Source organism: Microbacterium sp. Leaf288, from assembly GCF_001422925.1.
Classification (GTDB): domain Bacteria; phylum Actinomycetota; class Actinomycetes; order Actinomycetales; family Microbacteriaceae; genus Microbacterium.
In genome coordinates, this window is record NZ_LMNI01000001.1 from 457,521 (window position 1) to 572,863 (window position 115,343).

Consider the following 115,343-nt stretch of genomic DNA (forward strand, 5'->3'; position numbering starts at 1 on the left):
CGGTGAGGTGTGGCTCTTCACGTCGCTGGGCGTCCGCGTCTTCGCGGCGATCGCGGGGCTCTACGGCAACACCGCGACCGTGACCGCCTACGACGAGGCGAATGCCCCGGCCTCGGCACGCGACGCGGCCTACCATTTCGGCGCGATCACGCTTCCCGAGATCGTGAAGTACGTGAACGGACAGGATGGTGCGACCGCACCGGGCATCGAGCTTCCGGTCGGCGGCCCCGTGACGTGGACGTACGAGGTGCGGAACCTCGGCAACATCGCGCTCGCGGTCGCGGTGACAGACGACAACGGCACGCCCGCGACCCCCGTGGACGACTTCGCCCCCGCGTACGTGTCGGGCGACACGAACGGCAACGGGCTGGTCGACCCCGGCGAGGTCTGGCTCTACCGCGCGACCGGGTCCGTGACGGAGGGCGCGTACGTCAACACCGCGACGGTCGTGGGCACCGTGCCGGGCACGGCGATCACGGGCCGCGACACCGATGACGCGCACCACGTCGGGGTGGTCGTCCCGCCGACAGGCATCGTGGTCGTCAAGCGCGCCGACGGACAGGATGCCGACACCGCCGCCGCGGCCGTGCGCGTGATCCCCGGCTCGACGATCGAGTGGACGTTCGCGGTGCGCCTCATCGACGGCTCGCTGCCGCTGGGGGGCATCGTGCTGGTCGACGATCGCGGCACGGCCGATACCGCCGACGACGTGACGCTGACGCTCGTGAGCGGCGATGTGAACGGCAACGGGATCCTCGAGACGGGCGAGGTCTGGCTCTACCGCTGGACGACGATCGCGACCGTCGGCGCCTTCCGCAACGTCGCGACCGTCTCCGGCACCGACCGGTTCGGCCGCGTCTTCACCGACGACGACCCGGCGCACGTCTACGGCGCCGTCGTCGGGATCGACGTCGAGAAGGCGATCAACGCGGTCGACCCGTGGCACCCGAACGGTCTCGAAGACGCCGACACGAGCGGCCCGCAGCTGCTCGCGGGCAATGCCATCGTGTGGACGTACCTGGTGCGCAACACCGGGAACACGCCGATCTCGGTGAGCCTCGTCGACGATAACGGCACGCCGGGCAACACCACCGACGACTTCACCCCCGCGTACGTGTCGGGCGACACCAACGGCAACGGGCTGCTCGACCCCGACGAGATCTGGCTGTACAGCTACAGCAGCACAGTCCGCACCGTCGACTACACGAACACCGCGACCGCGACCGGCACCGACGCCGTCACCGGCCAGACCGCGACCGACAGCGACGCCGCCGCATACCGCGCCGTGGCCGCGGGCGGCGCCGAGGGCCACACGCCCGGCTTCTGGAAGACGAACGCGACCAACTGGGGCGCGATCGCGTGGCCCCGCCTGCCCGACGGCTCGCTGCTGTACCGCCCCGACCAGACCGTCGGCAGCGTGTTCACAGCGGCCACCGGCGCGTACGCGTCGCAGACGCTGCTGCAGGCGCTGGGCGCGGGCGGTGGTGGCGTCACCGCCCTGCTGCGCCACGCGGTGTCGGCCCTGCTGTCGTCGGCGCACCCCGAGATCCCCTATCCGTACACGACGGCCCAGGTCATCGCCCGCGTGAACGCCGTGCTCGCCGGCGGCAGCAGCGCCCAGATCAACGCCCTCGCCACCGAGCTCGACCGCTACAACAACTACGGCTCCGATCTCGACCAGCACGGCGTCGGCACCGGGGCGCGGCTGGCCGACCCGGTGGAGCCCGCGGCGCCGGCGACCCTTCCCGCCCTGACCATCTCCGACACGTCGGTCACCGAGGGCAGCAAGGGATCCGGCACCACCGCGAGCCTCAGGATCACGCTGTCCGCAGCATCCACCGTCGACATCACCGTGACCGTCTCGGTGATCGGGGGCACCGCGACCAGCGGCACCGACTACAAGGGGGCGACCACGGTCACCCTCACGATCAAGGCCGGGCAGACGTCGGGCACGTTCTCGCTCACGATCGTGGCAGACAAGGCCGATGAGGCCGACGAGACGATCGTCGTCGGGCTGAGCACAGTGAGCGCCGGTGCGACCATCGCCGACGGCACCGGGGTGATCACGATCGTGGACGACGACTGACCCGCCCGTCTCGGTGGGTCCCGTCCGCGCGGATAGGCTCGATGTCATGCTCAACATGGCCGAGGGCATCGCGCGCCTCGGCGCGCTCGCCGAGTCCCCCGTCGTCTCCACGCTCGCCCGCGCGTTCTCCGACGCCGGGTTCGACCTCGCGATCGTGGGCGGCCCGGTGCGCGACGCGCTGCTCGGCCGCCCGACGAACGACCTCGACTTCACGACGAACGCGCGCCCCGACGACATCCTCAGGATCGTCAAGCCGATCTCGTCCGCGCGGTGGGACATCGGCCGCGCGTTCGGCACGATCGGCGCCCGCGTGCACGGCGAGCAGGTCGAGATCACGACGTACCGCGCCGACAGCTACGACGGCGTGACCCGCAAGCCCACCGTCGAGTTCGGCGACACCATCGAGGGCGACCTCGTGCGCCGGGACTTCACGGTGAACGCGATGGCGCTGCGCATACCCGGGCAGACGCTGGTCGATCCCACCGGCGGTGTCGAAGACCTCGTCCGCGGCGTGCTCCGCACCCCGGCCGACCCGGCGGTGAGCTTCGGCGACGATCCGCTCCGGATGCTGCGCGCCGCCCGCTTCGCGTCTCAGCTCGGTTTCGCCGTGGACCCCGCCACCGAGGCCGCGATGCAAGAGCTCCGCGCGACGCTCGAGATCGTGAGCCCCGAGCGCATCCAGGGCGAGCTCGTGAAGCTGCTCGCGACCGACGACCCCGTGCGAGGCATCCGCCTGCTCGTCGATACGGGACTCATGGCCGAGTTCCTGCCCGAGATCCCCGCGCTGCAGCTCGAGGTCGATGAGCACCACCACCACAAGGATGTCTACGAGCACTCCCTCACGGTGCTGCGGCAGGCGATCCAGCTCGAGAAGAGCCGGAATCCGGATGCTGCACCCGACGTCGCGCTCCGTCTCGCGTCGCTGCTGCACGACATCGGCAAGCCGGCGACCCGCCGCCTCGAGCCGGGCGGCGGCGTCACGTTCTACCACCACGACCTCAAGGGCGCGCGGCTGGCCCGCAAACGCCTGCAGGAGCTGCGCTTCGACTCGGCGACCATCGCGACCGTGAGCCGGCTCATCGAGCTGCACCTGCGCTTCTTCGGGTACTCCGAGGGTGCCTGGACCGACTCGGCGGTGCGCCGGTACGTCCGCGACGCCGATGCCGAGCTCGATCGCCTGCACATCCTCACGCGCGCCGACGTCACGACCCGCAACGTCAAGAAGGCCACGCGCCTCGCGCGCGCCTACGACGACATCGAGCGCCGCATCGCCGAGCTCGCGGCCCAGGAGCAGCTCGATGCGATGCGCCCCGAGCTCGACGGCAACCGCATCCAGGAGGTGCTGGGCCTGAAGCCCGGCCGCGAGGTGGGCGAGGCGTACAAGTTCCTCCTCGACCTCCGCCTCGACGAGGGCGTGGTCGGCGAGGACGAGGCAGAGCGGCGCCTGCGGGAGTGGTGGGCCGCGCGCGCCTGATCCCCTTCAGAGCGCGTGCAGATGCACCCCGACCCGCTCGGCGAAGGCGGGGCATCCGGCGGTGGTGAGCGCCTCCGTGATCGGCTCCGGGCGGCCCTCTCGCGTTCGGCGGGCGCGTGCGTGCTGCTCGGAGGTCACGTGCCTCACGTCCGCACCCGCGGTGTCGTCGAGGAGGCAGAGGAACTCGTCGGGGCTGTAGACGTCGAAGGGCGGCGGATCCTCTGCAGCGATCCCGTGAGGGTGGCTCGAGACCAGCACGTGGGCGCCGCCGGTCGCGGCGTCGGCCGCGGCGCGGTGGGGCTCGACGGCATCGTCGAGATCGATGTCGGCGCCGACCGACCCGATCATCTCGTCGAGGCTGGTGGCGAGCAGCTCGAGACGTCGCCATGAGGCCGCGCGCCGCGTCGGCTGCCGCCTCGACCACAGGCGGACGGAGTCCGTCACGACACCCGCGGACGAATGGAGCTGGAACGACCCGGTCTGGTGGCGCAGCAGCGCGAGCCATTCGTACGGGGTGCGCGCGGCGAGGACGTCGCTGTCGACGAAGACACGGTGCAGCACCCGGTCAGACTACCCAGCGAGGGTTGTCAATCGGCTCCGAATCCGGCTCCGAGCTCGTCGTCGAGCTCGCGCAGGGCGTCGAGGGCGTCTCGCCGCGCGCGGGCGCGTGTCCGCCGCAGCGCGAGGACGTCGGCGGTGCGCAGCCGCGTGTGCGTTCCCACCTGGTGGGAGGCGAGCTCGCCCGACCGCACGAGCTTCATCAAGGTGGGCCGGGACACGCCCACGAGCTCCGCCGCGACGGTGGTGGTCAGCTCGTCGGGGAGCGTGGCCACCGACACGCGGCCGCGTGCCAATCCCTTGAGGACGTGGGCCAGGAACGACCCCAGATCAGCGGGAACCGCGGTGTGGGCGCCGTCCTCCGCGGCGACGGTGAACCCGACGGTGCCGAGGTCGGGGACGCGGCGCAGGAGCTCGGCTGCCTGTTCGCGCAGGCCATCTTCGATGAAGACTGTCCCGTTCGACAACAACACGCTCATCCGGCCCCCCGACCTGTATCGCGCACCACCCCTGAGCGCTGTACAGGGCAATGCTATCCGGTTGCAGTTGCACGTGGTTGCTTTGCAGTTACATCCGCAACGCGCTAGCGTCGCCCGAGACCGAATCGCCGACGAGGGGACAGGACACACGTGGATGCGGTAGCGCTCAAGCGGACCTGGAGCCAGGTCGCCGCTCACGGGGACGCGGTCCCCGGGTACTTCTACGCGCACCTCTTCCTCGCCCACCCCGAGACGCGCGACCTGTTCCCCGTCGCGATGGCGGCGCAGCGCGATCGCCTCGTCAAGGCGCTGGGCCACATGGTGAGCAACGTCGACCGGGTCGGCGACGTCGTGCCCTACATCGAGGATCTCGGCCGCGATCACCGCAAGTTCGGCACGATCGCCGGGCACTATCCCGCCGTCGGCGCGTCGCTGCTCGCGACGCTGAAGCATTTCCTCGGCGACGCGTGGACGGCCGAACTCGCGGCCGACTGGGCCGAGGCCTACGGGCTGATCGCCACCACCATGATCACCGCCGCAGAAGCCGTCGAGTCGCAGCCCGCGACGTGGGCCGCGGAGGTCGTGGCGACGCAGCGACGGGGAATGGACGTCGGCACCGTGACGATCCGCCCCGACGACCGGTACCGCTACCAGGCCGGCCAGTCGCTGGCCGTCGAGATCCCGCAGCGGCCCCGGCAGTGGCGCTACCTGTCGCCGACCCATGCCCCCCGCGCCGACGGCACGATCACCTTCCACGTCCAGCTCGTCGCCGGCGGACAGGTCAGCGGTGCGCTGCTGCGCGACGTGAAGGCGGGCGATCGCGTGCGCCTCGGCCCGCCGATCGGCGAGCTGCTCACCCTCCCCTTCGACAGCGAGTGGCCGGACCTCCTCCTCGTCGCCGGCGGCACCGGTCTTGCGCCGCTGCTCGCCGTGATCGACCAGGTCGCCGCGCGCCACGCGGCCCGCGGGAACGGCCCGCGCGTCGCGCTCTACCAGGGCGTGCGGCACCCGTGGGGTTTCTACGCGAAGCCCGAACTCGAGCGGTACGCCGACGCGGGATGGCTCGATGTCGAGTACGGCGTGTCGGACGACCCGTCGTTCCCCGGGCGCCGCGGCCTGATCGGCGACCTCGCGGCCGCAGACGGCCCGTGGGATGAGCGTCTGGCGATGGTGTGCGGATCGCCGCGCATGGTCGACCACACCATCGCGGCCCTGCGCCGCGCAGGCCTCGACGAGCACCGCATCCGCAGCGAGAAGTACGAAGACCCGTTCACCCAGCAACCCAGCGCCGCCGCCGGACGAGCAGACTCCCCGGAGCTCGTCCGCCCCGCCGTCTCGCTGGGAGTCCAGTAGAGCGAAGGCGAAATGACCGCGATCCAATCCGTATCCACCACACCGGAGACGCTGCGCGCCGCGTCGTTCTCGGACGAGCGCCACGGCTACTCCCGCGGCGAGGTCGACGCACTGCTGACCGCCGCGGCCGACGCCCTCGAGGTCGCCTGGCGCGAGAACGCCGCGCTGACCGCCAGCGGCGTGAGCGCGGACGAGGGCGAGATCTCGAGCCGCGCCGTGCTGCTGCTCAGCAGCGCGCAGCGCATCGCCGACGACGCCGTCGCCGAGGCCGAGTCCTACGCCCGCGACCTCATCGAGACCGCGCGCAAGCAGTACCGCGAGATCGTCGAGCGGGCGCAGCAGGTCGCCCACTCGATCGAGAAGGAAGCGGCGGCGCACCCGGCTCAGGTCGCGGTGGCCCCGGCCGGCGCCCCCGCGGCGGGCGCCCCCGCCCCCGCATCCGCCTCGCAGCCGGGACCCGCGGACCGGTCGCCCGCGCTCGCGTTCGCGACCGACGACCTCGAGGTCGCGGGGCCCGCTTCGCCGGAGGACGTGGTGCGCGCCCGCCAGTTCGCCCGCATGGCCAGCGCGCAGGTGCACTCGCTGCTGGAGTCGATCGAACGGGAACTCGGACGCCTCGGCGCCACCCCTGCGCGAACGACGCCGACGACGCCGACGACGCCGACGACGGCTGCGCCCCTCCCCGCTCCTGCGAACCCCTCGGACGAGGGCCGCCGGCGGCGCAGCGACGTCGAATACTGAACGACCCGCACGACGACATCCCCCTCACGATCGGAGCATCCGCATGACTGACACGAGCGAAGCGACCCTGTACCAGCGCCTCGGCGAAGGCGCGGGCATCGCCGCGGTGGTCGACGGCCTCTACAGCCGCATCATGGCCGACGAGACGCTGGCCCCCTTCTTCGAGCACACCCGCATGATCGAGCAGAAGCGCCACATGGCGCTCTTCCTCGCCGCCGCGGCCGGAGGTCCGGACGGGTACAAGGGCAAGGACCTCGGCGTCGCCCACGCGGGTCGCGGCATCTCCGACGCCGACTTCGACCGCGTCATCGGCCACGCGGCGGCGGCGCTCGCCGAAGCGGGCGTGGACGCCGACGCGATCGACCAGGTGGCCGGCGCGCTCATGCCGCTGCGCGCGCAGGTCACCAGCGCGGCGGCGTAGCACCGCCCGCACCTACACTGGAGGCACGCTCCACCGACGTCGATCGGAGCCGCCGTGTCATCATCCTGGTCGCAGCGCCGCGAGGTGTCGCCCGAGACCTCCCGTCTGCTGATCGAGCGCGCCCACGAGGAGCTCGTGGCGGGCAACGCCGCAGATGAGCGATTGCGCGACGTCCGGCTGTTGGTGCGCGACTCGTGGCGCCGCTCGCTCGACAGCCTCGTCGGTGCCGAAGCGCTGCCGCCCCTCGACCTGACGGCCGAGGAGCTCGAGGCGTACCGGCGCGCCCACCCGCTCGCCGCGGTGATCGACATGGTGCGCGGTCTGCTGCTCCCGGGCGAGGCATCCGAATCCGGGGTCGTCGTCGCGGTGGGCGACGCCGCCGGGCGCCTGCTGTGGGTGGAGGGCGACCGCAACGTGCGGCGTCTCACCGGTGACATGGGTTTCGTCGAGGGCGCGAACTGGTCGGAGGACGCGGTCGGCACCGCCGCCCCCGGCACCGCGATCACGCTCGACCGGTCCGTGCAGATCACCGGTGCCGAGCACTTCAACCGGCTCGTGCAGCCGTGGTCGTGCAGCGCTGCGCCCGTGCACGATCCTGAGACGCGGCGCATCCTCGGGGTGATCGACGTGACCGGCGGCCTCGAGGCCGTCACCCCGCAGGCGCAGCTGCTGGTGGATGCCACGGCCCGGGCGATCGAGGGAGAACTCCTCGTCGCGCGCCTCCGAGCCCGCGCCGAGCCGCCGCGACCCGCGCGTCGTGCGCCCGCCCGGCGGGTGGAGCCGACGCGCGCGACACTGCGGGTGCTGGGTCGCGACCGTGCCCAGCTCGAGGTGACGGGCGAGGGCTTCGAGACCGTGTCGGAGCTCGGTCCGCGCCACGCCGAGCTGCTGCTCATGCTCGCGGTGCATCGCCAGGGCCTGTCTGCCGAGCGGCTCGGCGACCTCGTGTACGGCGAATCGGCGGGGGACGCAGCTGGGCCCCCGCACCGAGAGGCTCCGCGCGGCGCGCCAGCGCCGCGTGGAGGAGGAGCCGGGACCGTCACCCTCCGCGCCGAGATGGTGCGCCTCAGAAAGGCGCTGACGACAGCCGCCCCCGCGCTCGTGCCCGAGTCCCGGCCGTACCGGCTCGGCGTCGAGGTCGAGACCGATGCGCACCAGGTGCTGTCGCTCCTCGACCGGGGCGCGCACCGCGTCGCACTGGCCGCCTACCGCGGTGATGTGCTGCCCGACTCGGTCGCGCCCGGGGTGGAGGAGTTCCGCGACACCGTCCGGGTCGCGCTGCGCGAAGCGCTCATGGCCGAGGCATCCGTCGACGTCCTCCTCGCCTTCGCCGAGACGGATGCCGCCGCCGACGACGTCGAGCTGCTCCGGCTGTGCCTGTCGATGCTGCCCGCCCGCTCGCCGCGCCGCGCCGGCCTCGTCGCGAGGATCGAGAGGCTCGAAGCGGACGACTGACCCTCCTCCCGCTGGTCGAGCGAGCGGGGAACGCGGTCGTTGAGCGAGCTCGGGAGTCGAAACGCAGAGACGGAACGCCCCGGACGAGGTCGCAACATCATGCAACGTTGCGCGGCCTACCTTCGACGCATCGCGACGACGACCGTCGCGGACAGCGTCGAAGGAGACCAGCAATGACCATCGTCGAAGAGGGCGTCTCGAGCGTCTACGCCGCACCCGGGCAGCGAGGATCGATCGCCGACTACCGTCCCCGCTACGGGCACTACATCGGCGGCGAGTTCGTCGAGCCGATCAAGGGCCAGTACTTCGAGAACATCACCCCGGTCACGGGGAAGCCTTTCACCGAGGTCGGCCGCGGCACCGTCGAAGACGTCGACCGCGCCGTCGACGTCGCGTGGAAGGCGTTCGAGTCGTGGAAGCGCACGACTCCCGCCGAGCGTGCGGTGATCCTCAACAAGATCGCCGACCGCATCGAGCAGAACCTCGAGCGCATCGCCGTCGCCGAGACGTGGGAGAACGGCAAGCCGGTCCGCGAGACGCTGGCCGCCGACATCCCGCTCGCCGTGGACCACTTCCGCTACTTCGCGGGCGTGCTGCGCGGCCAGGAGGGCTCGCTCAGCCAGCTCGACGAAGACACGGTGGCGTACCACTTCCACGAGCCGCTGGGCGTGGTCGGCCAGATCATCCCGTGGAACTTCCCGATCCTCATGGCCACGTGGAAGCTCGCTCCGGCGCTCGCCGCCGGCAACTGCGTCGTCCTGAAGCCCGCCGAGCAGACCCCGGCGTCGATCCTGTTCCTCTTCGAGATCATCGGCGATCTGCTGCCCGCGGGTGTCGTCAACATCGTCAACGGCTTCGGCATCGAGGCAGGCGCGCCGCTCGCGCAGCACAAGCGCATCCGCAAGGTCGCGTTCACGGGCGAGACCACCACCGGCCGCCTCATCATGCAGTACGCGTCGCAGAACCTCATCCCGGTGACGCTCGAGCTCGGGGGCAAGAGCGCCAACGTCTTCTTCGAGGACGTCGCGCGCTCGACCGACGACTCCTACTACGACAAGGCGCTCGAGGGCTTCACGCTGTTCGCCCTCAACCAGGGCGAGGTCTGCACGTGCCCGTCGCGCGCGCTCATCCAGCGCTCGATCTACGACGGGTTCCTCGGTGACGCCCTCGGCCGTGTCGGCAAGATCGTGCAGGGCAACCCGCTGGATCCTGCGACGATGATCGGCGCGCAGGCGTCGAACGACCAGCTCGAGAAGATCCTGAGCTACATCGAGATCGGCAAGGCGGGCGGCGCGAAGCTGCTCGCCGGCGGTGAGCGCGTCGATCTCGGCGGCGAGCTGTCGGGCGGCTACTACGTCGCGCCGACGGTGTTCGAGGGCACGAACGACATGCGGATCTTCCAGGAGGAGATCTTCGGACCCGTCGTCTCGGTCACCTCGTTCGACGACTTCGACGACGCCATCTCGATCGCCAACGACACGCTCTACGGCCTCGGCGCCGGCGTCTGGAGCCGTTCCGGCGACACCGCCTACCGGGCAGGTCGCGCGATCGAGGCGGGCCGCGTCTGGACGAACACCTACCACCAGTACCCTGCGCACGCTGCGTTCGGCGGGTACAAGCAGTCCGGCATCGGCCGCGAGAACCACCTCAAGATGCTCGACCACTACCAGCAGACCAAGAACCTGCTGGTGTCGTACGCCGACGGAGCCATGGGCTTCTTCTGAGCCGACGCATGTCAGACACGACGTACTTCAGCAGGGTGGCCGTGACGGATGCTGCGGCCGCCCTGCTGCGGCAGCTGACGGTGCAGCACGGTCCGCTGATGTTCCACCAGTCCGGCGGCTGCTGCGACGGCAGCGCCCCGATGTGCTTCCCGATCGGCATGTTCATCGTCGGTCCCTCCGACGTGCGGCTGGGCGACCTCGACGTCGGCCTGGACGACCCGATCGAGGTGTTCATCTCGCAGGCCCAGTTCGAGTACTGGAAGTACACGCACCTCACCATCGACGTCGTCCCCGGCAGGGGCGCGGGCTTCAGCGTGGAGGGTCCGACGGGCAGCCGGTTCATCATCCGCAGCCGCATGCTCGAGGACGCAGAGCTCGTGCATTTCGGCCTCGGACCAGGGATGTCAGGGGGCAGTTCGCCCCGCTGAACGGGCATCCGGCTCGATCGCGAGCGGGCAGGCGACTTGCGACGAGTGACCCGGTGGGCCGGGCGGGTGTTCGCGCCCCGCCGGCGGTCACATCATGTGTTCTCGCCGAGATCACACGTTCGGCGCGTGAACGACGTGTGATCTCGGCGACATCATGTGTTCTGAACCGGACGCGGCGTCACGCGCCGTCGCGGATGTCGCGCGCGAACCCCTCGGCGTGCGCGCGGAGCGCCTCGATGCGCCGCCGGCGCGCGGCCATCACATCGAAGCCGAGGTACGCCGGCGGCATCGGGCGCCGCGCGTTGACCGAGCACTCGAACTTCTCGCACAGCAGGGTGCCGACGGTGTCGCCGTTGCGACCGGCCTTGCCGGCCCGCTTCGCGCCGAAGAGCACGACGTCGTTCGGCAGCGTGACGTCCTCGCACCAGGAGCACTGCGCGCGGGTGCGCGTGCGCTGTTCGGTCTGGCGCAGCAGGATGCCGACGGCCTCGCCGTCGACCGGCACCACGATGAAGCCGGCGAGCGGCTGCTTCGGGTCGCGCCAACCGAAGTAGTCGAGTCCGTCCCAGTCCACCTGGGCGAGGTCGGGAACGATGAGGGAGTTGCGCTCGCGCAGCGAGGCGTTGACGAAGGACGCGCGGATGTCCTTCTCGGTGAATGCGTGCATGATTCCTTGATTCACGGAAGAGATCGCCGAAGCGGCGACGAAAGGATGCTGCGGGCCGGCGGCGCGCAGATGATGCGGGCTGCACCACCCGAGGTCAGGGACCCCGGCGGCGCGCGCGGCTACCTCCGCTCGGCGCGTGGAGCGCCGAGTACCCCCTCACGCCCGCCGGGCGTCGTGAACGTCGAATGCACGCCCGACAGCATACGCTCGCCGGCCTGCGCGTCGGCCTCGCGTTCAGCGGAGGAAGGCGGGCCCGATCTGGGTCAGGATCCAGAACAGCACCATCACGCCGCCGACGACGATCGGCACCCACGGCACGCCGCGCTGGAGGCGACGGCCCGCCGGGGCGACGCCCGGCGGCGGGCGCAGCGCGTCGAGGGGCGGAGTGAACGGGACGGATGCTGCGCCTCGCTGCCCTGCGCCCGCCCCGGCCGCCGCGGAGCCGAGGGGGGCAGCATCCGTCATCGCCGCAGCCGCAGCCGCGGCCAGTCGTTCGTCGCGCCACCGCGCCCACTGCGCGAACTTGTCGAGCAGGGCTCCGACGACGGAGAAGAGCCACGCCCAGGTCTGCGGGTCGAGCGTGGAGAAGTCGCGCTTGGCGTAGAGGAACAGCCAGTCGTCGACGATCTCGACGTCGAGCGCAGCGGCGTTGTCGATGAAACGCGCCATGATGTCGGGCGTGAAGAGGTAGAGCGCGTCGCGCTCGTAGTCGGCGGGGCAGTACAGCGAGAAGTACTTGTCGAAGTCGCCCTCGAGGCTGAGGCGCTGATCCTTGTCGAACGTGAGCGGCAGGTTCGAGCCGAACAGGCCGTTGTTGCTCGTCGCGTCGAGCACGATGTGCGGGAGGGGCGTGTCGAGCTTCACCGCGACGTAGCCCCAGTGATGCGTCTGCCGGTTCTTGCCCGAGCCGGTCGTGTAGCGGTAGTTCGCGAACTCCACGAAGCGCGGACGATCGCCGCGCACGAGATCGCTCGACAGGCGGCCGCTGCCGAGCGAGAAGATCATGCCCGGCAGTCCCGGACCGTCCACCCGCGGCTCGTAGTGCATCCCGTTCGCGCGCGCGAAGCGGTCGAGGCGGTACATGCGGTCGCTGCTGCTGCGCGCACCTCGCACGAAGAGGGTGATCCCCACCGCGACGATGATGCCGATGACGACGAGCGGCAGGAAGCCGAACAGGACGGCGAGTCCCCCACCGTCGGCGCCGGAGGTCGTGACGCTCACGATGCTCGTGACGAGGGTGATCGCGACGGAGCCGAACAGCACGACGACCACGAAGACGATGACGACGATCACGAGCACGCCGAAGACGGGGGAGCCAGTGACGCGGCCCGTCCGGCGCAGCTCCTGCACGAACGCGCGCGCGGCGCCTGGTGCCACGGGCTCGACCAGCGGGCGCGCGTCGAACGGGTAGGAGCTCTGCCCGGCGGGAGGAACACTCACCCGACCACGCTACCCGCGCCGGTTCTGCCCGCGCCGGTTCTGCGCGTGGCGGGCGATTGCGGGCATGATCGAGTGGTGTCGGCGCGAGCGCGCGTCCGATGGATTCTGCGCGAGGAGGCGCCGTGACCGATGCCCGCCGTGACCCCGACGATCTCGCCGCGCTGCGCGAGGCATCCGATGTCCTCGGCCTCGAAGCGCAGCTGAGCCCCGACGAGCGGGCGATCCGCGACCGCGTGCGCGCGTTCGTCGACGCAGAGCTGCGCCCGCACATCGCGGACTGGTTCGACCGGGCGCACTTCCCCGTCGAGCTGGCACCTGCGCTCGGACGCCTCGGAGTGCTCGGGATGGAGCTGGACGGGTACGGATGCCCCGGCCGCAGCGCCGTCGAGTACGGTCTGGCCGCGCTCGAGCTCGAGGCCGGCGACTCCGGCATCCGCACGTTCGTCTCGGTGCAGGGCTCGCTCGCGATGGGCTCGATCCACCGCTGGGGCAGCGAGGAGCAGAAGCAGCAGTGGCTGCCGCGCATGGCCGCGGGCGAGGTGATCGGCGCGTTCGGGCTCACGGAGCCGGGCGCCGGGTCCGACCCGTCGAGCATGACGACATTCGCCCGCCGCGATGGTGATGACTGGGTGATCACGGGCGCGAAGCGCTGGATCGGCCTCGCGTCGCTCGCGCAGCTCGCGGTGGTGTGGGCGCAGACCGACGACGGCGTCCGCGGTTTCATCGTGCCCACCGATGCGCCCGGTTTCGGAATCACCGTCCTCGAGCCCAAGGGCTCGATGCGGGCGTCGGTGCAGACGGCGCTGCACTTCGACGGGGTGAGAGTGCCGGCATCCGCTCTCCTTCCCGGAGCCCGAGGACTGCGCGGACCGTTGTCGGCCCTGAACGACGCGCGGTACGGGATCGTCTGGGGCGCGCTCGGCGCCGGGCGCGACAGCTACGAGGCGGCGCTGCGCCACGCGCTGCGGCGCGAGCAGTTCGGCAGGCCGATCGCGGGATTCCAGCTCACGCAGCGCAAGCTCGTCGACATGGTCGTCGAGCTGCAGAAGGGCGCCCTCCTGGCGCTGCAGATCGGGCGCGCGAAGGATGCCGGAACCCTGACGCCCACCCAGATCTCGCTGGGCAAGCTCAACAACGTGCGCGAGGCGATCGAGATCGCGCGCGAAGCCCGCACGATCCTGGGCGGCGATGGCGTGCTGCTCGAGAACTCGCCGATCCGGCACGCGGCGAACCTCGAGTCGGTGCGCACGTATGAGGGCACGGACGAGGTGCACACCCTGATCCTCGGCCAGCACCTGACCGGGCTCGGCGCGTTCCGATGACCGCGCCTCGACAGGCTCGGCAACCGGAGCAGGCCACCGGCCCGCTCGCCGGCCTCCTCGTCGCGGACTTCTCCCGCGTGCTCGCGGGGCCGTACTGCACCATGCTGCTGGCCGACCTGGGCGCCACGGTCGTCAAGGTCGAGGGCCCGGCGGGCGACGAGACGCGGCACTGGATGCCGCCGTCGCGCGACGGCGAGGCCACCTACTATCTGTCGATCAACCGCGGCAAGCGCGCCATCACGCTCGACCTCGACGACGCCGAAGACCTCGCCGTCGCCCGCGCACTCGCCCACCGCGCCGATGTGGTGATCGCGAACTTCAAGCCCGGCGGACTCACGCGCTTCGGCCTCGACTACAACGCCGTGCACAGCGCGAACCCTCGCGCCGTGTACGTCTCGATCACCGGCTTCGGCGCCGACTCGGCCCTTCCCGGCTACGACGTGCTCGGCCAGGCGCTCTCGGGACTCATGAGCGTCACCGGGGCGCCCGACGGCGAGCCGACGAAGACCGGGGTCGCGATCGTCGACGTCGTGACCGGCCTCCACGCGGGTCTCGGCGCGCTCGCCGCGCTCCGGCACCGCGATGCCACCGGCGAGGGGCAGCACGTCGAGGTCAATCTCCTGTCGTCGGCACTGTCGGCGCTCGTCAACCAGTCGGGTGCGTACGCCGTCGCCGGCGTGGTGCCCGAGCGGCTCGGCAACGACCATCCGAGCGTGTACCCGTACGGCCCGTTCCCGACGGCCGACGGCGAGCTCGTCCTCGCGGTCGGCAACGACGGCCAGTTCCAGCGGCTCTGCCTGGTGCTCGAGATCCCGGATGCCGCGACCGACCCCCGCTTCCTCCGCAACGCCGATCGCAGCACGGGTCGCGAGGCGCTGCGCCCGTTGCTCGAGCGGGCGCTCGCCGCGCATCCGGCGACGGAATGGGAGGCCCGGCTCACGGCGGCAGGGGTCCCCTGTGCCCCGATCCTCGCGATGGACGCCGCCTTCGCACGCGCCCGGGCGCTCGGCCTCGACCCCGTCGCCCACGCCGGCGCGCAGCGCGTGCCGGGGGTGCGGCATCCGATCTCCTTCTCCGCCACGCCGCCCGCGTACCCGCTCGCGCCGCCCGCGGCCGACGCCGACCGGGCCTGGGTTCGGCGTCTGCTCGACGATCCGGTACCATAGGAGGGTTGTCCGCACGCGCAACCATGCGCGGCGAGTCGGACGACGTGCTACACACCCTCCTGCTGCCGGGAAATGCCCGACAGCCGTTCTAGTCCGAAGGAGGTGGGTTAGTGACGCACCAGTACGAGCTCATGGTCATCTTGAACCCCGAGATCGACGAGCGCCAGGTCGGCGCCAACCTCGACAAGTTCCTGAAGGTCATCACGACCGACGGCGGCACCATCGAGAACATCGACATCTGGGGCAAGCGCCGTCTTGCCTACGAGATCCAGAAGAAGAACGAGGGCATCTACGCCGTCGTCAACTTCACCGCCACGGCTGCGACCACGCAGGAGCTCGACCGCCAGCTCAACCTGAGCGAGCAGATCATGCGCACCAAGGTCCTGCGCGCCGAGGAAGCGATCGCCATGATCGCCTCGGAGAAGCAGCGTGCCGACGAGCGCGCCGCCCGCAAGACCGCCAAGGCTGCGAAGGCGTAAGGACGATGGCCGGCGAGACGATCATCACCGTCGTGGGCAACCTCACGGCTGATCCCGAACTGCGGTACACGCAGAACGGTCTCCCCGTCGCGAACTTCACGATCGCGTCGACGCCTCGCAACTTCGACCGTCAGGCGAACGAGTGGAAGGACGGCGAAGCGCTGTTCCTCCGCGCGAGCGTGTGGCGCGAGTTCGCCGAGCACGTGGCCGGCTCGCTGACGAAGGGCATGCGGGTCATCGCGACCGGCCGCCTCAAGCAGCGCAGCTACCAGGACCGCGAGGGCAACAACCGCACCGCGATCGAGCTCGAGGTCGATGAGATCGGCCCGTCGCTGCGCTACGCGACCGCACAGGTCACCCGCGCCGCGGGCGGCTCCGGCGGTGGCGGCGGCAACTTCGGCGGCGGCGGTCAGTCGCGTCCGCAGGTCGCCGACGAGCCGTGGTCGACGCCCGGTTCGCAGAACGCCGGCGGCGCCGGTGGCGGCGACGCGTGGGCTGCCCCGGGCGCCTACGGCGACGACACCCCGTTCTGATCGGTCAGATCTCACAACAGGTTCCGGATGCCTCGTGACGAGGCATCCGATCAGCAAAACGTAAAGGAAACACCATGGCTGGAAAGGCAACCGGCGACCGCCGGAAGCCGCGGAAGGGCGCGAAGAACGCGGCCCCCGCGAAGGCGATCCGTGTCGGTCTCATCGACTACAAGGACGTCGCGACGCTTCGCAAGTTCATCTCGGAGCGCGGGAAGATCCGCGCCCGTCGTATCACCGGTGTCTCGGTGCAGGAGCAGCGTCTGATCGCCAAGGCGATCAAGAACGCGCGCGAAATGGCGCTCCTGCCTTACGCCGGCGCTGGCCGCTAAGGAGTACCCACATGGCAAAGCTCATTCTCACGAACGAGGTCGCCGGGCTCGGTAGCGCCGGTGACGTGGTCGAGGTCAAGAACGGGTTCGCCCGCAACTACCTCATCCCCCAGGGCTTCGCGGTCGCGTGGACCCGCGGTGGCGAGAAGCAGGTGGCGTCGATCCGCGCCGCCCGCGAGGCGCGCGCGATCCACGACCACGAAGAGGCCGTGGCCCTGAAGAACAACCTCGAGACCAACAAGGTCCGCCTGGCCGTCAAGGCCGGCGCCGAGGGTCGCCTGTTCGGTGCGGTCAAGACCGTCGACGTCGCGGAGGCCGTCAAGGCCGCCGGTCTCGGCGAGCTCGACAAGCGCAAGATCCACATCACCTCCCCGATCAAGTCGGTGGGCGAGCACGAGGCGACCGTTCGCCTGCGCGACGACCTCACCGCCGTGATCACCCTGCAGGTGGTCGCCGCCAAGTAATTCCTGGCGCACGAACGGATGCCGCAGACCTTCGGGTCTGCGGCATCCGTCGTCTCCGGGGTCAGAGCCAGCCGTTCTCCTGGGCGAGACGGGCCGCGTCGGCGCGGTTTCGGCCGCCGGTCTTGCCGATGGCGCTGGACAGGTGATTGCGCACGGTGCCCTCCGACAGGTGGAGCATGCGGGCGATGTCGGCGATGGAGCCGCCGGTCTGCGCCGCCGACAGTACGTCGGTCTCTCGCTCGGTCAGCGGTGAGTCGCCCTGGGCGAGCGAGTCCGCGGCCAGGACGGGATCGACGACCCGCAGCCCCTGGGCGACGCGGCGCACGGCGTCGGCGAGCTGGGCGGCGGGGGTGTCCTTCACCACGAAGCCGGCGGCTCCCGCCTGCATGGCGCGCTTCAGGTAGCCGGGCCGGCCGAACGTCGTCACGATGAGCACGTGGCACCCCGGCAGCGCGGCGCGCAGGGCGGCGGCCGCTCCGATGCCGTCCAGCCCGGGCATCTCGATATCGAGCATCGCGACGTCGGGGTGCGACGCGAGCGCGGCCGCGACGACCTCGTCACCGCGGCCGACCTCGGCGACGACCTCGATGTCGGGCTCGAGGCCGAGGAGCGCCGACAGTGCGCCGCGCACGAGCGCCTGGTCGTCGGCGATGAGCAGGCGGATCACAGCGTCACCCGCAGGCTGAAGCCGCCCAGGTCGCTGCGCCCGATCACGAGGCGCCCGCCGGAGGCCTCGACGCGCTCGCGCAGGCCGGCCAGTCCGGTCGACGTCGTCGTCGAGTCCGTCGGGCCCCTTCCGTCGTCGGCCACCTCCACCTCATGTCCGGCGAGCGTCACGCGGCAGACCGTCGCACCGGAGTGCCGGACGACGTTGGTGACCCCCTCGCGCACGACCCACCCCGCCAGCTCGCGGCGATGCGGGGGCACAGCATCCGTCGACGACGGCAGCTCCGCGGCGATGCCCGCAGTGGCCAGCGCGGCCTTGGCCGCTGCGAGCTCGCCGCTCACGTTCACCGACCGTACCCCGGCGACCGTCGCGCGCACGTCGGCGAGCGCGCCCCGGGCGAGCGACTCCACCTCGGCGATCTCGGCCTTGGCGCGCTGCGGGTCGACGTCCACGAGTCGCCCGGCGAGCTCGGCCTTCACGGTGACGACGGTGAGCGAGTGGCCGAGGATGTCATGGATGTCGCGGGCCACCCGACCGCGCTCGCGCTCGACCGCCAGCGCCTCGAGCTGCTTCTGCGCGTGCCGCAGCTGGCTCACCGCCGCAGTCGTGCGGGCGAAGGACGCCAGCATGATCGAGATCGAGACGATGATCGCCGGAACCCAGAGCACGTTCTCGTCCCAACCCTCGGTCATGCCGGCCGTCCCGAGGGCGAGCCCTCCGAGTCCGAGGATCGCCGGCCACGTCCACCGCCAGGGGAAGACGCACATGCCGAAGGTGACGCCGACGTAGGTCCAGGCGGGCGCGATGCCCCAGCCGAGCCACGGGAACAGGCTGAACGACAGGGCGAAGAGCCCGGCGCACACGGTGAGCCGGCCACGGGTGCGCAGCGTCCACGCGAGAGGAGCGGAAAGAAGGTACGCGGTTGCGAACAAGATGAGCAGGAGCACGCCCGTCGTCGCCGCCGCGGCGGATGCCGACTGTGCGATCACCTCTTGAGCGAGGCCGATCAGCCAGAGCAGGGATACTCCGGCGCCGATGTACCAGCCCGCGGCCTGCCGCGACCAGAGGGCTCGCGGCAAGGGGCCGGTCGCCCGGATCGTCGCGTCGGCCCGTCGCACGGGGGTTCCCGGAGGGGGATCGGCATCGAGTCCGTCGCCGCGAGACGTCGCGTGCATGGCTCTCACCCTAGGGGTCGAGGTCGGCGAGCGGCACCGGCCGCGCGAGTGGCGAAGAGTCGCGCGGCCGGCGCCGCGATCGCCGGTCAGACGCGCTTCGTGTCGCGGCGGAAGGCCCAGGCGGCGCCGGCGACGAAGATCGCCAGCCACACGACCGTGTTCACGAACCACAGCGGGTCGACTCCCGCTCCGGTGAGCGGTGCCCGCGCGATCTGACTGATGCCGTAGACCGGTGTGAACCGCGCGATCACCTGAACGAAGTCGGGCATCGAGCTGAGCGGTGTGAAGAGCCCGCCGAGGAACGACAGCAGCACGATCGCAAGGCTCGTGATCTGCGCGGCCCCCTCGCCCGGCACGAGATAGCCCATCATGAGGCCCAGTGTCGTGAACACGGCGCTCGCGAGCAGCCAGCCGGCCAGCCCGGTCGCAATCCACTGTGCCGGCGTGAGCTGGACGCCGCTGATCGCGCCGGTGATGTAGGTGCCGACCACGGCGACGAACCCCAGCAGCATGCCGGCGATCGTCTTCACGACGACGTTGACCAGTGGGTTCAGCGGGGTGAGCCGCAGCTGGCGGCTCCATCCCTGCGCCCGCTCGATCCCGATGGCGGCACCGGTCTGCGTGGCCGACATCATGGCGCCGTACATCGCCATCGACACCATGATGTAGGCGGCCACCGAGGGCCCGCCCTGCGAGACCGGTGTGGCCGTGAGCGGCTGGTCGCGCAGCGGGAGTCCGATGATGACGAACATCACGATGGGGAACGCCACGATGAAGAGCAGGATGCGGCGACCCCGCAGCTTGCGCTTGAGCTCGATGCCCAGGTAGGTGAGGCTGAAGCCGCCGAGCGGCGGCACGCGCCGCTCGAGCGACACCCGGTCGGCGGTGGGTGCGGTGGTGGTCATGATGCCGTTCCTTCGGAGATGAGGGCGAGGAAGACGCTCTCGAGGCTCTGCGCCGCGATCTCGATGTCGCGCGCATCGGTGCGGGTCAGGAGGTGCCGGGCGACGGCGTCCGCATCCCTGGTGTAGATGCTGAGCCGGTCGCCCAGCGCCTCGACGCTGTCGACGCCGGGCAGCGCCGCCAGCGAGGCCGGATCCGCATCCGTGACCGTCGCGGTCAGGGTCCGTCCCGACACCATGTTCTTGATGTCGGCGGTCGTGCCGTCGGCGACGATCCGCCCCCGGTTCATCAGAACGATCCGGTCGGCGTACTCGTCGGCCTCGTCGAGGTGGTGCGTCGCGAACAGCACGGTGCGACCGCGCGCGGCGTCGGCCCGGATGGCCCTCCAGAACGAGCGCCGGCCCTCGACGTCCATGCCGGTCGTGGGCTCGTCGAGGATGAGCACGCCGGGGTCGGAGAGCAGCGCCATGGCGAAGCGCAGGCGCTGCTGCTGCCCGCCCGAGCACAGGCCCACGCGGCGGCCGGCGATCTCGGCGATGCCGGCCCGCTGCAGCACTTCGTCGACGGGTCGCGTGTCGGCGAACAGGCTCGCGGTCAGCTCGACGGTCTCGCGGACCGAGAGGTCCTTGAGCAGTCCGCCCGTCTGCAGCACGGCCGACACGAGGCCGTGGGCGATCGCCGCGCGCGGCGGGTCGCCGAACACGCGCACCGCGCCGGAGTCGGGCTCCGACAAGCCGAGCAGCAGGTCGATCGTGGTGGTCTTGCCCGCGCCGTTCGGCCCGAGGAAGGCGATGATCTCGCCGGGGTGCACCCGGAGGCTCACCCCGTCGACCGCGTGGACCTTGCCGAACGCCTTGCGCAGGTCGCTCGCGTCGATGGCGAGCGGCATCACGGATGCTGCCGCCGCCGTTCGCTCGAGGGTCTGTGTCATCTTCATGCCCTCAGCGTCGCGCCGCGGGCGCCCGCGACCCTCACACGGCTGTCACGATGTGGCTGTGACATCCGTCACGGGTCACGACTCCGGCGGAACCGGGCTCCAGGCGCTCGTGCCGGCGACCGTGGGGCGATTCTTCTGCCTGAGTTCTGAGCCGAGAAGGTCAGAAGATCCAGTTCGCGCCGGCCGCGACGGGCCAGGACCACGCCGCCGAGGCCGCGCGCAGCGCCTCGGGTGTGCGCACCTCGATGAGGCCCGCCTGCGCGAGCGAGCTGAGCGAGATCGAGCCGAGGTGCGCCGCTCCGAGTTCGCGGACGTCGAGCACGAGGTCGGGCTCGGAATCGGATGCTGCCACCTCGGCGTGCTCCCACGCGGCGGCGCGCACGCGCCACCGGCCCGCGTTCGCGGGCAGCATCGCGTCGGTCACCTCGAGCACCACGTCGACGTCGCCCGCGTAGCGCCGCCGGCCGAGCGCCGCCGGCAGGTCGAGGATGCGGATCCACGAGTTGTCCTGGTAGTCGGGAACTGCGGGGCGGATGTCGACGAGCAGCGACACGATGGGGTCGTCGACGGGCAGGTTCGAGATCTTGACGCGGCTCGTGAGGTCGAGGTCGAGCAGCACCGACCACATGCGGTGGGCCGCGGCCGCGGTCAGCGCGACGGCCTCGCGCACGTGGACGGTGCCCTCGGCGCCGGCGCGCTCCCACGACGTCGCACGCCGGAAGGTCGCGTACGCGAGCGTGTTGTCGGCGGCGTCGCGCACCAGCAGGAGCCGCAGCGACTCCTTGCCGCCGCGGTACGCGGGCGGGTCGGCGTCGCGGGCGGTGCGCTGCTGCGGGGTCTCGCGCGTCGCCCACCCCGGACGACCGAGGCCGGCCGGCAGCCGCGCATAGTCGCGATGGATCGAGGCGACGAGATCGCCGTGGACCTCGGCATCCCATTCCTCCAGCTCGACCTCGAGCTCGGCGGCCCCGGCCACCGGACGCAGCGCAGCTCCGCGCGGGATCGTGAGGTCGAGCTGGGTCGAGGCCATGCCGTAGCCGAAGCGGCCGTAGATGGGGGTCTCGGCGGCCATGAGGCCCGAGATCGCTTCGCCGTTGCGGAGGCAGTCGGCGAAGTGGTGCTCGATCATGCCGCGGAGGATCCCGCGCCGCCGGTGCCCCGGGTGCACGCCGACCCAGGTGAGCCAGCCGCACGCGACCTCGGCGCCGGGGACCGGGTAGGCGCGCAGCGGATAGGCGCCGTGGAAGCCGGCGAGCACCTCGTCGTCGTCGACGCGGGCGACCCCGTAGGTGCGATCCCAGCTGAGCGGGCTCGGGAGCTCCCGCAGCGCCTCGACGGAGCGCTCGGTGGGGAAGGCCCAGGTGTCGAGGCGGAGGACGTCCTCCAGCCGGTCGGCGTCGACGGGGGCCAGGCGATAGGGCTCGGGCAGCGGCATCCCTCCACTCTGGCGAGGAGTGGGGAGGCGCGCAACGCGTCGGATGCGCGCGGGACGAGCGGGCATGACGAGGCGGATGCCGCGAGCCCCCCGGGTCGCGGCATCCGCTCGTGACATCTCCGAGTACGTCGCCACGGTCCAGGCATTGTGCCGGGACGCCGGACTGCGGAGATGGTGTGTACCCCCGATCGCGGGGCGCGGTCCAGGCAGAGCCGGCTCTCGCGATCGGGGGCGTTGAGGGCGGGAGGGCCGCTGGGGGACGGCCCTCCCGCGCGCTCACGCGGGTGGGGGCGAGGGACGCCTGGGGTACGTCGACCCGCCCCGTCGACTCACGCGGAGCGCCGCCGCGACGCGCGTGCGATGGCGCCCGCTGCGAGCAGCGAGAGCGCGAGCAGCAGGAACGGCATCACACCCGTCCCTCCCGTCGTGGCGAGCTGAGTGGCGGTGCCGGACGTAGCCGCCGAGCCCGTGACCGCGGCCGCCGAGCCGGTCGTGCCGTCGGTGCCTCCCGTGCCGCCGTCACCGGGGCCGGTGGGGCTGGTCGGGTCCGTCGGATCGGTGGGATCGGTCGGGTCCGTCGGATCGGTGGGATCGGTCGGGTCCGTCGGATCGGTCGGGTCCGTCGGATCGGTGGGGTCCGTCGGATCGACCGGCCCGGTCACGTCCGTGTCGCCGAGCAGGTCGGTGAGCAGATCGTCGACCAGTCCGGTGTCGTCCACCGCGTCCGCCACGTTGTCTCCGGCGTTCTGCACCGTGCCGGAGACGGCGCCGAGCACGTCGCCGCCGCTCACCAGTTCGTCGAGGATCGTGCCGACGTCGCCCAGCGCGTCGTTCACCAGAGAATCGAGCACCTGGTCGGCGGTGTTCTCCGTGGCGTTGGTCACCGTTGTGCCGAGGTCGGCACCCAGGTCGGCCACCGTGTTGCCGAGGTCGTCGACGGCGCCGTCGAGGTCGCCGTCGAGCAGATCGTCGACGAGGTTGTCCCCGTTGTCGACGAGGTTGCCGACGAGTCCGCCCTCGACCAGGATGCCGTCGCCGACGACATCGTTCAGACCGGACTCGTCACCGAGCAGGCCATCCAGGATGCCGGTGCCCGCGGTCGTATCGGTGACGCCATCGAGGAGGTCGCCGACCGGATCCGTGAGCGGCGCGAGCGCGCCGTCGTCGCCGAGGACCGGATCGAGCACGCTGTCGCCGAGGAGACCGTCGACGATGCCGTCGTTCTCGGTCAGACCGGTCAAGAGGCCGTCCGCGTCCGCGACAGGAGTGGCCGGGGTCGACGCGGGGCCGCCTTCGAGCGTCTGCTCGAGGGCGTCTTCGAGCAGGCCCGTCGTGTCGATGGCGTCGCCGGTGTTCTCCCCTGCGTGCTGGACCAGGCCATCGGCGCCGGTGATCGCCGTGTCGCCCGACAGCACACCCACCGCGTCCGTGAGCGCGTCGTGCACGAGGCCGTCGACGACCTGATCGTCGGTGTTGGCCGCTGCATCGGTGATGGTCTGTCCGACATCGGAGCCGAGATCCTGGACCGTCGTTCCGAGATCCGTGACGGCGGCCTGGATGTCACCCGCGACGACGTCGTCGATGACGGCATCACCGTTTGCGGCGAGGGTGCCGACGGTTCCGCCCTCGACGAGGGCGCCGTCGCCGACGACATCATCGAGTGCGCCGCCGTCGCCGACGAGGGTGTTGACGACCGCCGTGCCGGCGGTGGTGTCGGTGACGTCGTTCACGACCGCGGCTGCGGCGTCGGCGACGGGGTCGAGACCGCCGTCATCGCCCAGCAGCGGCTCGACGATGCCGTCGCCGACGATCGAGTCGACGAGCCCGTTGTCGGCGACCACCGACGACAGAAGGTCCGGATCCGATGGTGGTTCGGCCGCGTTGGCGACCGTCGCGCCGAGCAGCGTGATGCCGCCGGCCAGGAGCGTGCCCAAGAGGGCGCGCTTGCAGAAAGTGCGCATGATGTTCCCCTTTGTGAATTGATCGGTTCGCAGCGCGGAAGGGTCGCACTGCTCAGCGCGGAGGGCGCGCTGATGCTCTGCCGCTCACGCTCGGGTGAGCAGAAGCGGCGGCGAGCCGATCAGTCGGGGGAGACGTCGGTGGAGCCGGCGGGCGCCGGCGGCGCGTGCTCGTCCTGCGGTCCTGCTCGGCGCACCCAGGCACGGTGTGCGACGAGCGGAAGGAGGGCAGCGAGCGCCCAGGCGCCGGGACCCGCACCACCGGGTCCCGCGGAAGCGATCGACAGGCAGAGTCCGCCTGCGGAGCCGAAGAGTCCGCCTGCGACCAGCGCGGCGGAAGACATGACGAGAGCGGCGCGCGTGGCCGCTTCGGTGACGGATGCCGCGGCCCAGTGCCCGAGCGCACCCGCTGTCGTCGTGAAAAGGGCCGCGGCAGCATCCGTCCGCGCGGCGGGAAGTGCGATCGCGGTCGGCGCCGAAGAGTCGGCCGGGCTGTCGAGAAGGCCCGGAAGATGCGGGATCGCGGGAAGTGCGGGGAGAACCGGGCTGGTCGCCGGCGGCTGGCCGATCGTCGAGCCAGTCCCGTCGATGGCGCCGACCAGACCGCCCAGTGTCGCGTCGACCGTGCCGCCGAGGTCGCTCACGGCATCGTCGAGGCCGACGCCCGAGACGATCCCGCCGACGATCGGCACCTCGGTGACGAGGTCGACGACCGGCTTGGCGATCTCGCTCACGACACCGCCGGAGACGGCCTCCGAGACCGGCTGGGTCACCGTCGTGACGACCGAGCCGACGGTCTGCACGACCTGGCTCACGGGCTGCTGCACAGGAGCGGGAGCGGCGGCGACCACGTTGTTCACCGCGTTGCTCACGCCGGTCGTGACGGTCGAGACGGTGCCGGTGACCGTCGACGCGGTCGTGTCGACCAGCGAGGTCACGGCGCCGAGGGCACCCCCGAGCGCTCCTGCGTCGTCGGGCTCGTCGGCATGCGCCTGTCCGAGGCCGAGGCCGAGGACCAGCGAGACGACGAGCCAGGCGAACGCGGTCGCGGCCCCGATGAGGGCCAGCCGCACGATCCTCGGCAGCTGCGAGGTTGCGATCTCCACGTTCACCTCCCACGACGAAAGAGCCGCACGTTCCGGATGGATCGTGCGTGAGGGTGCCTGGACCCCCGAGAGTACTCCTCGCCGATTCGGTCTGTCCAGACCCGTTTGGACGGTGAGTCCCTTTGTCTCGGGGCAGCATCCGGAGACAGCGGGGGCTGCGGGCGATTGTGCACAGGACAGTGTTCGCGAGTAAACCTTCAACCCGGACTTCAACCACATCTCTCTCCACAGGCTGTGGATTGGGCAGGCCCTGGTCAGCGGCGATTTCGGCGACATAACCCCCAGAAGGACGGTGGGTTCTCCACAGGGGTTGTTCACAGGAGCTACGGCGTTTCTCCCCCACTCTCCACAAAGTTATCCACAGGGTGTGTTGCGACTGTCGGGGGCCATCCTTAGCGTGGGGTGCGGCCCATTCGGGCGTCGCGCCTCCGTGCTGGGTCAGGTGACGCGACGGTGGCCGCGATCGCACGGCGGAATCAAGCGGGGGGCGAGATGCCGTGGCATCTCGCTGGTCGCTCGTGCTCAGGCGCGCCGACTCGGCGAGCCGTCCCGGTACCGCCGAGAGAGCTCGGATGATGTGAACAACGGTAGGGAGGACTCGCAGCCTATGTCGATCGCCGACATCTCCGAAGAGCGCATGGGGGGCCCTCGCGACTTCGAGCGCACTCCCCCGCACGATCTGCTCGCCGAGCAGAGCGCACTGGGCGGAATGCTGCTGTCGAAGGACGCCGTCGCCGACGTCATCGAGACGCTGCGCGGCACCGACTTCTACGTGCCCAAGCACGAGCTGATCTTCGAGGCGATCCTCACCCTGTATTCGCACGGTGAGCCGACGGACGTCGTCGCCGTCACCGACGAGCTCATCAAGACGGGCGAGCTGCAGCGCGCCGGCGGCGCCGACTACCTGCACACGCTCACCTCGATCGTGCCGACCGCCGCGAACGCCGGCTACTACGCCTCGATCGTGTCGGAGCGTGCGCTGCTGCGCCGCCTCGTCGACGCCGGCACCCGCATCGTGCAGATGGGGTACTCGGGTCAGGGTGAGGCGCTCGACCTCGTCAACAACGCGCAGGCCGAGATCTACTCGGTGACCGGCGCGGAGCAGGCAGAGGACTACGTCCCGCTCACGATCGCGGTGGATGCCGCGGTGGAAGAGATCGAGGCCGCGCGCGGTCGCGACGGCCAGATGACCGGCATCCCGACCGGCTTCTCGGGTCTCGACGCGCTGACCAACGGTCTGCACCCGGGTCAGATGATCATCATCGCGGCGCGACCCGCGATGGGTAAGTCGACGCTCGCGCTCGACTTCGCACGTTCGGCGGCGATCAAGGCCAACATGCCGACGATCTTCTTCTCGCTCGAGATGGGGCGCAGCGAGATCGCGATGCGCCTGCTCAGTGCCGAGGGTGCGATCCCCCTGCAGTCGATGCGCAAGGGCACGCTCGACTCGCGCGACTGGACCACCGTCGCCGCGACCCGCGGCCGCATCAACGACGCGCCGCTGTACATCGACGACAGCCCCAACATGACGCTCGTCGAGATCCGCGCGAAGTGCCGCCGGCTCAAGCAGCGTGCGGGCCTCAAGCTCGTCGTCATCGACTACCTGCAGCTGATGACCTCGGGCAAGCGCGTCGAGTCGCGTCAGCAGGAGGTCTCCGAGTTCTCGCGGGCCCTCAAGCTGCTCGCGAAGGAGCTGGGCGTGCCGGTCATCGCGCTGTCGCAGCTGAACCGTGGTGCCGAGCAGCGCGCCGACAAGAAGCCGGCGCTGAGCGACCTCCGCGAGTCGGGCTCGATCGAGCAGGACGCCGACATGGTGGTGCTCCTGCACCGCGAGGCCGCCTACGAGAAGGACTCGCCGCGCGCCGGCGAGGCCGACCTCATCGTCGCGAAGCACCGCAACGGCCCCACCGACACGATCACCGTCGCCTTCCAGGGCCACTTCTCGCGCTTCACCGACATGGCCCCGGGCGACTTCGGGTAGACGCGTGGAAGCGGCCGGCCGGGAAGTCCCGACCGGCCGCCTCGGTGTCTCACCGGGTCAGTGGACGGCGATCAGATCGTTCGTCCAGCCGATCATGCGCTGTGCGAACACCGCATTCACGCCCTTGCCGCGCTGACCCTCCAGCTGCTGCACGACTGCGCCGAGCTGGTTCACCTCGGTCGGGTGCTTGCCCGTCGCGTGGCTCTTGAGCGCCGCGTCGAGCTTGTCGCGCAGACCCTTCTCGACCTTGGGGTCTGTCACGAGCTTCTCGGCGACGGCCCGGGTGAGGTTGTTGCTGAGCGACTCGGTCGTGGCCAGCAGCGTGAACGTCCGGGTGGCCGTGCCGGTGTTGCCGACGAAGTCGGTCGCCGTCGCCACCGCCGTGTGCGCACCGGTGTCGAGCGTGAACATGTCGAGCACGTGGCCCGTCGGCACCTCGGTGCCATCGAACGTCACGGACTGCGACTCGACCCCGCTCAGCGAATCCGTGATCGTGTACTGCACGCTCGCGAAGTCGTCAGTGTCGTAGCCGGTGGCCGCCGGCTGACTCAGGTCGACGACCGGCGCCGTGCGGTCGACGCGGACCGTCTGGCTTCCGGTGACCGTCTCGCACTCGCTCGACGCCGTCCACTCGATGACCCACTCCAGGTTCTCGTCGGCGTCCGCCGGAAGGGCGAACTCGGCGACCGCACCGTTGACCGTCGTCCACGTCGGCTCGGAGCCGGCGGGGTGGACGGCGTACGTCGTCGTCAGCGACTCCGGTGTGAAGGAGTCGTCGTCGGCGGTGACGGTGAACGTGTGGTCCACGCCCACCCACTGCACGCCTGAGACGACGGCTTCGTCACCGGTGATCTGGAAGTCCGCGCCGAGCGACCCGGCGATCCACGCCGGCGCGCTCGGGGCGTCGCCGTGGTCGGGGAAGTTCTTCCCCGGCAGGTACCAGGCGCCGTTCTCCCAGTCGCGGAACACGTCGCGGAAGGTCGAGCGTGCGACGCACGACTCCCACAGCGGCATCTGGCCGGTGCCGGCGTACTGGGGCTCGTCCTCCGAGCTGTGGCCCGGGTCGGGCGAGTCGAAGACCGGCAGCCGGTCGGCGCGCCAGGAGTGGTCGGAGTCGATGCTCCGCAGCCACGGCTGCCCGTCGAGCCCGTCGATCATGACGTTCGCGGGGCGACCCGCGGGATCCGTGTAGATCGCCGTCGACACGCTCGGCAGAAGGCCGGGGCTGCGGTGGTCGGCGATGACCTGGTTGAGGCCGTTCGCGTCCAGGAGGAGCAGCTTCGACATCTGCACGGCGTCGTACGCGGGCTCGAAGTCCTCGAGCGTCCACTCGGCGTTGTCCTTCAGGCGGGACGACGGCACCACCGTGCCGTCCGGCAGCTCGACCTGGTCGCCGACCAGCGGGTCGACGAGACCCATGACGGCGTCCAGGTACTCGCGGTCGCCGTCGTCGAACAGGTCCACGTGCACGTCGTCGTCGGAGAAGGGCACGTCGATGTCGGCCGAGCCGACCTCCATCCAGTGCGTCGGACTCTTGAGGAAGTCCGACAGCAGCTCGACGTCGAAGCCGAGCGCCTCGGAGGCGAGCTCGAGGACGAGCTCCTTGGCGTCGGCGACGAGCGGATCGAGGAAGTCGATGTCGGGCATGATCGACTGCAGCAGATCCTGCAGCCACAGGAAGACCGCGCCACCCTCCTCGACGACCTCGCCGACGAAGTCGGGAGCCCCGAGCATCGACAGCAGGTACTCGTTGATGAAGCCGGGCTTGTCGCTGTCGTTCAGACCGCCGAGCGTGTAGCCGGCCACCTGGAAGATGCCGATGCCGTCCTCGCACTTCGCGCGGTCGGTGTCGAGCACCTCGTCGGTCTCGCCTTCTTCGGCGTCGCCGTCGCAGAGGAAGTTCTGCGCGTCGCGGAACGTGCCGGCGTCGAAGAGCGTCTTCGAGAGCGCCTCACCGAGTTCGGGCCAGTGCCGCAGGCCCCGCTCGATGTCGGCGATCCAGGCGTCGAGGTAGGCGATGATCGCGGGGTTGACGATGGCGTCGTCGGCCTCGTCGATCGGGCTCGTGACGCAGAAGTACTCCGCCCGGCATTCCTGCACGGTGACCGGTGTGACGGTCACGCCGCGCACCGTGTCGACCGTGACGTTCTCGACCACTTCGTAGCAGTCCCAGTCGACGATGTTGCAGTCCTCGTAGTCGAGGTCCTTCTGCATCGCCGCGCGCTCGACCTGCAGCTTGGCCTTGAGGTCGATGAAGTAGTCGATGAGCGGGCCACGGTTCGGCTCGGGCTCGTCGCCCACGGTGTACGCCAGGCCGGGGCATCCATCATCCGCCGTCCCGTCGCCGTCGTCGTCGACACCGTCGCCGCACGTGCCGACCGGCAGCGGGTTGTTCGGGTCGACGAGGGTGTCGTAGATCCACGCGGTCGGCGCCGAGTACTCGAACGCCGGTGTGGAGTCGTTGCTGTACTCGGGTCCGGTCTCGTCGGTCTCGCCCGCGACCTGCGAACGCAGCGAGTTGCCGTCGAAGCCCGCCGTCGCGTCGCCGACGTAGCCCTCGGCGATGACGTGGCGCAGGGCGATCTCGAGCGCGGTCGGGTCCTCGAGGTCGAGGATCTCGCCGACACCGGGGAAGACGCCCTCCGCGACCTGGTTGATGAGCGTGTGCGCCCACATGTCGCCGGCGGCATGCGTCATGAAGCCGTACGCGAACGCGAGGATCTGCTGCTTCTCGGCGGCGCTGCGGCCGGCGTCGTCCTGCGCGTCCCACGCCTCGGTCATGACGTGCTGCAGCCACTTGCCGGTCTCGTCGGGGTGGATCGCCGACTGGCCGTAGGCCAGGTCGGGGAACCCGTCGGGACCGATCACGCCCGCGTTGTACGCGGCCGGCTGGTTGCGCAGGGCCGTGACGATGTCGCCGCGGACGGTGTACTCGGTGCCCTCGATGGTCACCTTCCCGTCGTCGGTGACGTCGTCGTAGGCGTTCTCGGCGGTGGCGTTGTGGGTGTATGGCTTGAACGCGGCGGCGGGCAGCGCACCGACGACGAGTGTCGTCACGGTGAGCGCCGCGGTCGCGGTCAGGCCGGCTGCGAGCTTCGTGAAGCTGCGGCGTCGGCCGGCGGTTCGAGACATGGGCTTTCCTCCCCAAGGAAACGGACGTGCGAAACGGATGTTCCGAGGTACCGAGAGTCGCGACGGTGCTCGCCAGATACACGATCGGGAGAACGGATGCTGCGGCCGAAGGTCCGCGCACGCGCACCTGCCCTGCCCGTGCTCAGTCGTTCCCGTTCCCGTTGCCGTTGCCGTTGCCGTTGCCGTCGGGGGGCTGGTCCGGACCGGGAGCGGGTGCGGGACCCGGGCGCGGCGGCGGCGCGGCGCGACGCACCAGGTCGGCGGGTGGCGCGGCGAAGCCACCGCCTCCGTAGAGCTGGTTGGCGGCCGCCTGGATGTCGCGGGTCATCGGCAGGCGGATCGTCGACAGTGCGCGGCCGTTGTGGAAGGACCGGAACACGTCGCCGTAGCCGGTCGTGTTCCCGACCCACACGGCGGTCGTCACCCGCGTGCTCGACTCGACCAGCCACGTCTGGATGTTCTCGTGCGTTCCGGTCTTGCCCAGCACCGGCGTGCCGTCGTTGGGGTTGCCGCCCGACCCGGTGCCGCCCGGACGCATGACGCCCTGCAGTGCGAACGCGGTGGCCGCCGCCACCTCGGGACTGATGGCCTGGGTGCACCGGTTGCCCGGGACCGGAAGCTCGGTGCCGTCGGCGTTGACCACGCGCTCGATCACGCGCGGCATGCAGTAGACGCCGTTGTTCGCGACGGTCGCGAACGCCCCCGCCATCGCGACGGGTGCGATGTTGTTGGTCCCGATGATCGAAGAAGAGCCGTCGAGGTCCACGGGGTCGCCGTCGCCGCGGGCGACGCCCATGCGGGCTGCGACGTTCTCGATGTCGCACATGTCGAGCTGCTCCGCCATGCCGAGGAAGCCGCTGTTGAGGGACTGCGCCGTGAACTGCATCGGCGTTCCCACGTAGCCGGGGGCGCCGCCGAAGTTGCGCACGACGTGGTTCTCGCGATTGACCCAGGTGCCCGCGCAGCGGTCCCGGAGACGAGGGATGGCCCGCAACGTGCCGTTGACGGTGTCGGACAACGTGTGCCCGGTCTCGAGCCAGTCGACGAGGGTGAACAGCTTGAAGGTCGATCCGGTCGGGAATCCCGTCGAGACCCCGTGCATCACGTCGCCGGCGTAGACGAGCGAGCTGTACACCGGGTCGGTGAGGGCGAGGTCGCGGTCCTCCGTGAACCGGTTGTTCTGACTGATCGCGAGGATGCGCCCCGTGTTGACCTCGACGCTCACCGAGGCCGACCCGAAGGACATTCCTGCCACGGTCTCGGGCGCGTAGCGGTGCATGGCGTCCTGCGACGCGTTCTGCAGGTTCCAGTCCAGCGTCGTGTAGATGTTCAGGCCCTCGCGTGTCAGCGACTTCTGCCGGTCCTCCGGCGTCGCGCCGAACGCGCTCGCGTAGTCCGGGTCCGATTGCACGGTGTTCACCACGTACTGGCAGAAGAACGGGGCCGCGCTGGATCCGCACCGGGTGGGTGGCAGCTGCAGCGCGGGGGTGATCGGCTCGATCGCCGCGGCGACGTACTGATCGGCGGTGATGCGGCCGTCCTCGCGCATCCGGTCGAGCACGTAGAGCTGCCGTCCCTTGGTGGCACTGTAGGCGTCTCCGGCCGCGAGGTACTGCTCCGGAGTGATCGCGCCGTCCGCGAGGAGGGTGTCCAGGCCCGCCAGGGTGCCGGGGGTCACGTCGTCCACCGAGCCGTCGGCGGCCTTGTTGTACCTGGTGCCGTCGCCCCCGAAGATCGAGCCCAGTGCCCGGTCGATCCGGAACGTGTTGGGGTTCTGCACGATGCCGGCGAGGGTCGCCGCCTGCGTCAGCGTGAGCTGGGCGGCCGTTGTGCTGAAGTAGTAGCGCGCGGCAGCCTCGATGCCGTAGGTCGTGCCGCCGAAGTTGGCGATGTTGAGATAGCCCAGCAGGATGTCGTTCTTCGAGTACTTCTGCTCGAGCTGCACGGCGTAGCGGATCTCCTGCAGCTTGCGTTCGTAGCCCGCTGTGCCGTCCGCCTGCGTGGCGTCGAGCCAGCACTGCTGCAGCACCTGGTCGCGAGTCATCTTCACGACGGTGGCGCCGTTCTCGTCGACGACCGTCTCACCCGCCTCATTCGTCTCGAACACCGTCTCGGCGTCGCGTTCGCAGCGCTGGACCAGCACGTTCTTCACGTACTGCTGACTGATCGAGGAACCACCCTGCGTCTGACCGCCCTGCGCGTTCTTGATCAGGGCGCGGGTGGTGCCCATGATGTCGACCCCGCCGTGCTCGTAGTACCGGGGGTCCTCGGAGGCGAGGATCGCGTCGTACATGACGAGCGACACCTGGTCGAACGCGACGGGCTCGCGGTTCTGGTCGTAGAACGACGTCAGTTCGACGTCCTGCCCGGTCGACGGGTCACGGGCGTAGATCGTCGTCGGCAGCATGAGGCGGTCGATCTCGAGGTAGCTCGGCATGTTGTCGAACAGCGACACCGCGCTGCTGGCCGCGTGCCCGCCGATCGCGATGGCCGGCGCGAGCGGCGCGACCACCAGCACCCCCGCGATGACGCTGAGCGAGAGCAGACCGACGAGGCCCCCGACAACCCCCGCGAACGTGCGCCGGTAGCGGGGTATCGGCGCGACCGGTGAAGAACCCTCTGATGGCTGCTTCACGAAAGCTTCCAATCTGCGGTGGGAGAAATCATGTCAGACCGCCCCCGATTCCGCGATGGGTTCGGTGCGCGACGCGGGGGTGTCGTCGCGTGGAGGCGGCGCATAGGCTCGGGTCGAGGCATCCGCTCGAGAAAAGAACTCCCGCAGAACGCGGCGAGAACCGGACACGAAGGAGAGTCCCGTGCAGACCGTGACGGTCGACTTCATCATCTCGCTCGACGGCTACGGCGCCGCGGAGGGGTGGCCAGGTTTCTGGGGGATGGAAGGTCCCGAGTACCTGGGCTGGCTCGCCGAGTCGCCTGACAAGGACGATCCGCTTCTCATGGGGGCGACGACGTACCGCCTCATGTCGGAGCTCACCGCCGGCGGCGAGGAGGGCACCGACATGCTCGGCGGCATACAGAAGTACGTCTTCTCGTCCACGCTCGAGGAGCCTCTCGCGTGGGAGAACACGACGCTCGTCCGTGAGGATGCGGTCGCGTTCGTCCGGCGGCTGAAGGAGGACTCCGACCGCCCCCTGCGCACGCTCGGCAGTGTCGCCCTCTGCCGGTCGCTGCTGCTCGCGGGGCTCGTCGACCGCTACCGGGTGGGTGTGTTCCCGGTGATCACGGGCGCAACCGGACAGGACCGGATCTTCGACGGCTACCCCGACGTGCGGCTGGATCTGGTGGAGGCGCGCACGTTCGACGGGCGCATCCAGCTGCTCGAGTACGTCCCGACGGTGCTCGACGGCCCGCCCGGGGCATGATGAGGACGTGGTGGATGGGGGTGACCTCGCCGGAGCGGCGGTCGTGAGCGATCCGGTGGAGGGTGGGCGCGGGCCGGCACCCCGGTCGTCGTTCGCCCGCTTCTGGACCGCGGCGGCCATCAGCTCGTTCGGCACGGCGGTCACCGCCGTCGCGATGCCGGTGCTCGTGGTGCAGCTGCTGCACGCGACGCCGTTCGAGGTCGGCATCGTCGGCGCGGCGCAGTTCGTGCCGTACGCCGTGCTCGGGCTCTTCGCCGGTGCGTACACCGACCGCTGGCGTCGCCGGCCCATCCTCGTATGGGCGAGCGTGGGGCGGGCCGTGTCGCTCGGTGCGATCCCCGTGCTGTGGCTCGTCGGCGCGCTCGAGATCTGGATGCTCGTCGTGCTGCTGCTGCTGTTCGGCGCGTTCTCCGTCTTCGGCTTCGCAGCGACGCAGTCCTTCCTCCCCCGGCTCGTGCCCCGCTCCCGGCTCGTCGTCGCGAACGCGCGACTGGATCAGACGGATGCCGCGGCCCAGACGCTCGGTCCGGCCCTCGGCGGTGGGCTCGTGGCGCTGCTCGGTGCGCCGATCGCGCTGCTCGTCGACGCGATCAGCTACATCGTGGACGCCGCGCTGAACGCGAGCATCCGCGTCGAGGAGACCCGTGAGCGGCGGCGCGATCGGCATCTCGGCCGCGAGATCCGCGAGGGCCTCCGGTGGGCGTACGCGCACCGCACCCTCGGCCCGCTCGCCGTGTCGACGCACGTGTGGTTCTTCGCCAACGGCCTGGCTCTCACGGTGCTGTCGCTGCTGGCGCTCCGCTCGCTCGGGTTCACGGCGTTCACGTTCGGCCTGCTGCTCGCGGTCGCGGGATCGTGTGCGCTGGTCGGGGCGACGTTCGCGGCTCGGATCGGCGAGTGGCTGGGCATCGGCCGGACGATCGTCGTGGCGCGGGCGATGTACCCGATCGCGTGGGCGCTCGCCGCGGTGGCGGCCTGGGTCCCCGCCGGACCCGCGCTCCTCTTCGTCGCGCTCGCGCTCCACGGGCTCGCGGGCGGTGTCGAGAACGCCAACGAGATGGCCCTGCGACAGACGGTCACCCCCGACCTCCTGCTCGGCCGCGTGAATGCGAACATCCGCTCGGCCAATCGCACCGCGGCGGCGATCGGCGCGTTCGCCGGCGGCGCTGCGATCGCGCTCGTCGGCGACCGCTGGACGCTCATCGCCGTCGCCGTGATCTTCGCGATCGCGGCGCTGCTGGCGTGGCTCTCGCCCCTGCGCTCCGAGCGCGTGGCCGCGACCTGAGCACCCCGCGGTCACAGGGAGCGCGCGTGCTCCACGAACGCGTCGAGCGTGGCGCGCAGGGCGGGGGAATCCTCCTGGGTGCGGCGATGCACTGCGAGGACGTCGCGCGTCGACGCCGGTTCGACGGTCGGGATCGCGACCAGGTCGGGCCCGAGGTCGCCGCGGCCGAGCCGGGGCACCAGTGCCACCGCGCGGCCCGCGCGCGCCAGTTCGAGGTGGTTCTGGAACTCCATCGACTCGTGCACGATGCGCGGGGCGTTGGGGACGCCGTCGAAGAGCCGACGCAGCCACTGGCGGCAGATCGTCGCCTCGAACGTCGCGACCCACGTCTCCCCCGCCAGCTCGTCGGGGTGCAGCACCGTGCGGCCGGCGAGCGGATGGTCACGATGCAGGATGACGTCGGCGACGTCCGTGAACAGCGGTGTCGAGACGAGGTGATCGGGCATCGCCAGGGCGACTCCGCCCCAGCGGTGCACGATGCCGAGGTCGCGCTGGCCTGAGGCCACGAGCGCGATCGTCTCCCACGGCTCGCTCTCGCGCAGGGGCACCGAGAGATCGGGATGCTGCGCCGCGAGGTCGCCGAGGACCGGGATGACCAGTCCGCGCACGACGGTCGAGAACGCGGCGAGCCTGATCTCGCCCATCACCTGATCGTCCGGCCCCGCGGCGAGCTGGAGATCGGCGCGGAGCCGTTCGAGGTCGGCGAGGATCGGCGTCGATGCGACGACGAGACGCGTCCCCGCTTCCGTGAGGATCACTCCGCGTCCCGCACGTTCGAGGAGGGCGATACCGGTCTCGCGCTCGAGTCGCTTGACCTGCTGAGACACCGCCGACGGGGTGTAGCCCAGGCTCGTCGCCGCGGCGACCACGCTGCCCTGCGTGGCGACCGCACGAAGCGAGACGACGGCTTCAAGATCGATCATGAAGCAACGCTACATCGAATCATGAGAAAAGCATCGCTGGTGCTTCATCCACTGCTGGGGTGAAGTAGAAGTCGTGAAGAGACGCGACATGGTGCTGGCGGCGATCGTCGCATCGTTCTGGGGATTCAACTTCGTCGTGATCGACTGGGGGATGACGGGCGTGCCGCCCCTGCTGTTCGTCGCGATCCGTTTCCTGGTGGTCGCGCTCGCGGTCTTCGTCGTCCCGCGGCCCCGCACCTCGTGGCGCACGGTCATCGGCGTGGGGCTGTTCATGAGCCTCGGGCAGTTCGGGCTCCTATACACGTCGATGGCACTGGGGCTGCAGCCGGGGCTCGCCGCCCTGGTGCTGCAGGCGCAGGCGGTGTTCACCATCCTCATCGCCGCCGCCGTGCTGCGCGAGCGCCCGACCGTCCCGCAGATCGCCGGAATCGGACTCGGCATCGTCGGGCTCGCGATCGTGGCGGCCGGTCGCGGTGGCGATGCGCCCGCGCTCGCGGTGGCGCTGGCCCTTGCCGCGGCATTCTCGTGGGGAATCGGGAACGTGATCTCCCGCCGGGCCGGGGTGGTCAGCGGGCCCGGGCGGCTCGGGTCGCTGTCGCTCACCGTGTGGTCGGCGCTCGTGGTGCCCGTCCCCGCCCTGATGCTGTCGTTCGTCGTCGAGGGGCCGGAGGCGATCTCGTCGGGTATCGCCGCATTCGGCTGGCAGTCCTTGCTGTCGACGCTCTACACCGCGGTGCTGTGCACGATCATCGGCTACTCGATCTGGAACAGCCTGCTGGCTCGCAATCCCTCCGCGGCCGTCGTGCCGTGGGTGCTGCTCGCGCCCGTGGTCGCGATGGCATCGGCCGCGCTGCTGCTCGGCCAGATCCCCACGCCCGCCGAGATCATCGGCGGCACGCTTCTGGTCGGAGGTGTGCTGGTCACTGGACTGCGCCGTCGAGTGTCGTTTCGCCGGCGCAGGATCACGGAGGTCGGCCGGCAGCCCATGCGAAGCGCGTCCGCAGGGGATGACGCGCGCCCGATCCCACAGGAAGCGGGTGAGTCGCGTCGGCTCAGGTCGGTGAGGTGAACAGACGCGCCGAGACCTGGGGCATCCGCGTCAGAAGGGTGGCGCCGCGGGGGATCCGGGTGGGTCGTCAGCAGGGAAGAGCCAGGGTTCGCGCATCATCGTGCGGAGGTGTGTGGTGGCCTCGTCGGAGCTGAATCTCACGGTCGGCTCGGGGCGGTCGGTGTGCCTTCGCCCTGACGGGCTGGTCCAGATCAGAACGCCGGGCGAGACCTGCTCGACCGACCACGCCGTGACGCCCTTCAGGGTGTGATGGCGTCGGCACAGGTGCGCGAGGTTCGCGTGGTGCGTGGGTCCGCCTTCGGCGGCGGGAATCGTGTGGTCGACGTCGCACCGCCACACCGGGCGGCGGCAGCCGGGGAATCGGCAGTGCTCGTCCCGCGCGGCGAGGAACCGGTTCAGCGCGGGCCCGGGGCGGTAGCGGTCGACGGCGAGGACGCTGCCCGTGACCGGGGAGGTCATCACACGTTCCCAGCCGACGGCGCCGGCGGCGAGGATCCGGGCGGTGCCGGGGTCGATCGGGCCGTAGCCGGCGAGCAGGGCGGGCTCGGTGGATGCGCCGGTCATGGTGAGCACCGGGATGGTGACCTGGACGGTGGCGCGGATCGCGCGGAGGCCCGTCCCGGCGACGCAGTCCTCAGGTCCGGCGGTGAGCAGGGTGTCGGTGAAGATGTCGACGCGGAGCTGGTCCATCGTGCGCTCGTCGATCTCGGCGTGATCGTCGAGGCTTTCGCCGTCACCCTCACCCTCCCCGTCGCCGTCACCCTCGCCGTTGCCCCGTGCGGTGATGACCGAGCGGGCCTGCTGCGTGAGGCGGTCCTCGATGCCGTGCGCCAGCGTCGCCGGCATGATCGCCGTCAGCGCGGCCATGTCGTCGGGCAGATCGACCACTTCGATGCGACGCCCGGCGGCTGCTTCTTTGTGGCGCTCCTCGAGGGTTCGCTCCAGGAAGCGTTCGGCGATCACCCGCAGCACCGCGGCCAGGCGTCCCGGTGTCAGGTTCGCGGCGCGCTCGAGCGCCAGGCCGACGAACTCGGCTCGCGCGGTGTCGTCGACGATCGAGGCGCCGGCGTCGTGGATCACCGAGAGGTGCGGCCTGGAGATCTCTCCCCGCTCGAGGGCCTCCACGCCCCCGGCGAAACGCTCACACAGATCGGCGGCCTCCGACAGCAGCCGGTTCACGGTCCATTCCGACACCCGGTTCGACGTCGCCAGATCGGCGACCAGCGCACGCCGGTCCAGCTCCGCCCGCCGCGCGCGCTCCGGGGTCGCATCGGCCGGCCTGGCGACCACGGCCGCAGCATCCGCCAGCACCCGGATCTCCGCCGCATCGTCCATCGATCGACGCTTCCGCCCCGCCTCGAACGCATCGACCAGCCGCACGACCCGGAAGAACTCGGGCGCGACGCCGTCAGCACCGGGGTCGGAATTCGCAGACATGAGGCTCGCAGTCAGGAAGGAGTGGGCCGAGATTCCCGCGCGTCACGCGCGATATGCCTCAACACCTGCCCGCGGCTGAACCGCGCCACCCGACGCCCTGAACGGGCCCACCCGACTTTCGAATCTCTGATCTATACCCTAGCCGATCTCACCACGAGAAGGAAGTGCAAATACGAACAAAAATACGAGTCATCAGGGCGGGTCGCCCGGGTGGGGCGGGCTAAGTTTTGCGCAAGAGCCTGAGCTGAGGATGGCGCTTCCGAATCGATTCGATACACTGGCTGCTGCCACTCGGCACCTCTCCGTCGCCTGCGGGCGCGGCATCCGTCCCCCTCCTCGTCTTCTCGTTCAAGAGCCGCCCTCATGACCACCGCCCTGACGACAGGCCGCCCCTGGCGCGTCATCCTCCTGTTCTCCGTCCCGCTGCTGATCGGCAACGTGGTGCAGCAGCTGTACCACTTCGTCGACGCCGTCGTCGTGGGGCGCCAGCTCGGCGTCGACGCGCTGGCCGCGGTGGGCGCGACGGGCAGCATGCTGTTTCTGCTGCTCGGGTTCGCGTGGGGTCTCACATCGGGCTTCGCGATCCCGACGGCGCAGGCTTTCGGGGCGCGCGACTACGCGGCGGTGCGCCGTTCCGTCGCGGCGGGAACGATCCTCACCGGCATCTGCACGCTCCTGCTCACCGTCGGCGCACCGCTGCTGACGGCGCCCCTGCTCGAGCTGCTGCAGACGCCCGCCGAACTCATGGACGACGCCATCGTCTTCGCCCAGATCAGCTTCCTCGGCGCCGGCGCGATGATGTTCTTCAACTACCTGTCGGCGATCATCCGCGCCATCGGCGACTCGCGCACGCCGCTCGTCTTCCTCACGCTCGCGTGCGTGCTCAACGTCGCGCTGGTCATCGTCATGGTCGGCCCGCTCGGCTGGGGCGTGGGCGGGGCGGCGCTCGCGACGGTGGTGTCGCAGGCGATCTCGGTGCTGCTCTGCCTCGAGTTCGTACGGCGACGGATGCCGGTGCTCCACGTCCGCCGCGGCGACTGGCGTGTCAGCAGGGCCGAGCTCGCGGAGCACCTCCGCCTCGGTCTGCCGATGGGCTTCCAGGCCTCGATCATCGCGATCGGAACCCTCTCGGTGCAGGTCGCGCTGAACGAGCTCGGCGCGGACGCGGTCGCCGCGTACACCGCGGCATCCCGGGTCGACGGCCTCGCCGTCGCCCTCCTGCAGTCGCTCGGCCTCGCCGTGTCGATGTTCGTCGCGCAGAACCACGGTGGCGGCCGGCCCGACCGCATCCGCCGCGGCGTGGTCGAGGCGACGTGGATGTCGGTGGGCGCGGCCATCGTGCTCGGTGCCCTGCTCATCGCCTTCGGCGCGATGACGGTGCGCCTCTTCATCGACGAAGGCTCGGCAGAGGTCGTGGACCTCGCCGCGCAGATGCTCGCCATCAACGGTGCGACCTACTGGATCCTCGGCATCCTGTTCGTGCTCCGCGGTGCTCTGCAGGGGCTCGGCCACACCCTCATCCCCACCGTGACCGGCGTCATCGAGCTCGTCATGCGCGTCGGCGCTGCCGTCGTGCTGGGCAGCATCTTCGGCTTCATCGGCGTCGCCGCGAGCAACCCGCTCGCGTGGCTGGGCGCCGTGGTCGTGCTCGTGCCCGCGTACATCCACGCGCACCGTCAGCTCGCCACGCAGCCGGTCACCCCTATGGTCGCGACGCCCACCACGCCCATCGCGCTCATCGGTCCGACCGACGGCTCGATGGTCGTCGACGCGATCGTCACGCAGCCCATCGTGCTGCCGCCCGTCGCCCAGGGCGCGACCCGGCGGCCGCGGCGGTTCCGGTTCGTGCCGTCCCGCGACAAGCGCCGCACGCGAGGCTGAGTCACGAGGGGGCATCTCAGGCGGTCCTTGATGTCCTAATATCTGCGTATGAGTGCAGATAAGCAGGGATCCGGATACGCGGTCGACAGTCCCTTCGTCGAACTCGCGGTCGAGGTCTTCGCGATGCTCGCCGACGCCACCCGGGTGCGGATCGTCCTCGCGCTGCAGGACTCGGGGGAGCTCTCGGTGAATCATCTCGCCGACATCGTCGACAAGTCCCCGGCGGCCGTGTCGCAGCATCTCGCCAAGCTCCGGCTCGCGCGCATCGTGTCGACCCGCCAGGAGGGTCAGCGGGTGTTCTACCGGCTCGAGAATGAGCATGCCTCGCGCCTGGTCGCCGACGCGATCTACCAGGCCGAGCACTCGCTGGGCGGTACGCCCCGCCACCACCACACCGAGAGTGCCCTCGAATGAGCGCGAAGACCGCCGGGCACCACGCGCATGACGAGCACGGGCACCGCACCGACCACGATCACCCTCACGACCACGGCCCCCACGACCACTCTCACGGCCCCCACGACGACTCCCACGCGGGCGGGTTCCGCGGCGTGCTCCACGAGCTGTTCGTGCCGCACTCCCACGACGCCGCCGACGCGATCGACGACGCGATGGAGGCGCACTCCGCCGGCGTCCGCGCCCTGAAGATCAGCCTCGTCATCCTGCTCGCGACGACGGTCGTGCAGGCGATCGTCGTGGCGTTCAGCGGCTCGGTCGCCCTCCTCGCCGACACGGTCCACAACCTCTCCGACGCCCTCACGGCCGTGCCGCTGTGGATCGCGTTCGTGCTCGGCCGTCGCGCGGCCTCCCGTCGCTACACGTACGGACTCGGCCGGGCCGAAGACCTCGCAGGACTGTTCATCGTGTTCGTCGTCGCTCTATCGGCCGTCGTGGCGGCCTGGCAGGCGATCGACCGCATCCTGCACCCGCAGCCTCTCGACAACCTCGGGTGGGTGATCGCCGCGGGCGTCATCGGATTCGCCGGCAACGAGGCGGTCGCGATCTACCGCATCCGAGTGGGCAAGCGCATCGGGTCGGCGGCCCTCGTCGCCGACGGCGTCCACGCCCGCACCGACGGCTTCACGTCGCTCGCGGTCGTGCTCGGGGGCGTCGGCGTCCTCCTCGGCTTCCCCCTCGCCGACCCCGTCGTCGGCCTCCTCATCGCAGCCGCGATCTTCGTGCTGCTCATCGGCACGGTGCGCAGCGTCGGCCGCCGGCTGCTCGACGGCGTCGAACCCGAGCTCGTCGACCGCGCCGAGCACGCGATCGAGCACGTCGACGGTGTCGAGCGCATCGACCGCGTCCGCCTTCGCTGGGTCGGACACCGCCTCCAGGGCGACGCGATCGTCATCGCCGCTCGGGAGACGGATGCCTCGTTCCTCGCCACTGCGGCGGAATCCAGCATCCGTTCGCATCTGCGCAACGTCGACGACTTCACGGTCACCGTCCGTTCCACGATCGACGTCGGCGACGGCGCCTAGGCTCGTTCCCATGTCCGTGACGACGCGCCGCATGCAGGATCTGACCATCGACGACCACTTCCTCACGGTCCCCCTGGTGTGGGGCGATCCGGCAGACGCCCGCACGATCGACATCCACGCGGCGGTCGTCACGCGAGAGGGCGGCGAGAGTCTGCCGTATCTGGTGTTCCTGCAGGGCGGACCGGGCCACGAGGCGCCGCGCGCGTTCCACTCGCCGTCGGGGCCGTCGTGGCTCGACGCGGCGCTCGAGCACTACCGCGTCGTGCTGCTCGACCAGCGCGGCACGGGGCTTTCGACACCCGTCGGCGACGACGACCTCGAGCGCGACCCGTCCGAGCTCGCCGAGTACATCACGCACCTGCGCGCCGACGCGATCGTGCGCGACGGCGAGGCGGTGCGCCAGCACCTGGGCGCCGATCGGTGGAGCGTGCTGGGCCAGTCCTTCGGCGGGTTCACCACGCTGGCGTATCTCTCGACGGATGCCGCATCCCTCGAGCACGTCTACATCACCGGCGGTCTGAGCGCCGTCGGCCGCCATCCCGACGACGTCTACGCCGTGACGTACGACAAGATGCGCGACGAGTCTGAGAAGTACTACCGCCGCTTTCCCGCTCACCGCGACGCGATGCGGCGCGTGATCGACCTCGCGGTCGACGGGGAGCTCGTGCTGCCCGGCGGCGAGGTCGCCTCGGTCTCGCGTGTGCGCTCGGTGGGCTCGGCGCTCGGCACCGACGACGGCTGGCAGACGCTGTGGGGTCTGCTCGAACGCGACCCGCGATCGAACGCCTTCCGCCACGACCTCGCCGGGGCGATGCCGTTCACTGCCCGCAACCCCCTGTACTACGTCTTCCACGAGTCCAGCTATGCCGACGGCCACGCCACGCGGTGGTCGGCCGAGCGCACCGAACCCGCAGACTTCCGCGAAGACCCGACGCTCTTCACCGGCGAGCACGTGCGCCGGGAGTGGCTCGACACCGTGCCCGGGTTCCAGCCGTGGCGCGACGTGACCCTCGCGCTCGCCGATTTCGAGTGGCCGTCGCTCTACGACGCCGACGCGCTCGCCGCGTCCGGCGCCCGCGGCGCCGCCGCGGTGTACGTCAACGACGTCTATGTGCCGTTCGAGTTCTCGATGGAGACGGCACGGCTCCTCCCCGGCGTGACCCCGTGGATCACGAGCGAGCACGAGCACAACGGCCTGCGCGCCGGCGACGTGCTCTCGCGCCTCATCGACCTCGCGCACGGCCGCCGCGTGCGCTGACCCCGCGCGACACATGGTCTGGCGCACCCCCGTCCTGGCGCCGACCACTGCGCCTCGCCGCTTCCGTGAGACGACAGTTGCGGGACGAGACTTTGGGTGATCCCCGGGGTCTCGTCCCGCGACTGTCGTTTCACGGTCGGGAGGGCGCGGGCAGCGTCAGTCGAGGCGGGTGATCGGCGTCGGAGAGTAGGTGCCGTTCAGCACGGCCTCGCCCGGCATGTACATCCGCAGGATCGGGCGGAACGCGCCCTCGGGTGCCGGGAGCCAGTTGGCCGCAGCATCCGGATCCGACGGCCGCGTGCGGCTGATGCGGATCGTGAGGCCGCCGTCGGCGTCGGTGATGATCCCGGGCGTGCGATCGCCCACCGAATAGCGGTCGATCTCGTTCGCGACGAGGTAGAACTCCGGAAGTGCGTACATCGTGACCGACCAGAACGCCCCGACCGGCGGGGGCGGCGACAGCTGCAGCTCGTACTCGTGCTCACCCGTGAGCGGTTGCCCGTCGCCGTCGAGGAACGTCATGACGTAGGCGGCTTCGTACCCGTGGTTGCCCCACAGCCCTGCCTTCGCCGCCACGGCGCGCTCGACGATCCGGATCTTCGGATCGGCGATCTTCCACGCGGGATCGTCCATCGCACCGGCCTCGAAGAAGTCGAGGTTGTAGTCGAACACGTGGAGGGTGGCCGACCAGGCGCCCGGCTCCGCACCGGTGGCGGCACCGGCCATCGCCGTGGCGATCACCCCCGCTCCGCCCTCGAATCCGGCGCGCAACGCGGCCCGCTGCTCGTCGCTCAGCTTGCCGACCGGCGCATCGCCGGTGAGGCCGAGCGCCGCGAACGACGCCTGCAGCGCCTCGTCGCGCGGAGCGGGAGGGAAGGCCTGCGACCACACGCGGTACTTCTCCCAGAAGTCGAGCACGTCGTCGCCCTGAGCCTCGACCGCAGGAACCCCGGTGGCCACCGCACCAGGATCGAGCGGCGTCAACGTGGTGGCGTCCTGCAGCGCGTGGACGGCCGGCAGATCCTCGACACCCGAGCAGGACCAGCGGCCGACGATCGACGCCACTCGCGTCGGCGAGTGGATGACGGTCGACCCCTCGGCATCCCCATCCCATCCCGGCGGGACGATCAGGAACTCGCCGGCATCGTTGCCCGTGCCACGGGTGCCGACGTAGGCGAAGTTGTCGGTCCAGGCGTCGACGAACTGCAGCACGTGATACCGATCGGACGCCGGCACCGAGAGCCGGACCGGCCCGACCCCGAGGTCGAGCGATGCCATCGAGTAGACGGTGTCGTTGTTGATCGACACGAACGTATCGGCGGCCGTGGCCAGGGTGCGCGCGTGCGAGAACGCGTTGAACGGCGCCTGCGGGTTCGAGCCGACGCCGGTCGACGTGTAGCGGACCACCTGCTCGAGGTCGAAGACCAGCGGGAACCCGTAGAGGTACGCCTCGGCGGCGAGGGTGTCGAGGTCGGTCACGGCGTTCAGGCCCCCTTCACGAGCTCGGGCAGCTGCCACGTCTTGTCGAACCAGGGCTCGAGCGGGCCGTAGAGCCGGAGCATGGGGAACCAGGATTTGCCGGGGATCGTGGGGATCCAGTTCGCCTCCTTGCCCTCGGGCGCGGTCGGCGAGAACCACAGCACGGACGAGCCGTCGTCTTCGGACTGCACCGTCCCCGAGAGGCTGGCGAGCGCGGGGTACGGCGTGGACTGCAGGAGCGAGCGGGTCTGCGTGTCGTAGAGGTCGATCGCCCAGAAGTTCTTCGCCGGCGGGTCCGCCGGGATCCGCAGCGAGTATGTCGCGGAGCCGTCGAGCGCGTGGCCGTCGGCATCCTCCGCGGTGTACGCATACGCCGAGCCGGAGCCCACCTGCGCATGCGCCATCGCCGGCGTGATCACCGTCGCGAAGTAGTGGAACTGCGTGCGGGCGTCGAGATTGAGGGCGCCGCCGCGCAGGAACTCGTAGCTGCCGCCCACGAACGCGTTCTTCCACGACGAGCCCTCCCAGAAGAAGGCGTCGGGGTCGCGCGGCTTGTAGACGAGCGCTCGCGAGATCGCCGCACCGATGCGGGCGGCGTCGTCGAGGATGGCGCGCCGGTGGGCGTCGGGCTCGAAGGGCGTGCCGTGCACGAGTCCGATCGAGGCCAGGGTGCCGGCTCTTTCGGGGTCGAGCGCCGTCGGCGGCTCCTCCGAAACGAGCTGCGCGATCTCCTCGAAGAACGTGAAGTCGTTCGCGTGCACGGTGTTCTGCAGCACGGGAGCGATGTTCAGGAAGGTGTTCTCGCGGGGCGAGTCGGCTTCGCTCAGCGGGTAGATCCGCGTCTCCTTCATCGCGGGAACACCGCCCAGGGTGCGCAGCACGACCCAGTTCGCGTAGGTCGGCGAATCGTACGTGTAGTACCCCTCCGGGCGCTCGCCGTCGTAACCCGGCGGCAGGAAGAGGTACTTGCCGCCGGCGCCCTTATCGGGCCCGGCGATGCCCATGTCGGCGACGTACCGGAACCAGAAGTCGTCGACGACGCACAGCGACTGCGGCGGCGCCTCGATGACCGTCGGCCCCCAGGCCTTCAGATCGAGGAACGTCGTGCCATAGGTCGTCTCGGTGTTCGGGGTGAGGAAGATGCCGCCGGAGTTCGCCCGGGGGTCGGTGTAGCCGATCTTGTCGGGCGCATCCACGCCCGCCGTCCGCAGACCGTTCCGCATCGCGACCAGCGAGGCTCCCGGCATCGCAGTGAGGAACGCGTCGATGCCGCGCAGCAGGTCGAGTGCGTCGAAGATCGACCGCACCGAGTCGGTCTTGGGCACGCCGTCGAAGAACTCGAAGTCGCCGAACGGCGTCGAAAGGACGTCGGGCGTCGCGAGGTGCGTCACCTCCTCCGCCAGCTGTTCCTTCGTCAGTCCCGCCCCGGGGGTGCCGTCGATGGCCATACTCGTCCCTTCGTCCAAAGCGCCGCCCCCCGGCGGCGCCCATCCTCCGCATTTTGCCAGGCGGAGGTGGCGCGCACGGCGAAGGGCGGGGGATGCCGCAGCATCCCCCGCCCGAAATCGGCGATGTCGTCCCGGCTCAGCCCGCGAGCGTCACCGTGTCGATGGTCACCGCGGCGATGCCGGGGTGGTCGCTGAAGACGCCGTCCATGCCGGCGGCGACGAACGCGCGGATCTCACCGTCCAGGTCGCCGTAGGCGGCGGGGTCGGCGCTGGAGCGGAAGTCGGCGGGCAGGAACTGGTTCTCGGCCCGGAACGTCCAGCCGTGCACCGTGAGCCCCGCGGCGTGCGCGTCGGCGATGACCGCGGTGGGCGTGCCGAGGCGTCCTTCAGCGGTACGCGGGATCATGACGGACTTCTCGAGTCCCACCCCGTCGGCGTAGGTCGCGATCTCGGCGAGGCCGGCCGGCGTCACCAGGTCCTTGTAGGTGCGCGCGTCACCCGCGAGCGTGAAGTCGTACGGACGGCCCGACCCGTTCACGAGCTGGGCGAGCGTGACGTCGGTCATCTCGTCGAGGTCGCGCAGATTCGCGGTCTCGAAGCTCTGCAGGATCACCGGCGCGTCCGTGCGGTCGAGTCCGTTCGCCTTCAGGGCCGCGACGAGCGGCTCCTCGAGCGACAGACCGATCGCGTCGAAGTACGACGGATGCTTCGTCTCGGGGTACACGCCGACGGGCCGGCCGTCGCAGCTCACCGAGTGGCGAGCGAGGTCCATGACCTCGTCGAGCGTCGGGATGACATAGAGCCCGTCGAACGCGGTGTTCGCGGGACGCGTCTGGGGCAGGCGCTCCTTCGCGCGGAGGGTGCGCAGCTCGGCGAAGGTGAAGTCCTCCGTGAACCAGCCCGTCACCGAGACGCCGTCGATGAGCTTCGTGGTCTTGCGTGCGGCGAACTCGGGGTGCGACGCGACATCCGTCGTCCCGCCGATCTCGTTCTCGTGACGCGCGACCAGGACGCCGTCCTTCGTGGAGACGACGTCCGGCTCGATGTAGTCGGCGCACTGGACGATCGCCGTCTCGTACGCGGCGAGCGTGTGCTCGGGACGCGAGCCGCTCGCGCCGCGGTGGCCGATGAGGCTGACCGTCGACGGCTCGATCTTCGTCTTGTCGAGGTCGATGATCGCGAACTCGGTGTCGTCGGGCGTGCCGGGGATGCGCGCGTCGTTGCCGGGGTAGTTGTTGTCGTTCCCGATGAGCAGGCTGCCGTCCTTCAGCTGCACGACGGTCTCGAACGACTGCACCGGCAGCGAGTAGACCTCGCCCGTGCCGTAGCCGTCACCCGCGCCGATGCCGCTCGGGTTGGCGATGCGCAGCGCGTCGAGCACGAGCGTCTTCTCGAGGTAGCCCTCGGCGTCCGTGCGCCGCAGGTCGACCTGGTACACGCGCTTGGTGACGGACTGCTCGCCCTCGAAGTCGTCGCGCTCGATGAGCAGGAGCACGTCGTTCTTCACGGTGAAGGCATCGCCGATGACGTTCGGCTCCTGGTCGGTCTGGTAGCTCCACGTGCGGCCGGTGTAGGCGCCGGCGCGCGTGTCGAACTCGAGGATCTCGCGGCGGCGCAGGTCGCTGTCGTCTGCGTACGAGCCTTCGACGACCGGGTGGAGGTAGCGCCCGTTCACCGAGGCGGCGAGGGCCTCGAAGCCACGGCTGGCCCGCACGCGCGGCGTCTCGCCGGACTGCAGGTACGGGTTCTGCGGAGACTTCGCGCCGTCGAGCGAGAAGGGCTTCTCGAGCAGCGTGCCCTCGGCGTCGAAGTGCAGCAGGAACGGCCCGAACTCCTCGCCGACCCAGAAGGTGCCGTCCTTGGCCCTGACGACGGACTCGATGTCGAAGTCGGCGCCGGTGAGGAGGCGCTCGGCGGTGCCGTCGCCCACGATCGGGAAGTCGAGCACGTGATTGCGGTCGTTGTACGACACGACCCGCTCGATGCGGATCTCGCCGGCGCCCCCGGCGGCCGTCTGCCACGCCGGACGCACGAGGTAGTTGCGCAGCAGGAAGTCGGCGGAGTTGCCCTTGGCGCCGAAGCCGTTGTCGGGCTGCGCCCAGAAGGTGCCGTCGCCGTTGTCGATCGCGGCCGAGAATCCGGGGATGACCTGCCCGTTCCACGGACCGGTGCGCCCATTGGCCGTGCTGGCCAGGGCACCCGACGCCGGGCCCGGCTCGAGGTGGTCGGCCGAGAGCGTCGCCCGCGCGACCAGCGTCGGCACGTGCGTCTGCACGTACGGCGACTGCGAGTCGCCGGACGCGGTGGCGACCGGCTGGGCGAAGGCGGCGGAGGTGGGGAGGAGGGCGACGGCGGTGGCCGTCGCTGCTGCCGCGGCGAGAAGGCGCGGCAGGACGCGTCGTGTGGGGATTCGACTCATGCCCTCGACGCAACCGGGGTCGCTCGGCCGCGCGCTGACCGATCGCCGACCATTCCGCGACGGCCCGGTGAACGGGTGGCAAGCGGCGCGTGAGAACGATCTCACCGACGGCAAGACGATGGATGCTGCCGCACAAGCCCTGATCGGGGTCGCGGTCAGAGCGCGGCGAGCAGCGCCGCGAGCGGCGGCGGCACGCGATCGAGCGGCACCGCCTCTGCGAGCAGCCGGGCGTAGCGCGCCTTGTTGCCGCTGCGGCCCCCGAAGAAGCGCGCGAGCTGCGCGTCGACCGGACGTTCGCGCTGGAACGGCTGGCGCTGCAGACTCCGGAACGACTCGAGCTCGCCCTGCTCCGCGATCACCGCCTCGACGCCCGCGACGCCGAGAGCGCGCACGAACTCGGCCTCGAGGTCGGGGTCGCACACGAACACCGTGTCGAGCACGCGCTCGAAGTCTCTCCGCTCCCCCACATCGACGAGACCGACGAGCGGTACGCCGACGAGCTCCCCGACCGCGCGGCGGGCGCCCTTGGAGCCGCCCACGACACGGACCTCCGGCATCCGTATCCCCATCCGCGTCGCGAGCGTCTCGAGAGCGATCCGATCGCTCTCACCTTCGACCAGTACGACGGTCATGCGGCCTCGGCTTCGGCACGCTCCTCGTCGAGGATCTCGAGCAGGCGGGGTGCGAGCGAGGCGGTGCTCGCGATGAGGGTCGACACGATCCACTCCGGCGCACCGGAGGGGACCGGCAGGGCGACCAGGCCCTTCGCCTGGGGCTTGTTCGCGACGTGCTGCGGCACGATCGCGACGCCGAGCCCGCGCACGACGAGGTCGAGCAGCGTGTGCACGTCGTCGACGCTGCAGCGCACCCGCCGCTCGACGCCGTGCCGCTGGAACGCGTCGTCGTTGATCGTCCGCAGCGCCCACGCCGGTCGGAAGTCCACGAAGTCGGCGTCGCGGAGGTCCTTCCACCGCGACACCGGACGCTCGGCCAGCGGGTGGGCGGGCGGGACGATGAGCACGAGGGGGATCCGCGCGAGCTCCGCCACGGCCGGCACCGGCGCGGGGTCCGCGCTGGCGACGAAGGCGACGTCCAGCTCGCCGGCCGCGACATGGTCGACCAGCTGATGCGACCCCGCCTGCACGAACTGGATGTCGACGGCAGGGTGGCGGCGGTGGAACCGCTCGAGGAGCAGGTTCACGTCGAGTGCACCCAGGCACTGCTCGGCGCCGATGCGCAGCGAGCCGGCGAGCTGGTGCGACGCGCGGACGACGGCATCCCGTCCCGCGGCCGTCTGGGCGAGGATCTCGCGGGCGTGCGGCAGGAGCGCGAGCGCGGCCGGCGTCGGCTCGACAGAGCGCGTGGTCCGCTCGAAGAGCTTCGCGTCGAGCTCTTGCTCGAGTCGGCGGATCGCCGCCGACAGGCCGGACTGAGAGACGCGGCATCGCTCTGCGGCGCGGGTGAAATGCCGCTCCTCGGTGAGGGTGACCAGGTACTCCAGCTGGCGGTGCTCCATGGTGTATCCATTCGTTTCGATTCTCAATCGCAGAATATACAGTTGTTGGACTTCTTTGTGGGCGGTGCCTAACGTGGACCCGGCAGTACTGACCCGACCCGAGAGCGGACCCATGAAGACCATCGAACTCACCGGCGTCGAGCGCCCGGCGCCCAACGTGGTGCTCGGCCTCATGCGCATCCAGGACCTCGACGACGACGCCGTGCGCACGCTGATCCGCACCGCGCGCGACGCGGGCATCGACTTCTTCGATCACGCCGACATCTACGGCAGCTCCCTGCACGGCTGTGAGAGCCGCTTCGCCGAGGCGATGCGGCTCTCATCCTCCGAGCGCGCGGAGATCACCATCCAGACCAAGGCCGGCATCGTCGGCGACGGGCCGTACTTCGACTTCTCGTACGAGCACATCGTCGATTCGGTGGAGGGGTCGCTGCGGGCGCTCGACACCGACTACATCGACATCCTGCTGCTGCACCGGCCCGACGCCCTGGTCGAGCCCGACGAGGTCGCGCGGGCGTTCGACGACCTCGAGGCGGCGGGCAAGGTGCGGGCGTTCGGCGTCTCGAACCACACCCCGCGCCAGATCGATCTGCTGAAGAAGTCGGTGCGCCAGCCCATCGTCGCGAACCAGATCCAGCTGTCGATCACCCACTCCCCGACCATCGCGCAGGGCGTCGCCGCGAACATGCACGGCGAGGAGCAGTCCCTCACGCTCGACGGCGGCGGCATCATCGACTACTGCCGCCTGCACGACATCGCGGTGCAGGCCTGGTCGCCGTTCCAGGCGGGCTTCTTCACCGGCGTGTTCCTCGACTCGCCCGACTACCCCGAGCTCAACGCGGTGATCGACCGTCTCGCGCGGAAGTACGACGTGCCGCCGATCGCGATCGCGGTGGCGTGGATCACCCGCCATCCGGCGCGTATGCAGGTCGTGCTCGGAACGACGAGCTCCGAGCGTGTGAGCGGTGCCGCCGAGGGTTCGGACATCCCGCTGACCCGCGCCGAGTGGTACGAGCTGTTCCGGGCCGCGGGCTACCGCGTGCCCTGACCCGACGCCGGTCTCATCGAGCCGAGGCGTTTCCGCCGAGACCGAGGGCGACGTCCTCGGTCTCGGCGGGAATCCCCTGGCTCGCGGTCGAGGGCGGGCCGGTCTACTGCCGCGAGAACTCCGATGCGCGTTGGATCTGGTCGAGCGTCGGCGTGACGCCGGTGTACCGCTCGAACTGCCGGGCCGCCTGCAGGGCGATCACCTCGGCACCCGTGATGACCGGGATGCCGCCGCTCCGCGCCGCCCGGATCAGCGGGGTCTCGGCGGGGTAGGCGACGACATCGAACACGGTCTGCGCCGCGTCGACGTGCTCCTGGGAGAACGACAGGACGTCGGCGTCGGCCCCGGCCATTCCGAGCGGGGTGACGTTGACCAGCACCGCGTGCCCGGGCGCCGGGTCGGCCGTGGTGCTGCGGAAGCCGTACTTCTCGGCGATCCGGGCGCCCGCCTCGGCGTTGCGTGCGACCACGGTGACGTCGTCGAAGCCCGCGCCGCGGAACGCCGCGACGACCGCCTTGCCCATGCCGCCCGATCCGCGCACCAGCACGGGGAGCGCCGGGTCGACGGCATGCCGCTCGAGTAGCTCTGCGACCGCCTCGTAGTCGGTGTTCGACGCGACGAGGCGCCCGCCCTCGTTGACGATCGTGTTCACGGACTCGATCGCCGCGGCGGAGGGCTCGATCTCGTCGACGAGCGGGATCACGGCCTCTTTGAACGGCATCGACACCGAGCACCCGCGGATGCCGAGCGCCCGCACCCCGCCGATCGCGGCCTCGATGTCGTTCGTCGTGAACGCCTTGTAGATGAAGTTCAGCCCGAGCTCGTCGTAGAGGAAGTTGTGGAACCTCGTGCCGATGTTGGAGGGGCGTGCGGCGAGGGAGATGCAGAGGACCATGTCCTTGTTCAGAATGGGCACGGTGCCATTGTGCCCCGCCGCCGATGTCCGACCCCAGGGCGACGATCCAGGAGGCGAGATTCACGCGCCGCCCCCGACCCTCGAAGGAGAGCACAGGATGACCGCCATCGAATACCGCCGGCTCGAGCCCGTCACCGTCTATGCGGCATCGGGCGTCGCACCGGGCGGTGAAGGCGTACCCGCCGTGATCGACCGCATCCTGCCGCCCCTGCACGGTGCCCTCGAGGCCGCGGGCGTGGAGTACCGCGAGCCCGGCACCTTCTGGTACGAGCCGCTCGACGGCGGCGACCTGCGGGTGTGGGTCTCGTGGATCGCGGGCGACGAGCCGGTGGAGGGCGACGGCTGGCAGGTCGTGGAGCTGCCCGCAGTCGAGCGCTCCGCCGTCACGACCTACCGGGGCGAGATGAGCGGCATCGCCGATGCGTGGGCCGCGTTCATGCAGGCGGTCGTGGCAGACGGCGGCGAGTTCGACGGCCCCTGCCGCGAGGTCTACCTCCAGGCCGACGGCCCGCAGTCCACGTGGGTGACCGAGCTGCAGCAGCCCGTCGCCTGACCCTCGCACCGACGCGGAGACCGATGCCGCGGGCCGCTGCATCCGCCTCCCTCGGCGTCAGCGAGCGGCGAGCACCTCGACGAGGCGCCGGGCCGTGGCCACGCTCGACTGCGGGTTCTGTCCGCTTACGAGCGAGCCGTCCACGACGACCGTGACCGACCACGGCTCACCCGACGCGACGACGGCCCCGAGGTCGCGCAACCGCGACTCGACGAGGTACGGCGAGGCATCCTTGAGGCCGCCCTGGTGCTCCTCCTCGTCGGTGAAGACCGCGAGCCGGCGCCCGGCGAAGGCGAACGAGCCGTCCTCGCGCACCGCGCTCAAGAGGCCGGCCGGACCATGGCACAGCACGCCGACCACCGCGTCGCGGTCGATCGCGTCGACGAGGAGCCGTCCGAGGTCGGCATCCGTCGCGAGGTCCACCATCGGTCCGTGCCCGCCCGGCAGCGCGATCGCGTCGTACTCGTCGGTCTTCACGTCGGCGAGGTCGCGGGGGTGCGCGAGCAGGGCGTCGATCGACGCGAGGTAGGCGTGCAGCTCGTCCGAGGACTCCTCGCCGAGGCTGCCGGGGTCGACCGTGGGGCGTACGCCGCCCGGAGTCGCGATGTCGACGGTGTGACCCGCGGCGACGAGCCCGCGGTGCAGCTCGACGAGCTCCTCCGCCCAGAATCCGGTCGGGTGCGCGGTGCCGTCGGTGAGCGCGATGGTGTCCGCGCCAGTGACAGCCATGAGTACGTGTGCCATGTCTTCTCCGTTCAGGTGGGCGCTCGGTGCGAGCCGCTGCGGGAAGGAACGAGGCATCCATCGGCATCATTTCCTACAATGCTGTTTAGTCATAGATTTCTTGATGGACGGATGCCGCATGCAAGAACTCGACCTGCTGCACACGTTCCTCGAGGTGCACCGGGCGGGGTCGATCACCGCCGCCGCGGCGCGGCTGGGTGTCAGCCAGCCGTCGGTGAGCGAACGGATCGCCCGGCTCGAGGGCGAGCTCGGCACGCCGCTGTTCACGCGCTCGGCACGTGGAGCCACCCCGACGCCCGCCGGCGACGCCCTCGCGGTACGCGTGGCCGGGCCGGTCGACCGCCTGCGCGAGGTGTGGGTCGCGCCCGCCCCCGGCCCCGCTGAGACGGTCCGGATCGGAGGTGCGAGCGACGTTGTCGCGTCGAGGGTCATCCCCGCCCTGGCGCCGCTGACGGGCGAGGGCGTGAGCCTCGCGTTCACCCTGGGCCTCGCCCACGACCTGCTCGCACGCCTCGCGGACGGTGAGCTCGACGTCGTGGTGTCATCGGTGCGGACGCCGGTGCGCGGCATCCGTTATCGCGGTCTCGTGGACGAGGAGTTCGTGCTCGTGGGGGCACCGGCGCTCGCTCGGACGATCGACCGGAAGCGCCTCGCCGCCGAACCGGCGGGGGCGCTTCAGCACCTGCCCCTCGTGGCCTACGACGCCGACCTGTCGATCGTGCGCAGGTACTGGCGCAGTCAGTTCGGGCATCGACCCGCCAATCCCGTGGCTGTCACGGTGCCCGACCTGCGGGGTGTACTCGCCGCCGTTGTGGCGGGAATCGGCATCTCGGCGCTGCCCCGCTACCTCGCCGAGCCCGCCATCGGCGCCGGCACCGTCGAGGTGCTGCACCGCTCCGACGAAGCGCCGATCAACACCCTGCACCTCGCGATCCGAGCCGCCGACCCCCCGACGCCCGCCACCGGCCGTGTCATCGACGCGCTGGCCGAGCGGGCGCGCGGCTGGGACGTGTTCTGAGCGCACGCACGACGATGCCCCGGGTCCGCCGGGAGCCGGGGCATCGTCGTCGGCAGGTCACCGGTCGCCGGTGACCGCGTCCTTGATGTCGTCGCCGGCCTTCTTCATCTTGGCGCTGGCCTGATCCGCCACGCCTTCGGCCTGCAGCTTCTCGTTGCCGGTCGCGTCGCCGACCTTCTCCTTCACCTTGCCCTTCATGTCTTCGGCATTGTGCTTGATGTCGTCATCCAGACCCATGGCGGATCCCCTTCTCTTCGTTGTCTTTCATAGGGCGAGGCTCAAGAGCGGGCGCGATCCACGCGGTCCACACCGTCCAGTCCGACGCGGTCGACGCGGCGGTGGTAGCTCATGCCGGCCATCCCGCCCAGGACCGCGGCGACGAGCGTGATCACGGCGGCGCCGATGGCGGTGAGGATGCCGGTGAGCGTCGCCGTGTCGGCGGTCACCGGGATGCGCGGGAAGATGTCGACGTTCGCGAGGATGTCCCACTGGCTGCCGGCGATCAGCGTGATCACCGCGACCACGATCGCGATGAGGATCGCCCACAGCCACACTGCGAAGCCCTGCTTGGCGCCGCTGAAACGCGCCATGCGGCCGGCGACGTAGCCGCCGGCGAAGTAGGCGATGAACAGCACGACGGCGATGGCGATCGCCCCGATGATGGTGGCCGCGCCCGTGTTGCCGGTCGCGGCCTCGGCGGCGTCGTCGACCGCCTGGGGCGAGGTGAGGCCGATGGCAGCGCCGATCGCGGCGACAACGGCGGTCAGCGCGACGAGTGCGCCCAATGCCGTGAGCCAGCCGAAGAAGGCGCTGCCGAACTTGATCCCTCCGAAGCGCTCGCGCTCGCGGGCGACGACGACCTCGCGCAGCGACGCCTCGCGGGTGTCGGTGACGCTGTCGACATCTCGCGTGCGACGCGCCTCCTGGGCGTCCGGCACGCCGTCGCCGTCGCGATCGCGCACCACGTGGGCGTCGCGGTCGCGGTAGATGCGCTCGGTGTCGTCGGCGACGCCGTCGCGGTCCGCGTCACGGGCGCGAGTGCCGTCGATGTCGCGGGTGGTGTCGGTGCGGGGATCCGTGTCGAGGGGACGGGTGCTGCCGGCATCGGGGTCGCGGGCGAGATCGCGATCACGATCCAGGTCCGCGTCGGTCCTCCGCGGGTCCGTCGTGCGGTAGTCGCGGTTGTCGGTGCTCATGAGGTGAACGTATGCGGAGCACGCCCCGACCCTCAGCCCGGTTGATATCCCGCGCGGTGGGAGGTAACCTGTGCGGCCTTTCCGCCTGGGGGGAAAGGACTTGGGGACCCTTCGCCGGCGCTCTGGTGCACTTGAGCGCGCGGGCGCGGGAGCAGAATGGCGATATGGATGCCGTCGCCTCGTTCCCGCGCACCGAGATGCCGCCGCCGAGCTACATCATGTCTGCGGAGGGGTACCAGCTCGCGACGTACGCCTGGGGCGAGCCTGACGCCGACCCCGTGCTGTGCGTGCACGGGTTCGCGTCGAGCTGCCGCGACAACTGGGTGGAGACCGGCTGGGTGCGCATGCTCACCGCCGCCGGATATCGCGTCATCGGCGTCGATCAGCGCGGCCACGGCGCGAGCGACAAGCCCGATGACCCCGTCGCCTACTCGATGAGCGCCTTCGTGAGCGACCTGATCGCCGTGCTCGACACGTATCTCGTCGATGACGTCCGCTACGTCGGCTACTCGCTCGGTGCCCGTGTCGGCTGGCAGCTCGCCGTCGACGCGCCGGAGCACGTGAGTCGCGCGGTGCTGGGCGGTATCCCCGACGGGCGCCCGCTCGGGCGGCTGCGCATCGAGCAGGCCCGCGCGTATGCCGAAAAGGGCATACCCGTCGAGGATCCGGTCACCCAGAACTACGTGAAACTCGCCGAGCGTGTCCCTGACAACGACCTGCGCGCTCTGATCGCGCTCGCCGAGGGCATGCGGTTCGGCGACGCCGACCCCGACCGGGAGCGGCCTCCGCGGCAGCCGGTGCTGTTCGCGACGGGTACGGAGGATGCGATCCTCGAGCGCTCGCGGGCACTCGCCGCGACGGCGCCGAACGGCCGTTTCATCGAGATCCCGGGGCGGCATCATTTCAACGCCCCGGGCTCGCGCGCGTTCCGCGATGCGGCCGCGGAGTTCCTGGCGGCGGAGGGGACAGGCGTATGAGCCATCACATCCGCGTCGTCTACTGCACCCAGTGCGCGTGGATGCTCCGCGCGGCATGGGTCGCACAGGAGCTCCTCACCACCTTCCAGGACGAACTCATGGGCGGCGGCGCGACGCTCGAGCCGGGCACCGGCGGGATCTTCGAGGTCTACGCCGACGATGAGCTCGTCTGGTCCCGCAAGGCTGACGGCGGCTTCCCCGACATCGTCGCCCTGAAGCGCCGCGTACGCGACCGCATCGCTCCCGGCCGGGCCCTCGGCCACGCCGATCGCGCCGCTCCGACGCCGGCCGGCCCCGACCGCTGAACCGCGCACGACCGCGGGGCGCAGCATCCGTATCTCTGACGGATGCCGCGCCCCGCGGTGCGTCGGTCGCGCCGGGTCAGGCCACGGCGGCCGCGACGAGCTCGGTGATCTTCTTCTCGACCGCGGGCGTCCAGGCGAGCACCGCGAACCCCGTCGACCAGAAGTCGCCGTCGTCGAGGTGGGCGTTCTCGTCGAACTGGATGGTCGCGTAGCGGGTCTTGAACTTCGAGGCCGGCTGCGTGAAGACGACGACCTTGCCGGCCGCGTTCGCGTACGCGGGGAAGCCGTAGTAGGTCTTGGGCACGAGGTCGGGAGCGACCTCGCCGACCACCTTGTGCAGGCCCTCGGCGATGTCGCGGTCGGTGCCGTCGAGCTTCTCGATCGCCTCGCGGACCTGCTTGGTGCCCGCCTCGCGGCTCTTGCCCGCCTTGGCCTGGTCGCGCAGCTCCTTCGCGCGATTCTTGACCGCCTCGCGCTCCTCCTGCGACAGTCCGTCCGATGCCGTCTTCGCCATGATGCTCCTCCTCACGCTCGTGGGCGCCTTCGCGTCCCGTGATCCTCACGCTACCCACGGCGATTCGGCGGCGCTTCTCCATTCCTGCTTGATCGTGGCGACGTGCACGAGGCAGGGGCGAGGCATCCGCCCCGCCCCTGTGCTCCCGTGACACCTCCTCGGCGTCACTCGAACTGCATCACGATGCGGCCGTCGATCCTGCCGTGCTCCATGCGCTCGAAGATGTCGTTGACGTCGTCGATCGACTCGACGGCGACGGTCGGGTGGATCTGGCCGCGCGCGTAGAAGTCGAGTGCCTCGATCATGTCCTGGCGCGTGCCGACGATCGATCCGCGGATCGTGATCGCGCGGAGCACGATGTCGAAGATGTCGGCGGGGAAGTCGCCCGGCGGGAGGCCGTTGAAGACGATCGTCGCGCCGCGGCGGGCGACGCCCAGCGCCTGGCCGAAGGCCTTCGGGTGCACGGCGGTGACCAGCACGCCGTGCGCGCCGCCGGTGCGCTCCTGGACGACGGCGGCCGGGTCCTGCGTGAGCGCGTTGACCGTGAGTTCGGCGCCGTGCCGGCGGGCGAGCTCGAGCTTGGCGTCGTCGATGTCGACGGCGGCGACCCGCAGGCCCATCGCGCGGGCGTACTGGACCGCGATGTGGCCGAGTCCGCCGATGCCCGAGATCACGACCCATTCGCCCGGACGCGCCTCGGTCATCTTGAGTCCCTTGTAGACGGTGACGCCGGCGCACAGGATCGGCGCGACCTCGACGGGGTCGGCGCCCGCCGGGATGCGGGCGGCGAAGCGCTCGTCGACGAGCATGTACTCGCCGAAGCTGCCGTCGACGGAGTACCCGCCGTTCTGCTGGTCGGGGCACAGCGTCTCCCACCCGGTGCGGCAGAACTCGCAGACGCCGCAGGCGCTCCAGAGCCACGCGTTGCCGACGAGTTCGCCGACCGCGAGCGTCGTGACGCCCTCGCCGAGGGCGACGACGCGGCCGTACCCCTCGTGCCCAGGGATGAGGTCGGACTTCGGGGCGACCGGCCAGTCGCCGCGGGCGGCGTGGAGGTCGGTGTGGCACACGCCGGTGGTGAGCACCTTCACGAGCGCCTGCCCGGGGCCGGGCGCGGGGATGGGCACGTCGCGCACTTCGAGAGGCCGGTCGGGCGCGGTGACCACGGCTGCGCGCATCGTGCCGGTGGGGGTCGCGGTGCCGTGTGCTGCGTGCGAGTCGGTCAGGATCGTCATCGATATCACTTCCCTGGGGCGGGCGTTCGCCGCCCTCTGATCCGACGGTAGGCGCGCGTACGTTGCACGACGTTGCGGTCGGGCGCGGTCGTCCCGCTCCCCTGACCTCAGGCGACGGCCGAGCTCAGGAGGATGCTCGTCTCGCTGTCCCGCACGCCCGCGGTGCTGCGGATCGCCGCGAGGGCGCCGTCGAGGTCGCCGAGGCTCTCGCAGCTGAGCTCGGCCACGAGATCCCAGCGACCGTTGGTCGTATGCAGTGCCGCGATCTGAGGGATGCCTCGCAGCTGACGGATCGCGTCCCGCGCGTCGTGTCCCTCGACGGCGACCAGCGTGATCGCGCGTACGGCGGAGTCGCTCGCGACATCGTGCAGGCGCACCGAGAAGCCGGCGATGACGCCCGATTCGACGAGCCGCTCGATGCGCTTGTTCACGGTCGTGCGCGTGACGCCGAGCCGCTCCGCGAGCCGAACCACCGACTCCCGGCCGTTCGCGCGGAGCAGCGAGATCAGGCGACGGTCGAGATCATCCAGCGGAGCCACCATGCACAGAATGTACCCCGTCTATACGCAGAATGCGTATCGGGTCGCCGAATTGACGCGAGATGCTGATTGAAAGGCGCAGTGGTACGCGCATAGCCTGGCCACGCCACCTCTGGAAGGACTCACCGTGACCGCGCCTGAAGACATGCACCGCATCTCGCCCGACACCCGCCACACCGTCGAGGACGTGCTGGAGTACGCGCGGCGCCGGGCCCTCTACGAGGACGTGCCGCTCGACAAGCCGATGACCCCGCGCGACCTGGAGCGCCTGGCGTCCGGTTCGATCACCCCCGAAGGCATCGGCTCGCGGCGCGCGATCGCCCTCTTCGAGAACGTCCTGGCCCCGGCGTGCGTGTCGACCGACCACCCCGGGTACCTCTCGTTCATCCCCTCGGCGCCGAGCAAGGCCGCGCTCGCGTTCGACGTCGTGGTCTCGGCATCCGCCATCTACGGAGGCTCGTGGGTCGAGGGCGCCGGCGCGGTGTTCGCCGAGAACGAGGTGCTGCACTGGCTCGCGAAGGAGTTCGGCCTGCCGGCGGGAGCGGGGGGCGTATTCGTGCAGGGCGGCACGATCGGCAACCTCTCGGCTCTCGTGACGGCTCGGGATGCTGCGCGCCGCCGTGCGGCGGACGAGGGGCGCCAGGCGCCGCCGCGGTGGGTCGTCGTGTGCAGCGCCGAGGCCCACTCGTCGATCGCGTCGGCCGCGGCCGTCATGGACGTCGACGTGGCGACGGCCGAGGTGGATGCGAACGGGCGCCTGCACGGTGACGCGGTCGTCCGCGTGCTCGACGAGCACGCGGCCGCGGTGTTCGCGGTGGTCGCCACCGGTGGCACGACCAACTTCGGCATCGTCGACGACATCGCGAGCGTCGGGGCCGTCGCCCGCGAGCGCGGCATCTGGTTCCACGTCGACGGCGCCTACGGCCTCGCGGCGATGCTCGTCGAGAGCATGCGGCCCGTCTTCGCGGGCGTCGAGCTCGCCGACTCGGTCATCGTCGACCCGCACAAGTGGCTGTTCGCGCCCTTCGACGCGTGTGCTCTCATCTACCGGGAGCCCGCACTCGCGCTGTCGGCCCACACCCAGAAGGCCGAGTACCTCGACACCCTCACCGGCAAGCCGGACTGGAACCCGTCCGACCTCGCGATCCAGCTCACCCGCCGGGCACGAGGCCTGCCGATGTGGTTCTCGCTCGCGACCCACGGCACCGACCAGTACCGCGCCACGATCGAGTACGGCATCGACCTGGCGCGCCGCATCGCCGACGAGATCGCATCGCGCGAGGGCCTCTCGCTCGTGCGCGACCCGCAGCTGTCGGTCGTGGTGTTCCGACGCGAGGGCTGGACGCTCGCCGACTACGAGGCGTGGTCGAGCAGGCTGCTCGAGGAGCAGCACGCGTTCGTCGTGCCGAGCTCCCACGCCGGCGAGCCCGTGCTGCGGTTCGCGATCATCTCGCCGCTGACGACGTTCGAGCTGCTCACCGCGATCCTCGACACCCTGGACTGAAGCCGCCGACGGGTGCCCGGAAGCTCCCAGCCTCCACGCACGTAGACTGGGGGCATCCGTTCTCATTCCTGAGAACCCGCCGCTCCGCAGGATCACCGTGACCTCAGCCGATTCCCGCACGTTCGCCGTGCGCCACGTGCAGCTCGCACGTGCCGCATTCGCGGCGCTCGCGGCGCTCATGATCACGTTCTCGCCGGACCACTCGGCCCTGGTCGGCAGCTCGGTGTTCAGCGGCTTCGCGATCGCGACCGGCCTCGTGCTGCTGCTCGCGGTGTGGCTGGTCTACCCGAAGGGACTGCGCTGGCCGTCGGCCGCGCTCGGCGGCGTCGCCATCGTCGCGGGCATGGCGAGCGGCCTCCTCCCGCTCCGCACGGTCACCGGGTACTTCGTCATCGTGATCGCGTGGGCGCTCATCAGCGGCGTCATCGAGCTCATCGCGGGCTGGCGCGGCCTCCTCGGTCGGCGCGAGCGGCGCGAGATCGCGCCGGGTGTCGCCGACGCGCGGCCCGCCGCGCTCGTCGGTCCGCGCTCGGAGAGCCGCGATGCGGCCGTCGTGGGCGCCCTGACGATCCTCCTCGGCATCGCGCTGCTGTTCGTGCAGCCCGCGTACGCGCTGGACTACACGATCGAAGAGGCCCACGCGACGTTCACCCTCACCGGCATCACGATCGGCGTCGGCCTGTTCGGCGGCTACGCCGCGATCGTCGCCGTGTACCTCGGCATCGCCGGCTTCTCGCCGCGCCCGGCCGAGACCCCCGACATCACGGCGGGGGCGTCCGCGTCCGCCGATCCCACCCCCCAGAAGGACTCCGCGTGAGCCACGAAAGCCCCACCCGCCGCGACCTCATGAAGCCCCTGCAGCTGCTCGGGCTGGCCTTCGCGGCCGCTCTGTTCGCGGGCATCGTGACGCTCGTGTCGATGGGCTTCTTCCAGCAGCGCGCCGCCGGCGAGGCGGAGCGCGCGGTGGTCACGGCGCTCGTCATCGCCGGCATCAGCTTCATCGCGGTGCTGCTGATCGTGTCGCTGCTCCTCCTGGCGGTCGACCCCGCCCAGGTGACGAAGCGGATCGACAAGCCCGTGCTCTTCGACGAGAACCCCGACGAGCCCGAGCAGGGCGACAAGCCGGATGCCGCAGCATCCGGCGACCAAAAGGCCTGAACCCGACGGACCGACTTCGTACCGTCCACCTCGCGGGGTCCGGCCACAGAATCGGATCCGCCGGTGCGGACGTGACGAGCGACACGCCGGTGACGGATGCTGCCGCCCGGCGTGTCACGTCGATCATCCGCTCCCGCGGATCCGAGGTTGAGTGCGGCGCCCTCCACGGGGGCACGTCGGACTGCGGTGCGGCCGCGGACCGGAGCGGTCAGCCCAGCTCGTCGACCAGCTGTGAGGCGAGGCCGTCGTAGGTCGCGGGCGTGAGCGCGAGCAGGCGCTCCTTGGCCTCGTCGCCGATGTCGAGCCCGCGGACGAACTCGGCGAGCTCGGGGGCGCCCACGCGGCGGCCGCGGGTGAGGTCCTTGAGGAGCGCATACGGGTCGCTGATCTGCGAGCGCCCGGCCGCGATCTCGGCGCGCACGACCGTCTGGATGGCCTCGGCGAGCACTTCCCAGTTCTGGTCGAGGTCGGCCAGCAGCACGTCCTCGGCGAGGGAGATCTCCTTGAGGCCGCGCTGCAGGTTGTCGAGCGCGAGCAGCGAGTGCCCGAACGCGACGCCGATGTTGCGCTGCGTGGTCGAGTCGGTGAGATCGCGCTGCAGGCGGCTCGTGACGAGCGTCTGCGAGAGGGTCGCGAGGAGGCCCCCCGAGATCTCGAGGTTCGCCTCGGCGTTCTCGAAGCGGATGGGGTTGATCTTGTGCGGCATCGTCGACGAGCCCGTGGCGCCGGCCACCGGGATCTGCGTGAAGTAGCCGATCGAGATGTAGGTCCAGATGTCCGTCGCGAGGTTGTGCAGGACGCCGCCGGCGTGACGGACGCGGTCGTAGAGCTCGACCTGCCAGTCGTGCGACTCGATCTGGGTCGTGAGGATGTTGAAGTCCAGCCCCAGGCCCTCGATGAACGCGCGGGAGACCTCGGGCCAGTCCACGTCCGGCGCGGCCGAGAGGTGCGCCGACCACGTGCCGGTCGCGCCCGAGAACTTCGCGAGGTACTCGCCGCCCTCGATCTGATCGGCGACGCGGGCGAGGCGCCACGCGAACACCCCGAGCTCCTTGCCCATGGTCGAGGGCGTCGCCGGCTGGCCGTGCGTGCGCGACAGCATCGCGGCGTCGCGGTGGTTCACGGCGAGCTCGGTGAGCGCGGCGATGACGGCGCGCAGCTTCGGCAGCCACACGCGTTGCACCGCGCGCTGCACGGTCAGGGCGTACGACGTCGAGTTGATGTCCTCGCTCGTGCACGCGAAGTGCGTGAGCTCGGCGATGGCGTCGAGTCCGAGCGTCGACAGGCGGTCGCGTACCAGGTACTCGACGGCCTTCACGTCGTGACGGGTCACCGACTCCTTCTCGGCGAGCCAGTCGATCTCTGCCTGCCCGAACTCGAGGTAGAGCGCGCGCAGGCGCTCCTTGTCGGCGTCGGCGAGCGGCGAGGTGCCGAACAGCGAGCGGTCCGTGAGGGCGATGAGCCACTCCACCTCGACCTCGACGCGGGCGCGGTTCAGGCCCGCCTCCGAGAGGTACTCGCCGAGCTCGCCGACGGCGGGGCGGTAGCGCCCGTCGAGGGGACTGAGCGGCTGCGGAGGCAGAGAGGTCATGGGGGCTCCCGTCGGTATCGCCGAGGACGACCGTCGATCCGGTGTCTTCACACCGGGCGGATGGCGGGTTCGAGTTGCCGGAAGAGCGCCCGGCTCGCGCTCTCGATCATACCGAGCACCTCGTCGAACATTCCGGGGCCCGCGTAGTACGGGTCGGGGACGTCGAGGGTGCGGGCCGAGGGATCGAAGGCCAGCAGCAGGGCGATCTTGTCGGCGTCGCCCTCTGTGCGGGCCCATCCGCGCAGGATTCGCTCGTGGCTGCGGTCCAGCGCCACCACGAGGTCGCTGCGCGCGAAGTCCGAGTGCGTGAACTGCCGCGCGCGGTGGTGCGATCCGTCGTAGCCGGCGCGCTCCAGCGCCTCGATCGTGCGGAGGTCGGCCTGCTCGCCGACGTGCCAGTCGCCGGTGCCGGCGCTCGTCGAGGCGACGCGAGTGCCGAGGCCCGAGGCATCCGCGAATCCCCGGAACACCACCTCCGCCATCGGCGAGCGGCAGATGTTCCCCGTGCACACGAACACGACGCGGAAGGGCGTCGCGTCGGTCGCGGTCATGGGTTCCATTCTGGACCGAGCGGACACCGAACGTTAAGGAGTTCTCCTCTCAGGGTCTTCCGGTGACGGATGCTGCTCGCCTAGCTTGTGACGAACGGGCGGCGACCAGGCCGCCCTTTCCCCATGCGCGGTCCACAGACCGCCGTCATCCCGTGGAGGTCTCGTGTCCCCAGTACCCCGTCCCATAGCCGCTGCGATCGCGGCCGCGGCGCTCGCCGCCGGAGGAGTCGTGGCATTCGCCGCGCCCGCGGCCGCGGCATCCGGTGATCTGTTCATCAGCGAGTACGTCGAAGGCTCCTCGAACAACAAGGCCATCGAGATCTACAACCCCGGCACGACGGCGGTCGACCTCGCCGCGACCGGATACAAGCTGCAGCAGTACTCCAACGGCAGCCCCACGGTCAGCCTTACGATCAACCTCACCGGCAGCGTCGCCCCCGGGGATGTCTACGTGTTCTCGCACGCGCTCGCCAACGCGGCGATCCTCGCCCAGGCCGACCAGTCGGCGAACCTCGGGCTCTTCAACGGCAATGACGCCGTCGCCCTGGTCAAAGGCACCGAGATCGTCGACGTCATCGGTCAGATCGGTGTCGACCCCGGTTCTCAGTGGGGCACCGGGCTCGCGTCGACGATGGACAACACGCTGCGCCGCAACGCGAGCATCGTGCAGGGCGACACGAGCGGCGCGGACCCGTTCGATCCCGCCGTCGAATGGACCGGCTACGCCAGCGACACGTTCGACGGCGTCGGCTGGCACCTCACTCCTCCCGACCCCGATCCCGAGCCCGTGGCGGACTGCGCGGCGACTCCCGTGACGATCGGCTCTGTCCAGGGCTCCGGTGCGGCGTCGCCGATCCCGGGACAGGACGTGCTGATCGAGGGCGTCGTCGTGGGCGACTTCCAGACCGGCGGGTTCGACGGGTACTACGTGCAGGATGCGGGTGACGGCAACGCCGCGACCTCCGACGGCATCTTCGTGTACGCGCCGGGCGGCGCGCCGGTCGACGTCGGCGACAGTGTCAGCGTTGCGGGCGAGGTCGCGGAGTTCTTCGGTCTCACGCAGGTCGTCGCCGCCGACGTCGAGGTGTGCGCGACCGGCCAGGCGCTGCCGACGGCGACGCCTCTCACACTCCCGGCGACGAGCGCGCAGCGCGAGGCGCTCGAGGGCATGTACGTGACGCTTCCGCAGAACCTCGCGATCGGCGAGACGTTCGAGTACGGCCGCTTCGGCACGATCACCCTCACCAACGGCCGCCTCGACACGCCGACCGCGGTCGTCGAGCCGGGGGCTGCGGCCAACGCCCTCGCTGCCGCCAACATCGAGAACAGCATCACACTGGACGACGGTCGCGGCAGCCAGAACCCCGACCCGGCCATCCACCCGGACGGCGCGGTCTTCACGCTCGACCACTCGTTCCGCAGCGGCGACCTCGTCCAGAACGCCACCGGCATCCTGGACTACCGCTTCGACACGTGGGGCGTGCAGCCGACCGAGGGTGCCGACTTCACGGTCGCAAACGCCCGCACCGGCGTGCCCGACGTGGGCGGCGACCTGAAGATCTCGAGCTTCAACGTGCTGAACTACTTCACCTCGATCGACCCGACCCCGACCAACTCGGGTGACGACGACGACTACCGGGGTGCGGACACGGCCGAGGAGTTCCAGCGCCAGCAGGACAAGATCGTCGCTGCGCTCGCCGCGATCGACGCCGACGTGTTCGGCCTGCTCGAGATCGAGAACAACGGCACCGCGGTCCAGGCGCTGGCAGACGCGCTCAACGCGAAGGTGGGTGCGGGCACCTACGTGCCGGTGACCACCGGTGTGATCGGCACGGACGCGATCACCACGGCCGTCATCTACAAGCCGTCGACGGTGACCCCCGTCGGGACGTACCAGCTGATGACGAGCGCCGTCGACCCGACCTGGTCGGACGCGCGGCACCGCCCCGCGGTCACGCAGCGGTTCGCGTCGACCGAGACGGGCGAGGAGTTCGTGGTGTCGGTCAACCACCTGAAGTCGAAGGGCTCGGCGTGCTCCGAGAGCCCCGACCTCGAGGACGGCCAGGGCAACTGCAGCGCGTCGCGCACGGCGGCCGCCACGGCGCTCACGAAGTGGCTCAACGAGACGGTGGCTCCGGACGGTCGTGCGATCGTCATCGGCGACCTGAACTCGTACGACCACGAGGACTCGATCGACGCGTTCGCCCGGGGCGGCTTCACCGACCTGGAGAAGCAGTTCAACGGCGAGCACGCGTACTCGTACGTGTTCGACGGCCAGCTGGGCTACCTCGACTACGCGCTCGCGCAGCCCGCGCTCACCGCGGACGTGTCGGCGGTCGCGTCGTGGCACATCAACTCCGACGAGCCGAGCCTGATCGACTACGACATGTCGTTCAAGCTCCCGGCCCAGGACGCGCTGTATGCGCCGGACGCCTACCGTTCGAGCGACCACGACCCGGTGATCGTCGGGCTCAACCTGACGCCGCCCGACACGACGGATCCGACCATCGAGGTGACGGCGGACCCGGAGCTGATCTGGCCGCCGAACAACAAGATGCGCACGGTGCAGTTCTCGATCGACGCGGCCGATGATCGCGGCGATGTGACCGTCGAACTCACCGATGTGAGCGTCTCGGGCGCGAACGCGTCGTGGACCCAGGTCGACGACGACACGTTCACGGTCAAGGCCGCGAAGGGTGCCGTCTACCACTTCACCTGGACGGCGACGGATGCTGCGGGCAACGCCAGCACCGACACGGTCGAGGTGGTCGTGGGCAAGTAGCCCGCGATCGCTCCGCCCCCAGGGGCGTCGTTCCGAAAGGAGCGGCGCCCCTCCTCCACAGCCGGGTGGGGCGCTGCGCCGTGAACAGATCGTCGCGCGGGCGGCCGCGGCAAGGTCGCTCCCCGCGACGATCGACGGGTGACACTGCTTGAACCGGCCGCCGATGCGGCCTCTCACCACCTGGCCCAGATCGCGCGGGAGCTCGCACGCATCATCGACCGGATCACGGATGCCGCGACCGTCGCCCGCGGGCTCGCCGACGCCGTCGATTGGCAGGCGAAGGCCGCAACCGCGTTCCACGATCGGGCGACGCTGTGGGCCGGTGACGTGTCCGGCCTCGCCTGCCTGGCCGAGACAGCCCGGTACGACGTCTCCCGGGCGCAGGACCGCGCCGCGTTCGCGGGCTCCTTCCCCGGCCTCTTCCCGAGGGCGGGGCGATGAGCGACACGAAGCCCGGTCCGAACCTCGTCGATCCGGAGCCGGCGCCGGAGGTGGGGCGCCTCGGCCCGAACGAGGGCGCCATCGGCCTCCTCGCCGAGCACTGGCCGCGCGTCGACGACGGCCTGCAGATCCGCGGCGGGGGCGCCGTCGCCGTCGACACCGCGACGCTCTCGGCTGCGGCGGTCCGCTTCGACACCTCCCGGGAAGAGCTCAGCTCGATCGGCCGGCGACTGCGCGCGCTGCGCGCCGAGCTGGGGACGCACGCCGAGTACACGGCAGATGCGCGGGCCGCAGCATCCGTCCTCGCCGCGAAGCTCGACGCGGCGCAGGTCGAGGCCGATGAGATCGCCGCGGCACTGCGGCAGGCTGCATGGGCCTACGAGATGGTGGAGATCGAGGCGGCGCACCGCTCCGCCGTGCTCGCGGGCGACACCGACCGCGCGCGGCGCCTCGACGCCCGCATGACAGCCCTGGTCGACGCGCACCCCGACGCGTGGCGCATGGCACTCGGATCCCAGTTCGAGCGCGCCGTCATGTGGCCGTCGGAGCTCGTCCGCCAGGCGACGCAGTGGGGCGTCGCAGTGGGCGGCGAGGTCAGCGACCCGGGGTCGGTCGTGGTCGGCGGTGCGGCGGGGCTGCTCACGCTGGGCGGGGCAGCGGTCGTGGGGCTCTCGGGTGCCGGCCTGCTGTCTCGGAACACACGGCTCTCGGGCTCGGCCGGGCCGGTCACGGTGACCCCGGTCGTGGCCGGCCCGCCGGCGGGCGCGACCTCCGCCGGCGTCGCGTTCGCGCCGTCGCGGTCGCCCGCCTCGGTGGCGCCGCAGAGCCTTTCTGCCGTGACGGAACGGATGCCGGGGGCCGGCGACTCGCGGGTGCGCGTCGAGCGGTACACGATGCCCGACGGGTCGCGGCAGTACGCCGTGTACCTCGCCGGCATGCAGTCGTTCGACGTCGGAGGCGAGGAGCCCTGGGACAACGCCTCCAACGTCGAGCTGTACGCGGGGCAGAGGTCGGACTCGTACACGGCCACCCAGGCGGCGCTCGCCCAGGCGGGTGTGCAGCCGGGCGACGCCGTCCATCTCTTCGGGTTCTCGCAGGGGGCGATGATCGCGGGGCACCTGGCGCTGGAGGGCGGCTACGACACGCAGACGCTGGTCTCGATCGGGTCGCCCGTCGACACCGACGTCGGATCGGACACCCTCAGCGTGACGCTGCGGCACACCGACGACCCGGTCGCCGGCCTCGCCGGCGGCGGCCACGCCGCCGCGGTCGGCGCGCCGGGGAGCTTCGTCGCGGAACGCGTCTTCGATCCCGACGTCGGCACCGACGAGCCCCGGCTCCCCGCGCACCGGCTCAACGCCTACGCCGAGACGGCCGCGCTGGTCGATGCCTCGACCGACCCGCGGGTCGATGCGCTCCGTGATGTCTTCGCCGAGCTCGCGCGTGCCGAATCGGTCGAAGTGACCGAGTACGCGGCGACGCGCGGTGCCGGGTGAGTCAGTCCTTGCGCGGGCGGATGATGATGCCGACGATCCAGTTGATGAGGGTGATGATGATCGCCGCCACGACGCCCCACCAGAAGTCCTCGACCCGCAGGCCCCAGTTCCAGAAGCTCGTGAACCACGCGGTGAGCCACAGCAGGAACGCGTTGATGAGGAGGCCGATGAGCCCCAGCGTCAGGATGTAGAGCGGGAACGCCAGCACCTTGATGACCGTGCCGATGATCGTGTTCACGAGCGCGAAGATCGCGGCGACGATCAGCAGGGTCAGGATCAGCTGGAGCGTCTCGCCCGGCGGGAACGGGATGACCGAGACCTGGAGCGCCGGGATCAGGGTGACGACCCAGATCGCGAAGGCGTTGATGACCACGCGGATGAGGAAGCCCATAGTCCGCTCAGTCTTCCACGCCCGCGCCCGCGATCGATAGGAGCCACACCGTGCCCTGCGGCGGCCGGGGACGGGAGGCGCATCCGATCCCCCGCTCGTAGACTCGGGGCGTGACCGACGCTCCCGAGATCCCCGTCCGCGTGCGCCCCGAGGTCGCCGCCCTGCCGCCCTACAAGCAGGGCCGGCAGGCCGGCGCGGACGCGTTCAAGCTGTCGAGCAACGAGAACCCGTTCGACCCGCTGCCCGGGGTGCTCGAGCGGGTGCGGAATGCGTCGGCGCTGAACAGATATCCGGACGCGACGGCGGCACGGCTGCGCGAGCGGCTGGCCGCGCGGTTCGGCGTCGGCGCCGACGCCGTCCACATCGGTGCCGGCAGCGTCTCGATCCTCGCGCAGCTCGTGCTGGCGACGTCGGGCCCCGGCGACGAGGTCATCTACGCCTGGCGCTCGTTCGAGGCGTATCCGTGGCTCGCGGTCGTCGCCGGTGCCACCGCCGTGCAGGTGCCGCTCGCCGAGGGTGCCCGCCACGACCTCGACGCCATGGCGGCGGCGATCACCGACCGTACCCGCGCGATCATCGTGTGCAGCCCCAACAACCCCACCGGCCCGATCGTCACGCAGGCCGAGTTCGACGCCTTCGTCGAGAAGGTGCCCTCCGACGTGCTCGTCATCCTCGACGAGGCCTACGCCGAGTTCGTCACCGACCCCGAGTCGGTCGACGGACTGCGCGTGCTCGGCGGCTCGGGCCGCCCCAACGTCGTCGTGCTCCGCACGTTCTCGAAGGCGTACGGTCTCGCCGCGCTCCGCGTCGGGTACGCGATCGGGCACCCTCGCGTGCTCGACGCCGCCCGCAGCACCGCGATCCCGCTGTCGGTGACCGCCCACGGCGAGGAGGCGGCACTCGCGAGCCTCGACGCCGAGGCCGAGCTGCTCGAGCGCGTCCGCGTGATCGCCGATCGTCGCGACCGGCTGGCGGCGGGTCTCCGCGAGGCCGGGTGGGACGTCCCCGTCGCGCAGGGCAACTTCGTGTGGCTGCCCACCGGCGACGACACGATGGTGTTCGCGGCGACCTTCGAGGAGGCCGGGCTGATCGTGCGGCCGTTCGCCGGCGACGGCATCCGGATCTCGGTCGGCGAGGAGGAATCCGTCGAGCAGGTGCTGCGGATCGCGGCGACGGTCGCGGCCCGTCGTGAGGGATGACTGCCGGTGCGATTGTCGATCGCGTGCGGTGGTTGTCGGCATCCATTGTCGAACGCATGCAGAATCGCGCATGCACGGAGAGATAGCGTGAATTCATGATCCCGGTCGACGATCACGCCCTGGTGCGGTTTCTGGAGGCGGACGGAACGTTCGCGCCGAGCCGTGCCGCCGAACCGTATCGGGAGGCCGTCGAGAGTCTCGGCGATGCCGACCTCGAGACGTTCTACCGCGATATGGCCGTTATCCGCGCGTTCGACGTGCAGGCGACGAACCTCCAGCGGCAGGGGCAGCTGGCCCTCTGGCCGCCGAGCTACGGGCAGGAGGCCGCGCAGGTGGGTTCGGCCCGCGCTGCGCGCGCACAGGACCACCTCTTCCCGTCGTACCGCGAGCACGTGGTCACGAAGATCCGCGGCGTCGACCCGATCGACATCATCCGCGTGATGCGCGGACTGACGCATGGCGGGTGGGACCCGACCGACCCGAAGAACGGCAACACCCACATCTACACGCTCGTGCTCGGGTCTCAGACGCTGCACGCCACGGGCTTCGGGATGGGGCTCGTCTTCGACGGGCGCTGTGGCACCGGCGACCTCGACCGCGACGAGGCCGTCATCGTCTACTACGGGGACGGCGCCTCCAGCCAGGGCGACGTGCACGAGGCGATGGTCTTCGCGAACAGCTACCGCACGCCCGAGGTGTTCTTCCTGCAGAACAACCAGTGGGCGATCTCGGTGCCCGTCGCGACGCAGTCGCGCTCGCCGCTGTACAAGCGCGGCGAGGGCTACGGCATGCCGAGCACGCTGATCGACGGCAACGACGTGCTCGCGAGCTGGGCCGTGACGCGCACCGCACTCGACCAGGCGCGCGCCGGCGGCGGACCGCAGGCGATCGAGGCCATGACCTACCGCCTCGGCGCGCACACCACGAGCGACGACCCCACCAAGTACCGCACCTCCGACGAGGAGGAGTCGTGGCGCCGCCGCGACCCGATCGCGCGGATGAAGACGTTCCTCATCGGGCGCGGCGCCTCCGAGGCGTTCTTCGCCGACGTCGAGGCCGAGTCTCAGGCGCTCGCCGACGACGTGCGCACCCGCACCAACGCTCTGGGCGGGCTCGAGCGCGACGACATGTTCGCGCACGTGTACTCCGAGCAGCACCCCCTCATCGACGAGCAGCGGCAGTGGCTCGCCGACTACGAGGCATCCTTCGAAGGAGGCGCATCGTGACCCTTCGACAGGCTCAGGGACCGGCGGTGGAGGCCGCGGCCGCCGCCGAGGCCGCCGCACCCACGGTGCAGACCCTGCCGTTCAGCCGGGCGATCAATGCCGGACTTCGCGCGGCGCTCGCCGGCAGCGACCGCGTCCTGCTCATGGGCGAGGACATCGGCAAGCTCGGCGGCGTCTTCCGTGTGACCGAGGGCCTGCAGGCGGAGTTCGGCGAGCAGCGCGTGCTCGACACCCCGCTCGCGGAGTCGGGACTCGTGGGTACCGCGATCGGACTCGCGATGGCCGGCTTCCGCCCGGTCGTCGAGATCCAGTTCGACGGGTTCGTCTTCCCGGCGTTCGACCAGATCACGACCCAGCTCGCGAAGATGACCAACCGGCACGAGGGCGCCCTTCAGATGCCCGTCGTGATCCGCATCCCGTACGGCGGGCACATCGGCGCCGTCGAGCACCATCAGGAGAGCCCCGAGGCGTACTTCACGCACACGGCCGGTCTCCGGGTCGTGAGCCCGTCCACGCCGAACGACGGCTACTGGATGATCCAGGACGCCATCTCGTCGCCCGACCCGGTGGTCTTCCTCGAGCCCAAGAGCAAGTACTGGCAGAAGGGCGAGGTCGACACGTCGGCGCGCGCCCTGCCCCTGCACGCGTCCCGCGTGGTCCGCCGGGGCACCGACATCACCCTCGTCGGACACGGCGCCATGGTGACGACGATGCTGCAGGCGGCGGTGCTCGCCGAGGCCGAGGGCACGAGCATCGAGGTCATCGACCTCCGCTCGCTCTCGCCGGTGGACTACGGGCCCATCCTCGACTCCGTCCGCCGCACCGGCCGCATGGTCTACGCGCAGGAGGCGCCGGGCTTCACGTCCCTGGGCTCCGAGGTGGCCGCGACCGTCATGGAGCGCGCCTTCTACGCGCTCGAGGCACCCGTGCTGCGCGTGTCGGGCTTCGACACCCCCTTCCCCCCGGCCAAGCTCGAGGGGTCCTATCTCCCCGACGCCGACCGCATCCTCGAGGCCGTCGACCGGTCCCTCGCCTACTGACCCGACCCCTTCCCCGTGAGGCGACAGATGAGGGACGAGACTGTGGGTGAAACCCACGGTCTCGGCCGCAGACTGTCGTCTCACGAAGAATCCGGGATCGAAAGGAGCTCCGCATGAGCACCCAGACGTTCGTCCTCCCCGACGTCGGTGAAGGCCTCACCGAGGCCGAGATCGTCCAGTGGCGCGTCGGCCCCGGCGACAGCGTCGCCGTCAACGACGTCCTCGTCGAGATCGAGACCGCCAAGTCGCTCGTCGAGCTGCCCTCGCCGTTCGCCGGCACGGTGGGCGAGCTGCTCGCCGCCGAGGGCACGACCGTGAACGTCGGGGCCGCGATCATCACGATCGCTTCGGCGACGGATGCTGCGCCCCCGGCCACCGTCGGGCAGTCCGAGCACGGCGAGCCCGCCGAGGCGGCCGGCGAGGGTGCGGTGCTCGTCGGCTACGGCACGGGCGGACACGTCCAGTCGCGGCGGCGCAAGCCCGCGGTTCCGGCGGAGGAGCGGGTCGCAGCATCCGTCGGCGTCATCGCGAAGCCCCCGATCCGCAAGCTCGCGCGCGACCTCGGCGTGGAGCTCTCGGCCGTCGCGCCCAGCGGCCCCGCCGGCGAGGTGACCCGCGAGGACGTCGTGCGGCACGCCTCGCAGGCCAGCGTCTTCCGCAACATCGAGACGCCCGAGTGGGGCGACGTGCGCGAGGAGACCATCCCGGTCTCGGCGCCGGCGCCTGCGACCGGGCCGGCCGGGCCGGCGGCGGTGGCTCCGTCGACGCCCGCGCCCGACGCGGCGGGCCGTGAGGAGACCATCGCGGTGCGGGGCGTGCGCAAGGCGACGTCGTCCGCCATGGTGCAGTCGGCCTACTCGGCGCCGCACGTGTCGGTGTGGACCGACGTCGACGCCAGCCGCACGATGGAGCTCGTCAAGCGCCTGAAGACCTCGCCGGACTTCGCCGACATCAAGGTCTCGCCGCTGCTCATCATGGCGCGCGCCGTCATCTGGGCGGCCCGGCGCACCCCGATGGTGAACGCCGCCTGGGCCGACGTCGAGGGCGGCGCCGAGATCCGCGTGCGCAACTACGTGAACCTCGGCATCGCCGCCGCGACCCCGCGCGGACTGCTGGTGCCCAACATCAAGGACGCCCAGGATCTGTCGATGCGCGAGCTCGCCCGGGCGCTCGAGAAGCTGACGCTCACGGCGCGCGAGGGCAAGACGACCCCGGCCGACCAGCACGGCGGCACGATCACGATCACCAACATCGGCGTCTTCGGCATGGATGCGGGCACCCCGATCATCAACCCCGGCGAGGCCGGCATCGTGGCGCTCGGCACCATCCGCCAGAAGCCCTGGGTCGTCGACGGCGAGGTGCGTCCTCGCTGGGTCACGACCGTCGCCGGCTCGTTCGACCACCGCGTGGTCGACGGCGACGGCATGTCGCGCTTCATCGCCGACGTGGCGTCGATCCTCGAGGAGCCCGCGCTGCTGCTCGACTGACCCGCTCGTTCCTCGCCGCGGGACGGAGACCGTAGCGCCGCCGCGGCTCTGTGCCGGGCGGCGCTGCGTCGTCTCTCCGATCGCGCCCGGCAGCACCCCCACGGCCGGTGAGACGACAGTCGGGGGACGAGACCCTGGGTGTTGCCCACCGTCTCGTCCGCCTGGTGTCGTCTCACGGAGGGGTCGGGGAGCGCGGGCGGAGATTTGAGAACGATTCTCATTAGCCTTAGAGTCGAGAGCATGACCTTTGTACGACGTTCCCTGCCCGTGCTCGGCCTGGCGGCAGCATCCGCCCTCGTCCTCGCCGGGTGCGCGGGAACGCCCGCCGAAGGCGACGCGGGCGACGGGAAGATCGTGGTCGTCGCCTCGACCAACGTGTACGGGCAGATCGCCGAGGAGATCGGGGGCGACCTCGTCGACGTCACGTCGATCGTGACGAACGAGTCGCAGGACCCGCACTCGTTCGAGCCGAGCGCGCGCGACCAGCTCGCCGTGTCGAAGGCCGACCTCGTGATCGAGAACGGCGGCGGCTACGACGCGTTCATCGACGCGCTCATCGAGTCCAGCGGCACCGATGCGCCGGTCGTCACCGCCGTCGAGTACTCGCACGACTGGCCCGAGAACGGCGGCCACGACGAGGAGAGCGCCGGCGACGCCGAGGACCACGCCCACGATCACGGCGACCACGAGCACGTCGAGGGCTTCAACGAGCACGTCTGGTACGACCCGCACACGATCGCGCATGTCGCTGAAGCCATCGCGACCGAGCTCGGCGAGCTGAGCCCCGGCGACGCCGAGACCTTCACCGCCAACGCCGAGGCGTTCTCCGGCGAGGTCGAGGGCCTCGAGGGGTCCCTCGAAGAGATCGCCGCAGCGCACGAGGGCGAGAAGGTCTTCGTGACCGAGCCCGTGCCGGTGTACCTCGTCCAGGCGGCCGGACTCGAGAACGCGACGCCCGAGAAGTTCAGCGAGGCCGTCGAAGAGGGGCAGGATGTCGCGCCCGCGACCCTGCTCGAATCCCTCGCGCTCGTGAAGGGCGGCGACGTGCGCGTGGTCATCACCAACACGCAGACCGGGGGCGCGGAGACGCAGGAGATCGTCGACGAGGCCGACGGGCTCGGCATCCCGGTGATCGCGTTCTCGGAAACGCTGCCGGAGGGGCAGACTTACATCTCGTGGATGCAGGCGAACATCGAGGCGCTGAGCGCAGCGCTGGACGCGTGACGCCGGCCGCCGCGGGCTCGCGCCGCGTCATCCTCAGCATCCGGGATGCCGCCCTCCAGCGCGGCGCCCGCGAGCTCTGGGCGGGTCTCGACCTCGATGTGCACGCCGGCGAGCTCGTCGCCGTACTCGGGCCGAGCGGTTCCGGCAAGACGACGCTGCTGCGCGCGATCCTCGGCCTCGAGCCGCTGTCGAACGGCGAGATCACCGTCGAGGGCGAGCCGGTGGCCCACAAGGGCAGTCGCAGCATCGGCTACATCCCGCAGGCGCGGCCGCTGCCGCGCGACACGTCGCTGCGGGGCCGCGACCTCGTGACGCTCGGCGTCGACGGCCACCGGTTCGGCTTCCCGATCCCCCGGCGCGGCGACCGGGCACGCGTCGACGCGCTCATCGACGCGGTCGGCGCCCGTGACTTCGCCGACCGGCCCGTCGGCCTCCTCTCGGGCGGCGAGCAGCAGCGCCTGCGGGCCGGCCAGGCCCTCGCCGACGACCCGCCGCTCCTCCTGTGCGACGAGCCGCTCACGAGCCTCGACCTCGCCAACCAGCAGGCCGTCATCGGCCTCATCGACCGGCATCGCCGGGAGAAGGATGCCGCGGTCCTGCTCGTCACGCACGACATCAACCCGCTGCTGGGCAAGGTCGACCGCATCCTGTACATCGCGAACGGACGGTTCACCCTCGGCACGCCGCAGGAGGTGCTCCGCTCGGACGTGCTGACGGCGCTGTACGGGGCGCACGTCTTCGTGCTGCGGGCGGGCGACCGCCTCGTGGTGGTCGGTGCGCCCGACGCCGAGGCATCCCATCACCATCACGACCACCCGATGCACGAATGAACAGGGCGCACGCATGAACTGGAACGACATCGCCGACGCGATGTTCGGCGGGCTGCCCTACTACGGCGAGATCCTCGCGCTCGTGTCGAACTCGGTGTGGGCGGGCGCGGTGCTCGGGCTGGTGGGCGGACTCGTCGGCGTCTTCGTCATGCAGCGCGACATGGCGTTCGCGGTGCACGGCATCAGCGAGCTGTCGTTCGCGGGCGCCGCGGCGGCGCTGCTCATCGGGTGGGACGTCGTCACCGGGTCGATCGTCGGCTCGCTCATCGCAGCCGCCATCATCGGCGTGCTCGGGGCGAAGGCGCGCGACCGCAACTCGATCATCGGCGTGCTGATGCCGTTCGGGCTGGGTCTCGGCATCCTGTTCCTCTCGCTCTACGACGGCCGCAGCGCCAACCGGTTCAGCCTGCTCACCGGCCAGATCGTGTCGGTGCAGACGGGCCAGCTCGGCTGGCTGATCGGCATCGGGGCGGTCGTGCTGCTCGGGCTGCTGCTCATCTGGCGCCCGCTGCGGTTCGACTCGCTCGACCCGCAGTCGGCGGCGGCCCGCGGCGTGCCGACCACCGCGGTCTCGCTCGGGTTCATGCTGCTGCTCGGCCTCATCGTGGCCGTCGCGGTGCACATCATCGGGGCGCTGCTGGTGATGGCCCTCCTGGTCACCCCCGCTGCGGCGGCGATGCGCATCGCGTCGGGCCCGCTGTCGGTGCCGCTGCTGTCGGCCCTGTTCGGGTTCGTGTCTGCGGTCGGCGGGATCCTGCTCGCGATCATGGGCACCCTCCCGGTGAGCCCGTACATCACCACGATCTCGTTCCTGATCTACGTCGTCTGCCGCGTCGTCGGCTCCCGCCGCGACCGCGTCACGCGGGCCGCCGTGCCCGAGGTCGCCCGGTGACCGGCGCCGGATTCTGCTCCCCTGTCACGAAATGCTGCCTGCGGTGGCACGGTGCGACAGGTGAGCATGCGGAGCTCGGTCTGACCGGCGCCCGGGCGACGCACAGGACCCCTCGGTAGACTCCCCACCATGGCCCAGCGCAACACGTGGCAGCGCGAACGCGTGCGCGAAGCGCTGTCGGACGCCCGCGGATTCGTCAGCGCGCAGTCACTGCACGCCACCCTCCGCGACGAGAACACCGGCATCGGGCTGGCGACCGTGTACCGCGCCCTCGCCGGGCTCGCCGCCCTGGGCGAGGCCGATTCGCTGCAGAGCCCCGAGGGCGAAGCGCTCTACCGCGCGTGCTCCAGCACCGGCCACCACCACCATCTGATCTGCCGCTCCTGCGGACTGACCGTCGAGATCGAGGCGACGGACGTCGAGCAGTGGGCCCAGCGCACCGCCGAGCGCCACGGATTCCGCGACGCAGAACACGTCGTCGACATCTTCGGGCTCTGCGCGAACTGCGCGGCCGCCCGGGATGCCCAGCGTGACGCGAACTGACCCCGGCACGCGGGGGCGCTCTGCCGAGCACCGCCACGGATCTGCATCGGATGCTGCGCCGCAGCCGTCCGCGCAGGCTCGCACCCTGCTCTGGCTCGGTGTGGGCGTCGCCGTCGTCGCCGGCCTCTTCCTCATCGACTGGCTCGCGCCGGCGCTGTTCCCGGCGTCGCTCCCGACCCGCGCCCAGGATGGCCTGACGCTCGCGATCAGCGTGCTCATCGAGTCGCTGCCGTTCGTCGCGCTCGGCGTCGTGCTGTCGATCGTCGTGCAGGTGTGGGTGCCGCCGGGCGTCATCGAGCGATGGATGCCGCGGCGCGGGTGGGCCAGACGCGCGGTGCTGTCGCTCCTCGGCATGATCGTGCCGGTGTGCGAGTGCGGCAACGTGCCGTTCGCCCGCGGCCTGCTCATGCGCGGATTCTCGGTGCCCGAGACGCTGACGTTCCTCATCGCCGCGCCGATCGTGAATCCCATCGTCATCATCACGACCCACCAGGCGTTCGGTTTCAGCGACGGCATCCTCGTCGCGCGCCTCCTCGGCGGGTACGCGATCGCGAACCTCATCGGATGGCTGTACTCGCGGCATCCGTCTCCCGACGCCCTGCTGACCGACCGCTTCCGTGACACGTGCGAGCTCGTCGTGCATGAGCCGGGCGGCAAGTGGCGGCGCACGCTCGCGCAGTTCGTGATCGAGCTGCGCGCGGTGATGCCGGCGCTCGTCATCGGCTCCGCCCTCGCGGGCGCGGTGCAGGTGCTCATCCCGCGTGAGGCGCTGCTCGCGATCGGCGCGAATCCGGCGCTGTCGATCGTCGCGATGATGGCGCTGGCGATGGTGGTGTCGATCTGCTCCAACGTCGACGCGTTCTTCGCGCTGTCGTTCGCCTCGACGTTCACGCCCGGCTCGATCGTCGCGTTCCTGCTGGTCGGGCCGCTCGTCGACGTCAAGATGCTCGCGCTGATGCGGACGACCTTCACGTGGCGCACGCTCGGCGGCATCGTGGTGGTCGTCGTCCTGTCGGCCTTCGCGATCGGGACGGCGGTGAACCTCCTTGCGTAAGACGGGTTTCGTCGGCACGCGGTGGCTCGGGGTCGGGCTGGCCGCGGCGCTCGCCGTCTTCACGATCTCGCTCGCGGTGACCGGGCGACTGGGCCTGTACATCAACCCCGACTCGACGTGGTTCGCGGTGTCGATGTCGGTGTTCGTGCTGATCGGCGCGGTGGCCTCGTTCGCCCTCCCGCTCGGCGCCGAGGCCGACCACGGCCACGACCACGGCGAGGAACCGGAGCACGACCACGGCCACCACACCTCGCACCCGCTCGCCGTCGCGGCCACCGTCGCCGGCGGGGTGGCGGCATCCGGGGTCGTGGTGCTCACGCTCGTGCTGCCTCCGGCCTCGCTCAGCGCCGAGCTCGCGATGTCGCGCGACGTCGGGGCCACGCCGCTGTTCGGCGGGGCCGACACGATCCAGCTCGCCTCGACCGGCGACACGGCCTCGTTCGGCGTCGGCGAGTGGGCGACGGTGTTCGCGACCGCCACCAATCCCGACGCGTTCGACGGCGAGACCGTCGAGCTCACCGGCTTCGTGACGCCGGGTGAGGGCGGCGAATTCGATCTCACGCGTCTGGTCATCACGCACTGCGTCATCGACGCGCAGCCCGCGAGCCTGCCCGTCGTGAGCGGCGCGAGCGCGCCCGACACCGGGCAGTGGGTCACGATCACCGGCACCGTGCGCTCGTCGTCGGACGGGCAGCTCGTGGTCGCCGCGGCCGCGGTCGAGGAGATCGACGAGCCCGAGGACCCGTATGAATACTGACGGGTCGTCACGTCGTTCGCGGTCCCGGCGTCGTCGGGGCCGCGCGTTCGTCGGAGCCTTCGCGATCGTCGTGGGCGTCCTCGCCGTTCTCGGGCTCGCCGGAGCCGCCGCGAGCGTCGCGCAGGGGCCCCGGGTGACGGACGCGTATGTCGATCCGGAGGCGGCGGCCGCAGCATCCGGCGCCCGTCTCATCGTGACCACGACGCAGTCGCTCGCCGAGATCGACCCCTCGCAGGTGACGATCACCCCCGAGACGCCGTTCGCCGTCGACACGTCGGGGCGGAGCGTCGGCGTGCGGTTCACGCTGCCGCTGTGGGACGACACCGAGTACACCGTGACGATCGACGACGTCGCGTCGCTGGGCGGCGGCCCGACGGCGACGATCACGCAGACCTTCCGGACCCCCGCGGCAGAGGTCTTCCTCATGCAGCGCGGCACGAACTCGGGCGACCTCATCTACCGCACCGACCTCACCGGGCAGAACGCGGTGCCCGTGTTCCGGCACGCCCACATCGAGGACTTCCGCGCGACATCCCAGCACCTCGTCGTCTCGGTGCGCACCGACGACGATCAGGCCGGGCTCATCGTCACCGATCTGGACGGCGAGAACGCGCACGAACTGCCGCTTCCCGGCGACGGGTTCGTGTCGAACCTGCAGACCGCCGATCGCGGTGAGCGCATCGGCTACACGTTCTCGGACGCCGAGCTCACCGCCGACTCGGGTCGCGAGAGCCGGCTCTACACCGCGTCGCTGAGCGAACCGGACGCCGATCCGACTGCGATCGAGGTCGAGGGCGCCGACCCCCGCGTCGCGGAGTGGCGGTTCGTGCCCGACACCGACAGCATCCTGCTGCTCTCGTTCGACGGCTCGCTGCTCTTGACGGGCTCGGATGCCTCGGCCGGCGCGCCGACCGCGCTCGGCGACGCGCTGACCATCGAGGGCATCGCCCGTGGTTCGAGCGAGGCGGTCGTCGACCGGCTCGACCGGGCCACCGTGATCGACCTCACCGACGCGAGCGAGGCCGACCTCGTCGCGCCCGACATCGACCTCGGCGGGACGACGTCGGTGACGCCCCTCCCCGACGGCTCCACGATCCGCACGGCGGCGGTGCTCGACGCCGACGGCGTGCCGACCGGGCGCACCTCGGTCGCCCACGTGGGCGCCGACGGTGCGACGACCATGCTCACCGAGATCGCCGACACGGATGCCGTCATCCAGGTGTGCGTGTCGCCCAGCGCCCGCTACCTCGCGGTGCTCGTGGCGCCCGACGCCGTGACGAACTCCTACGACACGTACCAGCACCCGCTGCCGAAGCGCCCCGAGACACGCGTCCTCGAGGTCGCCGACGGCGACCCCGTCGTCGGGCTCAACGGCTCCTCGATCTCGTGGTGCCAGGTGCCGCCCCGCTGACCCGGCGGACGGACGCGGGGACGCAGCATCCGTGTCACGTCCTCACCTGAGGACGAGAGCCGAGATGCGGACCGTGCGCACCGGCTCGCTCCGCATCTCGGCGCAGATCCTCAGCTGAGGACGCGAGGAGCTCAGGAGGGGCGGGCGGATGCTGCGTCCTCGTCGTCCGTCTCCGTCTTGGGCGCGGCGGGATTGGGCAGCGTGGCCGGCAGGCCGCTCGAGAGCATGAGCCCGAGCACCGTGAGAGCGAACACGAAGAACAGCGATTGGCGCAGCGACTCGACCTGCGTGTCGGCATAGATCTGAGCGACCTCGGAGGCGGACTCGGGGTCGGCGCCGGCATCCGTCAACAGGTCCTCGGCCTGCTGCTGCGAGATGATCGGCGCGCCCTTCGAGGCGGTGGCGACGACCTGCTGCTGGATGTCTGACGGGATCGTCGTGCTCTGCTCCACCGCCGCAGTGAAGCCCGAGGTGAGCAGCAGGATGAACACCGAGCCGACGATCGCCGTGCCGAACGACGAGCCGAGGTTCTGGAACGTTCCCTGGAGGCCACCGACTTCCGAGGTGTCGGACTGCGAGACGGCCGACATGTTGACGTTGCCGAGCTGGGAGGCCAGAAGGCCGAAGCCGGCGCCGACCACGAACATGCCGGCGGCGAACGCCCAGTCGGCGAGCTCGGGCTGCACAGCCAGGAACACGATCAGTACGCCGAGGCCGAGCGTGAGCTGCCCGATCCGGCCGATGTTCTGCGCCGTGCGCACGGTCGACAGCCGCGACCCGAGGATCGAGAACAGGATGAGCCCGAGAGACAGCGGCAGGATCTTCAGGCCCGTCTGCAGGGCGTCGTAGCCGAGGATCGTCTGCAGGTACACGGGCACGACGAAGAACAGCGCGGCGATCGCGAAGTACTGCGCCATGAACATCGTCAGGCCGCTGCGCAGCGCCGTGATGCGCAGCAGGCTGACTTTCAGCAGCGGCACGTGGCCGCCCCGCTCGAGCTGCTGCTGCCGCTTCACGAAGAGCCACAGCACGACGAGCGACAGCAGGATCAGGTACGCGACGGGCGAGATGCCGAGCGGGGCGAACGGCTGGCCGTTGATCACGGGCGGGTCGAGCGGCTGGAACCAGCCCCACGTCTTGGACTGCAGGATGCCGTAGACCAGCAGCCCCAGGCCGAGCGCCGAGAGCACGACGCTCAGCAGGTCGATCCGCAGCTTGCGGTCGCCCGGCACGTCCTTGATGCGCCCCGACACGATGAGCACGACGGTCATGACGACGGCTTCGGCGACGAAGACGTAGCGCCACGATGAGTAGGTCGTGACGAGTCCGCCGATGAGCGGGCCGGCCGCGGCGGCGCCGCCGGTGACCGCGCCGAGCACGGCGAACGCGACCACGCGCTCGCGGCCGGTGTAGTTGATCGCGGCCAGGGCGGCGATCGCGGGGATCACGAGCACGGCGCCGAGCCCCTCGACGAGCGACCAGCCGAGCATCAGCACCGTGAGGTTCGGCGCGAGCGCGGTGGTCAGCGAGCCGATGCCGTAGACGACCGACCCGATGCGGAAGGCCATGCTGCGGCCCCAGCGGTCGCCGAGCTTGCCGCCCGTGAGCATGAACGCCGCCATCGTCAGCGCATAGAACGTGATGGCGGCCTGCATGCCCGAGATGTCGGTGCCGAGGTCCTCCGCGACGGTCGAGATCGAGACGTTCATGACCGTGCTGTCGAGCACCATGATGAACTGCGAGACGCTCAGCAGGATGAGTACGAACCACTTCCCCATGCGCGAACAGTATCGGCGGCGGTGCGTCGCCGGGCTGATCGCGGCCACGACGCGCGGACGTAGACTCGGCCCATGGCGCGGGACCTGTGGCGTGCGGCGACCCGCGCGGACCTGCAGGGTCTTCCCGCCGACGTCGCGCCGCGCCTGCTCGGCGCCCGCCTCACGACCGTGGTCGACGGCGAGACGGTGGCGGTGCGCCTCACCGAGGTCGAGGCCTACCACGGGCGCGGCACCGGACCGGTGCCCGATCCGGGCTCGCACGCGCGCATGGGGCAGACCGCCCGCAACGCCACGATGTGGGGCGAACCCGGGCATCTGTACGTGTACCTCAGTCACGGCATCCACTCGTGCGTGAACGTCGTGTGCGGTCCCGAGGGGGTCGCCGGCGGTGTGCTGCTGCGGGCGGGCCAGGTGATCGAGGGGACGGATGCTGCGACCCGCCGCCGACCGGCGGCCCGCACTCCGCGCGACCTGGCGCGCGGACCGGGCCGGTTCGGCGACGCGGTGGGGCTGCGGCATCCGCTGCACGACGGCATCGACGCGATCACCGGTGCGCCGCTCCACGGCGCAGTGGCACGGCTGGAGCTGCTCGCCGACCCGCTCGCCGAGGTGGCGTCGGGCCCGCGCGTCGGCGTCGCGGGCGTTGCCGGCACCGCCGTGTTCCCGTGGCGATACTGGATCCCCGGCGAGCCGACCGTGTCGCCGTTCCGCTGGGGGCGCGGCGCGCGCGAGGTCAGCGAAGCGACGTGACCGCGACGACGGTCGTGCGCAGCGCCTTCATGTTCTTCTCGTAGCGGGCGGCCATGAAGATGAGCAGCGCGCCGCCCAGGCCGAGCCACAGCCACCACGGCACGGCGACGTAGGTAGTGGAGATCCACGGCCACAGCTGGGCGACCGCGTGCACGACCAGCACCGCCGAGCCGAGCAGGAGGGGCGCCTGCAGCCGGTAGGTCGCGCCGACCACCACCATTGCGATCGCGACGACGCCGAGCGAGACGATGCGCCAGAGCTCGGGCCCGCCCAGCCACCCCGCTTCGGCGGCCACTCCGGACGGGGACCCCGCGAAGTCGGTCAGCAGCGACGGCACGGTCAAGAGCGCCAGCCACGGGCCGAGTGTCGGCCACGTGCGCGACGCCGGTTCGCGGCGCAGGGTGCGCACGCCGTACGCGATGCCGCCGAGCGCCGGCGGCGCCGTGACCAGTTCGATGGGGCGCACGTCCCCGGCCGTGAGCGCCAGGATGCCGAAGCCGGCGCCCGCGATCGCAGCCGCGATCACCAGGGCCAGTCCGAGCCGGGCGCGTGCCGCCGTGCCGACCACGGTGGCCGCCGTCAGCGCCGACATCACCGCGGCGGTGCGCAGCTCGTCGCCCGTCTGCTGCACCAGCAGCAGCTGCAGCTCGGCGAGGGCGAACAGCACCGATGCGACCGCGAAGCCCGCACCGGCGGTGAGGCCGACCGCGCGCGACGGCGTCGCGCGCAGCGCAGCCAGGGCGACCGCTCCTGCGATCCCCGCCCCTGCCACGGCCCAGAGGTCGGGCTCGAGGCCGCCGGCGGGTGCGATCTCGAAGAACCGCGCGCCGCACGCGACCACCGCGACGACGAGTCCGCCCACGGCCAGCACCCCGCCGAGCGGCGCCCAGCGCCGCAGGCCCAGCACCGAGGCGCCCGCGACGCCGAGCACGCCGCCGATGACGGCGGTCACGGTCGTGAGCACGAGATCGGCGTCCGGACGCGTGAGCGACATCGCGACGAGCAGGGCCGTCCCGGCGCCGGCCAGGGCGGCCGCACCGCGGGCGGCGGCATCCGCTGCTGCGCGTGCCGTCAGCAGGACGGCCACCGCCACGACGCCGAGGCCCGCGACGATCGCCGCCGCCGCGTCGCCCGCGACGGCCGGCGGGACGAGCCCGCGCAGCCCCATCAGGACGGCGGCGAAACCGAGCAGCATCGCGGTCGGGGTGCGCAGCGACCAGATGTCCACGAACCGCGGGGTCCGCGGCACGGACGGCGCGACGGCTGCCGCGGGCGGCGCTGCGTACGCCGGTGGCGCGGCAGGATGCACGGGGGAACCCGCGGGCGGAGCGTAGGCGGAGAGCTCTTCGGACGGGGCACTCGTCGCGAACGGGCCGGGCGGGATGGGCGCCGCAGCACCCCGGGCAGACGCCGGCGGCGCGGCGACCTGCGCCGCTGTGGGCGCGGGCGCCGCGGCGACGCGCTCGCGCGCAGGCTCGCGCAGCGCTGCCACCCCGGCCGCCGCCGCGAGGGTGAGCGCGATGTACGCCCAGAGGCGCGCGGGCTCGGCCGCGACCAGGAGGCTCGGCGCGGTGGCGAGCACCACACCCACGATCCACGCGGGGCCCTCCGCGGCGGGCCAGACATCGCCGGCCCGCCGACGCCGGAGCATGCCGAGCACGGCCCCGACGAGACACATCGCGGCGACGGGGAGCGACACCGCCTCTACCTCGGTCGCCGCACCCAGCACCCAGCCCGCGGCGCCGACCGCGAAGGCCCCCGCGAGCGAGATCCAGCGGGTCGCGCCGGTCAGCGGAAGGCGGTTCAGCCCCGCGGCGGCGAGATGCAGTGCGGCGAGCATGATGATCGTCCCCGCGACGATGCGCGGCTCGTCGGCGATCGGCAGGATCGCGACGATCGCCGCGATGACGGCTGCCGGGGGCACGATGAGTGCGTAGAGCCCGGACGCCAGACGGCTCGGCCGCGCGAGGGTCGCGCCCCAGCCCGACGCGTACGCGACCGCGACCAGCAGCACGAGCCAGAGCACCTGCGAGCCCTGCCCTTCGAACGCGCGCTCGACGGCGACGAGCCCGATCGCGATCACGGCGACGCCGGCCCCGAGCGGAGCGGCGGGACGGATGCTGCGCACCGGCGTGAACGACAGCGCCAGGCACACCGCCACGGCGACGAGGGCGATGACCACGCCCCGCAGCGGCTCCCCGCTCCACCCCTCGACGGCGGGAGCCCACAGCCCGAGCGCGAGACCGCCGGCGAGGGCGATGCTCGCCTCGACGCGGCGGCGCAGCCGCACCAGCAGCGCGGCGAAGACCACGAGCACCACGGCCGACGGCACGACGTACGACTCCACCGTGTACGACATGTCGGGGGTGCCGGCGTCGAGCCACGTCCACCACGCCGCGATCGCGGCGACGAGCGCCGGCCACGCCAGCAGTCGGCGGGGGCCGTCGAGGAGCGGCATCCCGTTCCGCTTCGTCGCGAAGCGATCGTCGGCAGGATCCGCCGCGATCGCCCCCACCCACCCGCGGGACACGGATGCCGCGGCGAAGCCCACGGCGACGATCGCGAGTGCGGCCCATACGAGCAGAGGAGTCACCGGCCACACCACGACGAGCACCGTGAGGGCAGCGCCGAGATCGGCGGCGAGCCTGCGGAGCACGCGATCCGTCGGGCGCGGCCGCGGCGGGGAGGGGGCGATGTCGGCCGGCCACTGCGAGACGGGTGCGGGCGGAGCCTCGTTCGCTTCGCGTCGCGGGAACGCGGTGGCCGCCGCGACGAGCGGAACGACGACCGCCGCGGCGGTGAGGGCGAGCGGCGCCCCTTCCGTGTCGCGCAGACCGAACGTGCCGAGCACGTCGTAGGTCGTCGCGGCTGCGACCGGGGCCGTCAGCGCCGCGGCGAGGATCGTCGGCACCCCGGCGACGCGGGTGACGCCGAAGGCGACGATCGTGAGGCCGGCGAGCAGCAGGGCGCCCCGCGCGATGCCGAGGCCCGGCTCGCCGATCGCCGTCAGCAGCGGGTTCGCCGAGGGCTCGGCACCCGGCGTCGTCACAGCGGTGAACGCGCCGACGAGGCTGAACGCCGCGAGCACCTCGGCGGCGACGGCCAGCGCGATGCGGCTCGCGCGTTCCACAGGCAGCAGGATCGCCGCGACGAGGGTCGCGACGGCCACCCACTGCAGCAGCGTCGCGATCACCGGGCCCGGCTCGCCCGTCAGGCCGGTCACCGCCGCGAGGGCGCTCGGGGCGAACAACGTCGACAGCGCGGCGACGGCGACCGGGGCGACGGCCGCCACGACCGCGGCGATGTCGGTCGGCCGCAGCACGAGCCGCAGCGCGATCGGGTACGCCATCGCGACGCCGATCCCGACGAGCCACAGCCACGGCGTGGCCACGCCGCCGACGTATGCGGTCGCGGCGGCGATCCCGCCGGCGACCAGGTACCCGATCGGAAGGCCTCTGGCGAGGAGTCCCTCGCCGGGATCGACCGCACCGTCGGCGTCGACGCCGTTGCGGCGGCGCTTTCGGATCCGGAGCACCGCGACGACGGCCACCGCGGCGACGACCAGGACGACCGCGATCGCCACGACGACGGCCGGGACGGCCGTCCGCGCGCCCGCGACCAGCAGGAGGACCGTCGCCACGGCCGGCACGAACGGGCGCAGCACCGGTCCTCGCAGCGAGGGCGTCGCGAGCAGCAGGCCGCCGATGACCACGGCGGTGATCACCGCGAGCAGCGGGACCTCGGGGGCTCCGGCCGGGAGGGTGAAGGCATCCGTCCGCCACGCCGTCCACGAGGCGCCGATCGTCACGATCGCCTGCGTGACCCACGTGAGGATGATGGCGACGATCGACAGCCCGGCGACGACCGCGGACGCGATCGCCGCGGGCACCCACGCGGGTGCGCCGCGTCGGCTGCGCACGACGTCGATCGCGACGGCGACGAGCACGGCCAGCACGGGGGCGACCAGCACGCCGTACACCGGGAGGCCGCTGCGCATCGCGAGCTGCCAGCCCGCGAGCCCCGCGGCCGCGGTCGCGACCACCGAGGCGACGCCCGAGACCACGACGGCGGCGGGAAGACGAGCGCCGTCGACCGTCCGATGGGCGAGCCACGCATGCGCGATGCCCAGCACGACGAGCCCGATGCCCGACCAGATCACGACCGGCAGCGCGCCCCCGGTCAGGAACCCCGCGGCGAGACCCGCCGCGACCAGGGCAGCCACCCCGCTGAGCGCGAGCACGAGGCGCTCGACCGCATGGTCCTCGCCGCGCCGCGCCGAGGACCAGGGTGCGGGAAGCGCGTGCACCAGCCCGCCGGCGGCGGCGCCGAGCAGGCCGGCGGTGAGGGCTTCCGCGGGTGGCAGCGACGTCAGCCCGCCCACGAGGAATCCGAGGCCTGCCGGCAGGGCGAGCGAGGCGGCGAGGTCGGGTCCGCGCAGGTGCGAGACGCGCGCCCACAGGCGGCAGATCACCGCGACGACGAGAGCGGACACCCCCGTGTACAGCGCTGCGTCGGTCGACCCCGTGCCGAACAGGTCGTTCGCCCGTACGGCCCAGGCGTCCAGCGCGAGCAGTCCCACACCGAGCGCGCCGATCCCCTCGGCCGTCGCCCCCAGGTCGCGGCGGCGCAGCCACGAGGCCAGCGCGATCGTGGCGAGGGTGATGCCGCCGATGATGAGCGCGCGCACCGCGATGCCCCACAGGAACCACGCCAGCAGCAGGAAGAAGACCGCGGCGATGCCGACCAGCGAGACGCCGACGATGAGCAGCAGCACCGGCACGGTCAGCCGGCGGCGGGGAGCGGATGCCGCCACCGCGACCGGTGCGGACGGCCCGGGTCCTTGCGGGCCAGAGGCGGCGGGTGCGGGCGGCTTCGGGGGCACGACGATCTCGGGCGCCGTCGTCGCGGCTGCCGCGAGGGTGGACTCCGGCACGGTCACGAGCTCGATCGCGTCGGGCGCTGTGAGGGACGCGCCCTCCGCCGCGGGCTCGGCCACGACGGCGATGGCGCCGGTCGGCGGTGCCGAGGCGCCGAGCATCGCCTCGGCGGCGGGCGCCAGGTGCACGGCGACGCCTGCGTCGGCGACGGCCGCGACGAGCTCCGGCGCTGCGGCCACGGTCGCGGGTGCAGCATCCGCTGTCGCCGCGGATGCCGTCGCGTGCGCGAGGCGGATCTCGTCCATCAGCTGCTGACGCGACAGCTCCAGCGTGAGCATCTGGCGGCCGAGCTCGAGCACGCGCGGGGCGCCCGGGTCGGTCAACGCGAAGCCGCACGCGGGGCATACCCGCGCGGTGACGGCGGTGAAGCACGACGGGCATCGGTGCGCGTCGGCGAGATCGAACGGAGACGCAGGCCACAGGGGTCCGTCGTCGTGCGTTGCGCTCATGTCCATCCCCTCTCCCGGGATTGACGACATGGTCCACCCGGATCCGACGCGTGCGCGAGACTTTGTAGACAGGCACAGGGCCCTCGGTGCCCCAGGCGCCTCGTATTGGACCACGTGTCAGGAGAGATTCCTGCCCAGGAATATAGCGCGGCGGGCGCGGGTCGCCTCGCAGCCTCCACGGCTGGAGGTCGAACCGGGCCGCGTCAAGTGCGACACGCCGTCCGTGCTAGACTGACTCTTTGTCTGCGCGCCTCCAGCACGCAGTACGCGTTTCGACTCGCTTCGCTCGCTCAACGACCGGAAACTTCCGGGCGATGGCGGCGTGCGTCGAGATGCAGACAAGGGATCTTGGGTGAGGTCGTCCGGCCTCACGGTACTAAGGAGACATCACCATGGCAGCAGTGTGCCAGGTGACCGGAGCAGTTCCCGGCTTCGGTCACAACATCTCGCACTCGCACCGCCGGACGAAGCGCCGCTTCGACCCGAACGTGCAGAAGAAGACCTACTTCGTTCCGTCGCTGGGTCGCAACATCAAGCTCAACGTCTCGGCCAAGGGCATCAAGGTCATCGACGCTCGCGGCATCGAGGCGGTCGTGCGTGACCTCCAGGCGAAGGGTGTGAAGCTCTAATGGCCAAGAAGGCACAGGACGTCCGTCCGATCATCAAGCTGCGTTCGACCGCGGGCACGGGTTACACCTACGTCACGCGCAAGAACCGCCGCAACAACCCCGACCGCATCGTGCTCAAGAAGTACGACCCGGTCATCCGCAAGCACGTCGATTTCCGAGAGGAGCGTTGATCCATGGCTAAGAAGAGCAAGATCGCGCGCAACAAGCAGCGCCAGGAGGTCGTCGACCGCTACGCCGCCAAGCGCCTTGAGCTGAAGAAGGCGCTCGTTTCGCCGACGTCGACCGACGAGGAGCGCGAAGCCGCTCGCGTGGGCCTGCAGAAGCTGCCCCGCAACGCGTCGCCGGTCCGCCTGCGCTCGCGCGACGTCATCGACGGCCGCCCCCGCGGTGTCCTCACGAAGTTCGGCATCTCGCGTGTCCGCTTCCGTGACATGGCGCACCGTGGCGAGCTGCCCGGCGTGACCAAGTCGAGCTGGTAAGCACCCGCTTCGCAGAAGGCCCGGAGTTCCTCGGAACTCCGGGCCTTCTGCATTTCCGCTCGACATCGATCGTCCGAATGTGTATCGTTACAAATCGCCTCGCCCCGATGTTTCGAAGGAGAAACCCGTGCCCGACCTCCGCGCTCGCGCCGTCGTCGACCTGGACGTCCCCGGTCCGGTCATCAGCCGCCACCTCTACGGCCACTTCGCCGAGCACCTGGGGCGCTGCATCTACGGTGGCTTCTACGTCGGCGAGGATTCGTCGATCCCCCACGAGCGCGGCATCCGACTCGACGTCGTCGAGGCGCTGAAGGGCATCGGCATCCCGAACCTCCGCTGGCCGGGCGGCTGCTTCGCCGACGAGTACCACTGGCGCGACGGGATCGGCCCGAAAGAGTCGCGGCCCCGCATGGTCAACACCCACTGGGGCGACGTCGTCGAGAACAATCACTTCGGCACGCACGAGTTCATGGACCTGTGCGAGATGCTGGGCGCCGACGCGTACGTCAGCGGCAACGTCGGCTCGGGCAGCGTGCAGGAGATGAGCGACTGGGTCGAGTACCTGACGCGCGACGGCGACAGCCCGATGGCGAGCCTGCGCCGCGAGAACGGGCGCGACGAGCCGTGGAAGGTGCCGTTCTGGGGCATCGGCAACGAGGCCTGGGGATGCGGCGGCAACTTCACCGCCCCGCAATTCGCCTCCGAGGCGCGTCGCTACGCGACCTTCTGCCGCGACCACGGCGACAACAAGCTCTACCGCATCGCCGCCGGCGCGTCCGATGACGACGTGACCTGGACGACGGCGCTCATGGAGGCGCTCAACTGCCTCGGCTGCCAGCGCGACCCGAAGAACATCTTCCAGGCGATCTCGTTCCACTACTACACGCTCGCCGGCACGTGGGAGCACAAGGGCAGCGCCACGTCGTTCTCCACCGAGGACTACTACGCGACGATGTCGAAGGCGCAGGACATCGAGCGCGTCATCAGCGCGCACGCCCGGATCATGGACGCGTATGACCCGGGCCGCAAGGTCGGGCTCGTGCTCGACGAGTGGGGCACGTGGTGGGACGTCGAGGAGGGCACCATCCCCGGGTTCCTGTACCAGCAGAACACCGTGCGCGACGCGCTCGTGGCGGCCGTCCACTTCGACGCGTTCCACCGCAACGCCGACCGCCTGGTGATGGCCAACATCGCGCAGACGGTGAACGTCTTGCAGGCGATGCTGCTGACGGATGCCGAGACCGGCGCCCTCGTGCTCACGCCGACGTACCACGTGTTCGAGATGAGCCGCGGCCACCACGACGCGACGTCGCTCGCCGTCCACGTCCTCGACGCCCCCGACGCCCGCGAGGCGGACGGCCGATCGCTGCAGGTGGTGTCGGCGTCGGCCAGCACGACGGGATCGACGGCGCTGCTCTCGCTGAGCAACCTCGACGCCGAGGCATCCCTCTCCATCGAGGTCGATCTGCGCGGCCGGACGGTGTCGTCAGCGACGGCCCGCGTGCTCACCGGCGACTCCGCCGCCGCGCACAACTCGGCCGAGGCGCCCGAGGCGGTGGCCCCGGTCGCGCTCGACACGGAGCTCGACGGCGGCACGCTGCGGGTCACGCTGCCGGCGCACTCGTTCGCGACGGTGTCGCTGGAGCTGGCCTGACGGCCGGGCCGGCGGCCCACGGATAGAGTTCAGCAATGGCCACCCTGCACGACGTCGCCAAGGCCGCCGGCGTCTCGCCGATGACCGTGTCGAACGTGCTCAACAAGCACCCGCACGTGCGGGCCGAGACGCGTGAGCGCGTGCTCAAGGCGATCGACGACCTCGGTTATCGCGTGAACGTCGCGGCGCGCAACCTGCGTGCGGGGCGCACCAACACGATCGGGTTCGCCGTGCCGGAGGTCGACCGGCCGTACTTCGCCCAGCTCGCGGCGCGCGTCATCGCGAAGGCGCACGAGGCCGGATACCGCGTCGTGATCGAGCAGACCGGCGCCGACCGCGAGAACGAGCTGTCGGCCATCGTGTCGTCGCGCACCCGCATGTACGACGGGCTCATCCTGTCGGCCGTCGGCCTCGGCACCGCCGACCGCGACCTGCTCACGACCGACGTGCCGATGGTGATCCTGGGCGAGAGCGTCTTCGACTCGCCGGTCGACCACATCGCCCTGCCCAACGAGGACGGCACGTACGCCGCGACGATGCACCTGATCGACCGGGGGTGCCGGCGCATCGCGATGGTCGAGGGCGACGACGTCAGCCGCCTCAGCGTCACGTCGCTGCGTCACGCGGGATACCGTCGGGCGCTCGCCGAGCGGGGCATCGAGCCGGACCCTGCGCTCGTCGTCGAGCTGCAGGAGCTGTCGTCCGAGTCCGGACGCCTCGCCGCGCACGGACTGGTCGACCGCGCCGCGGGTGTCGACGGTGTGGTGTGCATCACCGACACCGTCGCGCTGGGCGTGATCCGCGGGCTCGCCGATCGCGGCATCTCGGTCCCCGGCGATGTGAAGGTGGTCGGCTTCGACGACATCCTCGAGGCCCGGTACAGCGTGCCGAGCCTCACCACCATCGACCCCGACCACGAGGAGGTCGCCCGGCTCGCCGTCGACCTCCTGCTCGCCCGCCTGGCGGACTCACCGGACTGGCAGCCCCGGGAGCACGTCACCGGGTTCCGTGTGGTCGCGCGGGAGTCGACCGGATGAATCCGGCATGAGGATCCCGGACCGGCTCTAGACCGGTTGTAACGATACAGGTAGCATTCAGTCCACTTCCGCTGGTCGAAGGAGATCACGTGACACTCATGGAAGAGAGGCCCCGGACAGACACGCGGGTCCTCGTGACGGCGGGCAAGCGCATGTCGCGATGGCTTCGACAGCCGGTCGGCAGCCACGGCCCCGTCTACCGTGCCGATCGGGTGCGGATCAGCCTGTTCCTGGTCCCGATGATCATCGTCTTCATCGTGCTGTTCGCGATCCCGCTGGCGCAGTCGCTGTGGTGGAGCTTCACGGACTTCAACGGGTACTCGTCCGACGCCCAGTTCGTCGGGTTCCGCAACTACGCGAACGTCTTCACCGACCCCTCGATGCTGGCGGGCCTGAGCTTCACGATCCTGTTCACGCTCGCCACGACGATCATCATCACGGCGCTCGCGATCCCGCTCGCCGTCGTCCTCGACCGCGCGTTCTTCGGCCGCAACGCGGTGCGCGCGATCTTCTTCTTCCCCGCCATCCCGTCGGTCGCGATCCTCGGCCTGGTGTGGGGCTTCATCCTCAACCCGCTGGGATCGGGAGCGCTCAACTCGCTCCTCATGTCGATCGCCGGCATCGGGCCGATCCCGTGGCTGTCGAACAGCACGCTGGCGCAGATCAGTGTGATCGCCGTCGCGGTGTGGACCTCGACCGGGTGGCACGCCATCCTCTACCTCGCCTACCTGCAGTCCATCCCCGGCGACTACTACGAGGTCGCTCGCATCGACGGTGCGTCGGGGTTCCAGCGCTTCTTCTACATCACGCTTCCGCTGCTGCTGCCGGCGATGACGGTGAGCTGGCTGCTGCTGATGACGGGCGGGCTCAAGGTCTACGACCTGCCGATCACGCTGACCAAGGGCGGCCCCGGCTTCTCGACCTTCACGATCACGCAGACGATCATCCAGAACGGCGTCTCGCAGGCGAAGTACGGCCAGGCGTCCGCGCTCGCGGTGATCTTCATGGTCGCGGTGGGGGCGATCGTCGCCCTGCAGCTCTTCCTCTCCCGCCGCCTCGAGGGGAGGTTCTCATGAGCGTCCGCGAAGCCGCCGTGCCCGCAGCATCCGTCCCCGCCGTCAAGATGCGCCGCCGTGAACGGGTGCTGTCGCGCCCGGGCGCGATCGTCACGAGCCTCGTGATGATCCCCCTCGCGGTGCTCGTGGGGCTGCCGTTCTACTACCTCGTCATCAACACGCTCAAGACGCAGGCCGAGACCACGGCGTCTCCGCTGGCCCTGCCGGCCACGTTCAACCTCGACAACTACATCCGCGTGTTCACCGAGGTCCCCGTCGCGCAGGCGTTCCTCAACACGCTGTACGTGACGGTCGCCTCGATCCTGCTCATGCTGCTGATCGGGTCGATGGCCGCGTTCTCGGTCATCATGCGGACGTCGCGGCTCATGGTCGTCCTGCTGGTGATCGCGTTCCTCGTACCCGGCCAGGTGACCCTGATCCCGCTGTACCGGCTGCTGAGCGACGCGCGGCTCGTCGACACCCTCGAGGGGCTCATCATCCTCTACTCCGCGGGGGCGGTGTTCTGCTACTTCCTCATCGTCGGCTACATGCGCACGCTCCCCGGCGAGGTGATCGAGGCCGCGCGCATCGACGGCGCCGGGCCGTGGCAGATCTACTGGCGGATCGCTCTCCCGCTCATCCGGCCGATCCTGGTGACTGTCGGCGTCTTCCAGACGATGTGGGTCTGGAACGACTTCCTGCTGCCGGTCGTCTTCATCAGCTCGACAGAGAAGCAGACCCTGGTCCTGCAGACCTACAAGGCGGTCGGCGAGTTCACGACCGACTGGCCGATGTTCCTGACGCTCAGCGTCATCGTCCTGATCCCGATGGTGATCTTCTTCATCGCGATGCAGCGCCACATCGTGCGCGGCCTCATCGCGGGAAGCGTCAAGGGCTGAGATGCACCGCTCGCACGGCGGTACACGCGGAAGCTTCCGCAACCTGTAACGATCCAACAACCGAAAGGCACAGCAATGACGCATACCTTCCCCTCCGCCCGGGCGTCGGTCCGGCTGGCTGCCGGCGCCGCCGCAGTGGCCACGGCCGTGGCGCTCGCCGGCTGCTCCGGAACACCCGCCGACGACCGGACGGTGCTCACCTTCTTCTCGTGGTCGAACGAAGAGACCATGACGCCCGTGATCGAGGCCTTCGAAGAGGAGAACCCCGACATCCGCGTCGAGTTCTCCTCGGCGCCGCCGGTCGCGGAGTACATCTCCACGCTGCAGAACCGCCTCGGCTCCAACACCGCCGCCGACGTCTTCGTCATCGCGGCCGAGAACAAGACGAACCTCATCGAGGGCGGGTTCGTCGAGGACCTCAGCGACGAGCCGTTCATGGACGTCGCGTCGGAGTTCAACACGGCGACCTACGCGGGTCCCGGCGGCGAGGCGTACGGGCTGTCGCTGTCGTCGTGGGCGTCGGGCATCGTCTACAACGAGGACCTCCTGGCCGAGCACGGGTACGACGAGTTCCCCACCGACTGGGACTCCTTCGTCGAGATGCTGACCACGCTCAAGAGCGACGGCGTCGTGCCCTTCCTCGAGTCGTGGCAGGGCTTCCCGACCTCGCTGGGGTCGGCCGTCGGCCTCGCGAACTACGAGCAGGGTGGCGACGTCGACGCGCAGATCTTCGCGGGCGAGTCCACCTTCGAGGACCTCTGGACAGACCCCCTCACCCCGTGGGACGAGCTGATCGCCGAGGGCGTGCTGAGCCCCGACATGGTCGGCCTCACCGGCGACCAGGTGCGTGACGAGTTCGTCGGGGGACGCGTCGCGATGATCACCACGGGTCCGTGGGACGTCGGCACGATCCGTGAAGCCGCCCCCGACCTGAACTTCACGTTCGCGGGCGTGCCCCAGGAGGGCGGCGAGCCCTTCTTCACCGGCGCCGCGTCGCCCGGCTACGCCATCAACACCGCCGCGAAGGAGCCGGAGGCCGCGAAGAAGTTCCTGGAGTTCCTGGCCAGCGAGGAGGGCGTGCGCATCTTCCAGGAGCAGACCAACGACATGACGACCACGTCGAACTACACCCCGACGATCGACGAGTCGCTCGAGGTGCCGTTCCAGGCGCTGCTCGACGGCAAGTTCTACCTGCCGATGATCTCGTGGCCCAAGTACCAGGACGCGCTGTACACCGAGCTGGTCGCGCAGATCCAGCTCATGGCGCAGGGTCAGGCCACTCCGGCCGACGTCGGGGCGGCCCTCGACGCCAAGCTCGCGCAGGAGTCGGGCGAGTAGGCCCGGTCTTCTCGGGCCCGGAGTTCCTCGGAGCTCCGGGCCTTGCGCTTTGTCAAGCGCCGTGCGGCCGCGGCCGGCCGCGCGAGGATGGGATCATGCGGCTGGATCCGTTCTTCGACGAGCGCCTGAGAGTGCACCGCAAGTACCTGCTCGACAAGGCCACGGGGTCGATGCGCGCGCGGCTCGCCGCCCTCTGGCCTTTCCCGCGGGTCGCCGCGCCGACCGCGGCCGCCGAGGCGAGCGCGCCGAGCACCGCCGAGGCGACGGGTTCCACCGTCGAGGCGCGTGCGCAGCAGCGCACGAAGAAGCCGGAGAAGCCGACGCTCGGTCCCCGGGCTCAGGCCCGCGCGCGCAAGCGCCGCGCCGCGCTCGCATGGGATCGCACGGAGCTGCGCACGGTGGGGGTCGCGGGGCCCGAGGTGCGCATCGCCGAGCACCGCGTTGACGTGCCGGGCCGCCCGTCGGTGCGCGTGCGCATCTACTTCCCGTCCGAGGCGGCCGACGCGCCGGTGCCCGCCGTGCTCGCGTTCTTCGGCGGCGCGTTCCGCATCGGGGGGATCGACTATCCGACGACGGATGCCGGATTCCGCCGTCGTGCCGTCGACGCCGAGGTCGCGATCGCCGCCGTCGATTACGCCCTCGCGCCCGACCACCAGTACCCCGTGCCCGTGGAGCAGGGGTACGCGGCGCTCCAGTGGCTGTTCGCGCAGGCGGAGGAGCTCGGCATCGACCCGGGGCGCATCGGAGTGCTCGGCACCTCCGCCGGGGGCAACATCGCCGCTGCAGTGACCCTCATGAACCGCGACCGCGGCGGGCCGGACCTCCGGCTCCAGCTGCTCGAAGTGCCCGTGGTCGACCTCACGGGGGCGCACCTCGATCTGAGCGCGACCCGGGCTCTCGGCATCCCTCGATTCATCGCGGTCCGCGAGCTTCGCTCGGTCGCCCGCACCTACCTGCCGTCGAAGCGGAGAGCCCGTGAGTCCTACGCGTCGCCGCTGCGGGCCGCGTCGCACGAGGGCCTGCCGCCGGCGGTGATCCTCACGGCCGAGTACGACCCGCTCCGCGGTGACGGCGACGCCTACGGCGCGGCGCTGCGCACGGCCGGCGTCGACGCGAGCGTCGTGCGCTATCAGGGCGTGACGCACGACACCCCGATCTTCCTCGCCGTCCTCCCCGCGGCCCGCCGCTGGCACGACGACGTCGTCGCCGCGCTGCGCCGCCTGCACGCCTGACCTCACCCCGCGGATCCGGAAACTCGGGCTTCTCGCCTGTTTCCGGATGCTGCGACCGCGACCGCTCCGGAAACGCGACGATTCTCCGAATTCCGGATCCGCGAGAAGGTGGGGGGACGGACGGCGAAGGCCCGGGGCTCGAAGAACCCCGGGCCGCTGCGTCCCACCGCGGACACCGGCCGGGACACCACCCGGCCGCCGAACCACCAGATGGACTGGGAGCTCGACGACCGGCTGCTGTCGGCGCGGCGCCGGGGCGCAGCATCCGTCTACTGCGCCGCCTCCGTCTCTGAGGCCGGAGCCGTCTCGCGCACCTGGTGGGTGGTCGCCCACTGGAGGGCATAGTCGGCGATCTCCTCCCAGCCGTCCTGGCTCACCAGGCGGTGGGTGCGGCCCGCGTACTCCTTGTACTCGACGATCGCGGGGCTGCCGGTGCCGGTGTACTTCTTCACGACCGCCTTGCCGATCGCCGGCGGCACGACGTGGTCGATCTCGCCGGTGATGATGAGCAGCGGCGCGCGGTCGGTGCGGCCGTAGTCGACGTGGGTGACGCCGCCCTTCTCGTTGAGCACCGATGCCACGCCCTCGAAGAAGACCCGGTTGTACGAGTTGACCGCGTACTCCTCCCAGAGCCTGTCGGACTCCTCCCGCGGCAGGTCGTTGCCGAAGGTGAAGTGGAAGTGGCGCTTCGAGAGCGGCTTGGCGCCGTTGCGGCCGAACGGGTTCGACAGGATCGGGGTGCCGGTCCACAGGGTGGAGAGCGGCAGCGTGGTGACACCGGCGGTCTGTCCGGGGGCGACGCCCACGTACGCGACGCCGAGGCCGCGGTCGGCGAGCATCTGCGTGAGGACTCCCCCGAAGGAGTGGCCGATGATGATCGGCTTCTCGGGGAGCTCGCGGATGATGCGCTCGTAGTTGTCGGCGATCTGCTTCAGGCCGATGCCCTTGAGCGCCTCGGGGTTGCTGCGGATGTCTTCGACCGTGCGGTCGTCGATTCCGGGCCAGCCCGGGACGATGACCTGGTGGCCGGCGGCGCGGAAGCGCTCGGCCCACGTGTCCCAGCTCTTGGGGGTCATCCAGAGGCCGTGGATGAGGACGATCGGGGTCTTGGTCGTGGTGCTCTCGTTCATGTCGTGCTCCTCGGTGGTGTCGTGCGGTGGTTTCGGATGTTTCTCAGGCTCCGGATCCTGGTGTGTCTCCGGCTGATGTGTCCGATGGTAGACCGAACGTTCTATCTACGCAATACTATTCCCAAGATTTTCTGGAATGGCACGATGGAAGGACCTGAGGGGGATCCATGAGCACCACAAGTGCCGCGCCTGCCGCGGCGAGCCGCCCGTCGCCGGCGCGTCAGCGGCTGCTGGAAGCCGCGACGCAACTCTTCTACAACGAGGGCATCCACTCGGTGGGTGTCGATCGCATCATCGAGGAGGCCGGCGTCACGCGGGCCACGATGTACAAGCAGTTCGCGGGCAAGGAGGGCCTCGTGCTCGCCTACCTCGAGGGGGAGGACCAGGGCCTGCGGGCGCTGTTCGCGCAGGCGGCGCAGGCCGGGGGCGCCCCGGATGCGCTGCTGGACCTCGTGGTCGCCGGCATCGAGCAGGACATCCGCGACCGGCACACGCGAGGCTGCCCCTTCATCAACGCCGCGGCCGAGTATCCCGACCGAGGGCCGGTGCGCGATCTCATCGCCGACCACCGCGAGTGGTTCCGCGGAACTCTCCGGCAGCTGGCCGAGGGAGCGGGGCTGCGCGATCCCGAGGGGGTCGCCGCATCCCTCGTCCTGCTGCGCGATGCGGCGCTCGTCGGCGGCTATCTCGACGGCCAGGACCGGGTCGGCCCGGCGTTCGCCCGCACCGCCCTCGAGCTCATCGCCGCGCACAAGGGCTGAACGCTGTCGGCGTAATCGAGGCTCACGAGCCACATTTGTCACTCTTTTCACACGACACGCGGCCTGAATCGGCAGAAATCCGCAGAAATACGCGGTTCTGTCGGCCTGGTCGGGTACATTCGGGACCGGTCGATAGGACCAGCCGGGGGGCGAAGCCGTCCGGTCCGAGCAATGACAAGACGGCACTCTCGTCGTCTTTGGAGGACATACCAAATGGCCGACAAGACCATCACCAAGACCGAGCTCGTCGCGAGCATCGCGAGCGCGACCGGCCAGAGCCAGTCCGCCGTCTCTGGCGTGCTCGACTCCCTCTTCTCCACCGTCTCCGACGCGGTCGCCGCCGGCAGCAAGGTCTCGATCCCGGGCTGGATCGCCTTCGAGCAGGTCGCCACGTCGGCTCGCACGGGCCGCAACCCGCAGACCGGCGAGGAGATCAAGATCCCCGCGGGCAAGCGCGTCAAGGTCACCGCGGGCTCGAAGCTGAAGGCCGCCGTCAAGTAATTCCGACGCAGACCTCTGGAGAGGGGATGCCGCGACCCGCGGCATCCCCTCTCTCTTCGTAAACGTAGGCTGGAGACGTGAACCCCCGCGCCCTGCGGGCCGTCGGGCCCGTCATCCTCGTCGTGGCCGCGCTCGCCGTCATGGTGTGGGCGCTGGCGTTCGGCGGGGGCGCCGCGCCGCTCGCGATCGCCGACCCCGGGCCGTTCGTGCGCTGGGGGCTTCCGACCGCGAAGCTCTTCGTCAACCTCTCGGCCGCCGGCATGGTCGGCGTGCTCGTGACGGCGCTGTTCACGCTGCGGGCCGGGGATCGCGAGTTCGACGTCGCGCTCGACACCGCGTCCATCTCGGCCGCCGTGTTCACGATGGCCGCGGCAGCCACCGGGTTCCTCACGTTCGTGGACGCGTTCAACCCCGTCCTCAGCATCGGCCCGGAGTTCGGGGCCCAGCTCGGCCGCTTCATCGTCGAGACCGAGGTCGGCCGCACGTGGCTCATCACCACGATCGCGGGCGCCGCCCTCACGGTGCTGACCTTCGCCGTGCGCTCCTGGACGGCGACCTTCTTCGTGGCGCTGCTGGCCACGGCATCCCTCGTCCCGATGGGCACCCAGGGCCACTCCGGCGAAGAGGCATTCCACCACGAGGCGATGACTGCGCTGATCCTGCACATCATCGCCGCCGCGGTGTGGCTGGGCGGCCTGCTGCTCATCGTGATCGTGCGGCCGCTGCAATCCCAGGGCGATAGCGTCGCGACCGTCGCCCGCTACTCGAGCATCGCGCTCGCCGCGTTCGTCGTGGTGGCCGTGTCGGGCACGGTGCGGGCCGCGATCGGTCTGCGCGACTGGTCCGCGCTCATCTCGCCGTATGGCCTGATCCTCGGCGTGAAGGTGCTCGCGCTCATCGCGCTCGGCCTCTTCGGCGCCTGGTACCGCACCCGCCTCATCGGGAAGATGAAGATCGCGGATGCTGCCACCCGCGCCTTCTGGACGCTCATCGCCTTCGAGCTCGTGCTCATGGGCGTCGCGAGCGGTGCGGCGGCGGCCCTCGCGCGCACGCCCCCGCCGGTCACGCCGCTGATTCCGAAGACGCCCACGCCCGCGGAGCGCCTCACCGGGGCGCCGCTCCCGCCCGAGCTGACCCTCGACCGCTGGCTCACGGCGTGGAACGTCGACCTCCTGTGGGCGGTCATCGCCGGCTTCGCGATCTTCTTCTACCTCGTGGGCGTCTGGCGCCTGCGCCGGCGCGGCGACGCGTGGCCGGTGTACCGCACGATCATGTGGGTCGTCGGCTGGCTCCTGCTGGTGTGGGTCACCGGCGGCGTCATCAACGTCTACCAGGACTACCTGTTCAGCATGCACATGGTCGGGCACATGCTCCTGACCATGGCGATCCCCCTCCTGCTCGTGCCGGGCGCACCCATCACGCTCGCGGCGCGCGCGATCCACAAGCGCGGCGACGGCACCCGCGGCGGCCGCGAGTGGCTGCTCTGGGTCGTGCACTCGCCGGTGGCGCGCATCCTCACGAACCCGTTCGTCGCCGCTGGTCTCTTCATCGGCTCGCTCTGGGTCTTCTACTACACCGACCTCTTCCGCTGGTCGCTGTACGACCACCTCGGCCACGAGTGGATGATCGCGCACTTCCTCATCACGGGGTACCTGTTCGTGATGAGCCTCATCGGCATCGACCCGGTGCCGTATCGCCTGCCGTACCCGGGGCGCCTGCTCCTGCTCATCGGCGTCATGGCGATGCACGCGTTCTTCGGCATCGCGATCATGATGCAGGAGGGCCTCATGATCGCCGAGTGGTTCGGCTCGATGGGCCGCACGTGGGGTGCGACGCCCCTCGAGGACCAGTACACCGGCGGCGGCATCGCGTGGTCGATCGGCGAGATCCCCACGCTCATCCTCGCGATCACGGTGGCGATCCAGTGGAGCCGCAGCGACGACCGCGAGACCAAGCGTCGCGACCGCCACGCCGACCGCACCGGCGACGCGGAGCTCGAGGAGTACAACGCACGGCTGGCGGCGCTCGCCGAGCGTGACGCGCGCAGCGGCGGCTGAGAACTACGCTTTCGGGTCGCCGGGGGTGTCGTCGCCCGGGGCGCGACGAGGGCTTTCGGGCGCAGCATCCCATTTCGTCCCGCTGATGTCGCCGCGCAGGGTGCCCGTGACCTCGTCGACGGCGGCGCCGACGGTCGGCGCGAAGCGGTCGGGCGTGAAGCGGCCCGTGAGGCCGTAGCGGGCGAGCGTGTCGACGACCGGCGACTTCATCTCCGCGATGATGAGACGGATGCCGCGTGCCTCGAGATACTCGTCGAGCTCGACGAGCTCGTCGGCCGCGGTGGTGTCGATATCGGTGATGGGCTCGGCGGCGAGGATCACGCTGCGCACGTCCGGTCCCGCGGACCGCACGCGCGAGCGCACCCAGTCGTCGAAGATCGCGCCGTTCGCGAAGAACAGCGGTGCGTCGAATCGCACGATGACGACTCCCGGGACGCGGGTGCCCTCGGGATTGCGTGCGAGGTCGTGGTAGCCGCGGAGGCCCGCGACGCGGCCGAGCTCGGCCTTGTAGGGCCGCCACGAGCGGTTGACGAAGGCGATGAACGACAGCCCGATCGTGATGACGATGCCCTCGAGCACGCCGAAGACGAGCACGCCGAGGAACGCGGCCGCCGAGAGCACCGCGTCGACGATGTTGATGCGCACGAGCCGCACGACTCCGCGCGCGTCGATGAGGCCGATGGCGGCGCTCATGACGACGGCGGCGAGCGTCGCTGACGGGAGGAGTTCGGTGAGTCCCGGCAGCGCGAGGATGAACACGATGAGCAGCACGGCGCCGACCACGCCGGTGAGCTGCGTGCGCGCCCCGGCCTGTTCGGCGACCGGGGTGCGCGACGACGAGCCCGAGACCGGGAAGCCGCCGAGCGCGCCGCCCGCGACGTTCGCGATGCCGAGACCGGCCATCTCCTGGCTGCCGTCGACGCTGTCGCCGCGGCGGGCGGCGAATGTGCGCGAGAGCACCGCGGTGTCGGTGAACGCGATGAGCGCGATGCCGGCGGCGGGGAGCGCCAGGGACGCGACATCCGCCCACTCCAGTCCGCCGAGTGCGGGCGCGGGGAGGCCCTGCGGCAGTGCGCCGACGACGGGGAGCGACGCCGACAAGCCGAGGATCGCCGTGAGGACCATGGAGACGATCACGACCACGAGCACTCCCGGCACGGGGAAGCGCAGCGCTTTCAGGGCGAAGATCACCAAGAGGCAGCCGATGCCGAACGCGGCGGCGACGGGATCGACGCTGCCGCCGACGATGCCCTCGCCCGTGGCGACCGCTCCCCGCCACAGCGAGGGTGCCTCGACGGAGAAGCCCAGCAGCTTCGGAAGCTGCGACACGATGACGATGACCGCGATCGCGTTCAGGTAGCCGACGCGGATCGGCTTCGACAGCAGGTCGGTCACGAATCCGAGTCGCACCAGGCCGCCGACGATCAGCAGCGCGCCGACCATGATCGCCAGCAGCCCCGCGAGCGCGACGGCGCGCGACGGGTCGCCGAGGGCGAGCGGGAGGATCGCGGCGGCGATGATCGGGGCGAGCGACGAGTCCGGGCCGAGCACGAGCACGCGCGAGGGACCGAACACCGCGTACGCCAGGAGCGGCACGATGGTCGCGTACAGGCCGGTCACGGGCGGAAGCCCCGCGACCTCGGCGTAGCCCATGCCCGCGGGGATCAGAAGGGCCGTCACGACGATGCCCGCCCGCACGTCGGGCCAGAGCCATGCGCGCCGGTAGCCGCGCACGGCCGCGACGGCGGGAATCCACCGCGCGATGCCTTCCTGCGACCTCATCATCGACCCCGGCACCCATCATGGCGGAAAGGTGGTCGCGGCCGCCCGGTGCGCGGCCGATGAAGACGAGGAGTTCTGCGGATCAGGGGGTGATTCGGCGGACTCAGCCCTCGGATGGGCAGATCTCCTCGGATCTGCACGTCGGGGCGTGGTCAGGTCGTGTCGGGGCCGGTGACGACGATCGTCGCGGTGCCGTCGGGGCGCACGCTGATCGTGCCCTTGACGATGAAGGGGACGTCCTCGCTGACGGCGCGCACGCGACCGTCGAAGAGCGAGCGGATGCCGACCTCGATGTGGGCGACGGCTTCTGCCGCCAGGATCGACCACCCGGCGCCGTCCGGCTCGACGGCGACGGTCGGCTGCGACACGATCGACCACTTCGGGAGCGACGTGATGCGGTCCTCCACGAAGAAGCCGAACGGGCACGCGGTCGGCTGCAGCACCTCCTGCGTCGCGCAGGAGGTGAGGAACTCCTCGACCTTCTCCTGCACGACGCTCAGGAACTTCTCGGTCGGCTGGGCGACCACGTTGACGGGGATCGCACGGAACGGGCTGTCCGAGAGCACCGCCACACCCGGGGTGCTCGAGATCGCGGTGTCGACCGACACCGAGTAGAGGCCGGGCGAGAAGACGAGGAGCGAGACCGGGGCTGCGGGGTCGGCGTCCGCCCCGTCGGGTGAGACCTGGCGCTTGTCGATCTCGAAGCCGTTCACGTCGAAGACCATCGAGCCGGTGACACCGAGGTTCATGACCGCGAGCGGGCTCTTCGCGAACCGCCACGTCGGCGCGAGGCCGATCGAGCCGTCCTGCTCGACCGAGAACGTCGTGCGGCCGTCGTGGCCGCGTGCCGTGTACTCGATCGTGACGTGCGTGACGTCACCGTCCTGTTCCTGCGAGACGACATGCGCGTCGCGGATCGGGGCGAGCGCGGTGCTGCGCAGCAGCGCCTCGGACGCCGTCGGAGGCAGACCCGCCTCTTCGAGCTCGGCGGAGGTGACGGCGACGCCGGGCACGGCGAGGGCATCGGCCGCGCGCCCCTCCGCGAGCAGCTGGACGTAGCGCTCGACGAACGCCTTCGGGCTGTAGAACTCGCGCTGCATCACCTGCCAGGCCGCGAACGCGGCGCCGACGAGCACCACGCCGACGACACCGAGCAGCGTGAGATCGAGCGCGAGGCGGCGGCGCGTCCGCCGCTTGATCGGAGGGTGGATGACCGGCGACTCGGGGGTCGCGTGCGCCGTGTCAGGGGTCGCCGGACCGGCCGGAGGCGCACCCGCGCGACCGGACGACGTGTCCATCACCCCCTGATCCACGGGCCCAGTCTAGGAAAGCGTGGCCGGGAGGCCCCTGTGGAACGCAAAGTCGGGACTCGAAGTCCACTCGGTCGCCTCGCCGCACCCGCGCGCCGGTCAGGGCATGATCGCGTCGCGCACGGCGCTCGCGCCGGCGAGCTGGCCGGAGGCGATCGCGGCGGCCAGCGACACCATCGGGCCGGGGACGGCCGCCAGGTGCGCCATGTCGCCGCCCGCGTACACGCCGGGCACCGTGGTGCGCCCCATCGCGTCGATCTCGACACCGCCGCCGGGAAGGATGCCGCAGCCGAGCTGGGCCGCGAACGGGGCGCGCTGCGTCGCCGTCGCGGCCGTGAAGACGCCGGCGACGTTCTCGACCGAACCGTCGGCGAGCGAGAGCTCGAGCCCGCCGTCGACCTCGGTCACGAGCGCGACGTCGGCGGGGCGGGCGATGAAGGCGGAGGCGACGATGGGGCGCAGCATCCGTTCGATCATCCCGGCGTGCTCGCCGTCGATGAGGATGCCGACGCGCCGGCCGGCGAACTCGTGGCCGTGGCAGAACGGGCACTGTGCGACGAGGCGGCCCCACTGCTCGGCGAGGCCGGGGACCGGCGGCAGCTCGTCGCGCATACCCGTCGCCAGCACGAGTCGCGCGGCGCGCTCGGTGCCGTCGGCGGTGGTCACCTCGAAGTCGCCGAGCGACCCCGACACGGCGGTGACGGGTGTCGTGCGCACCTCGACGGTGTCGTACGCGGCGAGTTCGTCGCGGGCGATTCCGCGCAGCTCGGCAGGGCTCCGGCCATCGTTGGTGAGGAGGTTGTGGGCGTGCGCGACCGTCGCGTTGCGGTACTCGCCGGAGTCGAGCAGGAGCACGGTGCGGTGCATGCGGCCGATGGTGAGCGCGGCCTGGAGGCCGGCCGGGCCGCCGCCGATCACGATGACGTCGTACATGAGTGATCCTCTCGTCGGGTTGCGTCTGCCTCGATCCTGTGACTTCATGTCGACATGAAGTCAAGTCTGCCGATCGGAGACGCCGCCGCCCGGTTCTCGCTGCCCACGAACGTGCTGCGGCACTGGGAGGACGTGGGACTGCTGCGGCCCGACCGCGACGGAGGTGGGCGCCGTCGCTACGGCGACGACGACCTGGTGCGCATCGGCGTGATCGTGCGGAGCAAGAACGCCGGCATGAGCCTCGAGCAGATCGGCGTGCTGCTGGACGAGCAGGCGCCCGAGCGGCATCGCGTGCTCGAGGAGCACCTCGCCGACCTCGAGCGCCGCATGGCCGACATGGAGCGCTCGCGGCGCATGACGGAGCACGCGCTGCGCTGCCGCTCCCACGACATCACGACGTGTCCGCGATTCCGGGCGATCATGGACGAGGTCGTGGCGGGGACCGGGCGCTGGCGAGAAGCCGAGGAGCCTGTGGAGAGCGGGCGGGTGTCCACGGATCGCGGCGTGCAGGGCCGGGAGGCGGCATCCGCTCGTTAACATGAGTCGGTGAACACTCCGCCTCTGTCTGCCGAGCAGGAGGCGCTGTTCCGGCTCATCGAAGACACCCGCGAGCACGTGTTCGTGACCGGGCGCGCGGGCACCGGCAAATCGACGCTGCTGCAGCACCTCGCGTGGAACACGAACAAGCAGATCGCGGTGTGCGCGCCGACGGGCGTCGCGGCGCTCAACGTCGAGGGTCAGACGATCCACTCGCTCTTCAAGCTGCCGCTCGGCATCATCGGCTCGCACGACGAGGACCAGTCGGACGCGACCCGCAAGCTGCTCAACGCGATCGACACCCTCGTCATCGACGAGATCTCGATGGTCAACGCCGACCTCATGGACGCGATCGACCGTTCGCTGCGCAAGGCGCGGGGGCGGCGCGGCGAGCCGTTCGGCGGCACGCAGATCGTCATGTTCGGCGACCCGTACCAGCTCGCGCCCGTCCCGCCCCGCGGCGACGAGCTGCGGTACGTGCAGGACCACTACCGGTCGTTCTGGTTCTTCGACGCCAAGGTGTGGGTGGGCGAGGCGGCGACCGACGGCATCCTCGATGTCGGGTCGTACGGCGCCGACCTCAACATCCGAGAGCTCGTCGACATCCACCGCCAGTCCGATCCGGCGTTCAAGGCGATGCTCAACGCCGTGCGGTACGGCCGCGTGACGGCCGACATCGCCGAGGTGCTCAACACGACCGGCGCGCGCACTCCCCCGGACCCGCTCGACGGCGAACACCCGATCATCACGCTCGCGACGCGCAACGACATCGTCAACAACATCAACCGCCGCCACCTCACCGAGCTCGTGGGCCGGGAGCAGACGGCGATGGCGGAGGTCAACGGCGACTTCGGACGAGGGGATGCCGCGTACCCGGCCGATCTCGAGCTCAAGCTGAAGGTCGGCGCCCAGGTGATGTTCCTGCGCAACGACACCGCCGCCTTCGGCGAGCCGCCGCGGTGGGTCAACGGCACGATCGGAACGGTCACCCGCATCGCCGGCGAGACCGTGCGGGTCGACGTCGAGGGCGAGGAGTTCGACGTCGAGCCGTCGGTGTGGGAGAAGTACCGCTACTCGTACAACCCCGGGTCCAAGACCCTCACCCGCGACATCGTGGCCGAGTTCACGCAGTTCCCGCTGCGGCTGGCGTGGGCGGTGACGATCCACAAGTCGCAGGGCAAGACCTACGACCGCGCGATCATCGACCTCGGCTCCGGGGCCTTCGCGCCGGGGCAGACGTACGTCGCGCTGTCGCGACTGACCTCGCTGGACGGGCTGTACCTCTCACGGCCGCTCAGGCCGCGCGACATCCAGGTCGACCCCGACGTGGGGCGGTTCATGGCGTCCGCGGTGCGGGGAGCGCCCGTGGCCTGAGGTGCGCCCCGGCCCGCAGCATCCGTCCCCACCACCTCGCGGGGTTCGGAGGGGCCGCGAGTCAGGCGACGTGCGAGGACTGGGCGGACTCCGCGGCCTTGGCGGCGGCGAGGTCTTCGAAGAGCTCGGTGTTGAAGCGGTAGGCGAGCAGCACCTCGTCGATCACGCGCTCCTGCTCCGCAGCATCCCACGGGGCGGCGTCGAGCTGCTCGCGGTAGACGTCCTTGAAGGCCTTCGGGTCGGCGATGTCGTCGAACAGGTAGAAGCCGATGCCGTTCGTCTCGAACCCGAAGCGGCGCGCCATCAGGCGCCCGATGAACTGGCCGCCCGAGAGGTCGCCGAGGTAGCGCGTGTAGTGGTGGGCCACGAAGCCACCCGCCCACGTCGCGCCGACCTCGTTGATGCGGTCGACGTAGCGGCGCGTCGTCGGCAGCGGCTCGATGCGCTCGCGCCAGTCGGGGCCGACGAGGAACCCGAGGTCGGCCTCGAGCGCAGGCAGCCGCGTGAGCTTGTCGGAGATGAAGACCCTCGCGACCGGGTCGTTGCGCATCTGGCCGGCGGTGCGCTCTAGCGCCTCGTAGATGAACCAGTGCTGCACGACGAGGGCGACGTAGTCCTCGCGCGTGCCCTCCCCCTTCATGAGATCGGCCATGAAGCCGGAGTGCTCGCTCGACGAGTGCGAGCTGCTGGAGCGTTCGCGCAGGGCGGTGGAGAACGGGATCGGGTCGCTCATACCTTCATGCTAACTGAAGATAAGGCGAACCTAACCACTGATTTCCTACGCGTGCGGCCGGGGGTCGATTCCGAGGCGGTGGCACGCCTCGTCGTACAGGGCGACGATCTCGCGGCGCACCTCGCGGCGCTCCGCGATCGGACCCGACGGCCACGGCACGGCGATCTCGGCGGTCGAGCCGTCGGCGAGCGTGGCCTCCCAGACGCCCCGATCCCCGTCGAACCCGGTCATCGTCGCGGCGCTGATCTCGGCGTCGGCCAGTCCCGCGTCCGCGGCGAACGCCCGCGAGATCAGGAGGTTGTCGCCGGCGTGATCGCCGTTCATGTGGCCGAGCACGCCGGTGAGGGCGGCGACGTCGAAGTGATGGGTCATGCGATCACCCTACGGATCGCCGTTCAACGCAAGCGACCATGGTGTGTTTGAATTCATTGCACGATCATCGGGGGGTGAGAATGCGGACCCGCTCCACACATCGACGCGCCATCGCGGTCGTCGCCGGTGCCCTGACATCCGCTCTGCTCCTCGCCGGGTGCTCGTTCGACGGCGACATCGAGCCCGACCTGCCCCCTCAGACGACCGCGGCCTTCGCCGACGAGACCGTGCAGCAGCTGACGGATGCCGTCACCCACGCGATGGGCGTCACCGGGTCGTCCGGCGCGATCGTGGGCGTGTGGGCGCCGTGGAGCGGGAGCTGGGTCGCCGGCCTCGGCACGCAGCGTCCGGACGGCGGGGGCGAGGTCACCGACGATCTGGTGTTCCGTGCGGGCAAGGTCACGCGCGCCATGACGTGCGACGTGCTGTTCGAGGCCGCCGCCGAGGGCAAGGTCAAGCTCGACGACAGCATCACCGACTACGTCTCGGGCGTGCCCGATCTGAAGGACGTGACGCTCATCGAGCTCTGCGACGGGACGTCTGGCATCGGCTCGTACGCGGGCCAGCTGTACTCGTCCTGGCTCTCGAATCCCGACCGGAACTGGGATCCACGCTATCTGGCGAGCTTCGGACTCGGCCAGCCCCGCACGGCCGACCCGGGCGCGGCCTACCGCGACTCGGACGCCGGGTACGTGCTGCTCGGCCTCGCACTGGAGCGCGCCACCGAGAAGACGGCCGCCGCCCTCATCCACGACTACGTCGCCGACCCGCTCGGGCTCGATGCCACCGCGCTCGGCGATCTCCCCGCCCCGGGCATGCTCAAGGGTGGGCAGTCCGTCAACAACGCCGAGGGTGCGCTCGACTGCGCGCAGCCGCTCGATCTCACCACGGCCTCGTCGAGCAGCGGCTTCACCGACGCCGGCGCGATCACCGACATCCATGACCTCGGCCGCTACGTGCAGGCGCTGGCGTCCGGTTCGCTCGTCGAAGACGACGACCGATTCAACGCGCCGGTGGCGGTCGCCGCCGATGCCCCGTCGTGGTACGCCGCGGACGGCGGTGCGCTCATCGCCGGCTCGCTCATCGGCCAGTACGGGAAGGTGCCGGGGTACATCACCGCGGCCTTCGCCGACCCCACGACCGGGCTGACGGTCGCGATCGTCCTCAACAACTCCGCGGCCGATGCCGCGGTGGGTGAGTACCTCGCGTGGGAGCTCGCGGCGATCGCGTCGAAGACGCCTGCCACCGCGGGCGAGACGGCACCCGAGGCCGGTCTTCCCTGGACCGCCGAGCAGTACCACGCCGCGATCGACACGCTCGCGGTCTGCACGCCGCCGGCGTCGGAGTGAACGCGGGCGCAGACTCCGCGGGCGCGACGATCTCGGGCGGTGGCCGCTCGGGCACCTCGCCCGCGATCCTGCTGGTGATCGCGGGCCTCGCGTGCCAGGAGGTCGGCGCGTCGATCGCCGTCCTGCTGTTCCCCCAGGTCGGCCCGCTCGGCATGGTCATGCTGCGCCTGGTGTTCTCGGCCGTCGTGCTGCTGCTGATCGCGCGACCCCGCGTGCGCGGTCACTCCCGCGCCGACTGGAGGGCAGTGGCGCTCTTCGGACTCGTGCTGGCGCTGATGAACGGCCTGTTCTACCTCGCCCTCGAGCGTCTTCCGCTCGGGGTCACCGTGACCATCGAGGTGCTGGGGCCCCTCGTGCTGTCGATCGTCGCGGCTCGCCGCGCGTCGGCGTGGCTGTGGGCGCTTCTGGCGCTCGCCGGAGTCGTGGCTCTGGGCGGCGGCGGGTGGGACCGGCTCGACCCGCTCGGCGTGCTGTTCGCGCTCGGCGCCGCCGGCAGCTGGGCGTTCTACATCCTCGCCTCGGCGCGCGTCGGGCGGGCGTTCCCCAGGCTCGACGGGCTCGCGCTCGCGATGGCGATCGGCGCCGTCATCGCCCTGCCGTTCGGGATCGCGGATGCCGGAGCCGCCCTCCTGCGGATCGAGATCGTCGCGCTCGGTGCAGCGGTGGCGGTGCTGTCGTCGACGATCCCGTACGCGTTCGAGCTCATCGCTCTCCGGCGCCTCCCGGCGGCCGTCTTCGCGATCCTGATGAGTCTCGCGCCGGCCACCGCGGCCCTCGCGGGCTTCATATTCCTCGGACAACATATGACGTGGCTCGAGCTCCTTGGCATCGCACTGGTCATCGCCGCGAGCATCGGCGCGATCCGGTCCTCCGCCCGCGCTGCGCGCGAGTCCGCGGAGCCGATCGCCTGACGCACGGCGTGCGCCGCGCCGCAGCATCCGCCTTCGCTCCGTCAGCATGCGAGACCGCACAGAAGCACCGATCCCGGCGGATGCGCGGTGCTGTCGCGCAGTCTCGCCCAGAGGTGGGTGCTGCTCGGTAGCATCAGGGCGTGACTCAGGCGCAGACGAGATGGGCGGTCCTCGGGCCGGGGTGGATCAGCCGGGACTTCGTGGTCGGACTGCGGGCATCGGAATACGGGATGCTGCATGCCGTGGGCAGCTCGTCGGCCCCGCGCGCGGCGGCGTTCGCGGCGGAGCACGGGGCCGAGGCATCCGGAACCTACGACGAGATCCTCGCGCGCGACGACGTCGACGCGGTGTACATCGGGACGGTCCACACGGCCCACGCCGACCTCGCGATCCGTGCTCTCGAAGCGGGCAAGGCCGTGCTGTGCGAGAAGCCCGCGAGTCCGACGCTCGCGGAGGTCGAGCGGATCCTGGACGCGGCTCAGCGCGCGCAGCGGCCCTTCCTCGAGGCGTTCAAGACGCGCTTCGGCCCCTTCGCCGACGCGCTGCGGGAACTCGCCGCGGGCGGCGAGTTCGGAGGCCTGGAGCATTTCGGGGGTGCCTTCGGCTTCGACGCCGGAACGCGCGAGGGGCGTCTGTTCGACCCGGCGGTCGGCGGCGGCGCGATCCTCGACGTCGGCTGCTACCCGCTGGCGCTCGCGATCGACCTCGCGGCCGCGGCCGGACAGCCGATCGACGCGCCGGAGTACCGCAGCTTCCAGGCAGAGCTCGTCAACGGCGTCGACGGGTGGGCGACCGCTGAGGTCGGTTTCGGCACGGTGACGGCAGAGCTGGCGACGTCGGTGGTCGAGGACCTCTCCGACGTGGCGATGCTGTGGTTCGGTGAGACCGAGACCGACGTGCTGCTGCCGAATGTGTGGGGCAGTCGCACCGAGAGCCCGTCGACGCTGATCGTGCGCCGCGGGACCGACGAGCGGGTCGTCGAGCTGCCGGTGGTGCAGCCGATGGCCGCCGAGGCCGACGCGCTGTCGCTGGCGCTCGCCGAGGGCCGGCTGGAGGTGCCCGAGATGCCCTGGGCCCACACGCGTGCCGCGGCTCGCGTGCTCACCGACTGGCGCGCGGCCGCCCTCGCCGGCTGACGGGGTGGGCCCGCGTCACTCCCAGGTGTGCACGGGCTCGTTCGTGTGCATCGCCTCGCGGTACTCGAGCAGGGTGGCGCGCAGCGCGTCGTAGCGGTCCATGTCGGCCCGGCGATGCATGCGGTCCGTGAACCAGCCGGCGCCCGTGACCCCGGTGAGGCATCGTCCTTCGATGATGCCGAGCAGGCGATCTCGGACGGTTGTCTCCACGCCCCACGCCTCGAGACCCCGGTGCGCCAGCGGCAGCAGGCGCCGCAGCACGAGCTCCGTCGCGGGCACCTGGCCGACGCCGGGCCAGTATTGCTGGGCGTCGATGCCGTCACGGGCGGCGCTGTGGAAGTTCTCCTCGGCGGCGGTGAACGACAGCTGCGACCACAGCGGCCGGTCGTTCTCGGCGATCGCGCGCACGAGCCCGAAGTAGAACGCGGCGTTGGCCATGATGTCGGCGACGGTGGGCCCGGCGGCGAGCAGGCGGTTCTCGACCCGCAGGTGCGGCACGCCGTCTGCGACGTCGTAGATCGGGCGGTTCCACCGGTAGACCGTGCCGTTGTGCAGGCGCAGCTCCGCGAGGGCCGGGATGCCGCCGTCGTCGAGCACGGCCATCGGGTCGTCGTCGTGGACGATCGGCAGGAGCGCGGGGAAGTACCGGACGTTCTCCTCGAAGAGATCGAAGACGGAGGTGATCCAGCGCTCGCCGAACCAGACCCGCGGGCGCACGCCCTGCACCTTCAGCTCTTCGCTGCGGGTGTCGGTCGCCTGCTCGAACAGCGGGATCCGCGTCTCGTGCCACAGCTGCTTGCCCAGCAGATACGGCGAGTTCGCCGACATCGCGAGCTGCACCCCCGCGATCGCCTGCGAGGCGTTCCAGTACGCCGCGAATGAGTCCGGTGAGGTCTGGACGTGCAGCTGCGTGCTGGTGCAGGCCGCCTCGGGAAGGATCGAGTCCGCCGTCGTGAGGAGCCGCTCGGGCCCGTCGATCTTGATCAGGATGTCTTCGCCGCGCGCGTCGAGGATCTGCTCGCTGAGCAGCCGGTACCGCGGATTCGCGCTGATGCTGTCGGGCCGCAGGTGTCCCTCCGCGAGCGTGGGCAGGATGCCGATCATCACGAGGTGCGCGCCGACCGTCGCCGACCGCTCCTCGGCATGGTTGAGACTGCGCCGCAGCCCCTCCTCGAAGGTCGTCAGGCCGCCCTCGCGCAGGCGGGCCGGCGGCACGTTGATCTCGATGTTGAACTGTCCGAGCTCGGTCTGGAACGCAGCATCCGCTATCGCTTCGAGCGCCTCGGCGTTGCGCAGCGCCGGGTCTCCCGCCTCGTCGACGAGGTTCAGCTCGACTTCCAGGCCGGTCAGCGGGTCGTCGGTGTCGAAGTGCGCTTCGCGCAGCATGCGCGCGAACACGTCGAGGTTGCGCCGGACCTTCTCGCGATGGCGTGTGCGGTCGGCGCGGGTGAACTCCTGTGCCGGGACGTCCTCCCCCATGGCGGAACTCTAGCGAGCCCCGGGCGTTTGCGCGCCTAAGCGCCGCGGGGCGGAGCGGTCGAGCCGCGGACGTTCAGCGTGGGGTTGAGCACGACGCGGTGCACCGGGCGTGTGGGGTCCTCGATGCGCCGCGCCAGCAGGTCGACGGCCGCCCGGCCGACGGAGTGGCGGGGCGGGCTCACGGCGGTGAGCGCGGGCGTGAAGAGCTCGGCCACCTCGTCGTCGTAGGCGACGACCGAGAGGTCGCCGGGCACCGAGATCCCCCGGTTCAGCGCGAGATCGACGAAGGCCATCGCCTCGGGGTCGGAGTGCACCAGGATCGCCGTGACCGAATTCGACAGCGCGGCGTCGAGCGTGGCGTCGACGACCGCCGAGAAGTCGGGGCTCGTGCGCGGTGGCAGGCTCGTCTCGAAGTGGTCCGACGGGGTGAGGCCGAGCTCGAGGCAGGCGGCCTGCCAGCCGGCGGCGATCTTGCGCGAGGTCGGCGAGTCCCGCGCGATGATCAGCCCGACGCGGCGGTGGCCGAGCGAGGCGAGGTGCCGGGCCGCCAGCACGGCGCCGAGCGCGTGGTCGGTCGTGACGTTCTCGACGGGGCTGCCGTCCGGCAGCACCACCGCGTCGCGCTCGACCAGCACGTTGGGGACACCGCATTCGGCGAGCCACTGCACGACGTCCTGCGCGTGGGGCGTGTCGGTGTTCGGTGCGACGACGAGCCCGCGCACACCCTCGGTGTGGACGAGCCGCTCCAGCACCGGGCGCTCGTCCTGCAGCTCGTACGACGCGCCGCGCAGCACGACGCGCAGACCGTGGCGCGTCGCCTCGGTCTCGGCGCCGCGCACGACGCTCGGCCAGTAGAAGCTCAGCGACGGCACGAGCATCGCGATCGATCCGGTACGGGTGGCGGCGAGCGGATGCCCGGGCTCGACGTCGTCGAATCCCCCGGCGGGAGGCACGGCGCCGCCGTGGACGCGCACGAGCAGGCCTTCGCGCTCCATCTGGGCGAGGTCGCGGCGCAGCGTCACCGGGGCGACGCCGAGCTCGTCCATGAGCTGCGCGACCCGCACGGCGCCGTCGCGCTCGAGCGTGGCCATCACGTGCGCCCGCCGTTCCGCGGCCAGCAGCGCCGGAGTCTGGTCGGTCATCGGGCGTCCTCCGCGTTCGTCAGGTCCAGTTCTACCGTGACGGCGACCGAGTCGGCCGTCGTCACGTCAAGATCGAGCCGGGTGAGTCGCGCGCCCCACACGCCGGACAGCACCGGGTCGTCGAGCTCTCGCACCACGAGAGACGCCTCCACGCCCGCCGGCCACGAGATGCGGACGGGCGTCGCGCCGTCGAGCGGCGTGACGATGACGGATGCTGCGTCCCTGCGCACGTCGCCGGCCAGCAGCATCCGCACCTGGGACTTCTCGTCCGTCCGGGGCGTTTCGACAGGCTCGGCGACCGAAGCCGGCCACGCGTCCTCGATCACGACGCGCCGCGTCTCGCGCTCGAGGCGCACCGTGCGCCGCCACGGCGCCGCGCCGGCGTACGCACCCGAGAGGTCGAGCGACAGCGACGCGTCATCGACGGACACCTCGACGTCGGATGCTGCGAACTCGGCGCCGGGGCTCTGCTCGACACCGCCGATCACGGGCACGTTGTGCCACCCGCTCTGCATCGTCCAGATGTCGTAGCGGCTGGGGCCGAAGGTCTGCAGGGTGTACGTCGGCCGGCCCGCGTCGACGATGACGGGCACGCCGTCCGACGCGACGACGAACGAGCCGACGTCGTTGTGGTTGTGGTGCTCGCCGTTGTGCCCGCCCTTGACGGCGACCGTCAGGCCCCGCGCAGTCCCGCTGTGCTCACGGGCCAGCAGCACCTCGGTCGAGGGCAGCCAGACGTCGCGCGGGAACGGCGACGTCTCGCGTGCCGCGCCCACCCAGGCCGGATCCGTGATGCCGCGCAGCAGGCGCCCCAAGCCCTCGTGCTCGGTGGCCGCGGGCGTGCCGGCGTGACGATGCGACGCAGCATGGGCGGCAGCATCCGTGTCCCCGGTGTTCCGCGCCGCACGATGCAAGGCGTGCCACGGCTGCCGGTCCGTGATGCGCGCCTGTCCGTCGGCGAGGTTCAGGTACCAGTCGCCGCCGAGGT

General features: G+C 70.9%; 103 protein-coding genes (2 of these 103 cut by a window edge). 62 read left to right on the forward strand and 41 right to left on the reverse strand.

Annotation, left to right across the window (positions count from 1 at the left end; genetic code table 11):
* Positions 1-2,086, forward strand: the end of a protein-coding gene (locus ASF40_RS01865; protein WP_056365595.1) for a Calx-beta domain-containing protein. It extends 25,838 nt beyond the left edge of the window; only the last 2,086 of its 27,924 coding nucleotides appear in the window; its start codon lies off the left edge, out of view; it ends in the stop codon at positions 2,084-2,086.
* Positions 2,087-2,132: 46 nt separating this feature from the next.
* Positions 2,133-3,560, forward strand: coding sequence for a CCA tRNA nucleotidyltransferase (locus tag ASF40_RS01870; RefSeq protein WP_056365598.1), 1,428 nt, complete (start codon positions 2,133-2,135; stop codon positions 3,558-3,560).
* A 6-nt stretch (positions 3,561-3,566) separates the two neighbouring features.
* Here ASF40_RS01870 and ASF40_RS01875 read toward each other — a convergent pair whose 3' ends face one another.
* Together ASF40_RS01875 and ASF40_RS01880 are read right to left on the reverse strand one after the other, a co-directional pair.
* Positions 3,567-4,121: a hypothetical protein gene (locus ASF40_RS01875; protein ID WP_056365601.1), complete on the reverse strand. Its 555-nt coding sequence runs from the start codon at positions 4,119-4,121 to the stop codon at positions 3,567-3,569.
* Between the two features lie 26 nt (positions 4,122-4,147).
* Entirely contained in the window at positions 4,148-4,597 is a 450-nt protein-coding gene (locus ASF40_RS01880) for a helix-turn-helix domain-containing protein (RefSeq protein WP_082496794.1), read from the reverse strand.
* Positions 4,598-4,747: 150 nt separating this feature from the next.
* Here ASF40_RS01880 and ASF40_RS01885 point away from each other — a divergent pair, with 150 nt between their 5' ends.
* The 6 genes from ASF40_RS01885 to ASF40_RS01910 all read left to right on the forward strand — a co-directional run bounded on the left by ASF40_RS01885 (position 4,748) and on the right by ASF40_RS01910 (position 10,719).
* Entirely contained in the window at positions 4,748-5,950 is a 1,203-nt protein-coding gene (locus tag ASF40_RS01885; protein WP_056365607.1) for a globin domain-containing protein, read from the forward strand.
* A gap of 12 nt (positions 5,951-5,962) precedes the next feature.
* Complete coding sequence (locus ASF40_RS01890; protein ID WP_056365611.1) at positions 5,963-6,691, forward strand: DivIVA domain-containing protein; 729 nt, start codon at positions 5,963-5,965, stop codon at positions 6,689-6,691.
* A gap of 43 nt (positions 6,692-6,734) precedes the next feature.
* Entirely contained in the window at positions 6,735-7,112 is a 378-nt protein-coding gene (locus ASF40_RS01895; protein WP_056365614.1) for a group I truncated hemoglobin, read from the forward strand.
* A gap of 54 nt (positions 7,113-7,166) precedes the next feature.
* Positions 7,167-8,567: a hypothetical protein gene (locus tag ASF40_RS01900; RefSeq protein ID WP_056365616.1), complete on the forward strand. Its 1,401-nt coding sequence runs from the start codon at positions 7,167-7,169 to the stop codon at positions 8,565-8,567.
* 173 nt (positions 8,568-8,740) lie between these two features.
* Positions 8,741-10,291, forward strand: a complete 1,551-nt coding sequence (gene exaC / locus ASF40_RS01905; protein ID WP_056365621.1) for an acetaldehyde dehydrogenase ExaC — start codon at positions 8,741-8,743, stop codon at positions 10,289-10,291.
* An 8-nt stretch (positions 10,292-10,299) separates the two neighbouring features.
* Positions 10,300-10,719, forward strand: coding sequence for a DUF779 domain-containing protein (locus tag ASF40_RS01910; protein ID WP_056365624.1), 420 nt, complete (start codon positions 10,300-10,302; stop codon positions 10,717-10,719).
* 178 nt (positions 10,720-10,897) lie between these two features.
* On the opposite strand, the gene ASF40_RS01915 is transcribed toward ASF40_RS01910, so the two are convergent.
* Entirely contained in the window at positions 10,898-11,386 is a 489-nt protein-coding gene (locus tag ASF40_RS01915; protein ID WP_056365627.1) for an FBP domain-containing protein, read from the reverse strand.
* Positions 11,387-11,620: 234 nt separating this feature from the next.
* Complete coding sequence (locus ASF40_RS01920; RefSeq protein ID WP_056365630.1) at positions 11,621-12,826, reverse strand: hypothetical protein; 1,206 nt, start codon at positions 12,824-12,826, stop codon at positions 11,621-11,623.
* A 122-nt stretch (positions 12,827-12,948) separates the two neighbouring features.
* On the opposite strand from ASF40_RS01920, the gene ASF40_RS01925 reads away from it, so the two are divergent.
* From ASF40_RS01925 to rplI, 6 genes are all read left to right on the forward strand, one after another.
* A complete protein-coding gene (locus ASF40_RS01925; RefSeq protein WP_235560093.1) occupies positions 12,949-14,148 on the forward strand; it encodes an acyl-CoA dehydrogenase family protein in 1,200 nt (399 codons plus the stop codon).
* Complete coding sequence (locus ASF40_RS01930; protein ID WP_056365635.1) at positions 14,145-15,314, forward strand: CaiB/BaiF CoA transferase family protein; 1,170 nt, start codon at positions 14,145-14,147, stop codon at positions 15,312-15,314. Before ASF40_RS01925 ends, ASF40_RS01930 begins: the two co-directional genes overlap by 4 nt.
* A gap of 110 nt (positions 15,315-15,424) precedes the next feature.
* On the forward strand, positions 15,425-15,793 hold the full coding sequence (gene rpsF, locus ASF40_RS01935) for a 30S ribosomal protein S6 (protein ID WP_045301900.1): 369 nt from the start codon (positions 15,425-15,427) through the stop codon (positions 15,791-15,793).
* A gap of 5 nt (positions 15,794-15,798) precedes the next feature.
* On the forward strand, positions 15,799-16,326 hold the full coding sequence (locus ASF40_RS01940) for a single-stranded DNA-binding protein (protein WP_045301898.1): 528 nt from the start codon (positions 15,799-15,801) through the stop codon (positions 16,324-16,326).
* 74 nt (positions 16,327-16,400) lie between these two features.
* Positions 16,401-16,655, forward strand: coding sequence for a 30S ribosomal protein S18 (gene rpsR / locus ASF40_RS01945; protein ID WP_045301896.1), 255 nt, complete (start codon positions 16,401-16,403; stop codon positions 16,653-16,655).
* An 11-nt stretch (positions 16,656-16,666) separates the two neighbouring features.
* Positions 16,667-17,119 (forward strand): 50S ribosomal protein L9, encoded by a 453-nt coding sequence (gene rplI, locus ASF40_RS01950; RefSeq protein WP_045301894.1) that lies wholly within the window; start codon positions 16,667-16,669, stop codon positions 17,117-17,119.
* A gap of 61 nt (positions 17,120-17,180) precedes the next feature.
* Here the strand turns inward: rplI and ASF40_RS01955 are convergent, their stop codons facing one another.
* The 7 genes from ASF40_RS01955 to ASF40_RS01985 all read right to left on the reverse strand — a co-directional run bounded on the left by ASF40_RS01955 (position 17,181) and on the right by ASF40_RS01985 (position 25,300).
* Positions 17,181-17,786, reverse strand: coding sequence for a response regulator transcription factor (locus ASF40_RS01955; protein ID WP_056365637.1), 606 nt, complete (start codon positions 17,784-17,786; stop codon positions 17,181-17,183).
* Entirely contained in the window at positions 17,783-18,961 is a 1,179-nt protein-coding gene (locus ASF40_RS01960; RefSeq protein WP_082496795.1) for a sensor histidine kinase, read from the reverse strand. Before ASF40_RS01960 ends, ASF40_RS01955 begins: the two co-directional genes overlap by 4 nt.
* 86 nt (positions 18,962-19,047) lie before the next feature.
* Entirely contained in the window at positions 19,048-19,866 is an 819-nt protein-coding gene (locus ASF40_RS01965) for an ABC transporter permease (protein ID WP_056365639.1), read from the reverse strand.
* Entirely contained in the window at positions 19,863-20,801 is a 939-nt protein-coding gene (locus tag ASF40_RS01970; RefSeq protein WP_200919409.1) for an ABC transporter ATP-binding protein, read from the reverse strand. Before ASF40_RS01970 ends, ASF40_RS01965 begins: the two co-directional genes overlap by 4 nt.
* Before the next feature lie 160 nt (positions 20,802-20,961).
* Positions 20,962-22,236: a GNAT family N-acetyltransferase gene (locus ASF40_RS01975; protein ID WP_056365640.1), complete on the reverse strand. Its 1,275-nt coding sequence runs from the start codon at positions 22,234-22,236 to the stop codon at positions 20,962-20,964.
* Between the two features lie 329 nt (positions 22,237-22,565).
* The gene (locus tag ASF40_RS21305; protein ID WP_056365643.1) at positions 22,566-24,197 is read right to left on the reverse strand and encodes a hypothetical protein; all 1,632 of its coding nucleotides are present in this window, start codon (positions 24,195-24,197) and stop codon (positions 22,566-22,568) included.
* 119 nt (positions 24,198-24,316) lie between these two features.
* Entirely contained in the window at positions 24,317-25,300 is a 984-nt protein-coding gene (locus tag ASF40_RS01985) for a hypothetical protein (protein WP_235560094.1), read from the reverse strand.
* A 607-nt stretch (positions 25,301-25,907) separates the two neighbouring features.
* On the opposite strand from ASF40_RS01985, the gene dnaB reads away from it, so the two are divergent.
* Entirely contained in the window at positions 25,908-27,281 is a 1,374-nt protein-coding gene (gene dnaB, locus ASF40_RS01990) for a replicative DNA helicase (RefSeq protein ID WP_056365645.1), read from the forward strand.
* A 57-nt stretch (positions 27,282-27,338) separates the two neighbouring features.
* Here the strand turns inward: dnaB and ASF40_RS01995 are convergent, their stop codons facing one another.
* Both ASF40_RS01995 and ASF40_RS02000 read right to left on the reverse strand, forming a co-directional pair.
* Positions 27,339-30,413 (reverse strand): hypothetical protein, encoded by a 3,075-nt coding sequence (locus ASF40_RS01995; protein ID WP_056365648.1) that lies wholly within the window; start codon positions 30,411-30,413, stop codon positions 27,339-27,341.
* A 142-nt stretch (positions 30,414-30,555) separates the two neighbouring features.
* Positions 30,556-33,048 (reverse strand): transglycosylase domain-containing protein, encoded by a 2,493-nt coding sequence (locus ASF40_RS02000; RefSeq protein ID WP_235560095.1) that lies wholly within the window; start codon positions 33,046-33,048, stop codon positions 30,556-30,558.
* A gap of 181 nt (positions 33,049-33,229) precedes the next feature.
* Here ASF40_RS02000 and ASF40_RS02005 point away from each other — a divergent pair, with 181 nt between their 5' ends.
* Positions 33,230-33,796 carry a dihydrofolate reductase family protein gene (locus ASF40_RS02005; protein ID WP_056365651.1) on the forward strand — a complete coding sequence of 189 codons (567 nt, stop codon included), beginning with the start codon at positions 33,230-33,232 and terminating at the stop codon, positions 33,794-33,796.
* Positions 33,797-33,803: 7 nt separating this feature from the next.
* Positions 33,804-35,081 carry an MFS transporter gene (locus ASF40_RS02010; protein ID WP_235560096.1) on the forward strand — a complete coding sequence of 426 codons (1,278 nt, stop codon included), beginning with the start codon at positions 33,804-33,806 and terminating at the stop codon, positions 35,079-35,081.
* Between the two features lie 11 nt (positions 35,082-35,092).
* On the opposite strand, the gene ASF40_RS02015 is transcribed toward ASF40_RS02010, so the two are convergent.
* A complete protein-coding gene (locus ASF40_RS02015) occupies positions 35,093-36,004 on the reverse strand; it encodes a LysR family transcriptional regulator (protein WP_056365654.1) in 912 nt (303 codons plus the stop codon).
* Between the two features lie 73 nt (positions 36,005-36,077).
* Between ASF40_RS02015 and ASF40_RS02020 the strand changes: the two genes are divergently transcribed.
* Positions 36,078-37,073 (forward strand): EamA family transporter, encoded by a 996-nt coding sequence (locus ASF40_RS02020; protein ID WP_082496796.1) that lies wholly within the window; start codon positions 36,078-36,080, stop codon positions 37,071-37,073.
* Between the two features lie 30 nt (positions 37,074-37,103).
* On the opposite strand, the gene ASF40_RS02025 is transcribed toward ASF40_RS02020, so the two are convergent.
* On the reverse strand, positions 37,104-38,510 hold the full coding sequence (locus ASF40_RS02025; protein ID WP_056365660.1) for an HNH endonuclease: 1,407 nt from the start codon (positions 38,508-38,510) through the stop codon (positions 37,104-37,106).
* A gap of 363 nt (positions 38,511-38,873) precedes the next feature.
* On the opposite strand from ASF40_RS02025, the gene ASF40_RS02030 reads away from it, so the two are divergent.
* From ASF40_RS02030 to ASF40_RS02045, 4 genes are read left to right on the forward strand one after another with little or no spacing between them, the layout of a single operon-like run.
* Complete coding sequence (locus ASF40_RS02030) at positions 38,874-40,391, forward strand: MATE family efflux transporter (RefSeq protein WP_056365663.1); 1,518 nt, start codon at positions 38,874-38,876, stop codon at positions 40,389-40,391.
* Between the two features lie 48 nt (positions 40,392-40,439).
* Complete coding sequence (locus tag ASF40_RS02035) at positions 40,440-40,805, forward strand: ArsR/SmtB family transcription factor (protein ID WP_056365666.1); 366 nt, start codon at positions 40,440-40,442, stop codon at positions 40,803-40,805.
* Positions 40,802-41,869, forward strand: a complete 1,068-nt coding sequence (locus ASF40_RS02040; protein ID WP_056365669.1) for a cation diffusion facilitator family transporter — start codon at positions 40,802-40,804, stop codon at positions 41,867-41,869. Before ASF40_RS02035 ends, ASF40_RS02040 begins: the two co-directional genes overlap by 4 nt.
* Before the next feature lie 10 nt (positions 41,870-41,879).
* Positions 41,880-43,127, forward strand: coding sequence for an alpha/beta fold hydrolase (locus ASF40_RS02045; RefSeq protein WP_056365672.1), 1,248 nt, complete (start codon positions 41,880-41,882; stop codon positions 43,125-43,127).
* 156 nt (positions 43,128-43,283) lie between these two features.
* Here ASF40_RS02045 and ASF40_RS02050 read toward each other — a convergent pair whose 3' ends face one another.
* From ASF40_RS02050 to ASF40_RS02070, 5 genes are all read right to left on the reverse strand, one after another.
* The gene (locus ASF40_RS02050; RefSeq protein ID WP_056365675.1) at positions 43,284-44,606 is read right to left on the reverse strand and encodes a DUF1254 domain-containing protein; all 1,323 of its coding nucleotides are present in this window, start codon (positions 44,604-44,606) and stop codon (positions 43,284-43,286) included.
* Between the two features lie 5 nt (positions 44,607-44,611).
* Entirely contained in the window at positions 44,612-46,054 is a 1,443-nt protein-coding gene (locus ASF40_RS02055) for a DUF1254 domain-containing protein (protein WP_082496797.1), read from the reverse strand.
* Positions 46,055-46,190: 136 nt separating this feature from the next.
* Positions 46,191-48,473: an esterase-like activity of phytase family protein gene (locus ASF40_RS02060; protein ID WP_056365677.1), complete on the reverse strand. Its 2,283-nt coding sequence runs from the start codon at positions 48,471-48,473 to the stop codon at positions 46,191-46,193.
* A gap of 155 nt (positions 48,474-48,628) precedes the next feature.
* Positions 48,629-49,105 (reverse strand): hypothetical protein, encoded by a 477-nt coding sequence (locus ASF40_RS02065; RefSeq protein ID WP_056365681.1) that lies wholly within the window; start codon positions 49,103-49,105, stop codon positions 48,629-48,631.
* On the reverse strand, positions 49,102-49,989 hold the full coding sequence (locus ASF40_RS02070) for a LysR family transcriptional regulator (protein ID WP_056365684.1): 888 nt from the start codon (positions 49,987-49,989) through the stop codon (positions 49,102-49,104). The genes ASF40_RS02065 and ASF40_RS02070 overlap by 4 nt, the downstream gene beginning before the upstream one ends.
* A gap of 112 nt (positions 49,990-50,101) precedes the next feature.
* Between ASF40_RS02070 and ASF40_RS02075 the strand changes: the two genes are divergently transcribed.
* Positions 50,102-51,037: an aldo/keto reductase gene (locus tag ASF40_RS02075; protein WP_056365687.1), complete on the forward strand. Its 936-nt coding sequence runs from the start codon at positions 50,102-50,104 to the stop codon at positions 51,035-51,037.
* 103 nt (positions 51,038-51,140) lie between these two features.
* Here ASF40_RS02075 and ASF40_RS02080 read toward each other — a convergent pair whose 3' ends face one another.
* A complete protein-coding gene (locus ASF40_RS02080; RefSeq protein WP_056365691.1) occupies positions 51,141-51,953 on the reverse strand; it encodes a shikimate 5-dehydrogenase in 813 nt (270 codons plus the stop codon).
* 97 nt (positions 51,954-52,050) lie between these two features.
* Here ASF40_RS02080 and ASF40_RS02085 point away from each other — a divergent pair, with 97 nt between their 5' ends.
* On the forward strand, positions 52,051-52,506 hold the full coding sequence (locus ASF40_RS02085) for a GyrI-like domain-containing protein (RefSeq protein ID WP_200919410.1): 456 nt from the start codon (positions 52,051-52,053) through the stop codon (positions 52,504-52,506).
* Positions 52,507-52,563: 57 nt separating this feature from the next.
* On the opposite strand, the gene ASF40_RS02090 is transcribed toward ASF40_RS02085, so the two are convergent.
* Positions 52,564-53,250 (reverse strand): type 1 glutamine amidotransferase domain-containing protein, encoded by a 687-nt coding sequence (locus ASF40_RS02090; RefSeq protein WP_056366702.1) that lies wholly within the window; start codon positions 53,248-53,250, stop codon positions 52,564-52,566.
* Positions 53,251-53,368: 118 nt separating this feature from the next.
* Between ASF40_RS02090 and ASF40_RS02095 the strand changes: the two genes are divergently transcribed.
* A complete protein-coding gene (locus ASF40_RS02095) occupies positions 53,369-54,268 on the forward strand; it encodes a LysR family transcriptional regulator (RefSeq protein WP_056365694.1) in 900 nt (299 codons plus the stop codon).
* Between the two features lie 57 nt (positions 54,269-54,325).
* Here ASF40_RS02095 and ASF40_RS02100 read toward each other — a convergent pair whose 3' ends face one another.
* Both ASF40_RS02100 and ASF40_RS02105 read right to left on the reverse strand, forming a co-directional pair.
* Positions 54,326-54,505: a CsbD family protein gene (locus ASF40_RS02100; RefSeq protein WP_056365696.1), complete on the reverse strand. Its 180-nt coding sequence runs from the start codon at positions 54,503-54,505 to the stop codon at positions 54,326-54,328.
* A 41-nt stretch (positions 54,506-54,546) separates the two neighbouring features.
* Entirely contained in the window at positions 54,547-55,464 is a 918-nt protein-coding gene (locus ASF40_RS02105; RefSeq protein WP_235560097.1) for a YrzE family protein, read from the reverse strand.
* Positions 55,465-55,628: 164 nt separating this feature from the next.
* Between ASF40_RS02105 and ASF40_RS02110 the strand changes: the two genes are divergently transcribed.
* A complete protein-coding gene (locus tag ASF40_RS02110; protein WP_056365699.1) occupies positions 55,629-56,441 on the forward strand; it encodes an alpha/beta fold hydrolase in 813 nt (270 codons plus the stop codon).
* Positions 56,438-56,746: a SelT/SelW/SelH family protein gene (locus ASF40_RS02115; protein WP_056365702.1), complete on the forward strand. Its 309-nt coding sequence runs from the start codon at positions 56,438-56,440 to the stop codon at positions 56,744-56,746. Before ASF40_RS02110 ends, ASF40_RS02115 begins: the two co-directional genes overlap by 4 nt.
* A gap of 76 nt (positions 56,747-56,822) precedes the next feature.
* On the opposite strand, the gene ASF40_RS02120 is transcribed toward ASF40_RS02115, so the two are convergent.
* The 3 genes from ASF40_RS02120 to ASF40_RS02130 form a co-directional block, all read right to left on the reverse strand.
* Entirely contained in the window at positions 56,823-57,260 is a 438-nt protein-coding gene (locus ASF40_RS02120) for a hypothetical protein (RefSeq protein WP_056365705.1), read from the reverse strand.
* Between the two features lie 164 nt (positions 57,261-57,424).
* Positions 57,425-58,495: an alcohol dehydrogenase AdhP gene (gene adhP, locus ASF40_RS02125; protein ID WP_235560098.1), complete on the reverse strand. Its 1,071-nt coding sequence runs from the start codon at positions 58,493-58,495 to the stop codon at positions 57,425-57,427.
* 107 nt (positions 58,496-58,602) lie between these two features.
* Positions 58,603-59,037 (reverse strand): Lrp/AsnC family transcriptional regulator, encoded by a 435-nt coding sequence (locus ASF40_RS02130; RefSeq protein WP_056365707.1) that lies wholly within the window; start codon positions 59,035-59,037, stop codon positions 58,603-58,605.
* Between the two features lie 124 nt (positions 59,038-59,161).
* Between ASF40_RS02130 and ASF40_RS02135 the strand changes: the two genes are divergently transcribed.
* The 3 genes from ASF40_RS02135 (at position 59,162) to ASF40_RS02145 (ending at position 61,696) form a co-directional block, all read left to right on the forward strand.
* Positions 59,162-60,538, forward strand: a complete 1,377-nt coding sequence (locus tag ASF40_RS02135) for a pyridoxal phosphate-dependent decarboxylase family protein (protein WP_056365710.1) — start codon at positions 59,162-59,164, stop codon at positions 60,536-60,538.
* Between the two features lie 97 nt (positions 60,539-60,635).
* Positions 60,636-61,355 carry a hypothetical protein gene (locus ASF40_RS02140; protein WP_056365713.1) on the forward strand — a complete coding sequence of 240 codons (720 nt, stop codon included), beginning with the start codon at positions 60,636-60,638 and terminating at the stop codon, positions 61,353-61,355.
* The gene (locus ASF40_RS02145) at positions 61,352-61,696 is read left to right on the forward strand and encodes a hypothetical protein (RefSeq protein WP_056365716.1); all 345 of its coding nucleotides are present in this window, start codon (positions 61,352-61,354) and stop codon (positions 61,694-61,696) included. The genes ASF40_RS02140 and ASF40_RS02145 overlap by 4 nt, the downstream gene beginning before the upstream one ends.
* Positions 61,697-61,904: 208 nt before the next feature.
* Here the strand turns inward: ASF40_RS02145 and purB are convergent, their stop codons facing one another.
* Positions 61,905-63,287: an adenylosuccinate lyase gene (purB, locus tag ASF40_RS02150; protein ID WP_056365719.1), complete on the reverse strand. Its 1,383-nt coding sequence runs from the start codon at positions 63,285-63,287 to the stop codon at positions 61,905-61,907.
* Between the two features lie 47 nt (positions 63,288-63,334).
* Positions 63,335-63,838, reverse strand: coding sequence for a low molecular weight protein-tyrosine-phosphatase (locus ASF40_RS02155; protein ID WP_056365721.1), 504 nt, complete (start codon positions 63,836-63,838; stop codon positions 63,335-63,337).
* Positions 63,839-64,001: 163 nt separating this feature from the next.
* Between ASF40_RS02155 and ASF40_RS02160 the strand changes: the two genes are divergently transcribed.
* The 3 genes from ASF40_RS02160 to ASF40_RS02170 all read left to right on the forward strand — a co-directional run bounded on the left by ASF40_RS02160 (position 64,002) and on the right by ASF40_RS02170 (position 68,557).
* Positions 64,002-66,620 carry an ExeM/NucH family extracellular endonuclease gene (locus ASF40_RS02160; protein ID WP_056365724.1) on the forward strand — a complete coding sequence of 873 codons (2,619 nt, stop codon included), beginning with the start codon at positions 64,002-64,004 and terminating at the stop codon, positions 66,618-66,620.
* A gap of 138 nt (positions 66,621-66,758) precedes the next feature.
* A complete protein-coding gene (locus ASF40_RS02165) occupies positions 66,759-67,061 on the forward strand; it encodes a hypothetical protein (protein ID WP_235560099.1) in 303 nt (100 codons plus the stop codon).
* Positions 67,058-68,557, forward strand: coding sequence for a hypothetical protein (locus tag ASF40_RS02170; protein WP_056365727.1), 1,500 nt, complete (start codon positions 67,058-67,060; stop codon positions 68,555-68,557). Before ASF40_RS02165 ends, ASF40_RS02170 begins: the two co-directional genes overlap by 4 nt.
* 1 nt (position 68,558) lies before the next feature.
* On the opposite strand, the gene ASF40_RS02175 is transcribed toward ASF40_RS02170, so the two are convergent.
* Positions 68,559-68,948, reverse strand: a complete 390-nt coding sequence (locus tag ASF40_RS02175) for a phage holin family protein (protein WP_056365730.1) — start codon at positions 68,946-68,948, stop codon at positions 68,559-68,561.
* A 110-nt stretch (positions 68,949-69,058) separates the two neighbouring features.
* Here ASF40_RS02175 and ASF40_RS02180 point away from each other — a divergent pair, with 110 nt between their 5' ends.
* The 11 genes from ASF40_RS02180 to ASF40_RS02230 all read left to right on the forward strand — a co-directional run bounded on the left by ASF40_RS02180 (position 69,059) and on the right by ASF40_RS02230 (position 80,611).
* On the forward strand, positions 69,059-70,147 hold the full coding sequence (locus ASF40_RS02180) for a histidinol-phosphate transaminase (RefSeq protein ID WP_082496798.1): 1,089 nt from the start codon (positions 69,059-69,061) through the stop codon (positions 70,145-70,147).
* 95 nt (positions 70,148-70,242) lie between these two features.
* The gene (locus tag ASF40_RS02185; protein ID WP_056365733.1) at positions 70,243-71,373 is read left to right on the forward strand and encodes a thiamine pyrophosphate-dependent dehydrogenase E1 component subunit alpha; all 1,131 of its coding nucleotides are present in this window, start codon (positions 70,243-70,245) and stop codon (positions 71,371-71,373) included.
* Positions 71,374-71,438: 65 nt separating this feature from the next.
* Entirely contained in the window at positions 71,439-72,413 is a 975-nt protein-coding gene (locus ASF40_RS02190; protein WP_396654081.1) for an alpha-ketoacid dehydrogenase subunit beta, read from the forward strand.
* Positions 72,414-72,526: 113 nt separating this feature from the next.
* Positions 72,527-73,900, forward strand: a complete 1,374-nt coding sequence (locus ASF40_RS02195) for a dihydrolipoamide acetyltransferase family protein (RefSeq protein WP_056365736.1) — start codon at positions 72,527-72,529, stop codon at positions 73,898-73,900.
* Between the two features lie 240 nt (positions 73,901-74,140).
* Positions 74,141-75,124 (forward strand): metal ABC transporter solute-binding protein, Zn/Mn family, encoded by a 984-nt coding sequence (locus tag ASF40_RS02200; protein WP_200919411.1) that lies wholly within the window; start codon positions 74,141-74,143, stop codon positions 75,122-75,124.
* On the forward strand, positions 75,121-75,954 hold the full coding sequence (locus ASF40_RS02205; RefSeq protein WP_056365739.1) for a metal ABC transporter ATP-binding protein: 834 nt from the start codon (positions 75,121-75,123) through the stop codon (positions 75,952-75,954). The genes ASF40_RS02200 and ASF40_RS02205 overlap by 4 nt, the downstream gene beginning before the upstream one ends.
* Positions 75,955-75,967: 13 nt before the next feature.
* Positions 75,968-76,846, forward strand: a complete 879-nt coding sequence (locus tag ASF40_RS02210) for a metal ABC transporter permease (protein ID WP_056365742.1) — start codon at positions 75,968-75,970, stop codon at positions 76,844-76,846.
* 129 nt (positions 76,847-76,975) lie between these two features.
* Positions 76,976-77,389, forward strand: coding sequence for a Fur family transcriptional regulator (locus ASF40_RS02215; protein ID WP_056365745.1), 414 nt, complete (start codon positions 76,976-76,978; stop codon positions 77,387-77,389).
* Positions 77,376-78,443 carry a permease gene (locus ASF40_RS02220; protein ID WP_056365748.1) on the forward strand — a complete coding sequence of 356 codons (1,068 nt, stop codon included), beginning with the start codon at positions 77,376-77,378 and terminating at the stop codon, positions 78,441-78,443. The genes ASF40_RS02215 and ASF40_RS02220 overlap by 14 nt, the downstream gene beginning before the upstream one ends.
* The gene (locus tag ASF40_RS02225; protein ID WP_056365751.1) at positions 78,436-79,200 is read left to right on the forward strand and encodes a TIGR03943 family putative permease subunit; all 765 of its coding nucleotides are present in this window, start codon (positions 78,436-78,438) and stop codon (positions 79,198-79,200) included. The genes ASF40_RS02220 and ASF40_RS02225 overlap by 8 nt, the downstream gene beginning before the upstream one ends.
* Positions 79,190-80,611: a hypothetical protein gene (locus ASF40_RS02230; protein ID WP_056365754.1), complete on the forward strand. Its 1,422-nt coding sequence runs from the start codon at positions 79,190-79,192 to the stop codon at positions 80,609-80,611. The genes ASF40_RS02225 and ASF40_RS02230 overlap by 11 nt, the downstream gene beginning before the upstream one ends.
* Before the next feature lie 131 nt (positions 80,612-80,742).
* Here ASF40_RS02230 and ASF40_RS02235 read toward each other — a convergent pair whose 3' ends face one another.
* Positions 80,743-82,389, reverse strand: a complete 1,647-nt coding sequence (locus ASF40_RS02235) for an MFS transporter (RefSeq protein WP_056365757.1) — start codon at positions 82,387-82,389, stop codon at positions 80,743-80,745.
* A 72-nt stretch (positions 82,390-82,461) separates the two neighbouring features.
* Here ASF40_RS02235 and ASF40_RS02240 point away from each other — a divergent pair, with 72 nt between their 5' ends.
* On the forward strand, positions 82,462-83,139 hold the full coding sequence (locus tag ASF40_RS02240; protein ID WP_056365760.1) for a DNA-3-methyladenine glycosylase: 678 nt from the start codon (positions 82,462-82,464) through the stop codon (positions 83,137-83,139).
* Here ASF40_RS02240 and ASF40_RS02245 read toward each other — a convergent pair.
* Positions 83,123-88,525, reverse strand: coding sequence for an SCO7613 C-terminal domain-containing membrane protein (locus ASF40_RS02245; RefSeq protein ID WP_157549352.1), 5,403 nt, complete (start codon positions 88,523-88,525; stop codon positions 83,123-83,125). The genes ASF40_RS02240 and ASF40_RS02245 overlap by 17 nt on opposite strands.
* Positions 88,526-88,917: 392 nt before the next feature.
* Between ASF40_RS02245 and rpmB the strand changes: the two genes are divergently transcribed.
* From rpmB to ASF40_RS02290, 9 genes are all read left to right on the forward strand, one after another.
* Positions 88,918-89,154, forward strand: coding sequence for a 50S ribosomal protein L28 (gene rpmB, locus ASF40_RS02250; RefSeq protein WP_013584774.1), 237 nt, complete (start codon positions 88,918-88,920; stop codon positions 89,152-89,154).
* Positions 89,154-89,324 carry a 50S ribosomal protein L33 gene (gene rpmG, locus ASF40_RS02255; RefSeq protein WP_018173550.1) on the forward strand — a complete coding sequence of 57 codons (171 nt, stop codon included), beginning with the start codon at positions 89,154-89,156 and terminating at the stop codon, positions 89,322-89,324. Before rpmB ends, rpmG begins: the two co-directional genes overlap by 1 nt.
* A gap of 3 nt (positions 89,325-89,327) precedes the next feature.
* A complete protein-coding gene (gene rpsN / locus ASF40_RS02260) occupies positions 89,328-89,633 on the forward strand; it encodes a 30S ribosomal protein S14 (protein WP_018173549.1) in 306 nt (101 codons plus the stop codon).
* Between the two features lie 127 nt (positions 89,634-89,760).
* Positions 89,761-91,287, forward strand: a complete 1,527-nt coding sequence (locus ASF40_RS02265; protein WP_056365765.1) for an alpha-N-arabinofuranosidase — start codon at positions 89,761-89,763, stop codon at positions 91,285-91,287.
* A gap of 35 nt (positions 91,288-91,322) precedes the next feature.
* The gene (locus tag ASF40_RS02270; RefSeq protein WP_056365767.1) at positions 91,323-92,324 is read left to right on the forward strand and encodes a LacI family DNA-binding transcriptional regulator; all 1,002 of its coding nucleotides are present in this window, start codon (positions 91,323-91,325) and stop codon (positions 92,322-92,324) included.
* A 98-nt stretch (positions 92,325-92,422) separates the two neighbouring features.
* Positions 92,423-93,400, forward strand: coding sequence for a carbohydrate ABC transporter permease (locus ASF40_RS02275; protein WP_235560124.1), 978 nt, complete (start codon positions 92,423-92,425; stop codon positions 93,398-93,400).
* Positions 93,397-94,278: a carbohydrate ABC transporter permease gene (locus tag ASF40_RS02280; RefSeq protein WP_235560100.1), complete on the forward strand. Its 882-nt coding sequence runs from the start codon at positions 93,397-93,399 to the stop codon at positions 94,276-94,278. Before ASF40_RS02275 ends, ASF40_RS02280 begins: the two co-directional genes overlap by 4 nt.
* 75 nt (positions 94,279-94,353) lie before the next feature.
* On the forward strand, positions 94,354-95,616 hold the full coding sequence (locus ASF40_RS02285) for an ABC transporter substrate-binding protein (protein WP_056365770.1): 1,263 nt from the start codon (positions 94,354-94,356) through the stop codon (positions 95,614-95,616).
* A 95-nt stretch (positions 95,617-95,711) separates the two neighbouring features.
* A complete protein-coding gene (locus ASF40_RS02290) occupies positions 95,712-96,848 on the forward strand; it encodes an alpha/beta hydrolase (protein WP_056365773.1) in 1,137 nt (378 codons plus the stop codon).
* 269 nt (positions 96,849-97,117) lie between these two features.
* Here the strand turns inward: ASF40_RS02290 and ASF40_RS02295 are convergent, their stop codons facing one another.
* Entirely contained in the window at positions 97,118-97,978 is an 861-nt protein-coding gene (locus ASF40_RS02295; protein WP_056365776.1) for an alpha/beta hydrolase, read from the reverse strand.
* A 167-nt stretch (positions 97,979-98,145) separates the two neighbouring features.
* Here ASF40_RS02295 and ASF40_RS02300 point away from each other — a divergent pair, with 167 nt between their 5' ends.
* The 3 genes from ASF40_RS02300 (at position 98,146) to ASF40_RS02310 (ending at position 101,297) form a co-directional block, all read left to right on the forward strand.
* On the forward strand, positions 98,146-98,739 hold the full coding sequence (locus ASF40_RS02300; RefSeq protein WP_056365779.1) for a TetR/AcrR family transcriptional regulator: 594 nt from the start codon (positions 98,146-98,148) through the stop codon (positions 98,737-98,739).
* A 213-nt stretch (positions 98,740-98,952) separates the two neighbouring features.
* A complete protein-coding gene (locus ASF40_RS02305; RefSeq protein ID WP_045301792.1) occupies positions 98,953-99,240 on the forward strand; it encodes an HU family DNA-binding protein in 288 nt (95 codons plus the stop codon).
* Positions 99,241-99,317: 77 nt separating this feature from the next.
* On the forward strand, positions 99,318-101,297 hold the full coding sequence (locus tag ASF40_RS02310; protein WP_056365783.1) for a cytochrome c oxidase assembly protein: 1,980 nt from the start codon (positions 99,318-99,320) through the stop codon (positions 101,295-101,297).
* Between the two features lie 3 nt (positions 101,298-101,300).
* Here ASF40_RS02310 and ASF40_RS02315 read toward each other — a convergent pair whose 3' ends face one another.
* The 3 genes from ASF40_RS02315 to ASF40_RS02325 all read right to left on the reverse strand — a co-directional run bounded on the left by ASF40_RS02315 (position 101,301) and on the right by ASF40_RS02325 (position 105,322).
* A complete protein-coding gene (locus ASF40_RS02315; protein ID WP_082496799.1) occupies positions 101,301-103,079 on the reverse strand; it encodes a SulP family inorganic anion transporter in 1,779 nt (592 codons plus the stop codon).
* Between the two features lie 152 nt (positions 103,080-103,231).
* On the reverse strand, positions 103,232-104,377 hold the full coding sequence (locus ASF40_RS02320; RefSeq protein ID WP_442922681.1) for a hypothetical protein: 1,146 nt from the start codon (positions 104,375-104,377) through the stop codon (positions 103,232-103,234).
* A 111-nt stretch (positions 104,378-104,488) separates the two neighbouring features.
* Entirely contained in the window at positions 104,489-105,322 is an 834-nt protein-coding gene (locus ASF40_RS02325; RefSeq protein ID WP_056365786.1) for an NAD(P)/FAD-dependent oxidoreductase, read from the reverse strand.
* A 54-nt stretch (positions 105,323-105,376) separates the two neighbouring features.
* On the opposite strand from ASF40_RS02325, the gene ASF40_RS02330 reads away from it, so the two are divergent.
* Positions 105,377-105,859, forward strand: a complete 483-nt coding sequence (locus tag ASF40_RS02330) for a MerR family transcriptional regulator (RefSeq protein ID WP_082496800.1) — start codon at positions 105,377-105,379, stop codon at positions 105,857-105,859.
* A 9-nt stretch (positions 105,860-105,868) separates the two neighbouring features.
* Positions 105,869-107,233 carry an ATP-dependent DNA helicase gene (locus tag ASF40_RS02335; protein WP_056365790.1) on the forward strand — a complete coding sequence of 455 codons (1,365 nt, stop codon included), beginning with the start codon at positions 105,869-105,871 and terminating at the stop codon, positions 107,231-107,233.
* 61 nt (positions 107,234-107,294) lie between these two features.
* On the opposite strand, the gene ASF40_RS02340 is transcribed toward ASF40_RS02335, so the two are convergent.
* Positions 107,295-107,966 carry a biliverdin-producing heme oxygenase gene (locus tag ASF40_RS02340; RefSeq protein WP_056365793.1) on the reverse strand — a complete coding sequence of 224 codons (672 nt, stop codon included), beginning with the start codon at positions 107,964-107,966 and terminating at the stop codon, positions 107,295-107,297.
* A gap of 45 nt (positions 107,967-108,011) precedes the next feature.
* Positions 108,012-108,338 carry a DUF2470 domain-containing protein gene (locus ASF40_RS02345; RefSeq protein WP_056365796.1) on the reverse strand — a complete coding sequence of 109 codons (327 nt, stop codon included), beginning with the start codon at positions 108,336-108,338 and terminating at the stop codon, positions 108,012-108,014.
* An 80-nt stretch (positions 108,339-108,418) separates the two neighbouring features.
* On the opposite strand from ASF40_RS02345, the gene ASF40_RS02350 reads away from it, so the two are divergent.
* From ASF40_RS02350 to ASF40_RS02360, 3 genes are all read left to right on the forward strand, one after another.
* The gene (locus ASF40_RS02350; RefSeq protein ID WP_056365798.1) at positions 108,419-109,687 is read left to right on the forward strand and encodes a serine hydrolase domain-containing protein; all 1,269 of its coding nucleotides are present in this window, start codon (positions 108,419-108,421) and stop codon (positions 109,685-109,687) included.
* Positions 109,688-109,716: 29 nt separating this feature from the next.
* Positions 109,717-110,598 (forward strand): EamA family transporter, encoded by an 882-nt coding sequence (locus ASF40_RS02355; RefSeq protein WP_082496845.1) that lies wholly within the window; start codon positions 109,717-109,719, stop codon positions 110,596-110,598.
* Between the two features lie 140 nt (positions 110,599-110,738).
* Positions 110,739-111,734, forward strand: coding sequence for a Gfo/Idh/MocA family protein (locus ASF40_RS02360; protein WP_056365801.1), 996 nt, complete (start codon positions 110,739-110,741; stop codon positions 111,732-111,734).
* Between the two features lie 15 nt (positions 111,735-111,749).
* Here the strand turns inward: ASF40_RS02360 and ASF40_RS02365 are convergent, their stop codons facing one another.
* The 3 genes in view from ASF40_RS02365 to ASF40_RS02375 are tightly spaced (at most 35 nt apart) and all read right to left on the reverse strand, a layout consistent with a single transcriptional unit that may run on beyond the window.
* Positions 111,750-113,213, reverse strand: a complete 1,464-nt coding sequence (locus tag ASF40_RS02365) for a glutamate-cysteine ligase family protein (protein WP_056365804.1) — start codon at positions 113,211-113,213, stop codon at positions 111,750-111,752.
* 35 nt (positions 113,214-113,248) lie between these two features.
* Entirely contained in the window at positions 113,249-114,355 is a 1,107-nt protein-coding gene (locus ASF40_RS02370) for a substrate-binding domain-containing protein (RefSeq protein ID WP_056365806.1), read from the reverse strand.
* Positions 114,352-115,343, reverse strand: partial view of a heparinase II/III domain-containing protein gene (locus ASF40_RS02375; RefSeq protein WP_235560102.1) — the 3' end only. It continues 1,003 nt past the right edge of the window; 992 of the gene's 1,995 nt are visible here — the last part of the coding sequence; the start codon falls outside the window, past its right edge — the gene reads right to left on this strand; its stop codon occupies positions 114,352-114,354. The genes ASF40_RS02370 and ASF40_RS02375 overlap by 4 nt, the downstream gene beginning before the upstream one ends.

Bases quoted from the DNA above. Each gene is read 5' to 3' on its own strand.
- ASF40_RS01870 (WP_056365598.1), top strand. From the start codon at position 2,133: ATGCTCAACATGGCCGAGGGCATCGCGCGCCTCGGCGCGCTCGCCGAG.
- ASF40_RS01880 (WP_082496794.1), bottom strand. From the start codon at position 4,597: ATGAGCGTGTTGTTGTCGAACGGGACAGTCTTCATCGAAGATGGCCTG.
- ASF40_RS01890 (WP_056365611.1), top strand. From the start codon at position 5,963: ATGACCGCGATCCAATCCGTATCCACCACACCGGAGACGCTGCGCGCC.
- ASF40_RS01895 (WP_056365614.1), top strand. From the start codon at position 6,735: ATGACTGACACGAGCGAAGCGACCCTGTACCAGCGCCTCGGCGAAGGC.
- exaC (WP_056365621.1), top strand. From the start codon at position 8,741: ATGACCATCGTCGAAGAGGGCGTCTCGAGCGTCTACGCCGCACCCGGG.
- ASF40_RS01910 (WP_056365624.1), top strand. From the start codon at position 10,300: ATGTCAGACACGACGTACTTCAGCAGGGTGGCCGTGACGGATGCTGCG.
- ASF40_RS01915 (WP_056365627.1), bottom strand. From the start codon at position 11,386: ATGCACGCATTCACCGAGAAGGACATCCGCGCGTCCTTCGTCAACGCC.
- ASF40_RS01930 (WP_056365635.1), top strand. From the start codon at position 14,145: ATGACCGCGCCTCGACAGGCTCGGCAACCGGAGCAGGCCACCGGCCCG.
- ASF40_RS01940 (WP_045301898.1), top strand. From the start codon at position 15,799: ATGGCCGGCGAGACGATCATCACCGTCGTGGGCAACCTCACGGCTGAT.
- rpsR (WP_045301896.1), top strand. From the start codon at position 16,401: ATGGCTGGAAAGGCAACCGGCGACCGCCGGAAGCCGCGGAAGGGCGCG.
- rplI (WP_045301894.1), top strand. From the start codon at position 16,667: ATGGCAAAGCTCATTCTCACGAACGAGGTCGCCGGGCTCGGTAGCGCC.
- ASF40_RS01960 (WP_082496795.1), bottom strand. From the start codon at position 18,961: ATGCACGCGACGTCTCGCGGCGACGGACTCGATGCCGATCCCCCTCCG.
- ASF40_RS01965 (WP_056365639.1), bottom strand. From the start codon at position 19,866: ATGACCACCACCGCACCCACCGCCGACCGGGTGTCGCTCGAGCGGCGC.
- ASF40_RS01970 (WP_200919409.1), bottom strand. From the start codon at position 20,801: ATGAAGATGACACAGACCCTCGAGCGAACGGCGGCGGCAGCATCCGTG.
- ASF40_RS01975 (WP_056365640.1), bottom strand. From the start codon at position 22,236: ATGCCGCTGCCCGAGCCCTATCGCCTGGCCCCCGTCGACGCCGACCGG.
- ASF40_RS21305 (WP_056365643.1), bottom strand. From the start codon at position 24,197: ATGCGCACTTTCTGCAAGCGCGCCCTCTTGGGCACGCTCCTGGCCGGC.
- dnaB (WP_056365645.1), top strand. From the start codon at position 25,908: ATGTCGATCGCCGACATCTCCGAAGAGCGCATGGGGGGCCCTCGCGAC.
- ASF40_RS01995 (WP_056365648.1), bottom strand. From the start codon at position 30,413: ATGTCTCGAACCGCCGGCCGACGCCGCAGCTTCACGAAGCTCGCAGCC.
- ASF40_RS02015 (WP_056365654.1), bottom strand. From the start codon at position 36,004: ATGATCGATCTTGAAGCCGTCGTCTCGCTTCGTGCGGTCGCCACGCAG.
- ASF40_RS02025 (WP_056365660.1), bottom strand. From the start codon at position 38,510: ATGTCTGCGAATTCCGACCCCGGTGCTGACGGCGTCGCGCCCGAGTTC.
- ASF40_RS02030 (WP_056365663.1), top strand. From the start codon at position 38,874: ATGACCACCGCCCTGACGACAGGCCGCCCCTGGCGCGTCATCCTCCTG.
- ASF40_RS02035 (WP_056365666.1), top strand. From the start codon at position 40,440: ATGAGTGCAGATAAGCAGGGATCCGGATACGCGGTCGACAGTCCCTTC.
- ASF40_RS02040 (WP_056365669.1), top strand. From the start codon at position 40,802: ATGAGCGCGAAGACCGCCGGGCACCACGCGCATGACGAGCACGGGCAC.
- ASF40_RS02045 (WP_056365672.1), top strand. From the start codon at position 41,880: ATGTCCGTGACGACGCGCCGCATGCAGGATCTGACCATCGACGACCAC.
- ASF40_RS02055 (WP_082496797.1), bottom strand. From the start codon at position 46,054: ATGGCCATCGACGGCACCCCCGGGGCGGGACTGACGAAGGAACAGCTG.
- ASF40_RS02060 (WP_056365677.1), bottom strand. From the start codon at position 48,473: ATGAGTCGAATCCCCACACGACGCGTCCTGCCGCGCCTTCTCGCCGCG.
- ASF40_RS02065 (WP_056365681.1), bottom strand. From the start codon at position 49,105: ATGACCGTCGTACTGGTCGAAGGTGAGAGCGATCGGATCGCTCTCGAG.
- ASF40_RS02070 (WP_056365684.1), bottom strand. From the start codon at position 49,989: ATGGAGCACCGCCAGCTGGAGTACCTGGTCACCCTCACCGAGGAGCGG.
- ASF40_RS02075 (WP_056365687.1), top strand. From the start codon at position 50,102: ATGAAGACCATCGAACTCACCGGCGTCGAGCGCCCGGCGCCCAACGTG.
- ASF40_RS02085 (WP_200919410.1), top strand. From the start codon at position 52,051: ATGACCGCCATCGAATACCGCCGGCTCGAGCCCGTCACCGTCTATGCG.
- ASF40_RS02090 (WP_056366702.1), bottom strand. From the start codon at position 53,250: ATGGCACACGTACTCATGGCTGTCACTGGCGCGGACACCATCGCGCTC.
- ASF40_RS02095 (WP_056365694.1), top strand. From the start codon at position 53,369: ATGCAAGAACTCGACCTGCTGCACACGTTCCTCGAGGTGCACCGGGCG.
- ASF40_RS02100 (WP_056365696.1), bottom strand. From the start codon at position 54,505: ATGGGTCTGGATGACGACATCAAGCACAATGCCGAAGACATGAAGGGC.
- ASF40_RS02105 (WP_235560097.1), bottom strand. From the start codon at position 55,464: ATGAGCACCGACAACCGCGACTACCGCACGACGGACCCGCGGAGGACC.
- ASF40_RS02110 (WP_056365699.1), top strand. From the start codon at position 55,629: ATGGATGCCGTCGCCTCGTTCCCGCGCACCGAGATGCCGCCGCCGAGC.
- ASF40_RS02115 (WP_056365702.1), top strand. From the start codon at position 56,438: ATGAGCCATCACATCCGCGTCGTCTACTGCACCCAGTGCGCGTGGATG.
- ASF40_RS02120 (WP_056365705.1), bottom strand. From the start codon at position 57,260: ATGGCGAAGACGGCATCGGACGGACTGTCGCAGGAGGAGCGCGAGGCG.
- adhP (WP_235560098.1), bottom strand. From the start codon at position 58,495: ATGACGATCCTGACCGACTCGCACGCAGCACACGGCACCGCGACCCCC.
- ASF40_RS02130 (WP_056365707.1), bottom strand. From the start codon at position 59,037: ATGGTGGCTCCGCTGGATGATCTCGACCGTCGCCTGATCTCGCTGCTC.
- purB (WP_056365719.1), bottom strand. From the start codon at position 63,287: ATGACCTCTCTGCCTCCGCAGCCGCTCAGTCCCCTCGACGGGCGCTAC.
- ASF40_RS02155 (WP_056365721.1), bottom strand. From the start codon at position 63,838: ATGACCGCGACCGACGCGACGCCCTTCCGCGTCGTGTTCGTGTGCACG.
- ASF40_RS02170 (WP_056365727.1), top strand. From the start codon at position 67,058: ATGAGCGACACGAAGCCCGGTCCGAACCTCGTCGATCCGGAGCCGGCG.
- ASF40_RS02175 (WP_056365730.1), bottom strand. From the start codon at position 68,948: ATGGGCTTCCTCATCCGCGTGGTCATCAACGCCTTCGCGATCTGGGTC.
- ASF40_RS02185 (WP_056365733.1), top strand. From the start codon at position 70,243: ATGATCCCGGTCGACGATCACGCCCTGGTGCGGTTTCTGGAGGCGGAC.
- ASF40_RS02195 (WP_056365736.1), top strand. From the start codon at position 72,527: ATGAGCACCCAGACGTTCGTCCTCCCCGACGTCGGTGAAGGCCTCACC.
- ASF40_RS02200 (WP_200919411.1), top strand. From the start codon at position 74,141: ATGACCTTTGTACGACGTTCCCTGCCCGTGCTCGGCCTGGCGGCAGCA.
- ASF40_RS02210 (WP_056365742.1), top strand. From the start codon at position 75,968: ATGAACTGGAACGACATCGCCGACGCGATGTTCGGCGGGCTGCCCTAC.
- ASF40_RS02215 (WP_056365745.1), top strand. From the start codon at position 76,976: ATGGCCCAGCGCAACACGTGGCAGCGCGAACGCGTGCGCGAAGCGCTG.
- ASF40_RS02230 (WP_056365754.1), top strand. From the start codon at position 79,190: ATGAATACTGACGGGTCGTCACGTCGTTCGCGGTCCCGGCGTCGTCGG.
- ASF40_RS02235 (WP_056365757.1), bottom strand. From the start codon at position 82,389: ATGGGGAAGTGGTTCGTACTCATCCTGCTGAGCGTCTCGCAGTTCATC.
- ASF40_RS02240 (WP_056365760.1), top strand. From the start codon at position 82,462: ATGGCGCGGGACCTGTGGCGTGCGGCGACCCGCGCGGACCTGCAGGGT.
- ASF40_RS02245 (WP_157549352.1), bottom strand. From the start codon at position 88,525: ATGAGCGCAACGCACGACGACGGACCCCTGTGGCCTGCGTCTCCGTTC.
- rpmB (WP_013584774.1), top strand. From the start codon at position 88,918: ATGGCAGCAGTGTGCCAGGTGACCGGAGCAGTTCCCGGCTTCGGTCAC.
- rpmG (WP_018173550.1), top strand. From the start codon at position 89,154: ATGGCCAAGAAGGCACAGGACGTCCGTCCGATCATCAAGCTGCGTTCG.
- rpsN (WP_018173549.1), top strand. From the start codon at position 89,328: ATGGCTAAGAAGAGCAAGATCGCGCGCAACAAGCAGCGCCAGGAGGTC.
- ASF40_RS02270 (WP_056365767.1), top strand. From the start codon at position 91,323: ATGGCCACCCTGCACGACGTCGCCAAGGCCGCCGGCGTCTCGCCGATG.
- ASF40_RS02275 (WP_235560124.1), top strand. From the start codon at position 92,423: ATGGAAGAGAGGCCCCGGACAGACACGCGGGTCCTCGTGACGGCGGGC.
- ASF40_RS02280 (WP_235560100.1), top strand. From the start codon at position 93,397: ATGAGCGTCCGCGAAGCCGCCGTGCCCGCAGCATCCGTCCCCGCCGTC.
- ASF40_RS02285 (WP_056365770.1), top strand. From the start codon at position 94,354: ATGACGCATACCTTCCCCTCCGCCCGGGCGTCGGTCCGGCTGGCTGCC.
- ASF40_RS02290 (WP_056365773.1), top strand. From the start codon at position 95,712: ATGCGGCTGGATCCGTTCTTCGACGAGCGCCTGAGAGTGCACCGCAAG.
- ASF40_RS02295 (WP_056365776.1), bottom strand. From the start codon at position 97,978: ATGAACGAGAGCACCACGACCAAGACCCCGATCGTCCTCATCCACGGC.
- ASF40_RS02300 (WP_056365779.1), top strand. From the start codon at position 98,146: ATGAGCACCACAAGTGCCGCGCCTGCCGCGGCGAGCCGCCCGTCGCCG.
- ASF40_RS02305 (WP_045301792.1), top strand. From the start codon at position 98,953: ATGGCCGACAAGACCATCACCAAGACCGAGCTCGTCGCGAGCATCGCG.
- ASF40_RS02315 (WP_082496799.1), bottom strand. From the start codon at position 103,079: ATGAGGTCGCAGGAAGGCATCGCGCGGTGGATTCCCGCCGTCGCGGCC.
- ASF40_RS02320 (WP_442922681.1), bottom strand. From the start codon at position 104,377: ATGGACACGTCGTCCGGTCGCGCGGGTGCGCCTCCGGCCGGTCCGGCG.
- ASF40_RS02325 (WP_056365786.1), bottom strand. From the start codon at position 105,322: ATGTACGACGTCATCGTGATCGGCGGCGGCCCGGCCGGCCTCCAGGCC.
- ASF40_RS02330 (WP_082496800.1), top strand. From the start codon at position 105,377: ATGAAGTCAAGTCTGCCGATCGGAGACGCCGCCGCCCGGTTCTCGCTG.
- ASF40_RS02340 (WP_056365793.1), bottom strand. From the start codon at position 107,966: ATGAGCGACCCGATCCCGTTCTCCACCGCCCTGCGCGAACGCTCCAGC.
- ASF40_RS02345 (WP_056365796.1), bottom strand. From the start codon at position 108,338: ATGACCCATCACTTCGACGTCGCCGCCCTCACCGGCGTGCTCGGCCAC.
- ASF40_RS02350 (WP_056365798.1), top strand. From the start codon at position 108,419: ATGCGGACCCGCTCCACACATCGACGCGCCATCGCGGTCGTCGCCGGT.
- ASF40_RS02365 (WP_056365804.1), bottom strand. From the start codon at position 113,213: ATGGGGGAGGACGTCCCGGCACAGGAGTTCACCCGCGCCGACCGCACA.
- ASF40_RS02370 (WP_056365806.1), bottom strand. From the start codon at position 114,355: ATGACCGACCAGACTCCGGCGCTGCTGGCCGCGGAACGGCGGGCGCAC.